Genomic DNA, 111,606 nt, shown 5'->3' with positions numbered 1-111,606 from the left:
AGCGCTCCGGCGGCTTCGAGCCGTTGCGCTTTATTAAGCCGGGCAATCAGCAGGTGGTGCTGGGGCTGATCACCACAAAAGTCGGCGAGCTGGAAGATCCGGAAAGCGTGAAGGCGCGTATCGCTGAAGCAACGCAGTATATCGATATCAATCAAATTTGCCTCAGCCCGCAGTGTGGCTTTGCCTCCACCGAGGAAGGCAATAATCTTACCGCGCAGCAGCAGTGGGATAAACTGCGTCTGGTAGTGGATATTGCAAAAAACGTCTGGTGAGTGGCGTAAATGTGTGCAAACAGGCGCGTAAAAACGCGCCTTTTGTGCATTAAGGCCGACAACAATGAAGAAATTAACGCCGGGCTGGTGAAAAAAAAGTCACATCATGTAATGTGCTTTAGGCATAGCTTGAAGTGATTCTCTGGTCTGAAGCCTATATTCGTTATATCACTCTGCTTTTCCGATCCTGTATTGCCTTTCTTCGCTATAAACGTTTTACTTACGCCGCTTATCGCGGCTTTCCTCTGTGAAAAGAACAAAATTAGCTCATATCACTGCGTTTGCGGTCGTGAACAGACATTACTTAATTGATTTGTCCTATCCGACAGCATGTTAGCGTAGAGAGGGTGCAGTAAGCATTCACACAACATCCACCGCAACATCTGTAGCAGGCAATTCAGCTTTATGACACATCGTTTAACGTCGAAAGACATCATTGCGCTGGGCTTTATGACTTTTGCCCTGTTTGTTGGCGCAGGCAACATCATTTTCCCTCCCATGGTCGGTTTACAGTCAGGCGAACATGTCTGGATGGCGGCGCTTGGGTTCCTGGTTACCGCAGTGGGTCTACCGGTTATTACGGTGATCGCGCTGGCACGCGTTGGCGGCGGTATCGATGCGCTAAGCTCGCCAATAGGCAAAGCGGCTGGCCTGCTGTTGGCTACGGTCTGCTACCTTGCTGTAGGGCCGCTGTTCGCCACGCCGCGCACGGCGACCGTTTCCTTTGAAATCGGTATTGCTCCGCTGACCGGCGATGGCGCGATGGCGCTACTGGTTTATAGCCTGATCTATTTCGCGCTGGTGATCGCTATTTCACTTTATCCGGGCAAACTGCTGGATACGGTGGGGCATATTCTGGCACCGCTGAAAATCTTTGCGCTGTTTATTCTGGGCGTGGCGGCGCTGCTGTGGCCTGCGGGAACGCATATTCCGGCTACCGACGCCTACCAGAACGCGGCCTTTTCCAGCGGTTTTGTTAACGGCTATCTCACAATGGATACGCTGGGTGCGCTGGTGTTCGGCATCGTTATCGTTAATGCCGCGCGTTCACGCGGCGTGGACGACGCACGTCTGCTGACGCGTTACACCATTCTGGCCGGTCTGATTGCCGGTGTCGGCCTGACGTTGGTCTACCTGAGCCTGTTTCAGCTGGGGTCCGGCAGTGGTTCGCTGGCCGATCAGAATGCCAACGGCGCGGCAATCCTGCACGCCTATGTGCAGCATACCTTCGGCGGAATGGGGAGCTTCTTCCTGGCGGCGCTGATCTTTATCGCCTGTATGGTAACGGCGGTGGGGCTGACCTGTGCCTGTGCCGAATTTTTTGCGCAATATCTGCCGTTTTCCTATAAAACGCTGGTGTTTATTCTGGGCCTGTTCTCGATGGTGGTCTCTAACCTGGGCCTGAGTCATTTGATTCAGATCTCCATTCCGGTGCTCACTGCCATCTATCCGCCGTGCATCGTACTGGTTGTGCTCAGCTTTACCCTGAGCTGGTGGAACAAAAGCGCCCGCATTATTGCGCCGGTTATGCTTGTTAGCCTGGTATTTGGTATAATCGACGCGATTAAAACCACCGGCTTTAAAGATGTGCTGCCTGCCGTTAGCCAACACCTGCCGCTGGCCGAGCAGGGGCTTGCCTGGCTGCCGCCTTCGCTGGTTATGCTGATCGTTACGGCATTAGCCGACCGCATGATGGGGCAAGAGCGGGTCAGGGCGCATCATTAAACCTGATACAATTCGGTCTTAACCACGGGCATGCCCGTGGTTTTTCATTTCCACAGGTAAGATGTCATTATGCAAGAAACCAATAAGCTCAAACGCGGATTGAGCACACGCCATATTCGTTTTATGGCGCTGGGATCGGCGATTGGGACCGGGCTGTTTTACGGTTCTGCCGATGCAATAAAAATGGCCGGGCCGAGCGTGCTGCTGGCCTACGTTATCGGCGGTGCCGTGGCGTACATTATTATGCGTGCGCTGGGCGAAATGTCCGTCAACAATCCGCAGTCCAGCTCTTTCTCGCGTTACGCGCAGGATTATCTCGGCCCGATGGCGGGCTACATCACCGGCTGGACCTACTGCTTTGAAATCCTGATAGTTGCGATTGCCGACGTTACCGCGTTCGGTATCTATATGGGCGTCTGGTTCCCCGACGTGCCGCACTGGATTTGGGTTCTGAGCGTGGTGCTGGTGATCGGCGCCGTTAACCTGATGAGCGTCAAAGTCTTTGGCGAGGTGGAGTTCTGGTTCTCTTTCTTCAAGGTCGCCACCATTATCATTATGATCGCAGCGGGCCTGGGCATGATTATCTGGGGGATCGGCAACGGCGGCCAGCCAACCGGCATCCATAATCTGTGGACCAATGGCGGTTTCTTTGCGCACGGCATTGTCGGCATGCTGCTGTCGCTGCAGATGGTGATGTTTGCCTATGGCGGCATTGAAATTATCGGTATCACCGCCGGTGAAGCGGAAGATCCGCAAAAATCGATTCCGCGTGCCATTAATTCGGTGCCCTGGCGTATTCTGGTTTTTTACGTGGGTACGCTGTTTGTGATTATGTCGATCTATCCGTGGAACCAGGTTGGCACGCAGGGCAGCCCCTTTGTTTTGACTTTCCAGCATCTGGGCATTGCGGCTGCGGCCTCTATTCTGAACTTTGTGGTGCTGACCGCCTCGCTCTCGGCGATTAACAGCGATGTATTTGGAGTAGGGCGCATGCTGCACGGTATGGCGCAGCAGGGCCATGCGCCAAAGATGTTCATGAAAGTCTCCGATCGCGGCATTCCGTGGGTAACGGTTGTAGTGATGATGCTGGCGATGTTGATTGCGGTTTATCTGAACTACCTGATGCCGGAAAAAGTGTTCCTGGTTATCGCCTCGCTGGCCACCTTCGCCACCGTTTGGGTATGGATTATGATCCTCTGTTCGCAGATCGCTTTCCGCCGTACGTTGAGTAAGCAGCAGGCGCAGGCGCTGAAGTTCGCGCTGCCGGGCGGCAGCTATACCGCCATTTTCGGCGTGCTGTTCCTGGTGTTCATTATCGGTTTAATCGGTTATTTCCCGGATACCCGCATTTCGCTCTATGTCGGTGCGATCTGGATTGTGCTGTTGCTGGCGGGCTATAAGCTGGTGCGTAAGAAGTCAGCATGATAAAAAAAGCCGCAGCGATGCGGCTTTTTTTATGGGTATAGTAATTAATGCCTTTCCGGTTATTAACCGCCCTGAATGAAGTCTGTATTTCAGGGCCAGATATAAACAGAGTTGGGTGGCTGACTAAAGGTGAGGCTTATTCTCTGCGTTAGCGGCAAAAGCACGCCAGTCATAACCGGTCGGCGTTTGATGGACGCGCAGACCAAAGGCTGGCAGCACCGCATAGATATAGTCAAAAATATCAGCCTGAATACGCTCATACTCCAGCCATACCGTGGTATTGGTAAAAACATAAATTTCCAGCGGCAGTCCATCGGTACCGGGTGCCAGTTGTCGCACCATCAGGGTCATGTTTTGATGGATCTGCGGATGACTTTTCAGCCAGGCCTCCAGCCAGGCGCGGAAAGTACCGATATTAGTCAGATGGCGTCCATTTAACGGTATGTTTAAATCGCTGCTTAAATGCGCATTATGCTGTTCGATCTCAACCATTTTCTGTTTAATATAAGGCGTTAATAGCTGCGCATGCTGTAGCTGTTCCAACTCATTCTTGTTCAGAAAGTGAATGCTGGTAGTATCGATATTGATGCTGCGCTTGATCCGGCGTCCGCCTGATTCCGACATACCACGCCAGTTTTTAAACGAGTCGGCAATCAGCGCATAGGTGGGAATAGTGGTGATGGTGTTATCCCAGTTGCGCACTTTTACCGTTGTCAGCCCAATATCGATTACGGCACCATCTGCGCCATATTTAGGCATATCCAGCCAGTCGTTCAGCTTTAACATGTCGTTTGCCGACAGCTGAATACCCGCCACCAGACCCAGAATCGGATCTTTAAACACCAGCATCAGCACGGCGGTCATCGCGCCCAGGCCGGTAATCAGCACCAGCGGCGATTTACCCATCAGCACTGAAATAATCATGATGGCAAACAGGATAGCTGCCACCAGCTTGATACTCTGAAAAATACCGCGCAGCGGCAGCTGTCGGGCAAGCGTGCTGTTAGCTGATAGCTCCAGCAGAATGTCTAACAGCGAAAACAGCATCAACAGTAAAAAGAGCATCATCCAGACCTGCGAAAACACCAGCAGAACGGCGTGCAGCGGCTCACTGTTGGACAAAAACAGGTCGATCTGGATATTGAGCAGAACGCCCTGCAGCAATAGGGCAAAGCGGTTAAAAAGGTGATTATCGATTAATGATTTCGCCCATTGCTGGCTTGAGGCGTAGGCGCGACGTTTTAACATCGGCAATACGGCACGGTGAAGCAGCCAGTGAGCGAGCAGCGAGATCAGTAATACGATAGCAATAACTATCGCTAAAGAGAGCGGCGTGGCGTAAGGCACATCAAAATGATGAAGCCAAAAAAGAATTTGGTGTTGCATATTATCTCCCTGAGAATAGTGCTCTTCCTGTTGAAATAAGAATTCCGCAACTGCCCTGCGGAACAGGCCCGGCCTGCAGGAACCAACATAACGGCCAGGCTGAGAAAAAGCTACAGCTGCTGTGCGGCAGCGCGTGCCATTAATTGTGGATAAAATTGCCAGAAAAAAGTTTCAAGCGCCGCGTAATTATTAAAAAAATCCTGCCAGGAATCGGCCAGCGCCGCCAGACGCGGACGCCGTGCTGCCATTCCGCATAAAACCTGTTGCAGGTAATCGGCTTCGGCGTAGCGTTCCATCCAGCGTTCACGCCACAGATAGCCGTTAAGCCGCTGAAAACCTTCTGGCAACTGCGGCAACATCGGCTCGATTTGCGCCTGAGCGCGCGCCAGAAACAGCGGCAGCGACACCTCTGGCTCAATGCGATCCCAGTGACGTGATAAAAAATGATCCCACACCACATCCAGCGTAACAGGCGCAACCCGACGCGTTTCGGGACGAAACAGCCGTTTGGCGCTCAGGACTTCGGGTAAGGAGTCGGTAAGGGCATCAAGGCGACGGTGTAGCGCGATGCCGGCGGCGATATCGGCAGGCCACTGTAGGTGCGGATTGCCGCGTACATAGTCCGCCATCAGGTTGCCTGTCAGCGAGCTGTTGGCAAGCCGGGCTAAATGGAGATGAGCAAGAAAGTTCATCCTGGCATTATACGCTAACAGAATGGTTACCGGGTAACAGTTCAGAATTTCCCGCTTTTCCGCTAGACTATGCCGCCTGTTTGTTAGCCGTAAGACATTGAGCATGCGCGTCGCTGATTTTTCTTTTGAATTACCTGAATCATTAATTGCCCACTATCCGCAGCCTCAGCGTAGCGGATGCCGACTGCTGTCGCTGAACGGTCCTGATGGCGCTTTAAGCCACGGCGTGTTCACCGATGTGCTGGATAAGCTTAACCCCGGCGATCTGCTGGTGTTCAATAACACCCGCGTCATCCCGGCCCGTGTCTACGGGCGTAAAGCCAGCGGTGGTAAGATTGAAATGCTGGTAGAACGCATGCTGGATGACAAGCGTGTGCTGGCGCACATCCGCGCCTCTAAAGCGCCGAAGCCGGGCGCAGAGCTGCTGTTTGGCGATGATGAAAGCGTGCGGGCAACAATGGTTGCGCGTCATGATGCGCTGTTCGAAATTCAATTTGATGATGAACGCGACGTACTGGACATTCTCAACGCTATCGGTCACATGCCGCTGCCGCCCTATATCGATCGTCCAGATGAAGAGGCTGACCGCGAGCTTTATCAAACGGTTTACAGCCAGAAGCCGGGCGCAGTGGCCGCGCCGACCGCTGGTCTGCACTTCGACGAGCCGCTGCTGGCCGCGCTGCGGGAAAAAGGCGTTGAGATGGCATTTGTGACGCTGCACGTGGGCGCGGGAACCTTCCAGCCGGTGCGCGTGGACAGCATTGAAGATCACATCATGCATTCCGAGTATGCTGAAGTGCCGCAGGAGGTTGTGGATGCGGTGTTAGCCTGTAAGGCGCGCGGCAACCGGGTGGTCGCTGTGGGCACCACCTCGGTGCGCTCGCTGGAGAGCGCGGCGCAGGCGGCACAGGATGCGCTGATTGCGCCGTTCTTCGACGATACCCAAATCTTTATCTATCCCGGCTATCGCTATCAGATTATTGATGCGCTGATCACCAATTTCCATCTGCCGGAATCCACGCTGATTATGCTGGTTTCCGCGTTTGCTGGTTATCGCCACACCATGAACGCCTATCGCGAGGCAGTAGCTGAGCAATATCGCTTTTTCAGCTACGGCGATGCGATGTTTATTACCCGCAATCCCCAGGCGCCGGAGGAAAAAGTCGGCGGCTGATTAACCGACGCCGCAGCTGCGGCGTCGTGATATTAACCATGCATCAGACTGTTTCTCTGATGGAGGCAACGTGAAGTTTGAATTAGATAAAAAAGATGGCCGCGCGCGTCGTGGTCGTCTGGTTTTTGATCGTGGCGTCGTAGAAACCCCGGCCTTTATGCCGGTGGGCACCTACGGCACGGTAAAAGGCATGACGCCGGAAGAAGTCAAAGAGACCGGCGCGCAAATCCTGCTGGGCAATACGTTCCACCTTTGGCTGCGTCCGGGGCAGGAGATTATGAAGCTGCATGGCGATCTGCATGATTTTATGCAGTGGCAGGGGCCGATTCTCACCGACTCCGGTGGTTTTCAGGTCTTCAGCCTTGGCGACATTCGTAAAATCACCGAAGCGGGCGTCCATTTTCGCAATCCGATTAACGGCGATGCGATCTTCCTCGATCCTGAGAAATCGATGGAGATCCAGTACGATCTCGGTTCCGATATCGTGATGATCTTTGATGAGTGCACGCCTTACCCGGCGGACTGGGATTATGCCAAACGCTCGATGGAAATGTCGCTGCGCTGGGCGCAACGCAGTCGTGACCACTTCGATAAGCTGGGCAACAAGAATGCGCTGTTCGGCATTATTCAGGGCAGCGTTTACGAAGATTTACGTGATGTCTCAGTCAAAGGACTGGTGGAGATCGGCTTTGATGGTTACGCTGTGGGCGGCCTGGCGGTCGGTGAGCCGAAGGAAGATATGCACCGTATTCTGGAGCATGTCTGCCCGCAGATCCCGGAAGATAAGCCACGTTATTTAATGGGTGTTGGCAAGCCGGAAGACCTGGTTGAAGGCGTACGTCGCGGTATCGATATGTTCGATTGCGTCATGCCGACGCGTAACGCGCGTAACGGTCACCTGTTTGTCACCGACGGCGTGGTTAAAATCCGTAATGCCAAACATAAAGATGATACGTCGCCGCTGGATGCAGAGTGTGATTGCTACACCTGTCGCAATTACAGTCGCGCCTACTTGCATCATCTTGATCGTTGTAACGAAATACTCGGTGCGCGTCTGAATACCATTCATAACCTGCGTTATTACCAGCGCCTGATGGCGGGTTTACGCCAGGCTATTGAAGAAGGTAAATTAGAGTGCTTCGTCAGTGAATTCTATACGCGGACGGGCAAAGCGGTTCCGCCATTAAACGCTTGATAATTAAACAATGAGGGAAAGTTGATGAGTTTTTTCATTTCTGACGCAGTGGCAGCAGCAGGCGCACCGTCGCAGGGAAGCCCCTACACGATGGTTGTGATGTTGGCGGTTTTTGGCCTGATTTTCTATTTTATGATCCTGCGTCCGCAGCAAAAACGTGCCAAAGAGCATAAAAAACTGATGGACTCGATCGGCAAAGGCGATGAGGTATTGACTACCGGTGGTCTGGTGGGTCGCGTGACCAAAGTGGCCGACAACGGCTACATTGCTATCGCACTCAACGATAACAACGAAGTAGTTATCAAACGTGATTTCGTGGCTGCCGTCCTGCCGAAAGGTACTATGAAGGCGCTGTAATTCTTTGTTTTCCCTAAGGGAACTGCCGTGTTAAACCGTTATCCTTTGTGGAAATACATTATGCTGATCGTGGTGCTTGCCGTCGGTCTGCTGTATGCACTTCCCAACCTTTATGGAGAGGATCCGGCTGTTCAAATCACTGGCGCGCGCGGAAGCGCCGCCAGTGAGCAAACGCTGGACCAGATCCAAAACGTCTTAAAACAAGAGCATATTCAAAGCAAATCTATTGCGCTGGAGCAGGGCGCTATCCTGGCGCGTTTCTCTAACACAGATGTGCAGCTGCGCGCGCGTGAAGCGCTGATGAAAACGCTAGGCGACGATTACGTCGTCGCACTCAATCTGGCGCCTGCCACGCCGAAATGGCTGGATATGCTGGCAGCGCAGCCGATGAAGCTCGGTCTGGATCTGCGCGGCGGTGTCCACTTCCTGATGGAAGTTGATATGGATACCGCGCTGGGTAAGCTGCAGGAGCAGAATACCGACAGTCTGCGTAGCGATCTGCGTGAGAAAGGCATTGCCTACACTAACGTACGCAAAATCGAAAATTACGGCGTGGAAATCCGCTTCCGTGACGCCGATGCGCGTGACAATGCCGTTAACTATCTTTCAACGCGTCATCGCGATCTGGTGATTAGCAGCCGTGGCGATAACCTGCTGCGTGCGGTAATGAGCGATGAGCGTCTGCGTGAAGCGCGTGAATATGCCGTTCAGCAGAACATTAACATTCTGCGTAACCGTGTTAACCAGCTGGGTGTAGCGGAGCCATTGGTTCAGCGTCAGGGAGCCGATCGCATCGTGGTTGAGCTGCCGGGCATTCAGGATACCGCGCGCGCGAAAGAGATTTTGGGCGCAACGGCAACGCTGGAATTCCGTCTGGTGAATACCGTAGTGGATGCCACTGCAGCGGCTAAAGGCCGTGTACCGGGCGATTCAGAAGTGAAGCAAACGCGCGAAGGCCAGCCGGTTGTGCTGTACAAACGGGTGATCCTCACCGGTGACCACATTACCGATTCCACCTCCAGCACCGACGAATATAATCAGCCGCAGGTTAATATCTCGCTCGATAGCGCGGGCGGCAACATGATGTCGACCTTTACCAAAGATAATATTGGTAAGCCTATGGCGACGCTGTTCGTTGAATATAAAGACAGTGGTAAGAAAGATGCCAACGGCCGCTCTATCCTGGTGAAACAGGAAGAGGTAATTAACGTAGCGAATATTCAGTCACGCCTGGGCAACAGCTTCCGTATTACCGGCATCAACAACCCGAATGAAGCGCGTCAGCTTTCGTTGCTGCTGCGCGCCGGTGCGTTGATTGCGCCGATTCAGATTGTTGAAGAGCGCACCATTGGCCCAACCATGGGACAGCAGAATATTACCCAGGGTCTGGAAGCCTGTCTGTGGGGCTTGATCGCCTCGATCGTATTTATGGTGGTTTACTATAAAAAGTTCGGCGTCATTGCCACCAGCGCGCTGGTGGCCAACCTGATCCTGATCGTCGGCATTATGTCATTGCTGCCGGGCGCGACCTTAACCATGCCGGGCATTGCCGGTATCGTTCTGACGCTGGCGGTGGCGGTGGATGCTAACGTGCTGATAAACGAGCGTATCAAAGAAGAGCTGAAGAATGGGCGTACTATTCAGCAGGCAATTCATGAGGGCTATAAAGGGGCGTTCTCCAGTATCATTGATGCCAACCTCACCACGCTTATCACCGCGATTATTCTGTATGCGGTTGGCACCGGCTCGATTAAGGGCTTTGCCATCACCACCGCCATTGGTGTGGGAACCTCGATGTTCACTGCCATTGTTGGTACGCGTGCCATCGTTAACCTGTTGTATGGCGGCAAACGCATCAACAAGCTGTCTATCTGAGGAGTAGGTTGTGGCACAGGAATATAGTGTTGAACAATTAAACTACGGCCGTAAAGTTCATGACTTTATGCGCTGGGATAAGCTGGCCTTTACCCTGTCAGGGTTGCTGCTGATCGCATCAGTGATCATCATGGGCGTACGCGGGTTTAACTGGGGACTCGATTTTACCGGCGGTACGGTAATTGAAATTTCTCTGGAAAAACCTGCCGAGCTGGATACGTTGCGCGGCGCGCTGGAGAAATCAGGCTTTGTTGAGCCGCAGGTGCAGAATTTCGGCAGCAGTCGTGACGTAATGGTCCGTCTGTCGCCGAATGCCGGCAACGCAGGGCAGGCGCTGGGCAATAAGGTGGTCTCGGTAATCAACGAGGCTGCCGGCCAGAATGCGACCGTTAAGCGTATTGAGTTTGTTGGCCCCAGCGTCGGCAGCGATCTGGCGCAGGCGGGCGGTATGGCGCTGTTGATGGCGCTGATCGCTATCCTGATCTATGTGGGCTTTCGCTTCGAGTGGCGTCTGGCGCTTGGTGCCGTGCTGGCGCTGGCGCATGACGTCATTATTACGCTCGGTATCCTGGCGCTGTTCCATATTGAGATCGATTTAACCATCGTCGCCTCGCTGATGTCGGTTATCGGTTACTCACTGAACGACAGTATCGTGGTTTCCGACCGTATTCGTGAAAACTTCCGTAAGATCCGTCGCGGCACGCCTTATGAAATCGTGAACGTTTCGCTGACGCAGACGCTGAGTCGTACCATTATGACCTCAGCAACCACGCTGGTGGTGGTGCTGATGCTGTTTATTTTCGGCGGCGCGCTGCTGGAAGGGTTCTCGCTGACGATGCTGATCGGCGTTTCCATCGGTACGGTTTCTTCTATCTACGTTGCTTCCGCGCTGGCGCTGAAGCTGGGCATGAAGCGTGAACATATGCTTCAGCAGAAAGTAGAAAAAGAGGGCGCTGACCAGCCTTCCATTCTGCCGTAAGGCAACGGTGGTAAGCTAAATAAAAGGCCGCGTAAGCGGCCTTTTTTATTTCCGCAAAGCGCGGCCTAATCCCTTTAACCTGTTGTTTGCGCCGCTCAGTTTAACGGCTCAATATTATGTACCCGTACATATCCTAACTGCTGCGGCGACAGGCCGCTCAGGCGCAGCGGAACCGGCTGTCCGGCTTTAGGCAGCAGAGTATTACGTACCTCAATGGTTTGCGACAGCGCACCGGCGCTGAGAGGTTTGCCGGTGGCGCTATCCAGTTCTCCCCATTCGACCTGCATTCTCAGGTTTTGCAAAGGGCGATCGTCTGCCGAACGCAGCGTAAGCAAGGCGCGGGTGCCGCTCGCCTCTGGTTCAATGCGCGTCAGCGTTAACATCAGTGGCCCCGCCTGGCTTTTTAGCTCAACGCGCGTATTCGCCGCTGGCAGCAGCCATGCGCCCTGGCTGGAGTGGCTGTTTAACTGGTTTTGCTGTTCCAGCGCGCTGGCCTGGCGCGTCAGCTGATTAACCTGCTGATTAAGCTGTTTCACCTCGCTCTGTAGCGCCTGATTTTTTGCCGGAGAAGGAGCAGCGCAGCCGTTAAGCAGCGCTGCGGTCAATAACGGCAGCAGAAAAAGACCCTTTTTCATTTTCACTCTCCTTTTAACGCTTTTACTTACAAGCTTAGGTGAAAGCGTACGGGAGGGCGAAAAAGCGTCCCGGCCGCACAGAAAAATGCGTCGTCAGCCCGCCGAGGCTTTGGTTGTCAGGGGCTTCGGGGTACACTAAGGTTTCATTTCGTGAAGAATCAGGATATGTCATGCATTGCCCATTCTGTTCCGCCGTGGATACCAAAGTAATTGATTCCCGTCTGGTTGGTGAAGGCACCTCTGTGCGCCGCCGCCGTCAATGCCTGGACTGCCATGAGCGTTTTACCACCTTTGAGGTGGCGGAACTGGTGATGCCACGCGTGATTAAAAGCAACGATGTCCGCGAGCCGTTTAATGAGGATAAGTTGCGCAGCGGCATGGTTAAAGCGCTGGAAAAGCGCCCGGTTAGCTCTGATGCCGTTGAAAACGCCATTAGTCATATCAAAACCCAGCTGCGCGCTACAGGCGAACGCGAAATTCCCAGCAAAATGATCGGCAATCTGGTGATGGATGAGCTGAAAAAACTCGATAAAGTTGCCTATATTCGTTTTGCATCCGTCTATCGCAGCTTTGAAGATATTCGTGAATTTGGCGAAGAGATCGCCCGTTTACAGGATTAAGCTATGCGCGATGAAGAGTATATGGCGCGCGCGCTGGAACTGGCGCGGCGCGGTCGTTTTACCACTACGCCGAATCCCAACGTTGGCTGCGTTATCGTACGCGATGGCGTTATCGTGGGCGAGGGCTGGCATCAGCGCGCCGGTGAGCCGCACGCGGAAGTGCATGCATTGCGGATGGCAGGCGAGCGGGCCAGGGACGCGACCGCTTACGTTACCCTGGAACCCTGTAGCCATCACGGTCGTACGCCGCCGTGCTGTGAAGCGCTGATTGCCGCTGGCGTCAGCCGGGTGGTTGCGGCGATGCAGGATCCTAACCCGGAAGTGGCTGGACGCGGGCTTTATCGTCTGCAGCAGGCAGGGATCGACGTCAGTCACGGGCTGATGATGGCGGAAGCTGAAGCGCTGAACCGTGGTTTTTTAAAACGCATGCGCACCGGCTTTCCCTTCGTTCAGCTAAAACTGGGCGCATCGCTGGATGGTCGTACGGCGATGGCCAGCGGCGAAAGCCAGTGGATAACCTCGCCCGAAGCGCGGCGTGATGTGCAACGCCTGCGCGCGCTCAGTTCTGCCATTCTTAGCAGCAGTGCGACCGTGCTGGCTGACGATCCGGCGCTGACGGTTCGCTGGGAGGAACTGGGTGCCGCCACGCAGGCACACTATCCGCAGGAAAATTTACGCCAGCCGGTACGGGTGATTATTGACAGCCAGAACCGGGTAACGCCGCAGCATCGCCTGCTGCATCAGCCGGGTGAAACCTGGCTGGCGCGCCTGCAGGCAGATGAGCAGCAAAGCTGGCCGCAGGCGGTACAGCAGCTGCGGGTTCCGCCGCGTGATAACCGGCTCGATCTGGTTTCGCTGATGATGCTGCTGGGCAAGCAGCAGATCAATCAGGTGTGGGTCGAGGCGGGCGCTCAACTGGCGGGTGCGCTGCTGGAGGCGGGCGTGGTGGATGAGCTAATTGTTTATATGGCGCCGAAGCTGCTGGGCGATAGCGCCCGTGGATTGTGCGCTTTACCCGGCCTGAGCGAGCTGCGTGACGCGCCGCTGTTCAGCTTCAGCGATGTGCGTCAGGTAGGCCCGGATCTGCGCCTGACGCTCAGGCCGGTTTAACGCCCTGCGGAAAAGCGGAAGCAGAGTGCGAAAGAGTGTGGTAGAATCCGCCCCCCTGCGGGGCCAATAAGAACCCTGAAAGGAAAATTATGAAAATTATCGAAGCTGCTGTTGCTACGCCAGAAGCGAAAGTCGCGATTATCATTGCGCGTTTCAACAACTTCATCAATGAGAGCCTGCTGGATGGCGCGATTGATGCGTTAAAGCGCATTGGTCAGGTGAATGATGAAAACATCACCGTTATCTGGGTGCCGGGCGCCTATGAATTACCTATGACGGCTCGCGCCGTTGCCAATGCCGGAAAACATGATGCGGTTATTGCCCTGGGCACCGTAATCCGTGGCGGCACTGCGCACTTCGAATATGTTGCCGGTGAGGCCAGCTCAGGTCTTGCCAGCGTCGCTATGAACAGCGACATCCCGGTCGCCTTTGGCGTCCTGACCACTGAAAATATCGAGCAGGCTATTGAACGCGCTGGTACCAAAGCGGGCAATAAAGGTGCGGAAGCTGCACTGACCGCGCTCGAAATGATTAACGTATTGAAAGCCATTAAAGCCTGATTTTTGTAAGGGGATTTTTGTGAAACCTGCTGCTCGTCGCCGCGCCCGTGAGTGTGCTGTCCAGGCGCTTTATTCCTGGCAGTTGTCCAATAATGACATTGCTGATATTGAATATCAGTTTCTCGCGGAACAGGATGTCAAAGATGTTGATATCAACTATTTCCGCGAGCTGCTGGCTGGCGTTGCGACCAACAGCGCATACCTTGACGGTTTGATGAAGCCTTACCTGTCACGCCAGCTGGAAGAGCTGGGTCAGGTAGAAAAAGCCATTCTGCGCGTCTCTCTGTATGAACTGAGCAAACGCAGCGATGTGCCCTATAAAGTGGCTATCAACGAAGGTATCGAGCTGGCGAAAGTGTTTGGCGCTGAAGACAGTCATAAATTTGTTAACGGCGTGCTGGATAAAGCCGCTCCGCAAATCCGCCCCAACAAAAAATAAGCAATCGAGGCCGGATTCTTTCCGGCCTTTTCTATTCAGGTTCAGCGGAACTTCATTATGTCATGTGGCGAATTTGAACTGATCGCGCGTTATTTTAATCGCGTGACAAGCTCACGTCGCGATGTGGAAAAAGGCATCGGCGACGACTGCGCGTTACTGAACGTGCCGGAAAAGCAAACCCTGGCTATCAGTACCGACACGCTGGTAGAAGGCATCCACTTTCTGCGCGATATCCATCCTGCCGATCTCGGTTATAAGGCGCTGGCGGTTAATCTGAGCGATCTCGCCGCCATGGGCGCCGATCCTGCCTGGCTGACGCTGGCGCTGACGCTGCCGGATGTGGACGAAGCCTGGCTGAAAGCGTTCAGCGACAGCCTGTTTGAACTGCTGGACTACTACGATATGCAATTGATCGGCGGCGATACCACGCGCGGGCCACGTAGCCTGACGCTGGGTATTCACGGTCTGGTGCCTGCGGGGCGCGCTTTGCGCCGCAGCGGTGCACGTCCCGGCGACTGGATTTACGTTACTGGCTCGCTGGGCGACAGCGCAGCAGGTCTGGCGTTGTTGCAGCATCGCGTGCGTATTACCGATCCTGCGGTCCACGAGGCGCTGATAAAGCGCCACCTGCGTCCTATGCCGCGTATTTTACAGGGGCAGGCGCTGCGTAATCTTGCCAGTGCGGCCATTGATATTTCTGATGGGCTGATCTCTGATTTAGGGCATATCCTCAAGGCCAGCGAGTGCGGCGCACGGGTAAATCTCGATGCCCTGCCGTTATCTTCTGTACTGCGCGATCATTTCGAACCGGAGCAGGTAATGCACTGGGCGTTAAGCGGCGGTGAGGATTACGAGCTCTGCTTTACCGTGCCTGAAATCAACCGTGGCGCGCTGGACGTAGCGTTGGGTAAGCTGGGCGTGCCCTATACCTGTATCGGCCAGCTGGCACCGGAATCAGAAGGGTTGGTGTTGTTACAGGATGGCAAACCAGTCATGCTGAAATTGAAAGGATTCGATCATTTTGACGCGCGATAAAGATCTGGCGAAAAGTCGCCTGCGCCTGAGCAATCCGTGGCACCTGATGGCAACCGGTTTCGGTAGTGGCCTGTTCCCGTGGGGGCCGGGCACCATGGGATCGCTGGCGGCGCTGCCATTCTGGTGGCTGATGACCTTTTTACCGCAGGATATCTATTCGCTGCTGGTGATGTTCGGCATCTGTATCGGCGTTTATCTCTGTCACCGTACCGCCAAAGATATGGGCGTTCATGACCACGGCAGCATCGTCTGGGATGAGTTTATCGGTATGTGGATTACGCTGATGGCCATCCCAGTCAATAGCTGGCAATGGGTGCTGGCTGGCTTTGTGACTTTCCGCGTGCTGGATATATGGAAGCCCTGGCCGATCCGCTGGTTCGATCGCAACGTGCATGGCGGGATGGGGATTATGGTGGACGATGTGATTGCCGGGATCCTCTCGGCCGCGCTGCTGTGGTTTATTGGGCATCACTGGCCGCTGTAACGGCTGAAGCGTTGCCCGACCCGAACAACACCTTTATCGCAAAAGTAGCAGGTAAAGGAGCGCTGTACAGAGAGCGTGGGGAAGCATACAGCCGAACAATGTAGCGCCGGTCAGCGGTTTACGCAGCTCCGGCGCTAAACAGCGTTACTGGGCCAGCCACTCAGCGATCTGCTGCTGAATGCCTTCAGCGTCCAGCTGATAGTCGTGTCGGATCTCATCCTGGGTGCCCTGCGGGATAAACTCATCCGGCAGACCGATATTCAATACCGGCACCGCAACACGCTTCGCCATCAGCAGTTCATTAACGCCGCTACCTGCGCCGCCTTTAATCGCGCCTTCCTCCAGCGTCACCAGCGATTCATGGCTGGCCGCCAGTTCCAGTATCAGCGCCTCATCCAGTGGTTTAACGAAACGCATATCCACCAGCGTGGCGTTCAGCGCGTCGGCTGTTGCCTGTGCTTCCGGCAGCAGCGTGCCGAAGTTGAGGATCGCCAGCTTTTCACCGCGACGTTTTACTACGCCTTTGCCCAGCGGCAGTGAGACCAGCGGCTGCATAGGCGCGCCGGTGCCGGTGCCGCGCGGATAACGCACTGCGCTTGGCCCGGCCTGATAGTGATAGCCGGTATAGAGCATTTGACGGCATTCGTTTTCGTCGCTGGGCGTCATGATCACCATGCCGGGAATGGTACGCAGGAAAGCGAGATCGAACGCGCCCTGGTGCGTTTGTCCATCCGCGCCGACAATACCGCCGCGATCGATAGCGAACAGTACAGGCAGCTGCTGAATTGCCACGTCATGAATCAGCTGATCGTAAGCGCGCTGCAGGAAAGTGGAGTAGATTGCCACCACCGGCTTGTAGCCGCCGATAGCCAGTCCGGCAGCAAAGGTCACCGCATGCTGCTCGGCAATTGCTACGTCGAAATATTGGCCCGGATACTGGCGTGAAAAGCCCACCATACCAGAGCCTTCACGCATCGCTGGCGTAATCGCCATCAGCTTGTTGTCGTCTGCTGCGGTTTCGCACAGCCAGTCGCCGAAAATCGCGGAGTAGGTGGGTAAACCGCCAGAACTTTTAGGCAGCGCGCCGCTGGCCGGATCGAATTTAGGCACGGCATGCCAGGCGATAGGATCGTTCTCCGCCGGCGCGTAGCCTTTGCCTTTTTTCGTCATGATATGCAGAAACTGCGGACCTTTCAGATCGCGCATATTGCTGAGGGTATGCACCAGCGTCAGTACATCGTGACCATCAACCGGGCCGATATAGTTGAAGCCCAGTTCCTCAAACAGCGTTCCAGGCACCACCATACCTTTAAGATGTTCTTCGGTACGTTTAACCAGCTCTTTAATCGGCGGCAGGCCGGTTAGCACCTTTTTGCCGCCTTCACGCAGGCGTGAATAGGTTTTACCAGAGAGGATTTGCGCCAGGCGATTATTAAGCGCGCCAACGTTTTCTGAAATCGACATTTCGTTATCGTTCAGAATCACTAGCAGGTCCGCTTTGATATCACCGGCATGGTTCATCGCCTCAAAGGCCATCCCGGCGGTGATAGCGCCGTCGCCAATAATACAGGCGGTACGACGGCCCTGGCCCTCTTTGCCTGCGGCCACCGCCATACCAAGACCGGCGCTGATTGAGGTAGAGGAGTGTCCCACGCTCAGCACGTCATATTCGCTTTCTGCCCGCCAGGGGAATGGATGCAGGCCATTTTTTTGGCGAATGGTGCCGATGCGGTCGCGGCGTCCAGTCAGAATTTTATGCGGGTAGGCCTGATGACCGACATCCCACACCAAATGATCGAACGGCGTGTTATAGACGTAGTGAAGCGCGACGGTCAGTTCAACCACCCCGAGGCCCGAAGCAAAATGGCCGCTGGAGCGGCTGACGCTGTCCAGCAGGTACTGACGTAGTTCATCGCACAGTGCCGGCAACTTCTCTTTCGGCAGTTTACGCAGTTCTTGCACGGTATCGGCAAGCGCCAGCGTCGGGTATTTTGCAGTATCAAAACTCATCAGAGACTCATTGTGGAAGTTATTTATCGCGTTCGATAATGAAGCCTGCCAGCGCATGTAAGGCGGAGGTGTCCAGAGAAAGTGCGGCCAGCTGATCCAGCGCGCCGAGCGCTTCCTGATAGAGGTCCTGCGCTTTCTGGCGGGCATCGTCCAGCCCCATCAGAGCCGGATAGGTGCTTTTGCCAAGTTGCTGATCGGCACCCTGCTGTTTGCCCGTTACTGCGGTATCGCCCACCACATCCAGAATGTCATCCTGAACCTGAAAGGCGAGCCCGATCGCATTGGCATAACGATCGAGCAGCGGCAGGGCTGCACGCCCGCGTTCGCCGGCGCTCAGCGCGCCAAGACGAACGGCAGCGCGAATTAACGCACCGGTTTTATGACGATGAATTTTTTCCAGCGTCGCTAAATCGATCTGCTGACCTTCCGCCGCCAGATCCAATGCCTGACCGCCGCACATGCCTGCCACGCCGCTGGCCTGCGCCAGCTCAGAAATCATGGCGATGCGGTCCTGCGGTTGAACGCCATGCATCGGCGCATCGGCAAGGATCGAAAAGGCCAGCGTTTGCAGCGCATCGCCCGCTAAAATAGCGGTATCCTCGCCAAATTTAATATGGCAGGTTGGCTGTCCACGGCGCAGGCTATCGTCATCCATAGCCGGAAGATCGTCATGAATCAATGAGTAGGCGTGAATGCATTCAACGGCGGCGGCGGGCGCGTCCAGGGTATCCGTGTCGGCCTGTAACATATCGCCGACCACATATACTAAAAACGGACGCAGCCGTTTACCGCCTAATAATGCCCCATATTGCATGGCATTAACCAGAGGAGAACTCTGAAAGGGCAGGGGAGCAATAAAACGCGACAGCGCAAGGTTCACCCGCTGATGGTAGTGGGCAAGCAGTTCAGCAAAATCCATTATTCAGCATCCGGCGTAAAAGGCGTCAGGGCGGCATCTTTATCATCGTTAAGCAGGATCTGAACGCGCTGTTCCGCCTGCTGCAGGGTTTTTTGCCCTACTTTTGCCAGCTGTACGCCGCGCTCAAATTCATTCAGCGCCTCTTCCAGCGGTAAATCGCCGCTTTCCAGACGGGTAACTATCTGCTCCAGCTGCTGCAGGGACGTCTCAAAACTAATGGGCTGTTCGGCTTTTTTTGGCATAGTGATTATTGGCTCACAGGTTTTTTATCTATAGCAAGCGGACATGGTAGCCGACTCGAAATGATTAGCAAAATAATGATAGAGCATGACGGTAAAACAGGCAGCTCAAAGACAAAAGTGATATACTGCCGCGCCTCGGAAGCAAAGGACGCAGGTGACTTTGCAATTCATTGATTTTATCAGTTAAGTGCCGCTGTTTTTAGCACTTAATTATCTCAGAGCTGTGCTGCCATGAAGTTTATCATTAAATTATTTCCTGAAATCACCATCAAGAGTCAGTCGGTGCGCTTGCGCTTTATCAAAATCCTTACGGGTAATATTCGTAACGTACTGAAGGATCTTGATGAAACTCTGGCAGTGGTGCGTCACTGGGATCATATTGAAGTACGATCCAAAAATGAAAGCCTGCGTGAAGTTTATGTCGATGAGCTCACGCGCATTCCCGGTATCCATCATGTGCTGGCAGTAGAAGATCGTACCTGGACCGATATGCACGATATTTTTGAGCAGACGCTGGCCGTTAACCGCGAACGTCTGGAAGGGAAAACCTTCTGCGTACGCGTTAAGCGTCGGGGACAGCATCCGTTCAGCTCGCAGGATGTGGAGCGCTATGTCGGCGGCGGTCTGAATCAGCATATCGCCAGCGCGCAGGTAAAGCTTTCGCATCCGCAGGTTACGGTCAATCTGGAGATTGAGAACGAGCGCCTGATACTGGTGACCGGCCGCCATGAAGGCCTGGGCGGCTTCCCTATCGGTACGCAGGAGGATGTGCTGTCGCTGATTTCCGGCGGTTTCGACTCCGGCGTTTCCAGCTATATGCTGTTGCGTCGCGGCTGCCGCGTACATTACTGCTTCTTTAACCTTGGCGGCGCGGCGCATGAAATCGGCGTTCGTCAGGTGGCACACTATCTGTGGAATCGTTTTGGTCGCTCGCATCGCGTGCGTTTTGTCGCCATCAATTTCGAGCCGGTGGTGGCGGAGATTCTGGAAAAAGTGGATGACGGCCAGATGGGCGTGGTACTGAAGCGCATGATGGTGCGTGCGGCTTCGCAAATCGCCGAGCGCTACGGCGTGCAGGCGCTGGTGACCGGCGAGGCGCTGGGTCAGGTATCCAGCCAGACGCTGACTAACCTGCGCCTGATTGATAACGCCTCTGATACCCTGATCCTGCGTCCGCTGATTTCGCATGATAAAGAGCACATCATCAATCTCGCGCGCCAGATCGGCACGGAAGACTTCGCCCGTACCATGCCGGAATATTGCGGTGTGATCTCGAAAAGCCCAACGGTCAAAGCGGTGAAGAGCAAGATCGAAGCGGAAGAAGCGAATTTCGATTTCAGCGTGCTGGAGCGTGCGGTGCAGGAAGCGACCAACGTTGATATTCGTACCATCGCAGAACAGTCACAGGAAGAGGTGGTGGAAGTAGAAACCGTTGCTTCTGTTTCAGCGAACGAAGCGCTGCTGGATATTCGCTCGCTGGATGAGCAGGAATCTAAGCCGCTGAAGGTGGAAGGGATGGATGTGACATCGCTGCCGTTCTTCAAACTGGCCACCCATTTTGGCGATCTTGACCAGAGCAAAACCTGGCTTTTGTACTGCGATCGCGGCGTGATGAGCCGTTTGCAGGCGCTCTATCTGTATGAGCAGGGCTTTAAGAACGTGAAGGTGTATCGTCCTTAAGCCAGTAGTGAGGCCAGCCGTCCGGCTGGCCTTAAAGCTTAAAACGGGTCGCGATAATCGTAAATCCCCGCCGCCATCACCAGCTGTTCCCCCACTTCCCGTGCTTTCTCTTTTCCTGCCAGCAGATCGATCAGCTTCAGGGCAAAATCTATCGCCGTGCCTGGCCCCTGGCTGGTCAGTAAGTTAACGCGGGGATCCCAAACCACGCGTTTTTCCACCCATTTTTCCGCCGGGATAGTCTCTTTTAATCCAGGAAAACCGGTCATATTCCCCAGTGGAAAGAGATCGTGCGGTACCAGCACCGTGCCAGCTGCGGCGCAAATGGCGGCAACAATGCGTCCGGAAAGATGAAACTGGCGCACCGTCTCCACCAGCAGCGGACTATCGCGAAAGGCCTCCGCGCCCTTCAGGCCGCCTGGCAGCACGATAGCCGCAAAATCGTTGTCTGCAACCTCGACCAGCGGCGCATCCGCCAGCAGTCGCACGCCACGTGAACAGACAATTTCGCAACTGCCATCGCCGTTGACGCTGGCGGTGGTGACATGAATTCCACCGCGCACCAGCAGGTCGATAGTGGTGACGGCTTCGGTTTCTTCAGTGCCATGTGCCAGGCAGACCAGCACCGATACGTTCGCGTTCATAATCTTGTTCCTTACGCTTGATCAGCTCATATAGCCGGGCATTCTCCGGCACGGCAATCCCCTGCGCCCGCGCGCGCTGCAGCAGATAACCAGTAATATATTCAATCTCAGTGCGACGCTGGGACCGGATATCCTGCAGCATAGAGGAGACATTAAGCGCGGTGCTGGCAATCACGGAATAAATATACTCCTTCAACTGACCGGCGCTGGTATGCAGCCCTTCCCGCGTCATAACCGCCGCAACCTCATCACAGAGCAGGGAAATTTGCTCCGGCCAGGCGATCAGTTCGCCGTTTAAGCAGTCATGGATGGCGCTGAGAGGATTGATAACACAGTTAACGGCCAGCTTCTGCCAGCATGCGGCAGAGACATTATTATGCCAGGCAACATCCGGCAGCGCCTGATGCAGCATTTCAGCCAGATCGCTTAACGCCGCGCTATCAGCGGAGCCCGGTCCAATATGTGTGGTGCCGCTGGCAACGTGCAGGATAACCGTACCGTCATGTTTAGCTGCATGGGTAGTAACGCCACGCAGTAACGGCTGCGTCAGGCTTTTCAGCTCTTCCAGCGTGCCCATACCGTTATGCAGCAGCAATACTGGGCAGTCTGGCGGCAGCAGGCTTTGCAGATTCTTTACCGCGCCGGAAACTTGCCAGGCTTTAACCGTAACCAGCAGAAGATCGCACTGGCTAAGAAACAGCGGATCGTTGGCAATAAAGGTTTTATTTACCACTGAACCGTCGGTATCAATAACGTTCACCGAACACCAGGGCTGCGGAACCCGTAGCCAGCCCTGTACCTCATGCCCCTGTCGATCGAGCGCCGCCAGCCAGAGCTGACCAAGCGCGCCGCAGCCAAGTACCGTAATTTTCATGCGTCCTCCCGCAGGCGGTTTTCAGAGCCTTACCGGCGAGTTAATTGAGTATAGCTATGCCTAAGGGCTATTTTCCTTGCCATGCACAAGCAGGTATTATGCCTGTCACTTTGGAGTCTGGAGAAAAAAATTATGCCATCTTTCGATATCGTTTCTGAAATCGACATGCAGGAAGTACGAAACGCGGTAGAAAACGCCAACCGTGAGCTGTCAACCCGCTTTGATTTTCGTAATGTCACTGCCAGCATTGAGCTGAATGAAAAAGCGCAGACCATTAAAGTCACCACCGAGTCCGATTTTCAGGTGAAACAGCTGGTGGATATTCTGCGTGAGAAGCTACTTAAACGCGGAATTGAAGGCGCAGCGCTGGAAGTGCCGGAGCAGATCGAGCATAGCGGCAAGAGCTGGAGTCTGGATGCCAAACTCAAGCAGGGTATCGAGACCGATATGGCGAAGAAGATTGTTAAGCTTATCAAGGACAGCAAAATTAAAGTTCAGGCGCAGATTCAGGGAGAAGAGGTGCGCGTTAACGGTAAGTCGCGCGACGATCTGCAAAGCGCCATCGCGCTGGTGCGCGGCGGAAACCTGGGCCAGCCGTTCCAGTTTAAAAACTTCCGCGATTAATTAAATGTGATAGCACCGTATCGATAAGCGGGGCGCGTAATGTACTGACAGACATCACCGACGTCTGCGGCACAGGCAGGCCGGGCAGAAGAGTAAAGCGTCCCGCGGCAGGGACGCCGCGGGCCGAGCTGTCAGGGATGACGTTTTTTGCGTCTTTACGATCGGACCGGCCTGCCTGTGCAGGCACCGGCCCTTATTTGAAGGCTGCCCATACAGCCTTTCTGCGCCTCAGACCGCAGTGATGGTATCAGGCCGCGTTGATAGTGCCAGGCCGCGTCATGCGGCCCTGATTGTATCGATGCTGCCAGCGGGGAAGGGCAACGCGTCAGGCGCTGGCAATCAACGCTTCCAGCTCAACCCGGCTGGTCACCTTACTGTCGATTTTAATATAGGCGCTACGCTCTTCCGGCACGATAAACACCGAAGAGACGCCGCGCTGCGCTTTAAGTTTTTGCTCAAGGCGCGGATCATTAAGTGCATTCTCACTCAGCACGATACGCAGGCTACTGACATAAGGCGGCTCCTGCATGGTACTGCTAAGCAGCAGCCACAGCGTAGCGACAATCGAGCCCAGCAAAAACACCGTTTGCGCATCAAACCGATCGAAAACCCAGCCGCCCATGCTGCCGCCTATCGCCACGCCCAGAAACTGGCTGGTGGAATAAATTCCCATCGCGGTGCCTTTATAACCGGCCGGGGATTCTTTACTGATTAATGAAGGCAGAATGGCTTCCATCAGATTAAAGGCGAGGAAAAAAAGCTGCACGCCAATTACCAGCGTCCAGAAGTGATTTCCTGCTCCCCAAAGTACAATCTCGGCGATAAGGATCAACGCGACACAGCAGATAAAAACCCGCTTCATACGGCGTTTCACTTCGGCATAGATAATAAAAGGCACCACGCCAACAAACGCCACCAGCATGGTGATCAGATAAACCTTCCAGTGCTGCTCAGCCGGGAAACCCGCCAGCTCAAACTGACCGGGCAGGGCAACGAAACTCGACATCAGCAGAATATGCAGGCAGAAAATGCCGATATTCAATTTCAACAGGCGCGGCTGCATCAGCACTTCGCGAATACTGCCTTTCACCATTCCCGATTCGCGGTTCAAAACATGATGCGGCGCGTTAGGCACCACCAGCAATGTAATCACAATACCGCAGCTGGCCAGAATGGCGATCATCCAGAACAGCGCATGCAGGCCGAAGGCATGCGTAATGATCGGACCCAGCACCATCGCAATGGCAAAGGTCACGCCAAAGCTGATGCCGATAAACGCCATCGCTTTGGTGCGGTTCTGCTCACGTGTAAGATCGGAGAGCAACGCCATAACCGCGGCGGCAATCGCCCCGGAGCCCTGCAGGGCACGACCGAGAATGACTCCCCAAATCGAGGTGGTACTGGCTGCAATCACGCTGCCGAGCACAAAAACCAGCAGGCCGCCGACAATAAGCGGTTTCCGGCCAATACGATCGGAGAGCAGGCCAAATGGTATCTGGAAAATAGCCTGAGCCAGACCATAAATACCAATCGCCAGGCCAATGAGCGCTTCGCTTGCACCCTGTAAAGCCATGCCGTATGTGGTGAGCACCGGTAAAACCATAAACATGCCCAGCATACGCAAAGAAAATACGGTGCCTAAACCCCAGGTTGCGCGCAGCTCAACCGGTGTCATTTTGTTATCGTTCATTGCAACCTCAATATTATTACTGACACTATTTTAAGGAGCAGGGCAGGGCGGGTAAAACGGAAGTTTTTAAGCAGTCGTAACAAAAAGAAAGGGCGCAAGAAGCGCCCTTAGTGATGTAGCTTACGATTAGCGTACGTAAGTCAGCAGGTTTTCTGACACCGGTGCCATAAAGTCAACCGACATCATCACGCTTAGCGCCGTGATAGCGACAATGGAGAACACAAACAGTTTACGAGCCCAAACGCGATCGTTTGACGTTTTATAACCTGAAAGTGCCATTCCCAGCCACCAAACGCTTACTGCCGCCGCAACCACCAGATATTTGTAGCCAGCGTAGCCGCCCAGCGTCAGCATCAGCGTGGCAATCATAAACGCCAGAATGTAGAGCGTAATATGATTTTTTGCCACGGAGATCCCTTTCACCACCGGCAGAACCGGAATATTTGCTGCCTGGTAATCTTTAAAGCGGAAGATAGCAATCGCATAGGAATGCGGCATCTGCCACAGGCTAAAGATCGCCAGCAGGATCAGCGCGCCAGCATCAAACTCGTTAGTCACTGCGCAGTAGCCAATAACCGGCGGCGCAGCGCCGGAAAGACTACCAATCAGCGTACCGTAGACTGATTTACGCTTCATATAGAGGCTGTAAATGCCGACGTATACCACGAAGCCCATGACCGCCAGCCACATGGCCAGCGGGTTTGCTCCGAAATACAGCAACGCAAAGCCAGCAATACCTAATGCGGTTGCATAAACCAGGGTTACTTTCGGAGAGATGAGGCCTTTTACCAGCACTCGATTCTTGGTTCTCTCCATTTTTCTGTCGATGTCGCGGTCGATAAAGTTGTTATAAACACAACCTGATGCGACCACCAGTGAGACACCAACCAGGGCGGTGAGAAACAGGGTGTAATCAATACTGCCTTTCGAAGCCAGCAGAAAACCCCCGATAACAGAAATTAAATTCCCGAAAATAATTCCTGGTTTTGTTACTTGCAGGTATTGCTTAATCATCACGAGCGACTCTTTAGTGGGACATCATCATGTTGTAGTTGAGGTTCCACATGATCCACAGCGAGCCGACGACAACAATCAGAATAATTATGGCGGAGAACACAATCGCCACAAAGTTCCAGCCGCCTTCAGATTTGGTATCAAGGTGCAAGAAGAAGACCAGGTGAACAAGCACCTGAACTACCGCACACACCAGAACCACGCTGAGAATTGTGCCATGCGAAGCGCCGCCATCCATTACCATCCAGAACGGAATAGCCGTCAGGATGACAGAGAGGATGAAGCCAATCATGTACGATTTCACGCTGCCGTGAGATGCGCCATGTTCGTTAACAGAATGACTCATTACATGGCCCCCATCAGATAGACAACGGTAAATACGCAGATCCATACCACGTCGAGGAAGTGCCAGAACAAGCTCAGACACATGATACGCGCGCGGTTGGTGGCATTCAGACCATTTTTAGCAATCTGGAACATCAGAACCAGCATCCAGATCAGACCAGAGGTTACGTGCAGACCGTGCGTACCAACCAGCGTAAAGAAGGCTGACAGGAAGCCGCTGCGATCCGGGCCGAAGCCTTCTGCGATCAGATGATGGAACTCATAGATTTCCATCGCGATAAAGCCAAGTCCGAACAAGAACGTCAGCGCCAGCCAACGGTTAACCGCGCCTTTTTTGCCGTTGTTCATGCCGATAACGGCCATACCGTAAGTAATGGAACTCAACAGCAGCAGGGCGGTTTCGACCAGTACGAACGGCAGTTCGAAAATGTCTTTACCTGCCGGACCACCGGCAGTGTTGTTGACCATAACTGCATAGGTCGCAAACAGCGTTGCGAAGATAATGCAGTCGCTCATCAGGTAGATCCAGAAGCCAAAAATCTTATTGGCTCCCGCATCGTGATGCCCATGCTCCGCATGGGCGTCGTGCTGTTTAGACAGTGTTTGTGCCATTATTTCAGACCTGCTTTGCTGATATCTTTGAAGTGCTGATTTTCAATTGCTTCGACCTCTTTGACCGGAACATAGTAATCAACGTCTTCATCGAAGCTTTTAACGATCCAGCTAACAATCATCGCCACGAAGGACAGACCCATCAGCCACCAGATATGCCAGATGGCAGCGAAACCAAAGACCGTTGCGAACAGGGCGATAATCAGGCCCGCGCCGCTGTTTTTCGGCATATGGATCTCTTCATAATGAGCAGGCTGCTTATACGCTTCACCTTTTTCTTTCATTTCCCAGAAGGCATCACGCTCATTGATGTGCGGAACCACTGCGAAGTTATAGAACGGCGGCGGAGAGGAAGTTGACCACTCCAGCGTACGGCCACCCCATGGGTCACCGGTCAGATCGCGGTTCAGGTGACGGTCGCGTACAGAAACCCAGAACATGATCAGCTGAGAGAGGATACCCAGCGCAATCAGGCCAACACCTACGGCAGCAACAACCAGCAGCGTATGGAACTGCGGATCGATATCCTGGCTCAGACGACGGGTCATGCCCATAAAGCCCAGCGCGTACAGCGGCATAAAGGCAACGAAGAAACCGATAATCCAGAACCAGAAAGCGCGTTTACCCCAGGTTTCGTTCAGGGTGAAACCAAATGCTTTCGGGAACCAGTAGGTCACACCGGCCATACAACCGAATACCACACCACCGATAATCACGTTATGGAAGTGCGCGATCAGGAACAGACTGTTGTGCAGCACGAAGTCAGCACCCGGAACCGCCAGCAGAACACCGGTCATACCACCCACAGAGAAGGTGACCAGGAAGCCTACGGTCCACAGCATGGCAGAGTGCATCTGAATGCGGCCCTGGTACATGGTGAACAGCCAGTTAAAGATCTTAACGCCGGTCGGGATGGCGATAATCATCGTCATAATGCCGAAGAAGGCGTTAACGTTCGCACCCGCACCCATAGTGAAGAAGTGGTGCAGCCAAACGATAAAGGACAGAACGGTAATAACCACGGTTGCCCACACCAGCGAGGTATAACCAAACAGGCGCTTTTTCGAGAACGTGGCAACCACTTCTGAGAACACACCGAACACCGGCAGAACCAGAATATAAACTTCCGGATGGCCCCATACCCAGATCAGGTTGACATACATCATCATGTTGCCACCCATATCATTGGTAAAGAAATGGAAGCCCAGATAACGGTCAAGGGTCAACAGCGCCAGCGTCACGGTCAGTACCGGGAACGCAGCGATGATCAGCACGTTAGTACACAGTGATGCCCAGGTGAAAACCGGCATTTTGAACATGGTCATGCCCGGCGCACGCATTTTCAGGATAGTAACGAAGAAGTTAATACCTGTTAATGTCGTACCGATACCGGAAAGCTGCAGACTCCAGATCCAGTAATCTACCCCAACGCCTGGACTGTATTCCGCGCCTGACAGCGGGGGATAGGCCAGCCAACCGGTCTGAGCAAACTCGCCCACGGCCAGAGAGAGGTTAACCAGAATCACGCCAACAGCGGTGAACCAGAAACTCAGGTTATTAAGGAAAGGGAACGCCACATCGCGCGCGCCGATCTGCAGAGGAACAGCAATGTTCATCAGACCAACAACGAACGGCATCGCTACGAAGAAGATCATAATTACGCCGTGGGCGGTAAAGATCTGATCGTAGTGATGAGGAGGCAGGAAGCCCGCTTCCCCGGCGGAGGCCAACATCTGTTGACCACGCATCATGATAGCATCGGCAAAGCCACGCAGCAGCATGACAAATGCCAGGATCACATACATGATACCCAGTTTTTTGTGGTCGACTGACGTCAGCCATTCGGTCCACAAGTATTTCCACTTACCGAAGTAAGTCAGCGCAGCGACAAGGGCCAGACCACCAAGAATGATGGCGGCCACCGTAACCATGATAATAGGCTCATGGTACGGCACTGCATCCAGTGTTAATTTTCCGAACATCGTATTATTCCTCGGCTCCCGCGTGAGAGGCTTCACTCATGTCCATGCCTTCATGACCTGACATGTCCATCGTCCCGTGGTTCATCTTGAATTTTTCAATAACCTGCTTGAACAATTCAGGATCCGCACTGGAGAAGTACTCAACCGGATGGTTTTCGCTTGGCGCTGCCAGTTTTTCGAATTCATCCATGGTGGTTAAGGTATTCGGTGCCTGTTTCGCTTTGGCTACCCATTGCTCGAAGCTTGCCTGATCGGGAGTAGCAATAGCGTTAAACTTCATTCCTGAGAAACCACGACCGCTAAAGTTAGACGAGATGCCCTTAAAGGTACCCGGCTCGTTAGCAATCAGGTGCAGCTTGGTCTGCATCCCCGCCATCGCGTAGATCTGGCTGCCGAGGGTCGGAATGAAGAAGGAGTTCATGACGGAGTTTGAGGTGATTTTGAAGCTCACCGGAGTATTCGCCGGGAACGCAATCTCATTAACCGTGGCAATACCCTGTTCCGGATAGATAAACAACCATTTCCAGTCCAGTGCGATAACATCGATCTCAACCGGTTTCACGTCAGAAGCCAGCGGTTTGCCAGGTTCCAGCGCGTGGGTTGATTTCCAGGTCAGCACGCCAAGGAAGAGGATGATCAGGATCGGAACGGTCCAGACCACTGCTTCCACTTTATTGGAGTGGGACCAGTTAGGGCTATATTTTGCATTAGTGTTGGACGCACGATACTTCCATGCGAACACCACGGCCATCAGAATTGCGGGTATAACAACGATCAACATCAAGCCAAAGGCTGTCAGTATCAGCGAACGTTGCTCCATTGCAACCTGTCCTTTGGGATCTAACAACGCACTATCACAGCCACTTAACAATAAAGTGCCTGCAATTAATGACAAAATCCCCAAACTTTTATTGTATTTCCTGAGTCTCATTTAACGACCTCAATGACAAGGGCTCTATTGTCGTTTAAGTGTGGCGGCATTTTACGGGAAGGTTTATGCAGTGTAAACCAGCTTAAGAACGTGTCAGAAGGGTGTTGACACCTTTTGCCAAGGGTGTCACATCTGTTGCAGAAGGTGACGGAATATTAATGTAGACAGGTGGTTGAGTTAATATAACGAAAAAGGATGTCTCAAATGAATTATAGGAAGGGATGATTCTAAACAACGTAATCGCGCCTCAATAGTTTAACAAGCCTGTATCATTTGCGAGATAATTATTAAACATAAATAATTACGCACCGTATTTTAATATTAGACGCAGTTTGTTGAACGCGACGGATAATTTTTTCCGTAAAATTAGTTGGTAGAAAAATTCAATGCTGAAGGCTTTTATTAGGTCCGGACGGAAACTATTTTTACCGTCCGGCTTAATTAAGCGGGTATCGTTTTGCGCTGCGCCAGGTAGTCCAGCAGCGTACCGGTAGATATACCCAACAGCATCAACAAGCAGCCGAGGTTAAACAAAGGAAACAACGAGGGCAGGCTCATCAACCCGGCGGCTTCCAGCGCCAGTGCTAACAGCCAAAACGCCAGCAGCGCGCTGCCAGTGGCCAGCAGACGCAGCGCCCAGCGATAGCCAACAGGCCAGCGCTGACGCGGATTAAAGTGCTGACTCTCCTGCGACTGCAGCAGGCTCTGTTTGCTGGCTGCCAGCAGCAGCAGGCCTGGCAGAGCAGCAATTACGGAGAAAGCATAAAATGTCGGCCAACCCCACAGCTCTACCAGCCAGCCCGCTGCCGGACCAACATAAACCCGCCCGACTGCCGAGAGCGCCGAGAGTAAAGCGAACTGCGTAGCGGAAAATGAACGATTACACAGGCTCATCAACAGTGCGACAAACGCGGCAGTGCCCATTCCGCCACACAGGTTTTCCACAAATACCGCGCCAGCCATACTCCACATATGCGGCGGCGTAACGGAAAGCAGCCAGTAGGCCAGATTAGAGAAAGCTTGCAGTACGCCAAACAGCATTAGCGCACGAAACAGACTCAGACGCTGCATTAATACGCCGCCGTAGAGCGCGCCGATAATGGTCGCCAGCAGCCCGAGCGATTTATTGACCAGCCCGACGTCGCCAGCGGAAAAGCCGACGCCGCGAATCAGAAAAGTGGTGGTCAGGCTGGCGGCAAAAGCATCCCCCAGCTTATAAAGCACAATCAGCGACAGCATCAGCCAGGCATTATTGCGGTTGAAGAAGTCGCGCAGCGGCGCCATCACGGCTTCTTCCAGCGTACGGGGCCGGGCAACCACATCGGTCGGCTCCTTTGCCAGCAGGGTAGCAATCAAACCGGGCAGCATCATTAACGCCATCAGCCAGTAGGTTGCCTGCCAGCCTAAATAGCGATCCGCCAGCCACAGCGCCAGCCCGCCCGAAACCAGCATCGCCAGGCGATAGCCTAATACGGTGATCGCTGCGCCGCTGCCGCGCTCTTCCGGCGGCAAAATATCGGTTTTCCAGGCATCGAATACAATATCCTGCGAGGCGGAACAGAAGGCGACCAACACCGCCAGCGCGGCCAGTAGGGTCAGATGACGCGAAGGCTCCATGCTGCCCATCAGCGCAATGCCGCCGATCAGCAAAAGTTGCGTGATCACCAGCCAGCCGCGACGCCGTCCCAAAAAAGGCGGCGTAAAGCGATCCATCAGCGGCGACCAGAGAAACTTAAAAACATAGGCTTGTCCAACCAGCGAAAAAAAGCCGATGGTTTTAAGATCCACACCCTCAACCGTCATCCACGCCTGTAGCGTACCGGAAGTCAGGGCGAGGGGAAGGCCGGAGGCGAAGCCCAGCAGGAGCAGGATGGCTGCATTGCGCTGGGTAAACATACGCAGAAACTGATTATCCATAACGACTCTTTTCCTGTAGGCACGCCCGGCATCCTGCCGGGCTACCGAAAATCATTAACGCGCGTTCTGCTTGATAAAGCTACTCACACTGGTGTCCTGTGCCATATCAGAAATGACATCGCTCAGGGTAGAGTTAACGGCCTTGGTGATTTTTTCATTGGTGGCGTTAAATGCGCCTTCGACGCTGTAGGTTTGGCGATAATTTTTCACCTGCTTATTGCCGTTTTTGGCGTTGGCAATAATGGAAATGTCCGCTTTGGTGGTGATGCTATAGCGCAGGTTGCCCTGAGTGACATCGGCATACAGGTTGTTCACCACGATCTGCAAATCTACCGCGCCGTTAGGGCCAATCATATAACCGCGAGCGGTCATCTGCTTCTCCAGCACTTCCTGCAGCAGGAAACGCAGATCGCGGCTTGGCGTCAGCGTCACCAGCTGAGCATCGCGAGTAACTTTGGCCAGCGCCTGGTCGGAACGTTGATCGGCACCGTTAATGCTAACCGTAACGCCCATCAGGCTCGGATCTTGCTGAGGCAGCTGGATAGTAGGTTGGACATCAATCGTATTGCTGTTGTTCGCACAGCCAGCCAGGATAAAGGCAGCCAGCAGAGGGAAGAAAAGTTTTTTTAGCATGCTTATTTTCTCGTAAGTCTGAATGATATTGCTGACAAAACAGCGGGCATCATATCATTGCGTTTCTGTGAAGAAAGCCCCGACGGCGTGTAAATTCATCACTCCGCTTGTTTTTTCAACATAGCGTAACGCGATTTACTGTGAGCAGGCGCGCAGTCGCACGCTCTGGTCGTAACAAGCGGGACAGTTTTTTTTACATTAGCTGCGGAAACGGGTTAAAACCGACTAATATTTAAAGGGATGGGGCGTAGCTCTCTGCCGTAGAGGAGTGGATGTCATGATTCGCGAACAAATAGAAGAAAAGTTAAGAACCGCCTTTCAACCGGCCCACCTGGAAGTTCATGATGAGAGTTATCGTCATAATGTCCCTGCGGGATCGGAGAGCCACTTCAAAGTGGTGATCGTCAGCGATAGTTTTACCGACCAGCGCTTTTTAATGCGCCACCGTGCTATTTATAGCACCCTGAGCGAAGAGCTGGCCGGCAGCGTTCACGCGCTGGCGTTGCATACCTATACGTTGAAAGAGTGGGAAGGGTTGCAGGATACCGTACTCCCTTCGCCTAACTGTCGCGGAGCAGGGATGTTGGCCTGAAACGAGGAATTAACCAAAACGGCCTGAGGGCCGTTTTCTTTTGTCTGAATTTCGCCCAGTTCAGCACCTGAATAAAGATGTTTTTCACTTATTTTCCACCAAACTGCGAACCGGTGCCCGGTTTGCGTTCTCGACGCGGTAAAACGATGCCGCTATAATGCTGCGTCTATTTTTCCGGAATTGCTTCGGGACGCTTCTGGTAACAGGGAATGGTTCTTCATCAGAGGCCGTCCCGGTTGTTGGATAGCGCGGACTTTTATCTGCGCTATCTGAAGTTGACCGAGCTCGTGATTTTTTGAGGTAACAAGATGCAAGTTTCAGTAGAAACCACTCAGGGCCTGGGCCGTCGCGTTACGATTACTGTCGCTGCTGACAGCATCGAGAACGCTGTGAAAAAAGAGCTGGTCGATGTAGCGAAGAAAGTCCGTATCGACGGTTTCCGTAAAGGCAAAGTGCCGATGAGCGTTGTGGCGCAGCGTTACGGCGCCTCTGTTCGTCAGGATGTGCTGGGCGACCTGATGCAGCGCAACTTTGTTGACGCCATCATCAAAGAGAAAATCAATCCGGCCGGCGCGCCGAATTACGTACCGGGCGAATACAAACAGGGTGAAGATTTTACTTACTCTGTAGAATTTGAAGTGTATCCGGAAGTTGAGCTGCAGGGTCTGGACGCAATCGAAGTTGAAAAACCGATTGTAGAAGTGACCGACGAAGATGTGGACGCAATGCTGGACACCCTGCGCAAACAGCAGGCGACCTGGAAAGAAAAAGAAGGTGAAGCGGCCGCTGAAGATCGCGTTACCGTTGATTTCTCCGGCTCCGTAGACGGCGAAGAGTTTGAAGGCGGTAAAGCTTCTGACTTCGTACTGGCTATGGGTCAGGGCCGCATGATCCCGGGCTTCGAAGAAGGCGTTGTGGGTCATAAAGCTGGCGAAGAATTCACTATCGACGTGAAATTCCCGGAAGATTACCACGCGGAAAACCTGAAAGGGAAAGACGCGAAGTTCGCTATCGTGCTGAAAAAAGTTGAAGAGCGCGAGCTGCCGGAACTGACTGAAGAATTCATCAAACGTTTCGGCGTGGAAGATGGCTCTGTTGCTGGCCTGCGTGCGGAAGTGCGTAAAAACATGGAGCGCGAGCTGAAAGGCGCCGTGCGTAACCGTGTTAAAACTCAGGCGATTGACGGCCTGGTAAAAGCCAACGATATCGACGTGCCGGCTGCACTGATCGACAGCGAAATCGACGTACTGCGTCGTCAGGCTGCACAGCGCTTTGGTGGCAATGAGAAACAGGCTCTGGAACTGCCGCGTGAACTGTTCGAAGAGCAGGCTAAGCGTCGCGTAGTAGTGGGTCTGCTGCTGGGCGAAGTGATCCGCACCAACGATCTGAAAGCAGATGAAGATCGCGTGAAAACGCTGATCGAAGAAATGGCTTCTGCCTACGAAGATCCGCAGGAAGTGATCGAGTTCTACAGCAAAAACAATGAGCTGATGAACAACATGCGCAACGTTGCTCTGGAAGAGCAGGCAGTTGAAGCGGTTCTGGAAAAAGCGAAAGTGACTGAGAAAGCCACTAAGTTCCAGGATCTGATGAATCAGACCTCAATGGCTTGATTTTTCATGCGTTAAATGTTGAAAGCCCGCTGCCGCAAGGAGCGGGCTTTTTATTTATCCCTTTCAGAAAACGCTTTTTGTGTACCTTTTTGACTAATTAAGCGTCAGGTTATTCGGTATGATGCTATTCCAGGTTAGCGATTGAGGAAAACGTTGTTATGCTTGAAACAACGGGCACACGCCCCAAGATAGTTTTCCGAATATCGTGAAAAGTGAAAAGCTGGCTGATTGACCGTCCGGATGGCGTCGGAGAGTGGCAACGTGAAGCATGGTTTTCATGTTCTCACTTAAGTAGAATCGGTACAGAATGTTGCCAATGAAATTTATCCAGGAGACGGTAATGTCATACAATGGCGAACGTGAATTTTCCGCACCTAATATGGCGCTGGTGCCCATGGTGGTCGAACAAACCTCGCGCGGCGAGCGTTCTTACGACATTTATTCCCGCCTGTTAAAAGAGCGCGTCATTTTCCTTACCGGTCAGGTTGAAGATCATATGGCGAACCTGATCGTGGCCCAGATGCTGTTTCTGGAAGCGGAAAACCCAGAAAAAGATATTTACCTGTATATCAACTCACCGGGCGGCGTGATTACCGCCGGTATGTCGATTTACGATACCATGAAGTTTATCAAGCCGGATGTCAGCACCATTTGTATGGGGCAGGCTTGCTCAATGGGGGCTTTCCTGTTGACGGCTGGCACTAAAGGCAAGCGTTACTGCCTGCCTAACTCCCGTGTGATGATCCATCAGCCACTGGGCGGCTATCAGGGCCAGGCGACGGATATTGAAATTCATGCTCGTGAGATTCTTAAAGTTAAACAGCGCATGAACGAACTGATGGCGGAACATACCGGCAAATCGCTTGAGCAAATCGAACGTGACACCGAGCGTGACCGTTTCCTCTCAGCGAGTGAGGCGGTAGAGTATGGTTTAGTTGATTCTATCCTTACGCATCGCCAATAAGACTCCATCCCGCTGCATACGCTATAGTTACAGCAGACAATGGGTGAAGAGTGGCTACGAATGAGGGCAGTCAGTCTGGCTGCCATCGCCGCATTTAACTGCGGACGAGATAAATAAAGAGGTTAGCTGATGACAGATAAGCGCAAAGACGGTTCAGGGAAGCTGCTGTACTGCTCTTTTTGCGGTAAAAGCCAGCATGAAGTGCGCAAGCTGATTGCCGGGCCGTCAGTGTATATCTGCGACGAATGTGTCGATTTATGTAATGACATTATTCGCGAAGAGATAAAAGAAGTCGCGCCGCATCGAGAGCGTAGCGCGTTACCGACTCCGCACGAAATTCGCCATCATCTTGACGATTACGTTATCGGTCAGGAAAGGGCGAAAAAAGTGCTGGCGGTGGCGGTGTATAACCATTACAAACGCCTGCGCAATGGCGATACCAGCAACGGTATTGAGCTGGGCAAAAGTAATATTCTGCTGATTGGTCCAACCGGTAGCGGTAAAACGCTGTTGGCCGAGACGCTGGCGCGTCTGCTGGACGTGCCCTTCACGATGGCGGATGCCACCACGTTGACCGAAGCAGGTTATGTGGGTGAAGACGTTGAGAATATTATCCAGAAATTGCTGCAGAAATGTGACTACGACGTGCAGAAAGCGCAGCGTGGCATCGTTTACATCGATGAAATTGATAAAATTTCCCGTAAATCAGACAACCCGTCGATTACGCGTGATGTGTCCGGTGAAGGCGTGCAGCAGGCGTTACTGAAACTGATCGAAGGCACGGTTGCTGCCGTACCGCCGCAGGGCGGACGCAAGCACCCGCAGCAGGAATTTTTGCAGGTTGATACCTCCAAGATTCTGTTTATCTGCGGTGGCGCTTTTGCAGGCCTGGATAAAGTCATTTCCCAGCGTGTGGAAACCGGCTCCGGCATCGGTTTTGGCGCGACGGTAAAAGGCAAATCGCAGAAAGCATCGGAAGGGCAACTGCTGGAGCAGGTTGAGCCGGAAGATCTGATCAAATTTGGTCTGATTCCTGAGTTTATTGGTCGTTTGCCGGTGGTGGCGACGCTCAATGAGTTGAGCGAAGAAGCGTTAATTCAGATTCTGCGTGAGCCGAAAAACGCACTGACGAAACAGTACCAGGCGCTGTTTAACCTGGAAGGCGTTGAGCTGGAATTCCGTGACGAAGCGTTGACGGCCATTGCGCAGAAAGCGATGTCGCGTAAAACCGGTGCCCGTGGCCTGCGTTCTATCGTAGAAGCCGCTCTGCTGGATACGATGTACGATCTGCCTTCAATGGATGATGTGGAAAAAGTGGTGATTGACGAGTCTGTGATTGAAGGGCAGTCAAAACCCATGCTTATCTACGGCACTCATGAAGCGCAGCAGGCATCTGGCGAATAATTCGTCAACACAACCAGCAAGTTAGTTATAAAAGGGGGAATTTGTCCCCCTTTTGTTTTTCTCACGTCCCGGACATTGAATGTCTGGCAAACATCCCCATATACTCAATTACCTGTGGGTTCCCTGGCACATAGCCTGCACTATGCGGTACCCATCACCTGGCGGACTTTAAACTAAGAGAGAGCTCTATGAATCCTGAGCGTTCTGAACGCATTGAAATCCCTGTGTTGCCTTTGCGCGACGTAGTGGTTTATCCGCACATGGTAATTCCGTTGTTTGTTGGTCGGGAAAAATCGATTCGGTGCCTCGAAGCCGCAATGGATCATGATAAAAAGATCATGCTGGTAGCACAGAAAGAGGCTTCAACGGATGAACCTGGCATTAACGATCTCTTCTCTGTAGGGACCGTTTCTTCTATTTTGCAAATGCTGAAACTGCCGGACGGCACTGTAAAAGTGCTGGTTGAGGGGTTACAGCGGGCACGTATTACCCAGCTTGCCGATAACGGTGAGCATTTTACCGCCCAGGCGGAATACCTGGCTTCTCCTGAGATTGAAGAGCGCGAGCAAGAAGTGCTGGTGCGCACCGCCATCAACCAGTTTGAAGGCTATATCAAGCTCAACAAAAAAATTCCGCCTGAAGTACTGACCTCGCTGAACAGCATCGACGATGCCGCGCGCCTGGCCGATACCGTGGCGGCGCATATGCCGTTGAAGCTGGCTGATAAACAGTCTGTGCTGGAAATGTCCGACGTTAACGAACGTCTGGAATATTTGATGGCGATGATGGAATCGGAGATCGACCTGCTGCAGGTAGAAAAACGTATTCGTAATCGCGTCAAAAAACAGATGGAAAAAAGCCAGCGCGAGTACTATCTGAACGAGCAGATGAAGGCCATTCAGAAAGAACTGGGCGAAATGGACGATGCGCCAGATGAATATGAGGCGCTGAAGCGTAAAATCGACGCATCCAAAATGCCGAAAGAGGCGCGCGAAAAAGCTGAAGCCGAGCTGCAGAAGCTGAAAATGATGTCGCCAATGTCAGCAGAAGCGACCGTGGTACGCGGCTATATCGAATGGATGGTTCAGGTTCCGTGGAATGAGCGCAGCAAGGTGAAAAAAGACCTGCGTAAAGCTCAGGAAACGCTGGATACCGACCATTACGGCCTCGAGCGTGTGAAAGACCGCATTCTGGAATACCTGGCGGTACAGAGCCGCGTTAACAAAATTAAAGGGCCGATTCTGTGTCTGGTTGGGCCGCCGGGCGTGGGTAAAACCTCGCTGGGGCAATCTATCGCTAAAGCGACCGGACGTAAGTATGTGCGTATGGCGCTGGGCGGCGTGCGTGATGAGGCGGAAATTCGCGGGCATCGTCGTACTTATATCGGCTCTATGCCTGGTAAACTTATCCAGAAAATGGCGAAGGTTGGCGTGAAAAACCCGCTGTTCCTGCTGGATGAGATTGACAAAATGTCATCTGACATGCGCGGTGACCCGGCTTCAGCGCTGCTTGAGGTGCTGGATCCTGAGCAGAACGTCGCTTTTAACGATCACTATCTGGAAGTGGATTACGATCTCTCCGATGTGATGTTTGTTGCGACCTCTAACTCAATGAATATCCCGGCGCCGCTGCTGGACCGTATGGAAGTGATTCGTCTCTCCGGCTATACCGAAGATGAAAAACTCAATATCGCTAAACAGCACCTGTTGCCGAAACAGATCGAGCGTAACGCGCTGAAATCCAGCGAAATCGCCGTAGATGACAGCGCGATCGTCGGCATTATTCGTTATTACACGCGTGAAGCGGGCGTGCGTAGCCTTGAGCGTGAGCTCTCCAAGCTGTGTCGTAAAGCGGTGAAAGCGCTGCTGCTGGATAAAAATCTGAAGCATATCGAGATCAACGGCGATAACTTGAAAGATTTCCTTGGCGTACAGCGCTTCGATTACGGTCGCGCCGACAACGAAAACCGCGTTGGTCAGGTAACTGGTCTGGCGTGGACGGAAGTGGGTGGCGATCTGCTGACTATCGAAACCGCCTGCGTGCCGGGCAAAGGCAAGCTGACTTATACCGGCTCGCTGGGCGAAGTTATGCAGGAGTCAATTCAGGCGGCATTAACCGTGGTACGCGCGCGCGCAGAGAAACTCGGCATCAACGGGGATTTCTACGAGAAACGCGATATTCACGTGCACGTGCCGGAAGGCGCCACGCCGAAAGATGGACCGAGTGCCGGTATTGCGATGTGCACCGCGCTGGTTTCCTGTCTGACAGGCAACCCGGTACGCGCTGATGTGGCGATGACCGGCGAGATCACGCTGCGTGGTCAGGTGCTGCCTATTGGCGGCCTGAAAGAGAAGCTGCTGGCAGCGCATCGTGGCGGGATTAAAACGGTGTTGATCCCGGATGATAACAAGCGCGATCTGGAAGAGATCCCGGAAAACGTGCTGGCCGATCTGGACATTCATCCGGTTAAACGCATTGAAGATGTATTGACCCTGGCGCTGCAAAACGCACCTTATGGGATGCAGGTTGTCACGGCAAAATAGTGACTATCCCTAAATAATTCGAGTTGCAGGAAGGCGTCGAGGCAGGGAGTCCCCAGGAGCTTACTGTAGTAAATGACTGGGGTGAGCGAGGACAGCCAACGCGCATGCAGCTTGAAGCATGACGGGTATAAAGACAAAATCAGTTAAAAAGCGTAGCTGGCAAGTCAAATGGGACTTGCCAGCTTTTTTTTGTGCCGCTAATTTAGAGGGCTGTTGAAACAACGACCCAGAGAATTCCCGTTGTTTCGGCTCAACAACCTTGATATAACTGGCTGCGCGTTCGCGTCTGGCTGGAAGTCGGCTGCGATAGTGAATAATAAAAGAGGGGATGAACAGAGTGAATAAGTCACAATTGATCGACAAAATTGCCGCAGACGCTGATATTTCTAAAGCGGCAGCAGGACGTGTTTTAGATGCTTTTATTGGTTCAGTTTCTGATTCCCTGAAATCAGGCGAAGAAGTGGCTCTGGTTGGCTTTGGTACGTTTTCCGTACGTGAGCGTTCTGAACGCACTGGCCGTAACCCGCAGACAGGTAAAGAAATTACCATTCCAGCAAGCAAAGTACCTGGCTTCCGTGCCGGTAAAGCACTGAAAGACGCGGTGAACTGATTTACGGTTAACACCATTAGAGCAATTTCTTTGGTGGAGAGAGGACGGATATTGCGTTCTCATGTAACATACGGGCACATCAGACAATTGATGTGCCTTTTTTATTCTGACAGGTGACAAACGTCAGCAGCGGATGTCAGAGCATGGCCAGGCACAGTCGGCCTGAAAGCAGCAACGCGCACGCCTGCAAGGATGGGGTGCCTGCGTGAGGTTTACATTCACATTACAGCGGAGTGTTGTCATACCATGATGGACAATTTACGTGCGGCGTCGAATCATGTCGTGCTCAAGATTATTCTGGGACTGATTATCCTGTCATTCGTGCTGACCGGCGTTGGCAACTATCTGATTGGCGGTAACGGCGATTACGCAGCCAAAGTCAATGGCCAGGAGATCAGCCGTGCCCAGCTGGATCGCGCATTTAACAACGAGCGTAGCCGCCAACAGCAGATGCTGGGCGAGCAGTTCTCGCAGCTGGCAGGCAACGCAGGCTATATGCAGCAGATGCGTCAGCAGGCGCTGGCTCAGCTGGTAGATGAAATGCTGCTGGATCAGTACGCCAAAGAATTAAATCTGGCTATCAGCGATGAGCAGATCAAACAGGCCATCTTTAATCAGCCAGCGTTTCAGACCAACGGTAAGTTTGATAACGCCAAATATCTGAGCCTGATTAACAACATGGGCTTTACCGCCGACCAGTATGCTGAAGCGCTGCGCAAACAGTTAACCACCCAGCAGCTTATTTCAGCTATCGCCGGTACTGACTTCATGCTGAGCGGTGAAACCGATGCGCTGGCGGCGCTGGTTTCCCAGCAGCGCGTTGTGCGTCAGGCCACGCTGAATGTGGATGCGCTGGCAGCGGCGCAACAGGTTAGCGATGACGAAATCAAAAATTACTACGCTCAGCACAAGAGCAGCTTCCTGGCACCGGAGCAGTTCCGCGTAAGCTATATCAAGCTTGATGCAGCCAGCATGCAGGAAAGCGCCAGCGAAGCGGATATTCAGAGCTGGTACGAGCAGCACAAGGCTGAGTATGCCCAGCCTCAGCGTAACCGCTACAGCATTATTCAGACCAAGAGCGAAGCTGATGCACAAGCTATTCTGGAGCAGCTGAAGAAGGGCGCCGATTTTGCCGCGCTGGCGAAAGAAAAATCCGCCGATCCGATCTCCGCACGTAAGGGTGGCGATATGGGCTGGCTGGAGCCTTCCACCACACCGGATGAACTGAAAGAGGCTAACCTGACCAGCAAAGGTCAGCTGTCAGGCGTAGTGAAATCCTCCGTTGGTTTCCTGATTGTGCGTCTGGATGATATTCAGCCAGAGCAGATCAAACCGCTGGCGGAAGTGCATGATGCGATTGCGGATAAAGTGAAGCAGGAAAAAGCGCTGGATGCTTACTATAAGCTGCAGCAAAAAGTCAGCGATGCGGCAAGCAACGATAATGAATCGTTAGCCAGCGCAGAGCAGGCGGCAGGCGTGAAGGCGGTGGAAACCGAGTGGTTTGGCCGTGACAATATTCCGGAAGCGCTGAACTTTAAGCCAGTTGCCGAGGCGATTTTCAACGGTAATCTGCAGGGCGAAAACGGCACGCCGGGCAGCAACTCCGATATGATCACCGTTGATGGCGATCGTGCTTTCATCCTGCGCGTGAACGACCATAAGCCGGAAGCGGTCAAAGCGCTTGAGGAAGTGAAAACGCAGATCGCTGAAACGCTGAAGCATGACAAGGCGGAAAAACAGGCTAAAGCGCAGGCGGAAAAAATCCTGGCCGATCTGAAAGCAGGCAAACAGGATGCATTAAAAGCAGCGGGCCTGGCGTTTGGGGAGGCGAAAACCTTCACGCGTAACGATCGTGATGCCATTGTCCAGTCCGTGTTTGCATTGCCACAGCCACAGGCGGGTAAACCGGTTTATGGCAGCAGCGAAGATATGCAGGGCAACATTGTGCTGCTGGCGCTGGATGAGGTAAAAGCCGGAAGCCTGCCTGACGCGCAGAAAAAAGCCCTGGCGCAGGGCGTAACCCAAAATAATGCGCAGATCGTCTTTGATGCGTTGTTAAGCAATCTGCGTAAGGATGCGAAAATCAAGTACGGTGCTGCGGTAGAAATGCAGTAACTCCCGCATAAAAAATGCAATCCGTTGCAAATATAAAGGCCGCTTTCGCGGCCTTTTCCATATCTTATCTTTGCCTTTTGTACTGAACCTCCGTTGTCTTTACTGTCTCTCCTGCTGTTACACACAAGGAGACATCAGCATGCATAAGAATTTTCTTTCAGCGCTCTGCTTATCATTAACCATGAGCGCCTTCTGCTGGACATTGACGGTTCCAGGCGCGCTGGCAGCCAGGGAGAGCGACAGCGCTATCCCAGCAGCGGCCAGCACGGTTAACGCATCCCGGACGGAAAGCGCCGACAAACCACAGGCAGCAGAAACCATGGTGAGCATTAACAGCGCATCGGCACAGGAGCTGGCGGCGGTAATGAACGGGGTTGGGTTAAAAAAAGCGGAAGCGATTGTGAGCTATCGTCAGCAGTTTGGACCCTTTACGGAACTGGAACAGCTAAAAGAGGTGCCGGGGATTGGCAGCACGCTGGTGGAGCGTAACCTGTCACGGCTTAAATTGTGATCCTGTTCCCAGCGCGAAGGACAACTTTTTCAGCCGCCGCGCACCGCTGCTAATCTGAAGAGGTCATACCAGATCGTATGACCTTTAACATTGATAAGGCAAGGCGCTATGCAGACCCTGATAAAAGTACGTGGCTATCATTTGGATGTTTATCAACATGTTAATAACGCGCGCTATCTGGAGTTTCTGGAAGAGGCGCGCTGGGAATGGCTGGAGAAGCTAAACGCTTTCCACTGGCTCATGGAAAACAAGCTGGCCTTTGTAGTGGTAAATATCAATATAAATTATCGCCGCCCGGCGTTGCTGGGCCATGTGCTCTGTATTAATAGTCGGCTACTGCAGCTGAACAGCAAAAGCGGAGTGATAGGTCAGGAGGTAACGCTGGAAGAGGATGGCTCTGCGATTGCCGATGCAACCTTGACCTTTGTCTGTATTGATCTGAAAACGCAAAAAGCGTTGCCGCTGGAGGGAGAATTACTTACGCGAATGGAGACGCTACTTAGCTAACGATAACAGCCGGGAAGGGCCCGGCTGCTTTTACCCAACTGTTTAGCCTAATCCGGTTTTCTGCTGCATGCTGTGCATCACGGCGGCGGGATCGTCCTGATAGCTTTTTAGCCCGTTTGCCCGCAAATGGCAGGCAGCACACTCACCGCAGCCGTCACCCTTGATACCGTTATAGCAGGTCAGCGTATCCTGACGAACCAAAGGCAGCTGTTGCCAGTAGTCTGCCAGCGCCCAGGTCTCTGCTTTATTCAGCCACATCAGCGGCGTTTCAAAACGTACGGCGCGCGCCATACCCAGTTCGATAGCGTGATTTAACGCTTTGACAAACTCATCGCGACAGTCCGGATAGCCAGAGAAATCCGTCTCGCAAACGCCGGTAATCACCGCCTCAGCCTCAACCTGATAAGCATAAATTGAAGCCAGAGTAAGAAAAAGAATATTGCGTCCCGGCACAAAGGTGCTGGGCAAACCGCTGGCGCTGGCGTCATATTGCGGTACCGGAATATTATCGCGTGTCAGGCTGCTGATCGCCAGCTCATTCAGTAACGTAACGTCCAGCACCTTGTGAGCGCGAGCGCCAAGCCGTATTGCCAGTTCGCGCGCAACATCGATCTCCTGACGATGACGCTGACCATAATCGAAGGTAACGCAGTGAACTTCGTCATATTGCGCTAATGCCTGAATCAGGCAGGTTGTGGAGTCCTGCCCGCCGCTGAAAACTACCACTGCTCGTTTCATTTTTTAGCCTTACTGAACTTGTTCACACTTATGGTAATGCCTGAAACGCAAGAAAGGTAGTCCACCCGCTGTACGGGGCAGAGCAGCCAAAGCGTCTTAAACGCATGGCTTTTGATTAACTATGCATCTGCTCCAGCCATGGCGTCAGGTCGCCTACCTGATTTTTAACCCAGTGCGGATCATACCAGGTATCCAGATAGCGATCGCCGCTGTCGCAGAGTAGCGTCACAATAGCGCCTTCTCGCTGCTGCTGGCGCATCCGCTGCGCAACCTGAATCGCACCCCAGAAGTTGGTGCCGGTAGAGGCGCCCGGTTTACGACCGAGGATCTGGGCCAGATAATGCATTGCGGCAGCGGAAGCCGCATCGGGAACGCGTAGCATCTCGTCAATAACATCGGGTATAAAAGAGGGCTCGACGCGTGGACGACCAATTCCCTCGATACGACTGCCGCTGATGTTACGTAAGGCTTTATCGCGCGTATGCCAGTAATCATGGAACACAGAGTTTTCCGGGTCCACCACCAGTAAATGCGTAGCATGTCCCTGATAATGTAAATAGCGCCCAATCGTGGCTGAGGTGCCGCCGGTGCCGGCAGACATAACAATCGTATCCGGCACAGGAAAAGGTTCGCTGGCCATCTGTCGAAAGATGCTTTCTGCAATATTATTATTGCCGCGCCAGTCGGTAGCGCGTTCGGCGTAGGTAAACTGATCCATAAAATGGCCGTTAAGATCGCGCGCCAGCCTTTCAGACTCTTCATAAATGGCGCAGGGATCGTTAACAAAGTGGCACTGACCACCATAAAAGGTAATCTGTTCAACTTTACGGCGTGCGGTGCTGCCAGGCATCACGGCAATAAACGGCAGGCCAAGCAAACGTGAAAAATAAGCTTCGGAAACGGCAGTGCTGCCAGATGAGGCTTCGACAATCGTGGTGCCAGGTTTAATCCAGCCGTTACACAGGCCATAGAGAAACAGGGAGCGGGCCAGGCGGTGCTTTAAACTGCCGGTTGGATGCGTGCTTTCATCTTTAAGATAAAACCAGATGCCTGGAAACTGGGGGAGCGTAAACCGAATCAGATGTGTTTCGGCGGAGCGCTGAAAATCCGCATTGATTTCATTAATTGCGTATTTAACCCACTGGCTGCTCATGATCCTGTTTCCCCCGGTAATAAAGGCAATCATCGTAAGGCATTCAGCGGAAAAAATGTTTGCCTTATTTCCTGTATAATTGGGTATCCATAGCAAAACTTTCTCCGGAGACGCCGGTGTTAGATAAAATCGATCGCAAGCTGCTGGCGTTGCTGCAGAAGGACTGCACGCTGTCGTTACAGGCGCTAGCCGATGCTGTTAATCTCACTACCACGCCCTGCTGGAAACGGCTCAAAAAGCTGGAGGATGAGGGCATCATTCGCGGGCGCGTTGCGCTGCTGGATAGTGAAAAGCTGGGGCTGGGATTAACTGCCTTTATGCTGATTAAAACACAACAGCATAACCGGGAGTGGTATCAGGAGTTTGTTAGCGTGGTAAAGGACCAGCCCGAAGTCATGGCGTTTTATCGCATGGCGGGCGAATATGATTATTTGTTACGCATCCAGGTGGCCGATATGAAACAGTATGATGCGCTCTATAAGCGTCTGGTCAACGGCGTTAACGGCCTGATTGATGTGACCTCCAGTTTTGCCATGGAAGAGATAAAATACACCACGGCATTACCTGTTGAACCCTGATTTTTTCTGCAGCCTTTTGGCTGATCATTTAACCCTGCGGGACAATTTTTGTGCGATTGTTTAGCCAGTTAAGTTGGTATTTTCTTCGTGAGTGGCGGCGCTATCTCGGCGCGGTTTCTCTGTTAATCGTCATTGCGATTTTGCAGCTACTGCCGCCTAAAATCGTGGGCATTATTGTGGATGGCGTAACGCTGCATCACCTGAGCGCTGGCTCAATCATGATGTGGATTGGCATCATGCTGGTAACCGCGCTGGTGGTCTATCTGCTGCGCTACGTCTGGCGTGTACTCTTGTTTGGCGCCTCTTATCAGCTGGCGGTAGAGCTGCGGGAAAATTTTTACCGTCAGCTAAGTCGCCAGCATCCGGAGTTTTACCTGCGTCACCGTACCGGCGATCTTATCGCGCGGGCGACCAATGATGTAGACCGCGTTGTTTTTGCTGCCGGTGAAGGGGTGCTGACGCTGGTGGACTCGCTGGTGATGGGCTGCGCGGTACTGATTGTGATGAGCACGCAAATCAGCTGGCAGCTCACGCTGCTGGCGCTGGTGCCGATGCCGGTTATGGCGCTGATGATCAAGCGTTACGGCACGCAGCTGCATCAGCGTTTTAAGCTGGCGCAGGGTGCATTTTCCTCCCTCAACGATCAGGCGCAGGAAAGCCTGACCAGCATCCGCATGGTGAAAGCCTTCGGTCTTGAGGATCATCAGTCCCGGCAGTTTGCGGCGATAGCGGCGGACGCCGGTGAGAAAAACCTGCGCGTGGCGCGCGTGGACGCCCGCTTTGATCCTACGATCTATATCGCGATTGGCTTATCTAATTTGCTGGCGGTTGGCGGTGGCGGCTGGTTGGTCTGGCATCAGCAGATGACGCTGGGCCAGTTAACCAGCTTTGTTATGTATCTGGGCCTGATGATCTGGCCAATGCTGGCGCTGGCGTGGATGTTTAACATTGTTGAGCGCGGCAGCGCGGCGTGGAGCCGTATTCGTTCGCTGCTGTCAGAGGCACCGGCGGTGGCAGACGGCAGTAAGATATTGCCGGAAGGACGCGGCGTGCTGCAGGCGGCAATCCGCGAATTCAGCTATCCAGGCAACGCACAGCCTGCGCTGCGCAACCTGAATTTTAATCTCAGGCCTGGGCAGATGCTGGGTCTGTGCGGCCCCACCGGGGCGGGGAAAAGTACGCTGTTGAGCCTGATTCAGCGCCATTTCGATATCTCTCAGGGCGATATTCGCTATCATGGTATCCCGCTGACGCAGCTGCGGATTGATAGCTGGCGCGGGCGGCTGGCGGTGGTGAATCAAACGCCGTTTCTGTTTTCCGATACCATAGCGAACAATATTGCGCTGGGGCGTCCTGGCGCCAGTCGCGATGAAATTGAACGCGCCGCTAAGCTGGCAAGCGTTCATGAAGATATTCTGCGCCTGCCGCAGGGATATGAAACCGAGGTGGGCGAACGCGGCGTGATGCTCTCCGGCGGTCAGAAGCAGCGTATCTCTATCGCGCGCGCCCTGCTGCTGAATGCCGAAATCCTGATACTGGATGATGCGCTTTCGGCAGTGGATGGGCGGACCGAGCATCAAATTTTGCATAACCTGCGTCGCTGGGGACAGGGTCGAACAGTGATCATCAGCGCTCATCGCCTGTCGGCGCTTACCGAAGCCAGTGAAATTTTGGTTATGCAGCATGGCGTTGTGGCGCAGCGTGGCGAGCATAACGCGCTGTTACAGCAGAAGGGGTGGTATAGCGATATGTATCGTTATCAGCAGCTGGAAGCCGCGTTGAGTGAGGATGAAGTTAGCCGCAGCAGTGAGGAGAAACAGCATGGCTGATACCAGAAAACTTTGGCCGACGCTGAAAAGGCTGCTCTCCTACGGCAAACCCTGGCGTAAAGCGCTCTCGCTGGCGGTGCTGATGCTGTGGATCGCTGCCGCTGCCGAAGTGCTGGGCCCGGTGCTGATTGGTTATTTTATCGATCATTTTATTGCGCAGCATCAAATGCCCATTGGGCTGGCGATTGGCCTGGCCTGTGCGTTTATTCTGCTGCAGGGGCTGGCGGCGCTGTTGCATTACTGGCAGGCGTTATTGTTTAACCAGGCGGCGGTGGGTGTTGTTCAGCGACTGCGATCTGATGTGATGGATGCGGCTTTGCGTCAGCCGCTCAGCGCCTTTGACCAGCAGCCGGTGGGCCAGATTATTTCACGCGTGACCAATGATACTGAAGTCATAAAAGATCTCTGGGTGACGGTTGTCGCGACCGTATTGCGCAGCGCGGCGCTGGTTGGCGCAATGCTGATCGCCATGTTTAGCCTGGACTGGCGCATGGCGCTGGTAGCGGTGGTCATTTTCCCGCTGGTGTTCACCGTGATGCTGATCTATCAGCGCTACAGTACGCCAATTGTTCGGCGGGTTCGCAGCTATCTGGCCGATATCAATAATGGCTTTAATGAAGTCATCAACGGCATGAGCGTTATTCAGCAGTTTCGTCAACAGGCACGATTTGGCGAGCGGATAGGGGAGGCCAGTCGATCGCACTATCTGGCACGCATGGAGACGTTAAGGCTGGACGGCTTTCTGCTGCGTCCCTTGCTCAGCCTGTTTTCAGCGGCTATTTTGTGCGGTTTGCTGATGCTGTTTAGTTTCTCGTCGGTTGGCGTATTTGAGGTTGGCGTGCTGTACGCCTTCATCAGCTATCTGGGACGGCTAAATGAACCGCTAATTGAATTGACCACGCAGCAGTCGATGCTGCAGCAGGCGATTGTTGCTGGCGAGCGCATTTTTGAGCTCATGGATGCACCGCGTCAGCATTACGGTCAGGAAGATCAGCCTTTGCAAAGTGGCCGCATCGATATTGAACATCTGAGTTTTGCCTATCGTGACGGACGCAATGTGCTGGAGGACATTTCACTTCAGGTTCCTTCACGCAGCTTTGTCGCCCTTGTCGGTCATACCGGCAGCGGTAAGAGTACGCTTGCCAGCCTGCTGATGGGCTACTATCCAGTGAAGCAGGGGCGCATTTTTCTGGATGGACGTCCGCTGGAACAGTTCAGCCATCAGGCGCTGCGTCAGGGAGTGGCAATGGTTCAACAGGATCCAGTGGTGCTGGCCGATAGCTTCTTCGCCAATGTAACGCTGGGGCGTGATATCAGCGAACAGGCGGTTTGGGAGGCGCTGGAAGCGGTTCAACTGGCAGAGCTGGCACGCGGCCTCTCTGACGGCATCCATACGCGCCTTAATGAACAAGGTAATAATCTGTCGGTAGGGCAGAAGCAGCTGCTGGCGCTGGCGCGTGTCCTGGTTGCCGAACCGCAGATCCTTATTCTGGATGAGGCGACAGCCAATATCGATTCCGGCACCGAGCAGGCGATTCAGCGTGCCCTGCAACAAGTCAGAAAGAAAACCACGCTGGTGGTTATTGCGCACCGTCTTTCTACCATTACCGAAGCGGATACGATTCTGGTGTTACATCGTGGACAGGCCGTTGAGTGCGGCACGCACACTGAGCTACTGGCGCGGCAGGGGCGCTACTGGCAAATGTATCAGCTGCAGCAGGTGGGCAGTGAGCTGACAATGGGCATTATTGAAGGAGCCTGATCCCTTCTTGCACCTTTTTCAGGCGTGATTATCAGAATGTTCTCTGGAAATGCGCACCAGGTTGTCATAACGCACCTTTATGGTGCGTTTTTTTCTGCTGTGTGCGGCCATTTTTCCTGTCACAGGCGCGCTCGTGCCGATTACGCCGCTTCCTGCTCTACTTTCACTCTCGGTCCATAGCTGGCACAACCTTTGCTTTACCCTCCCTGTGTCAGATGCCTGACCAACATGATTAAGCAAGGGGAGCGTATGAAGCTGGTTACCGTTGTCATCAAGCCATTCAAACTGGAGGATGTGCGCGAAGCGCTCTCTTCTATCGGCATCCAGGGATTGACCGTCACAGAGGTTAAGGGATTTGGTCGTCAAAAAGGCCACGCTGAACTCTATCGTGGCGCTGAATATAGCGTGAATTTTCTGCCGAAAGTCAAAATCGATATCGCCATTGCTGACGATCAACTGGATGAAGTAGTGGATGTGATCAGTAAGGCGGCCTATACCGGCAAAATTGGCGACGGCAAAATTTTTGTTGCTGAGCTGCAACGCGTTATCCGTATTCGCACCGGTGAAACTGACGAAGCCGCTCTTTAAGTCGGGTTCGGTAACTTGTGATGGGATGGAATAAAATGAATAAATTAATGACCAAAGGCCTCGCTGGCCTGGCGCTGTTACCATCGCTGGCGATGGCGGCGCCTGCCGTTGCGGATAAGGCGGATAACGCCTTTATGATGATTTGCACCGCGCTGGTGCTGTTTATGACAATTCCCGGGATAGCGCTCTTTTATGGTGGCCTGATCCGCGCTAAAAACGTTCTGTCACTGCTGACGCAGGTCTCTGTGACCTTCGCTATGGTGTGCGTAATCTGGGTGCTGTATGGCTACTCTCTGGCATTTAGCGAAGGTAACGCCTTTTTCGGTGGCCTGGAGTGGCTAATGCTGAAAAATATCAGCCTGACGGCATTAAGCGGCACCATTTATCAATACATTCACGTGGTCTTTCAGGCCTCTTTCGCCTGTATTACCGTTGGACTGATTGTTGGCTCTATTGCCGAGCGCATTCGCTTCTCAGCCGTACTGATCTTTGTGGTTATCTGGCTGACGCTGGCTTACCTGCCTATTGCCCATATGGTCTGGGCGGGCGGCTTCCTGGCGCAGGATGGCGCGCTCGATTTTGCAGGCGGAACCGTGGTTCATATCAACGCCGCCGTTGCCGGCCTGGTTGGTGCTTACCTGGTAGGTAAACGCGCAGGCTTTGGCAAAGAGGCATTTAAACCGCATAACCTGCCGATGGTATTTACCGGCACGGCGATCCTCTATGTTGGCTGGTTTGGTTTTAACGCCGGCTCAGCGGCGGCGGCCAACGAGATTGCTGCGCTGGCTTTCCTGAACACCGTGGTAGCCACAGCGGGTGCCGTACTCTCCTGGACCTTTGGCGAATGGGCGCTGCGTGGAAAGCCTTCGCTGCTTGGTGCCAGCTCCGGCTTTATCGCAGGTCTGGTAGCGATTACGCCTGCCTGTGGCTACGTTGGCGTTGGCGGTGCGCTGCTGATTGGTCTGATTGGCGGTCTCGGCGGCCTGTGGGGCGTCACTGTCCTGAAAAAATGGCTGCGCGTGGATGACCCGTGCGATGTGTTCGGCGTACACGGTGTTTGCGGCATTATTGGCTGCATCCTCACCGGCGTTTTCGCCTCCTCTTCACTGGGCGGCGTGGGTTACGCTGAGGGCGTCTCCATGGGCCATCAGATTTGGGTACAGCTGTTTAGTGTGATTTTAACAATCATCTGGACCGGCGTGGTAGCCTTTATAGGTTTCAAAGTCGCGGACATGCTGGTAGGACTGCGTGTGCCGGAAGAGCAGGAGCGTGAAGGGCTTGATGTTAACAGCCACGGCGAGAATGCTTATAATCAGTAATCGACATTAAATAAAAGAAAAGGACGATACCCGGTATCGTCCTTTTTCATGGTATCAACTGCGCTGACGCATTACGCCTTCCTGCACCGTGGAAGCAACTAACACGCCTTCCTGGGTATAAAACTCTCCACGTACAAAGCCGCGCGCCCCGGAAGCCGACGTGCTTTCTACGCTGTATAACAGCCACTGATTCAAATCCACCGCACGGTGAAACCACATAGAGTGATCGATGGTGGCAACCTGCATACCTGGCTCCAGAAAACCTTTGCCGTGAGGCTGTAACGCAACCGGAAGAAAGTTCAGATCGGAAGCGTAGCCCAGCAAATATTGATGGATACGCGCGTCATCAGGCATTGCACCGTTAGCGCGTAGCCACACCTGGCGCGTTGGCGCATCGACATGACCTTTTAACGGATTGTGGAAGGTTACCGGGCGGATATCTAATGGCTTTTCGGCAAGGAACTTTGCGCGCACCTTTTCCGGGATCATGTCGGCCAGCCGCTGGGCAATCTCCGTTTCGCTGGGCAGTCCCTCCGGACCGGAAACATCAGGCATCGGTTTTTGATGTTCAAAGCCGCTTTCCGGTGCCTGGAAGGAGGCGGTCATGTAAAAGATAGGTTGGCCATTTTGAATAGCGGCAACGCGGCGCGCGCTGAAGCTGTGGCCATCCCGCAGCGTTTCGACATCATAAATAATCGCTTTCTGGCTATCGCCCGGTCGCAGAAAATAGCTGTGGAAAGAATGGATATTCCTTTCCACAGGCACGGTGTGCTTGGCGGCATGCAGCGCCTGTCCCACGACCTGCCCGCCAAAAACCTGGCGCAGACCTAAATCCTCGCTTTGGCCGCGAAACAGGCCTTCCTCAAGTTTCTCCAGCTGCAACAGGTTAAGGAGATTTTTTAATGCCTGGCTCATCAGATGTTCCTCAATAACATTACCGCTTTAGTTTGCGAGATCCGACCAGCTCCTGCAACTGTGCCAGACGCTAAAGGTTCAGTTAATAAAAATGAACCCGGCAGTCGCCAGGCAAAAAAGCGGATCCTGTGCCAGAATTAAGCACATACAGCGTCTTATAGCTGTTTCGGCCAATTTGTCGCCGACACGACATTGATCAGAAGGAGAGGTTATCAATGAAATTCTGGCATGTAATGAGCGGAGCAGCGCTGGCCGTTGCCCTTGCAGGTTGTGCAGATAAAAGTGCAAATATTCCTGTTCCCACGCCGGGCGCAGAGTTAGCAGGACAACCCGTTATTGCCCAACCCAACGTGAGCGGTTCCATCTATATCCGGCAAAAAGTGGCGTTACCGCCGGATGCAGCATTAACGGTAACCCTTTCAGACGCATCCCTGGCGAACGCTCCGGCCAAAGTGCTGGCGCAGCGCGTGGTTCTTACCGAGGGTAAACAGGCGCCTTTCCGTTTTACTTTGCCTTTTAACCCGGCCGATATTCAGCCTGACGCGCGCATTCTCTTAAGCGCAGCGATTACTCAGGATAATAAGGTTATTTTTATGACCGAATCGGTTAAACCGGCAATCAATAGTGGCGGAACAAAAATCGACTTAACCCTGGTTCCGGCTACATCGGTTGCTATGCCGACCCGCAGTGGCGCAGCGACAACCGTTCCGTCTACGTCGCCGACTCAGGTTACGCCATCCTCATCAATACCTGCACCAACCAGTTTCTAAATATGTTTATGGGGGCCAGCGTTGCTGGCCTTACCATTGCCATCGGTAACGCGCCAAATCAACCTCTCCGGCATCGCTGATTTCAATTCCTTCCGCTTCCAGCGCATCACGCTGCCGCAGCAAATCATCCCCTTGCAGGGATATCTGTCCGTGGCGGTTAATAATCCGATACCAGGGCAGGCGACTATCGGCAGGCAGACGCTTTAATAATCCGCCAACCTGACGCGCTGCACGTGGCGAGCCGGCCATGCGCGCCACATCGCCATAGGTAGCAACGGTGCCAAAGGGAATAGCGGCGATAACCTGTATCACACGCTGAGAGAAAGAGTCATTTTCCATAGCGGCTCCTGCTTTAGGTTTGTGCTTATCCTCGCAAAAAGCAGCATGCAAAGAAATATGCCAAAGCGGTAACACTGCCATGAGAGAAAATACTCAAGAAAAACGGAGGGTTGTTTAATAAAACAACGGTTGAGGGCCTGCGGCTTGCATTTACCCCAGGCATCATTGATAATGCCTTCGCTCTGTAACGGAGCACGTCAATGGGGGCCCTGTTGGTTCTCCCGCAACGCTAACTTGTGAACTCGGTCAGGTCCGGAAGGAAGCAGCCGCAGCAGGTGACGCGTGTGCCGGGATGTAGCTGGCAGGGCCCCCACCATTTTTATCCATCCCGTTATTCCTCATCTATTTAGCGTACATATTTCCATACTGATACTGGGACTTTATCGTACAGCTTATTCATTGTTAATTCAGCCAAACGATGATCCGCAGCAGAATAAAAAACAGCCAGTTCATCATCAGGTAATTCATATTTATTCTTTTCAATAACACGCTCAAGTGTATCAATGGATCGGCAACGTCTTAAGCGCATTAGATAGTCAGTCTTGGTCATAATTTTTTCTGTCATGGTTAAACCATAATAAATTAACGGTTGCTAAAATGAATGGCTTGGCTGTAAAGGAAGCTGAGCGCACTCTTCTGCGAAAAGGTTAAACAAACGTCTGGCGGAACGCTGCCAGCGTTGTAGATCCTGAACATTGATGCCGTAATTACTGAAAAGCATAAAGGTATCATCGAGGTAATCATCTATTTGAACAATGAGATCCTCATCCTCAGCATGCTTAATTTTATAATTCATAGTGAATGAAGCAATATGTTCAATCAGATCATTCAGTTGTAAATTAGAAGCGGACGTAGGATCATTAACCCAGCCATGATGGCTGTCACCTAACGTTGCCATACTTTCGTCGTACAGATTTTCACACAAGAAATTCAACTGGGCAATATCATGCCGTTTCGGTGAGTATTCGTCCATCTTTTTTCCCTCCATACATCGACCATTGTCTGCATGCGAAACAGTGAAAAAAGCACCGTACTATAGGGTTAATATTAAGATTCGTTAGTTGATCAGACAAGGTAAATATAACGTAAGCTTGCTCTTTTCAGATAAGGTATGAGTAAATTTAAAGTTCATCAGCGGTGGAAGGGCGCGTATCATCAATAAAATTAAAGGCCAGTGCGCCAGGAATTACCTCAAACTCAACGCTTTCCCGTTGGGATTCTGTCTGATTAATGTCAAGACAAGCATTGAATACATTCCAGTCGAACTGATAGTACAGTTTATATCTTTCATCATTTATTGGCTCTACAGAAATAATCTTAACCGATCCCGGAACAAAAAGCGCATTCTGTGAATACCATTGCAGGTCGCCGATCAGCATTTTTTCTATTTTGGGAATATTCTGTAGGATTAGACTTTTTAATTTTAGCGGGTTTCTCTCATCTTGCAAAATATCGCACGGGATAATTTTTCTCACTTTACCTCCGCTGAGCGTATCCAGACTTAGGATAAGAATGAGATTAAGTATGCCAGAAGACAAGCAGGGTTAATTAATATTCAGCCTAAATTTATGCCAGTAAATGTCATGCTTTTACAGGCTAATGTTTAACTGATGTAAACTTACTTCGTTGAATTTTATAAATTTAGAGCAAAGCGATAGCCCAATCAAGCTACTTTATTGACATAAAAGGATACAATTTTCCTACAGCTATGGTTTAAGCCGCAGTGGTTGATTGCTGTTTAGCGTGATGAAAAGCAGAGAATAAAAAGCGATTGAGCAAAAAAAGTATCAGGCCAGCGTAATCGCCAGCCTGCTACCTGTTTAACGTTTTTTCTTACCGCCCTGAACGGCTTTGAAGCGCGGATTACTTTTGCAAATGACATATACGCGACCGTGCCGGCGAACTATCTTGCAGTCCTTGTGACGCTGTTTAGCCGCGCGTAACGAGCTTAAAACTTTCATAACCCCTTTTTCTCCTTAATCATTTTTGCCGAAAAAACGGCCATAACGTTGATTAAAGCGCGCTGAGCTTCCTTCACGGCTGTAGTCTTTTTGCTTGCCCGTATAATGTGGATGCGAAGCAGAAGAGACATCCAGCGCAACATAGGGGAAAGTTTCACCGTCGATTTCAATTGTCCGGTCGGTTTTAATCGTCGAACCTGTTTTAAAGTAGTGATCGACGCTGGTGTCGTGAAAAACGACGGTACGGTAATGGGGATGAATACCCGGTTTCATAGCGGCTCCTTTTGATATGTTATATCATAACATAAATTAATTATGCGCCTTTCATTTGCGTTATGCAACGGGTCGATGCTGCCGCACAGAAGATGAAGTGAACCGCGAGGGATAACAGCCTGGGCAGGGGATGAACCAGGTAAAAAAAGAGGCCACATAAAGTGGCCTCTGGTTAACGCATTATTAATGCTGGTGTTCTACAGGATGGCCCTGTTCCAGCTCTTCCTTATGTTTGCTGAAGCGGCGACGCACCACCACAAAGAACACAGGAACAAAGAAGATAGCCAGCACAGTCGCCGTTACCATGCCGCCCATGACGCCGGTACCTACCGCGTTCTGCGCGCCAGAACCTGCGCCAGTACTGATAGCCAGCGGCAATACGCCGAGGATGAATGCCAGAGAGGTCATCAGGATAGGACGCAGACGCATACGGGTTGCTTCCAGCGTCGCTTCCACCAGTCCTTTCCCTTCTTTTTCCATTAGATCTTTGGCAAATTCAACAATCAATATCGCGTTCTTCGCTGATAGCCCCACGGTAGTTAACAGGCCTACCACAAAGTAGACGTCGTTACTCAGACCGCGCAGCGTAGTGAAGATCAGGGCACCAATCACCCCTAACGGCACTACCAGCATAACGGCGAACGGAATTGACCAACTCTCATAGAGCGCTGCCAGACACAGGAACACCACAATCAGTGAAATGGCGTAGAGCGCAGGTGCCTGGTTGCCGGAAAGGCGTTCCTGATAGGACATACCGGTCCAGTCATAGCCAATACCCTGCGGCAGCTGTGAAGCTAACTCCTCCATCAATGCCATGGCATCACCCGAGCTGCGGCCTGGTGCCGCCTGTCCCAGAATTTCCATGGCCGGGAGGCCGTTATAGCGTTCCAGGCGCGGCGAACCATACTGCCACTGCGCTGAAGAGAAGGCAGAGAAGGGCACCATATCACCGTTAGACGCGCGCACGTACCATTTATTGATATCGTCCGGCAGCATACGTGAATCGGCTTTACCCATCACATAGACTTTTTTCACGCGGCCGCGATCGATAAAGTCGTTAACGTACGAGCCACCCCAGGCAGCGCCCAGCGTGGTGTTGATATCGGAAATGGAAACGCCCAGCGCCTGTGCCTTTTCCTGATCAACCGTCAGCTTGTACTGCGGCGTATCTTCCAGACCGTTGGGACGTACACCCACTAACGTATCAGGATGCTGTGCCACCATGCCCAGCAGCTGATTACGCGCCTGCATAAGTTTGTCATGACCCAGGTTAGCCTGATCGATCAGTTCAAAGTCGAAACCGGTGGCGTTACCCAGCTCGATAATTGCCGGCAGGTTAAACGGAATAACCATGGCATCTTTAATTGAGCTGAGCGCCTGCATGGCGCGACCTGCAATGGCTGGCACCTTGTTTTCTGCGCCGCCACGCTCTTCCCACGGCTTAAGGCTGACGAAGGCGATACCGGTGTTTTGTCCGCGACCAGCAAAGCCGAAGCCGTTAACGGTAAACACCGACTCAACGCTGGCTTTCTCTTTGGTCAGGAAATAGTGAGTGACCTCATCCAGCACCTTCTGCGTACGCTCCTGCGTTGCGCCTGCGGGTAACTGAGCCTGGGCCAACAGCAGACCCTGGTCCTCTTCCGGCAGGAACGAGGTAGGCAGACGCATAAACAGCACGGCCATGCCGATTACAATCAGCAGATAAAGCAGCAGATAACGACCGGTACTGCGTACGATATGCCCAACGCTATCCACATAGTGGTTAGTGCTCTTATCAAACAGGCGGTTAAACCAACCGAAGAAACCGGTGGTTTTGCCGTGATCGCCTTTTTTGATCGGCTTCAGCATGGTGGCGCAGAGCGCCGGAGTCAGGATCAATGCCACAATCACCGACAGCACCATTGCAGAAACAATCGTAATGGAGAACTGACGATAGATAACCCCGGTCGAGCCACCAAAGAAGGCCATAGGAACAAACACGGCGGAGAGCACCAGCGCAATACCTACCAGCGCGCCCTGGATCTGTCCCATCGATTTACGCGTCGCTTCTTTTGGCGACAGCCCTTCTTCAGCCATAACGCGTTCGACGTTCTCTACCACCACGATGGCGTCATCCACCAGCAAGCCGATAGCCAACACCATCCCGAACATCGTCAGGGTGTTTATCGAGTAGCCGAACGCATTAATAATGGCGAAGGTCCCTAACAGAACCACCGGCACCGCAATCGTTGGGATAAGCGTGGCGCGGAAGTTTTGCAGGAACAAATACATGACCAGGAACACCAGCAAAATCGCTTCAAACAGCGTTTTTACCACCTCAAAGATAGAGATTTTAACAAACGGTGTGGTGTCATAAGGGTAAACCACTTTCAACCCGGCAGGGAAAGTGGGCGAAAGACGCGCCAGCTCAGCTTTTACCGCTTCGGCAGTATCCAGCGCGTTAGCACCGGTTGCCAGCTTAATACCGAGACCGGAAGCGGGCTGGCCGTTAAAGCGTGCGATGATTTCATAGTTCTCACCGCCCAGTTCAATGGTTGCCACATCACGCAGACGAACCTGAGATCCATCCGAATTTACTTTCAGTAAGATCTTACCGAACTCTTCCGTGGAGGTCAGACGCGTTTGCGCGATGATTGAGGCATTAAGCTGTTGACCTTTCACCGGCGGCGTACCGCCCAACTGACCGGCCGCGACCTGGGCGTTCTGCGTAGAAATCGCATTCACCACGTCAACCGGCGTCAGCTGATAATTATTCAGCTTATGCGGGTCCATCCAGATACGCATGGCGTACTGCGCACCAAACAGCTGGGTATCGCCCACGCCGGTGGTACGGCTGATAGGGTCTTTGATGTTTGAAGAGACAAAGTCCGCAATATCGTTCTGCGTCATGCTGCCATCTTCACTCACAAAGCCCGCTACCATCAGGAAGCTGCTGGAGGATTTTTCAACCTGGATACCCTGCTGCTGAACTTCCTGCGGCAGAAGCGGCATCGCCAGCTGCAGTTTATTCTGTACCTGCACCTGGGCGATATCGGCATTAGTACCCGACTGGAAAGAGAGGGTCAGCTGCAGCGAGCCGGATGAATCGCTATTGGAGGACATATACATCAATCCATCAATACCGTTCATGTTCTGCTCAATAACCTGCGTTACCGAGTCCTGCAGCGTTTTAGCATCCGCACCTGGATAGTTTGCGTTAATCTGTATCGCTACGGGAGCAACGTTTGGATATTGCTCAATCGGCAGCTTAAGAATCGATAGCGCACCCGCCAGCATGATAATGATGGCGATTACCCACGCAAATATGGGGCGATCGATAAAGAACTTAGCCATGTATCAGTGGCTCCTGTTTAAGACTGAGGTTTTTCAGATTGCTGTTGCGACTGCTGCTTCGCTTTCGCATCATCTGTTACTTCCTGTGGCGTGACTTGTGCGCCAGGTTTTGCACGTTGAATGCCGACCGAAATCACGCGATCGCCAGCCTGTACGCCCTGGGTTACCAGCCACTTATCACCAATTGCCTGCTGAGCGGTCACGTTACGCATGGCCACTTTATTATCCTGGCCCACCACCATTACCGTTGCCTGACCGGTTGGCGTGCGGGTTACCGCCTGTTGCGGAACCAGGATAGCGTTTGGATTGGTGCCTTCTTCCAGACGCGCACGAACAAACATACCCGGCAGTAGACGATGATCCGGGTTTGGGAACACCGCACGCAGCGTAATCGAGCCGGTTGTCTCATCAACGGTAACATCAGAGAATTCCAGGGTACCTGGATGCTGATATTCGGTACCATCAGGCATCATCAGCGTTACATTGGCTTTGCCGTCGGTTTGCTTTAACTGGCCCGACTCCAGTTCGTTACGCAAGCGCAGATATTCATCGCTGGACTGGGTCACGTCGACATACATTGGATCAAGCTGCTGTACGGTCGCCAGCGCATTGGTTTGCCCGGTCTGCACCAGCGCGCCTTCGGTAACAGACGATTTACCGATACGGCCACTAATAGGAGAGGTAACCCTGGTGTAGGCCAGATTGATGCGCGCCGTCTCCACGTTAGCTTTAGCGACGGCTACTGCGGCGGCCGTTTGGCTCTGCGTGGCCATCGCCTGGTCGTAATCCTGCTGGCTGATATATTTCGTACCCAGAAGCGGCTGATAACGTTTTACCGTGACGGCGGCAATTTGGGCATTGGCCTGCGCCTGGGCGAGATCGCCTTTGGCACTGTTATAAGCGGCCTGATAAGGCGCAGGGTCGATCTGGTACAGCGATTCGCCAGCCTTAATATCGGTGCCTTCCACAAAATTACGTTTCAAAATAATGCCTGAAACTTGCGGACGTACTTCCGCCACGCGATAGGCGGAGGTCCTGCCCGGTAGCTCCGTGGTAATTTTCAACGGTTCGCTTTTCAGCGTTACTACACCAACTTCCGGCGCCTGCTGCTGTTGGCCTGCCTGTTCGGACTTATCATCACATCCTGTAAGCAAAAAGCTGCCTGAAAGCATCAGGGCGGCCGCCAGAGGCGTTAACCCTCTGTTATTTTTCATAAATCAACCTCGAGTGTTCGATATCGATTGGTCAATGGATCACAAACCGTTGAGCCATTGCTGCGTTTAAATTATGGTCATGCTATGGTACATACATTCGCAAATGTATGTAAATCTGCCGCTTGGTAAAAGCACTCACTATGGCACGAAAAACCAAACAGCAAGCCCTTGAAACACGACATCAAATTATTGATGCCGCCATTGAACGCTTCTCGGAATTCGGTGTTTCGGCGACCTCGCTTGCTGATATTGCCACCGCGGCTGGCGTAACGCGTGGCGCTATCTACTGGCATTTTAAAAACAAGACCGATCTACTGAATGAGATCTGGGCGCAGTCTGAGACTGGCCTGGAGGACGTTGAGCAAGAGTATCAGGCAAAATACCCAGACGATCCACTTTCTGTGATGCGCGCCATGCTGCGTTATGTTTTTGAAGCGCCAGCGCGCGACAAACGGCGGCGCTCACTGCTGGAAATTATTTTCCATAAATGTGAATTTGTGGGTGAAATGCTGCCGTTACAGATTATGCAGCAGAACCTCTATCTGGAATGTTACGAAAAGATAGAGCAGTCCCTGAGCCACTGCATCAAGGCCGGACAACTGCCCGCTGAGCTTAATATGCGGCGGGCGACGATTGTGATCCGCGGCTATGTTACCGGCATTGTCGAAAACTGGTTGTTTATGCCAGAGAGTTTCGATATTGAACAGGATGCGCCGATCCTGGTGGAAACGCTGATTGATATGCTAAAAACCAGCCCCAATCTCAGTTAGCCCGCCCTTAGCTAAGTACAGAAAATTGCTGTTTTTTTTCAAAATCACGGCGCACAATCTCCAGCGCTGCCAGCACGGTTTCTGGCGGGATCTCGTTTTGTTCCAGCAGCATAATCAGATCCACCGCCAGTTTTATCTCATCAGAGGCGCTTTCCAGCGACATATTGTGCTCCTTAACGTCGTATAACCCGTGCAACCGCCGTCAGCAGTAATGCACCCGTCAGCGCCAGCAACAGCGCGCGCGGATGCAGGCTGGCCAGCGTGCCCCAGTTAAAATACACGCTAACATAGCCGCCGACCAGGGCGCCAATGGTCGCTAAAACCAACGTTGGCAGCCAGCTGCCGCGCCCTGACATCAATTTGCTTGCTGTCAAACCAACCAACAGACCCACAACCAGCCAGGATAACAGTCCCATATTGATGTCCTTATTAAGCGCCAATTTTAAACCTGTAAATAACAATAGATAAAATAGCCTGTCAGCGGCTGCAGCACAGCTCGCGGGCTGTGATAAAGTGATCCCGGTAGTTTTTTCACGGGACAGGGCATGCAGCGTATCATCTTACTGATTATTGGCTGGTTGGCGATCGTGCTGGGCACGCTGGGTGTGGTTTTACCGCTGCTGCCGACCACGCCGTTTATTTTACTGGCTGCCTGGTGCTTTGCCCGTTCTTCGCCACGCTTTCATCAATGGCTGTTGTATCGCTCCTGGTTTGGCGTGTATCTGCGTCACTGGCAGCAATACCGTGCGCTGCCACCGGGCGTAAAACCGCGCGCCATAGTGCTTATTATCTGTACCTTCGCCATTTCAATCTGGCTGGTGAAAATCTTCTGGCTGCGGATTATGCTGCTCTGTATGTTAGCGGCGCTGCTGCTGTTTATGTGGCGGATGCCGGTGGTTGCAGGGGATAAAACCGAGGGTTAAGGCATAAATTGACTTTTTACCTTATCGATTTTCAAACACTTAAACTGCCAGCATGGCAAACAGAGTTGCATTTGTCCTGCGGTTTGCTTAGATTTGTTCGTTTTCGTGCGTGGCTTCCCTGATTTCCTTATTTTTCGTCTGCGGAATTATCCGTCAGCGTAAAGCGAGGCTGCGCGAGTCAGTTTAGTATTCACCAGGCATAACATTATGACCGCGACTGCACAGCAGCTTGAATTTCTTAAAGACAGTATTAAAAGCGTTCCGGACTATCCGAAACCGGGTATCCTGTTTCGTGATGTTACCAGTCTGCTGGAAGATCCGCGCGCTTTCGCCACAACGATTGATCTGTTCATTGAACGCTTCCGCGATCGGGGAATTACCAAGGTAGTGGGTACCGAGGCGCGTGGCTTCCTGTTTGGCGCGCCGGTAGCGCTGGGTCTGGGCGTTGGCTTCGTGCCGGTGCGTAAGCCGGGCAAACTGCCGCGGGAAACCTATAGCGAAACCTACGATCTGGAATATGGCAGCGACCAGCTTGAACTGCATCGCGATGCGATTAAGCCAGGCGATGTGGTGCTGGTGGTGGACGATCTGCTGGCTACCGGCGGCACCATTGAAGCGACCGCTAAGCTTATCCGCCGCGCCGGTGGTGAAGTGAAAGACGCCGCCTTTGTGATCAACCTGTTCGATTTGAACGGCGAAGCCCGCCTTAACGCGCTGGGTATTGATTGCTACAGCCTGGTCGCCTTCCCGGGCCACTGAGTTTCCCGCCTTCAGCCTCGCCGTAGCGGCGGGGCTGTGTTAGCATGTCCCACTGGTTTTCAACACATCTTGTGAACGAATGAGTTATCAGGTCCTTGCCCGCAAGTGGCGTCCACAAGCGTTTTCCGATGTCGTTGGTCAGGAGCATGTTTTGACTGCGCTGGCGAACGGTTTGTCGCTGGGACGAATCCACCACGCTTATCTTTTTTCCGGCACCCGAGGCGTCGGGAAAACCACCATTGCGCGTTTGCTGGCCAAAGGGCTCAACTGCGAAACCGGTATCACCGCCACGCCCTGCGGCGTTTGCGATAACTGCCGCGAAATCGAACAGGGTCGCTTTGTCGATCTGATTGAAATCGATGCCGCCTCGCGAACTAAAGTTGAAGACACCCGCGATCTGCTGGACAACGTGCAGTACGCGCCCGCGCGCGGTCGCTTTAAGGTCTACTTGATCGATGAAGTGCATATGCTGTCGCGTCACAGCTTTAACGCACTGCTGAAAACCCTTGAAGAGCCGCCAGCGCACGTTAAATTCCTGTTGGCCACCACCGATCCGCAAAAGCTGCCGGTGACCATACTTTCCCGTTGCCTGCAATTCCATCTCAAAGCGCTGGATGTCGATCAAATCCGACAGCAGCTGGAATATGTGCTGGAGCAGGAAAATATCACTGCGGAGCTGCGCGCATTGCAGCTGCTGGCGCGTGCGGCGGACGGCAGTATGCGCGATGCGCTGAGTCTGACCGATCAGGCGATTGCCAGCGGCGAAGGGCAGGTTACCACTGAAAGCGTCGCCGCGATGCTGGGCACGCTGGATGACGAGCAGCCGCTGGCGTTAATCGAGGCATTAGCCGCCGCCGATGGTCAGCAAACCATGTCGCTGCTGCAACAGGCGGCCAGCCGTGGCGTTGAATGGGAAGCGCTGCTGGTGGAGATGCTGCGTCTGCTGCACCGTATCGCCATGATCCAACTGCTGCCTTCAGCGCTTAGCGAAGAGTATGCGGCAGTGGAGCAGCGCCTGCGTGAACTGGCGCGCGTGGTTCCGCCAGCCGATGTGCAACTCTATTACCAAACCATTCTGATGGGGCGTAAAGAACTGCCGCTGGCGCCCGATCGCCGTATGGGCGTAGAAATGGCGCTGCTGCGCGCGCTGGCTTTTCACCCGCAGGTAGAGATCGCCGAGCCGGTCACGCGACCGGTGATGTCGCCGCAGCCTAATGTACAAACGCCGCCTTCCGCCGCTGCCGCCGCGTTTTCCGCTCCGGAAGCAGCGCAACCGCAGCCGGCACCCGCCTCTGGCGCGCCGGAGACGCCTCTGCCCGACACAACCAGCCAGCTACTGCAGGCGCGTACTCAACTATTGCGCCAGCAGGGAGCAACCAAAACAAAAAAGAGTGAGCCGGCAGCGCTAAGTGCGCGGCCGGCAGGCTCGGCGCTGGAACGTCTCGCTCAGGTAACGGAGCGCGCCGCCAGACGACCAGCGGCAGAACCGGCAGCGCCAGCGAAAAAAGAGGCCTACCGCTGGAAAGCGCAAAATACGGTAGCCGAAAGCGAAGCGCCGCAGGTAGCGACGCCGAAGGCGCTGCGTTCCGCACTGGAGCATGAAAAAACGCCGGAGCTGGCCGCCAGACTGGCTGAGGAGGCGCTGGAGCGCGACGCCTGGGCCGCTGAGATCGCCACGCTGACATTGCCGAAACTGGTGCAGCAGCTGGCGCTCAACGCCTGGAAAGAGGAGACGGCGCAGGGGATTTGCCTGCATTTACGCAGCAGCCAGCGTCATCTTAACTCTACTTCAGCACAGCAGGTATTAACCGAAGCATTAAGCAATGCCAGCGGTAAGTCGGTTGAATTGACTATCATTGAAGATGATAATCCTGCGATATTGACGCCTCTGGAGTGGCGTCAGAAGATTTATGAAGAAAAACTGGCGCAGGCGCGTCAGTCCATCATTGCGGATAGCCATATTCAGACGCTGCGTCGTTTTTTTGACGCCGATCTGGATGAGGAGAGTATTCGCCCCGTTTGAATCGCCGCATAACCGGTAACGGCTTACGCGGCCCGAGCAAAAAGAGAGAACGCTATGTTTGGTAAAGGCGGTTTGGGTAACCTGATGAAACAGGCCCAGCAGATGCAAGACAAAATGCAGCAGGTACAGCAAGAGATTGCTGAAATGGAAGTCACCGGCGAATCTGGCGCTGGCCTGGTTAAAGTCACCATTAACGGTGCACACAACTGCCGTCGTGTAGAGGTGGATCCAAGCCTGCTGGAAGATGACAAAGATATGCTGGAAGATCTGGTCGCTGCGGCTTTCAACGATGCGGCGCGCCGTATTGCTGAAGCGCAGCAGGAGAAAATGTCATCCGTTTCCGCCGGCATGCAGCTGCCGCCGGGCTTTAAGATGCCGTTCTGATGCAAACCAGCCCTTTGCTGGAATCGCTAATGGAAGCGCTGCGCTGTTTGCCGGGCGTTGGCCCGAAATCAGCACAGCGCATGGCGTTTCAGCTATTGCAGCGCGATCGCAGCGGAGGCATGCGCCTGGCTCAGGCGCTGACGCGCGCTATGTCAGAGATTGGTCACTGTACGGACTGCCACACCTTTACCGAACAGGAAATTTGCACCATCTGCGCGAACCCGCGTCGCCAGCAAAACGGGCAAATTTGCGTGGTAGAAAGCCCGGCAGATATCCATGCTATCGAGCAAACCGGGCAGTTTGCCGGACGTTACTTTGTGCTGATGGGGCATCTTTCACCGCTGGACGGCATCGGCCCGCATGATATTGGGCTGGACAGGCTGGAACAGCGGCTGGAAAAAGAGACCATCCAGGAAGTGATCCTGGCGACCAACCCCACGGTGGAAGGCGAAGCCACGGCGAACTACATCGCCGGGCTTTGTGCGCAGTACGGCGTGGATGCCAGCCGTATCGCGCACGGCGTGCCGGTTGGCGGCGAGCTGGAAATGGTTGACGGCACCACGCTGTCGCATTCGCTTGCCGGACGCCATAAGATTAAATACTGACCACTTGCTGGCACATTCTCATGTGCCAGCTTGAAAATAGTTTTCCCATCCCCATCTCTTCCTCAACGTTCGATAAACCTGTTTCAGTTGAGGTAGCAAAACCATGAAAGGACAAGAGACGCGTGGTTTCCAGTCAGAAGTTAAACAGCTTCTGCACCTGATGATCCATTCCCTCTATTCGAATAAAGAGATCTTTCTGCGCGAGCTGATTTCCAACGCTTCGGATGCGGCGGATAAGTTGCGCTTTCGCGCACTTTCCACGCCGGATCTGTATGAAGGCGATGGCGAGCTGCGCGTTCGGGTTTCTGTCGATAAGGAAAACCGCACGTTGACGCTGAGCGATAACGGCATCGGTATGCGTCGCGATGAGGTGATCGAGAACCTCGGTACCATCGCTAAATCGGGCACCAAAGCTTTCCTCGAGTCGCTTGGCTCCGATCAGGCAAAAGACAGCCAGCTGATTGGTCAGTTCGGCGTCGGCTTTTACTCTGCGTTTATCGTTGCCGATAAAGTCACCGTACGTACCCGCGCAGCGGGAAGCGCGCCGGAAGAGGGTGTGTTCTGGGAATCTGCTGGCGAAGGCGAATACACCATTGATGACCTGACTAAGGCGGATCGCGGCACTGAAATCACGTTGCATCTGCGTGAAGGTGAAGATGAGTTCCTCGACAGCTGGCGCGTACGCAGTATCATCAGTAAATATTCCGATCACATCGCGCTGCCGGTTGAGATCGAAACCAAAGATGAAGAAAACGACACCACCAGCTGGGAAAAAATCAACAAGGCGCAGGCGCTGTGGACCCGCAACAAAGCGGAAGTCAGCGATGAAGAGTACAACGAATTCTATAAGCATATCGCTCATGACTTTAGCGATCCGCTGACCTGGAGCCACAACCGCGTAGAGGGAAAACAGGAATATACCAGCCTGCTCTATATTCCGGCGCGCGCGCCGTGGGATATGTGGAACCGCGACCATAAACATGGCCTGAAACTTTATGTTCAGCGCGTCTTTATCATGGATGACGCTGAGCAGTTTATGCCGAACTATCTGCGCTTTGTGCGCGGCCTGATCGACTCCAACGATCTGCCGCTGAACGTCTCGCGTGAAATTCTGCAGGATAACCGCATTACGCAAAACCTGCGCAGCGCGCTAACCAAACGCGTTCTGCAGATGCTGGATAAACTGGCGAAAGATGATGCTGAAAAATATCAGCAGTTCTGGAGTGAGTTTGGTCTGGTGCTGAAAGAAGGCCCGGCCGAAGATCACGCGAACCAGCAGGCGATCGCGAAACTGCTGCGCTTTGCCACCACCAGCAGCGAAGGCGCGGCGCAAACCGTCTCGCTGGAAGAGTATGTCAGCCGCATGGTGGAAGGGCAGGAGAAGATCTATTACATCACCGCCGACAGCTATGCCGCAGCGAAAAGTAGCCCGCATCTGGAGCTGTTCCGTAAGAAAGGCATTGAGGTTCTGCTGCTCTCCGATCGTATCGACGAGTGGATGATGAGCTACCTGACCGAGTTCGATGGCAAAGCCTTCCAGTCAGTGAGCAAAGCGGACGAAACGCTGGATAAGCTGGCTGACGAAGAGAACGAAGCGCATAAAGAAGCGGAAAAGGCGCTGGAGCCGTTTGTTGATCGCGTGAAAACGCTGCTGGGCGAGCGGGTGAAAGAGGTACGTCTGACGCACCGTCTGACCGATACGCCCGCTATCGTGACCACCGACGCCAATGAAATGAGCACCCAGATGGCCAAGCTGTTTGCAGCGGCCGGGCAGGCGGTGCCGGATGTGAAATACATCTTTGAGCTGAACCCGGATCACGCGCTGGTGAAACGCGCGGCGGATACGCAGGAGGAAGCGCGCTTTGCTGAATGGGTTGAGCTGCTGCTCGATCAGGCACTGTTTGCTGAGCGCGGTACGCTGGAAGATCCGAACCAGTTTATTCGTCGCATGAACCAGCTGCTGCTGGCCTGAATATCATCAACGTAAGCGTTAAGCCGGCCAGTGCGCCGGCTTTTTTACCACGGCATTGATTCTGAAAAACAGCGGTTCCTTGCCGTCAGGCTGGATCCTATGGATAAATCGGTTAATGATAGTCGCAGGTAACGCACCCATTATCGCCAGAGCCGCTTCCAGACCCGTTTCCTTGTGATGATCGGGGCTTAATGGTATGTTCTTGGCCTTCTCAGTTAGATCAAAGCGATTCGCAAGGGGATTTACGCAATGCGTATTATTCTGCTCGGCGCTCCGGGCGCAGGTAAGGGCACACAGGCTCAGTTCATTATGGAGAAATACGGTATTCCGCAAATCTCCACGGGCGACATGTTACGTGCGGCGGTAAAAGCCGGTACGGAGCTGGGCAAACAGGCGAAAGCCATTATGGATGAAGGCAAACTGGTTACCGACGATCTGGTTATCGCGCTGGTAAAAGAGCGTATTGCCCAGGACGATTGCCGTAACGGTTTCCTGCTGGATGGTTTCCCGCGCACTATTCCGCAGGCTGATGCGATGAAAGAAGCTGGCATCAAGATTGACTGCGTACTGGAATTTGATGTGCCGGACGAACTGATCGTTGAGCGTATCGTTGGTCGTCGCGTTCATGCGCCTTCTGGCCGCGTGTATCACGTAACTTTTAATCCGCCGAAGGTGGAAGGCAAAGACGACATCACCGGCGAAGAGCTGACCATGCGCAAAGACGATCAGGAAGAGACGGTTCGTAAGCGCCTGGTGGAATACCATGAAATGACCGAGCCGCTGGTGGCTTATTATCAGCAGGAAGCGCAGGCGGGTAATACTCAGTACCATAAAATCGACGGTACGCGTAAAGTGACCGAAGTCAGCGCTGAGCTGGCGAAAATTCTGGGCTAACGCGCCGCGTTGATTCCATTGTCAGGAATATCCGCTGGATATTCCTGATTCATCTTCTTTCTGCCACTGTTTCCCCATTCTCTCTGCCTGTTTCGCACTATCCTCTATACTTTGCCGCTAAGCGTTTTCATCTCTTGTAAGGAAAGGTTTTTCCGGCGAGCTTATCTGTCTCAGCCAGGGTAAAATCAGCGCGTAAAACGAATTAATCCATTTGAAAAAACAGGGATATACGATGAGGCAAGATAAACCCGGCGTCTTGCTGGTCAACCTGGGTACGCCCGATGCGCCAACCACGCCAGCGGTTAAACGCTACCTGAAACAGTTTCTCAGCGATAAGCGTGTAGTGGATACGCCGCGCTGGCTCTGGTGGCCGATTCTGAACGGCGTCATTCTGCCGATCCGCTCTCCGCGCGTATCAAAGCTGTATGCGTCGGTATGGATGGAAGAGGGCTCGCCGCTGATGGTATTCAGTAAACGCCAGCGTAATGCGCTGGCCGCGAAGCTGGATATTCCCGTTGAGCTGGGCATGAGCTACGGCAATCCCAGCCTGAAAAGCGCGGTCGATAGTCTGATGGCGCAGGGCGTAACGCGCCTGATTGTGCTGCCGCTCTATCCGCAGTTCTCCTGTTCAACGGTGGCGGCAGTCTGGGATGGTCTGAGCAGCGTTTTCGCCGGCTATCGTTCGATGCCAGACGTGCATTTTATTCGCGATTATGCTGAGCATCCGGCCTATATTGCCGCGCTGAAAGCATCGGTTGAACGCTCCTTCGCGCAGCATGGAAAGCCCGATCTGCTGGTAATGTCTTATCACGGTATTCCCCAGCGTTTCGCCAACGAAGGCGATGACTACCCGCAGCGCTGCCGCGATACAACTGAGGCGCTGACGCGTGCGCTTGGGCTGAGCGATAGCGAAGTGATGATGACCTTTCAGTCACGTTTTGGCCGTGAACCCTGGCTGACCCCCTATACCGATGAAACCATGCGTGGCTTACCGGCGAAAGGCGTGCGCCATATTCAGATTATGAGCCCAGGCTTTTCTTCCGACTGTCTGGAGACGCTGGAAGAGATCAGCGAACAGAACCGTGAGTTCTTTATGCATGCTGGTGGTGAAAAGTTTGAATATATTCCGGCACTGAATGATGACGCTGAGCATATTGATATGATGCTGGCGTTGGTGAATGCGCATCGCTGAGTAACGGCGGGGAGTGTGGTATCATTCTCCGCCTGTTTATTCTGAAGCTATCAACCATGAAATTTCCCGGCCAACGCAAATCCAAACACTATTTTCCCGTCAACGCCCGCGATCCGCTGTTACAGCCGGTGCAACCTGAAAGTGAAACCGGCACCAGTTGGGTGGTCGGCATCGACCAGACGCTGGTAGACATTGAAGCAAAAGTGGATAATGCCTTTGTGGCGCGTTACGGACTCAGCGTTGGTCACTCGCTGGTCATTGAAGATGATGTGGCGGATGCGCTCTATGCCGAGCTGATGCGTGAAAATCTGATTACCCATCAGTTTGCCGGGGGCACCATCGGCAACACCATGCATAACTACTCGGTGCTGGCCGATGACCGCTCGGTGCTGCTGGGCGTGATGTGTAATAACGTGCAGATTGGCGGTTACGCCTATCGCTATCTGTGTAATACCTCCAGCCGGACCGACCTTAACTATCTGCAGGGCGTGGATGGTGCTATTGGCCGCTGCTTTACGCTCATCAGCGATAACGGCGAACGGACTTTTGCCATCAGCCCCGGCATGATGAATCAGCTGCGGCCGGAGAATATTCCTGAACAGGTAATTGCTGGCGCTTCAGCGCTGGTGCTGACATCCTACCTGGTGCGCTGCAAAGCAGGTGAACCGATGCCGGAAGCCACCATGCAGGCGGTGGCCTGGGCAAAGCAATATAACGTGCCGGTGGTGCTGACGCTGGGAACCAAACATGTGATTGCCGAAAATCCGCAGTTCTGGCGTGACTTCCTGCGCGAGCATGTCGCTATTTTAGCGATGAACGAAGAGGAAGGGCTGGAGCTGACCGGTCATGCCGATCCGCTTCTGGCGGCGGATAAAGCGCTGGAGTGGGTAGATCTGGTGCTGTGCACCGCTGGTCCAAATGGGCTTTACATGGCGGGCTACACCGAAGAGAGCGCGAAGCGACAAACTAATCTGCCGCTATTGCCTGGTGCAATTGCAGAATTTAATCAGTATGAGTTCAGCCGTGCAATGCGCTATCAGGATTGTCAGCAGCCGCTGCGCATCTATTCGCATATCGCGCCCTATATGGGCGGGCCGGAAAAGATCATGAACACCAATGGCGCAGGCGATGGCGCGCTGGCAGCGCTGCTGCATGATATTACCGCTAACAGCTATCACCGTAATAATGTGCCTAACTCCAGCAAACATGTGCGTAACTACCTGACTTATTCCTCTCTGGCTCAGGTCTGTAAATATGCTAACCGGGTAAGTTATCAGGTACTGAATCAGCATTCGCCGCGTCTGACACGCGGCCTGCCGGAGCGGGAAGATAGCCTGGAAGAGGCGTACTGGGAGCGATAATGACCATGGCGCGGCGTAACGCCGCGCCATCTGTTTATGAAGGATTGTGCGGCGTTAGCATTGGCCGCGTTTCCAGCCCGGCTTTCAGCATCGCCAGCATACTGTTGGCGATCTCCCGTTCGCCCATAATGACGTTATCAGCGCCGCGCTCCAGAATGTAATGCACTTCATCGTCATAATGTGCACGGGCGATAATCTCCAGATGCGGATGTTTTTCACGCGCTGCCGCGATAATTTCACCTGCCTCATAGCCGTTGGGAATGCTCATCAGCAGCCAGCGTGCGCAATCCAGTCGCGCCAGCTCCATGGTTTCAGCACGCGCCGCATTACCTAAAATAACCCGGATGCCTTGCTCACGCAGCGCTTCAACGCGCGGGCGTGAATGCTCTATCACCACAATCGGGATTTCAGCCTCTGTTAACAGCTGGCCCACCAGGCAGCCCACACGACCATAACCGACAATCACCGCATGGTTACAGATATTGACCGGGAGCTGTTTTTCTTCTTCCGTGGCCTCTTCCAGACTCCGCTCTTCGAAATTCTCATTTTTATCCAGATAGCGTTCCAGCAGAGTAAACAGAATCGGGTTGAGCATGATCGACAGAATCGCGCCAGCCAGTACCAGGTTACGCCCTTCATCGCTGAGCATATTCAGCGAAATACCCAGACCGGCAAGAATAAAGGCGAACTCGCCGATTTGCGCGAGGCTGACTGAGATAGTCAGTGCGGTGCGCCGCGAATGGCCCAGCAGGGTCACCAACAGCCAGGCCGCCAGCGACTTACCGAAAACGATAATAGCCAACACGCCCAGCACCGCCAGCGGCTGCTGAATAAGTATCATCGGGTCGAACAGCATGCCCACGGAAACGAAAAAGAGTACGGCAAAGGCATCGCGTAACGGCAAGGTATCGTGCGCGGCGCGATGGCTTAACTCCGACTCATTCAGCACCATGCCAGCGAAGAAGGCACCCAGCGCAAAGGAAACATCAAAAAACTCCACCGCGCCAAAGGCGATGCCGAGCGCCAGCGCCAGCACCGACAGCGTAAACAGCTCGCGTGAGCCGGTGGCGGCGCTGCGTGCCAAAATCCAGGGAACGACCCGGCGGCCTACCACCATCATCAGCACCATAAAGGCGGCGACCTTACCAATGGTAAACAGCAGATCCCATGCCAGCAGCGCAAAGCTGGCATTGCCTTTTTCCATCATGCCGGCAATCGCTGGTAGCAGTACCAGCGTGAGGACCATAACTAAATCTTCAACAATCAGCCAGCCTATTGCAATCTGACCGCGCTGCGTATCAATCAGCTGGCGCTCTTCCAGCGCCCGCAGCAGCACAACGGTACTGGCGGTAGAGAGACAGAGACCAAACACCAGCCCGTTCATCCATTCCCAGCCCAGCGCCATGCTCAGCCCCATTCCCAACAGCGTGGCAACGGTAATTTGCGCAACAGCGCCTGGAATTGCGATCGCTTTGACCGCCATAAGATCTTTCAGCGAGAAATGCAGTCCAACACCAAACATCAGCAGAATAACGCCCAGCTCCGCCAGTTCCTGCGCCAGACTCATATCTGCAACGAAACCCGGTGTGAAGGGACCTGACAGAACACCCGCCAGCAGATAGCCCACCAGAGGAGAAATGCGTAGCTTGCTGGCGAGCATTCCTAAAAGAAAGGCGAGGACAAGGCCTCCGACGATGGTGGTAATCAGCGGGGTGCTGTGGTGCATGCTTTCTCCTTCTGTGTGTAACTGTGTCCGGTTGTAAATAGTGTAAAACAATATGGGGTCATCGGTTTGAAAATAAATGGATAAAAACTTAAAAACAGAAGGGTTCTCTAAAAATAAATGGATAAGTGCGATTTGTTTTACTTATGATTGGTTAATCTTGATAAATAAGGTGTTCTTTTATTGATGGAATTGCAAAAAAGTTGAGGTAAAAACAGCTAATTTGTCATATCAGATTAATGAAATGGCGGTAAAAGAACATAAAGATAAAGAGACTACTGTTTTACTGTTAATTTTCTGCTGCGGCAAAATTAGTGTCCTGGAGTCGCTGGCAGCATTGCGGGGCTGGCGCACTTCAGGCATAACTAGCCTTAGCATAGCGTCTGCGTTACAAATCCGCAGGTTTGCCTTACTATTATGGCAGCAAATGCCAGTCTGCTACCGGCTGACCGGTCAGAAAGCGTGTCGACAAGGAGAATAACGTTGCGTTTCATCAATACTCTTATCATGGGCGGGATACTCTCCCTGAGCATGCTTTCATCACAGGCGCAGGCCTGGGAAAAGGGCCGCGTCTATAAATTTACCGTACTGCATACCAACGATCACCATGGTCGCTTCTGGCATAACGAACAGGGCGAATATGGTCTGGCGGCGCAAAAAACGCTCATGGACACCATTCGCTATGACGTTCAGGCGCACGGCGGCGCGGTACTGATCCTCTCCGGCGGCGATATCAATACCGGCGTGCCGGAATCGGATCTGCAGGATGCGGAGCCCGATTTTCGCGGTATGAATCTGGTTGGTTATGATGCGATGGCGATCGGCAATCATGAGTTTGATAATCCGCTTTCCGTCCTGCGTCAGCAGCAAAAATGGGCCAAGTTTCCTCTGCTCTCGGCCAACATTTATCAAAAAAGCAGCGGCCAGCGTCTGTTCCAGCCCTGGGCGTTATTTAACCGGATGGGGTTAAAAATAGCGGTTATCGGCCTGACCACCGATGACACCGCTAAAATTGGCAATCCTGAATACCTGACGGATATCGAATTCCGACCTCCGGCCAGCGAAGCGAAGCAGGTAGTGGAAGCGCTGCGCGCCAGTGAAAAGCCGGACGTGATCATTGCCGCCACCCATATGGGGCACTACGACGACGGTAAGCATGGTTCTAACGCGCCGGGCGATGTGGAAATGGCGCGCGCCTTGCCGCAGGGCTATCTCGATCTGATTGTCGGCGGCCATTCTCAGGATCCGGTATGCATGGCGCAGGATAATCTGAAGCAGGTGGATTATGTTCCCGGCTCGCCCTGCGTGCCCGATCGTCAGAACGGCACCTGGATTGTACAGGCGCATGAGTGGGGCAAATATGTTGGCCGGGCCGACTTTACTTTCCGTGACGGCGTGTTGACGCTGGAAAATTATCAGCTGATCCCGGTTAACCTGAAGCACAAGGTAAAGAACAGCGAAGGCAAAGATGAGTGGATTAACTACCAGCAGGAGATCGTGCCGAACAGCGCCATGATGAAGCTGCTGACGCCCTTCCAGAAAAAAGGCGAGGCGCAGCTGAATGTGAAAGTCGGCAGCGTTGACGCGCGGCTGGAAGGCGATCGCAGCAAGGTACGTTTTGTACAGACCAATCTGGCGCGCCTGCTTCTTGCTTCGCAGATTGCCCGCACCAAAGCGGACTTTGCCGTGATGAGCGGCGGCGGAGTGCGCGATTCGATTGAGGCTGGCCCCATCAGCTATAAAGATGTGCTCAAAGTCCAGCCGTTCGGCAATACGCTGTGCTGGGTTGAGATGAAAGGCAGCGAGGTAGAGAAATATCTGGCGGTGGTGGCGAATAAGCAGGTGGATTCTGGTGCCTATGCGCAGTTTGCTAACGTCAGTCTGATCGCAGACGGGCAGGGCGTGAGCGAAGTAAAAATCAACGGCGAGCCGCTGCAGGCGGAGAAAACCTACCGCATGGCAACGCTGAGCTTTAACGCCAACGGCGGTGATGGCTATCCGGTTATCAATACGCTGCCGGGCTTTGTGAATACTGGTTTCGTGGATGCGGAAGTGCTGAAGCAATATATCGAACAGCATTCACCGCTGAAGGCGGAGGCGTATGCGCCGAAAGGCGAAATTATTTATCGTAGCGCGGCGGAAAAGCAGGAACTGGAAAAGCAGGAGAGCCGCCGCCGCACTTATCCCCAGATGATTCTGGCCTGGCTCAGCGGCAAATAGTGTTGTCAGGCCCGTGGGTTTACGCGACGGGCCTGAATTTAACCGCTATGGCAGGGCATGCGCCATTTTTCCCGCAGTTTGTCCCAAATCCAGTTATAAACCACCGTGTAGGGCAGAAAGAACAGGAAGAAGCCAACTTCCAGCATAAAGGCCTGCAGCAACCCAATGCCCAGCATCATCGACGCAACCGGCAGGCCAATAAGAATAAAACCGCCTTCAAAGCAGAGGGCATGCATTATGCGCAGCCACACTCCGCGCTTGATGCGATCGCGTGGAAAGAGCCGGTCAAACACAGCGTTATAAATAATATTCCATACCATAGCGATGGTTGAAAGCGCCAGCGCCAGCGCGCCTATCTGGAACAGCGGTTTGTTCATCACTGCCGCCGCCAGCGGCGACACGATCAGGATAGCCAGCGCCTCAAAACCTACCGCGTGTAATACGCGTTCTTTAAACGAACGGGACTGCATAATATCTCCTTCAGAGCCAGGCAATGACCTTTACCGCACAGGCTCTTAATAAGCCGGACCTTATTTTCGCCGCGCTTTGCGTTAGAATGAAGTTATCTCCCATCGGAAAAAGCGATAGAACCATGCGTTACTCACCGGAATCATTGCAGGCTTTTGTCCAGACGGTGGAAAAAGGATCTTTTTCTGCGGCGGCGCGCGCGCTGGGAAAAAGTCAGTCTACCGTTAGCGCCGCGATTGCCAATCTGGAAGCGGACCTGGGGTTTAAACTGTTCCATCGCGCCGGGCGTGAACCGGTACTGACCGAAGCGGGGGCGCATGCGCTGCGTCAGGTGCAGGAGATTTTGTCAGCCAGCCAGCGGCTTGATGAACTGGCCGTGCGGCTGTCAGATAATGTTGAGCCGCGTCTGAGTATGGCGATTTCCGATTTCTGGCAGGCGGATCACCATGAGCAGCTGCTGAAGCGTTTTGCCGCACGCTATCCGCATATTGAGTTCGAATGTATGATTGCTGAGGATGAAGACGTTATCGACCTTCTGCAAAGCAATCGCATTCATCTTGGCGTTATTCGCGTGCAGACAGCGTTACCTGTGACCATCGCCGCCTCGCGTTTGCAGGTCCAGGCGCAAATGGCAGTATTTATTCATCGCGACCATCCGCTTAGCGCACAGAGCCAGGTGAGTCAGGCGGAGCTGGCGCAGGTCAGGCAGCTAAAGCTCAATACCTGGGCTGGCGTAAGGGAAAATATTTCATGCGGCCAGGTCTGGTCGGCACCTTCATATTTGCTGCTGCTGGAGATGGCGGAGCAGGGGTTTGGCTGGTCGATTCTGCCGCGCTGGCTGGTGGAGCAGTTTGGTCACGGCGTATTGCATATGCTGCCGGTTGCGGGCTGGCCGCAAAATATTGCGGTGGATGCCGTGTGGTCAACGCGTACCCCGCCGGGACCGGCAGGGCGCTGGATGATCGATCAGCTTTGCGCGCAGCGCGCCTAATCCTGACGCGCGATATCTGTCAACGTCGCCTCTAACAGCGCAGCCAGATCGCTGGCGGCCAGTTCTATATCCAGACCGCGCTTGCCGCCCGAAATAAAGATAGTGGGAAATGTTGCAGCTTGACTGTCAATAACCGTCGGCAAACGTTTCTTTTGCCCCAGCGGGCTGATGCCGCCAATCAGGTAGCCGGTAACGCGCTGAGCCTGCTGCGGATCGGCCATTTCCGCTTTTTTTGCGCCCAGAGCTTTCGCCAATTTTTTCAAATCAAGCTGGCTGGCGACCGGCGTTACCGCGACGGCCAGCTGTTTGTCGTCGCCGTTCAGCGCTACCAGCAGCGTTTTATATACCTGCTGCGGATTCAGGTTAAGCTTACGCACCGCCTCATCGCCGAAGTGCGTTTCGTTGCTGTCATGCTCATAAGGATGCAGCGTAAAGGAGATCTTTTTCTTTTCCAGCAGTTTAATTGCGGGCGTCATTGCTTTTTCCTGACAGTGAAAAATGACAATATGGTGAAAAATAGCGCTGGTGAAATCATCGGCTTTGAGAGAAAATTGCCTCGCGTCAGTAATTCCGTTGCTGATGAATAACCAAAATCATAAACAAATTCCTCTTTGACGGGCCGATAGCAATATTGGCCTTTTTTTTATCTGCGTCTTAACAGGTCAGGCAGATTATTCTCGCCGTAGAGGTGCAGCGCGCCAACCGCCACAACATAACGCCCTGGCGGTAGCGCGCGCAACAGGCTATTCCAGCGCTGATTGCGCTGGCGCATCAGCAGATCGTTGAGCTCAGTGCTGAAGGTGGTCGGCAAGGCGGTCTGGCTCTGCTGCGGCGGCTTTTCAAGCCACCAGCTAATCATGGTTTGCAGCAGGCGGGCATTGGTATGCCAGTGTTCCAGCGTATCCGCCAGCAACGACTGACCATTTTCCGGCAGGGTTTTAAGAATATCGAGCTGCTCGCTGGCGCCTTCCAGTTCGATGATGCGTCGTCCCTGCGCCTGCGCTGCCTGCAACAATTGATAATCGATACCGTAATCGGGACGGAGCCCCAGCCGCTGTGCCTGTTGCGCCTGAAGCATCAGCGCGATTTGCCATAAAGGCAGCGCCTCAAGCTGTGCCAGATCAAGATGCATTTCATCGCACAGGCGGCTCAGCTGCCGCAGAGTGGCGTCATCCACTCTTTCCGCCAGCGGGGGCTGTGCCTCGCTATAGGTAAAAGGAGAGGCGCTGCCGGTAATATCCGCTTCAACAATCAAAGCATCCGCTTTTTCCAGACGCTCCAGCAGTTGCGGGGGCAGCGGCATCATATTGCGGGTGCCCATATGAATACTGCCGACCAGATGCAGTTCGCGCTTGCCCGGCAGCCAGATATCCGTGGCTGGCCAACGGTAATGCTTCGGAACCAGCATGCGAAACAGCATTGTCAGATTGTGCCGCCATCTATCCATTCTTTCACCCTTTGCTGCCAGTAAACTCCCCATGCTAGCGGTTTCACTTACCGATGAACAGGTGAAAGCGCTGACTTCCGTTCAGCAAGCCAGCGCCAGGCGCAGAGGAAGTCGCGTTACTGACCGGGTGGCTGAAAGCGCAACAGCCGGTTAGCGTTGCTCACCACGGTGATCGAGGAGAGCGCCATCGCCGCACCGGCAATAACCGGACTGAGCAGCGTGCCGGTCAAGGGCCAGAGCACGCCAGCGGCGACAGGAATCGCCAGGGAGTTGTAGATAAAAGCGCCCAGCAGATTCTGCTTCATATTACGCAGCGTGGCTTTGGCAATCGCCAGCGCATCCACCACGCTGTGAAGATCGTGGCGCATCAGCGTAATGGCCGCGGTTTCGATCGCTACGTCGCTGCCGCCGCCCATGGCAATCCCGACATCGGCCTGAGCCAGGGCGGGCGCATCATTAATTCCATCGCCAATCATCGCCACCTTATGCCCCGCCTGCTGCAACTGAACAATTGCCGCTGCTTTGCCATCCGGCAATACACCCGCAATCACCCGATCCAGCCCGGCCTCGCGCGCAATGGCGTTGGCAGTGATTTCATTATCCCCGGTCAGCATAATCAGCTGATAGCCCAGCCCATGCAGGCGCTGCAGCGCGCTAACGCTCTCTTTACGCAGCGGGTCGCGGATTGCCAGCAGGCCAGCCAGCTGGCCTGCCACCGCCAGAAATACCGGCGTCGCGCCTTTAGCTGCCTGTTCACTGGCAAGGGATGCGGCCTGTTCCGCCTCAATCTGCTGCTGCGTCAGCAGGGCAGCATTACCCAGCAGCATCGGCTTGCCCTCCAGCTGGGCGCTAACGCCCATACCGCGTAGGGTGCGAAACTGGCTGTTTTCCGGCAGGGCCATCTCCCCGGCGCGATCGCGAATCGCTTTCGCCAACGGATGGTTGGATCCTTGCTCCAGTGCCGCCGCCCAGCGCAAGACCTGCTCTTCGCTAAAGCCGTTAAAAGTAATGATCTGCGTGACCTGAGGCGCGCCCTGCGTTAGCGTCCCGGTTTTATCAAATACCAGCGTATCCAGTTCGCTGGCACGCTGTAGCGCATCGGCATCGCGCACCAGGACACCAAACTCCGCCGCTCGCCCAACGCCTGCAATAATCGACATCGGCGTCGCCAATCCTAAGGCACAGGGACAGGCGATAATCAGCACGGTAGTGGCAATCACCAGCATATAGACCATTGAAGGCTGCGGGCCGAAGAAATACCAGACGGCGGCGCTGAACAGCGCGATCATAACCACCACCGGTACAAAGACGGCGGAAATACGATCGGCCAGCTGTCCGATTGCCGGTTTGCTGCTCTGTGCCTGACGCACCAGCTGGATGATGCGCGACAGCGTGGTGTTCTTACCGACGGCGCTGGCGCGGAACAGCACGCTACCGTCCTGTACCAGCGTACCGGCATGTAAGGCTTCGCCTGCCGATTTTTGCTGCGGCAGCGGCTCGCCGGTCAGCATCGACTCATCCAGCCAGGCCTCGCCCTGGGTGATAATGCCATCAACCGGAACGCGATCGCCTGTAGCCAGCCGTAAAACCATTCCCAGCTGAACGTCGCTTAATGCAACGGCTTGCTCGCCGTCAGGGGTGACGACACGTGCCGTGGCTGGGGTTAAATCCAGCAGCCGCTCCAGGGCTTTTGACGAACGCTGACGCGCCCGCTGCTCCAGCGCATGACCCAAATTAATCAGGCCGATGATCATCGCGCTGGCTTCATAATAGAGATGACGTGCGGCGGGCGGGAAAAATTCTGGCCACAGATTAACGCTGATGGAATAGAGCCAGGCCGCGAGCGTACCCAGCGCAACCAGCGTATCCATTGTGGCGGAGCGGTTCAGTAAGCTGCGCCACGCGCTGCGATAAAAATGTCCGCCTGCGACCACCATCACCAGCAGCGTCAGGACGCCGACCACCAGCCAGCCGCTACGGTTGCTGGCGGTCAGCATCATATTGTCGCCGAACATGCCATAAATCATCAGCGGTACGCCAAGCGCCAGCGCCAGCGCTGATTGCCAGCTAAAGCGCCGCATCGCCTGGCGCGCGCTGACCTGCTGTTTTTCGCGCCGCTCGCTCTCATCGCCAATCACTTCAGCGCCGTAGCCCGCAGCCGTTACGGCGGCAACCAGCGCATCTGGCTGCACGGATCCTATTACCAGAGCGCTGCGCTCGGCAAGGTTAACGCGTGCCTGCTGTACGCCTTCAACCTGAGCTAACGCTTTTTCAACCCGGCTCACGCAGCTGGCGCAGCTCATGCCGTCGATCAACAGCTGATAGCTCTCTGCGGCTTCGTCTGCCTGCGTTGAAAGCGCCGCGCTATGCGCTGCGGCGTCGGCTTTAGTTGAAAAGTGTGCATGACCCGCTACCGGCTCGGCCTGAGCGGGATTTGATACCTTATCCGCTGCCAGCTGGCTTTCTGATGCTGACAGCGGTTCAGGCTTTGGGTGCGCATTGTCCTGCAGACTCGCCTGATAGCCCGCCTGCTCAACGGTAGCGATCAGCGCTTCTGACGCGGCGTCGCCGATCACCCGCGCCTCGTTCAGCGAAACCTCGGCTTGCTGTACGTCCTGACGCTGCTCCAGCGCCTCTTTTACGCGTTTCACGCAGTGGCCGCAGGTAAGGCCATCCAGCGCTAACAGAGTGGTATGTGACATAAGCTTCTCCCTCTTTTCAGGCACAACAGATTATCAGAGCTGTAAGCTTAAACCTTCCATTAAGGGGAAGGTCAAGTTTTTAGCAGGTGAACGCTTTGCCATGATCGTGATTTTTGTAAAGCACAGGCGGCGGATCGGCGTTATCCTGCCTGTAATGGTCTGAAGGGGAACAGAATGAACATTAGCGATGTGGCTAAAAGAACCGGCTTAACCAGTAAGGCAATCCGCTTTTATGAAGAAAAAGGGCTGGTAACGCCGCCGTTGCGCAGCGAAAACGGCTACCGCAGCTATACGGCACGTCATCTGGACGAGCTGACACTGCTGCGACAGGCGCGGCAGGTAGGTTTTACGCTGGACGAGTGCCGTGAACTGGTGCATCTGTTTAATGATCCGGGGCGTCACAGCGCAGATGTCAAACAGCGCACCCTGCTGAAAGTTAAGGAAATTGAAGCGCATATCGATCAGCTTAAGGCAATGCGTGAACGGCTGCTGGCGTTGGCGGAGGCGTGCCCCGGCGATGAGAGTGCAGATTGTCCGATTATTGATAACCTGGTCGGCTGCTGTCATCGCAACGAAAAATAGCGGCCTGTCCAGGAGCGATCTATCTTTGGTAAAAGTCAGCGGCCTGCATTTTCAGCCGCCAGCGGCCGGATGCGTAAGGTCACGCCTTCCACGCAAATCACCACTACACGCGTACCGGCGGGGAGATCGCTGTCAGCCTGCACGCGCCAGCTGCTGTCGCCGACGCGCACATGGCCCAGCCCGTTAACCAAAGCTTCATCCAATGTCAGATGCATACCCGTCATCTGCATCCCACGCTGGTTAAGCAACATGCCGGGCTGTTTTTGGCGCAGCGCGAGCCAGCGATACCACAGAAAGGCGGCGAGTAACGTCAGCAGCGCGAACAGCACCCCCTGGGTTCCCCATGAAAAGGGCAGCAGCCAGCGGATGATGCCCACCGCCAGTGCCGCCAGACCGCTCCAGAGCAGATAGCCGCTGGTGCCCAGCATTTCCGCAATCAACAGCAGGCCGCCCAGCGTTAACCAGAACCAGTGAGGATGATTAATGACGGCCGCCAACATTATTTATTACTCCGCGACTGTTTGCTTTCGTTCAGCAGCTCGCTGATCCCGGCAATGGAACCCATAATGCTGGTAGCATCCAGTGGCATCAGCACCACTTTGCTGTTATCGGCAGAGCCAATTTTTTGCAGCGCATCGGTATATTTTTGCGCAACAAAGTAGTTCACCGCCTGGATATCCCCGGCAGCAATCGCTTCCGATACCATTTTGGTGGCGCGTGCCTCGGCTTCCGCGGCGCGTTCACGCGCTTCCGCCTGCAGGAAAGCGGCCTGACGATCGCCTTCCGCTTTTAATATTTCCGACTGTTTTTCCCCTTCGGCACGCAGAATCGCCGCCTGACGAATGCCTTCTGCCGCCAGAATATCGGCGCGCTTGGTGCGCTCTGCTTTCATCTGGGCGTTCATGGCGGCGATCAGCTCCTGCGGCGGGCGCACATCGCGGATCTCTATACGTGTCACCTTGATGCCCCACGGGTTGGTTGCCTCATCCACAATATGCAACAGACGGGTATTAATACTGTCACGCTGCGACAGCATCTCATCCAGTTCCATGGAACCAAGCACAGTACGGATATTGGTCATCGTCAGATTAAGGATCGCCTGGTCAAGATTGCTGACCTCATAGGCGGCGCGCGCCGGATCCACTACCTGAATAAAGCAGACGGCATCAATGGTGACATTGGCGTTATCTTTGGAGATGACTTCCTGAGAAGGAACATCCAGCACCTGCTCCATCATGTTGATCTTGCGACCAATACGATCCATAAAGGGTACTAAAAGATTTAAGCCGGGCTGCAGCGTTTTGGTATAGCGACCAAAGCGCTCCACGGTCCACTGGTAGCCTTGTGGCACAATTTTTATGCCTGACCAGACGATAATTAACGCAACGACAATAAGCACGGGGATCACAGCAAGCATAAAACCTCCAGACTGTTTTATGACGGGCCAAACCCTGGCCCGTTGTCGGCAGAGATTAGTAGAGCAGGGAGTATAACAGGCGGCGATATTTAGCCGCCAGCGCATCGCCGGTGCCGAGCGCCGCCAGGATCTCCTGCAGCATTTTACGTGTTTGACCGTCGGCGGCGTTGAGATCGGTTTTCAAAAAGCGATAAAGCAGCTCAAGCGCCTCTTCGTTACGGCCAACCTGATGCAGCTGCAGCGCCAGTTTGCTTGCCAGCTCGGCATTCTGCGGCTCGCTCTCCAGCTGCTGCTGAAGCTGCTGGATTTCCGGAGTATCCGCCGCCTGCTTCAGCAGGTCGATCTGCGCCATCAGCCCCTGATAGCGGGTATCCTGATCCTGCAGCGGAACTACTTTCAGCACGCCTTCCGCCTCATCGCTGCGGTTAAGCGAGATCAAGACTTCAGCCAGCAGAAAGCCGATTTCGCTGGATTGATTACTGAGCTGCCAGGCCTCTTTCAGCAGCGGCAGCGCGTCCAGCGGTTTCCCCTGCTGCACCAGATCGAGCGCCTGCTGCGCCTTTAGCTCTTCTTCACGCGGCAGCACTTTCTGCAGCAGGGCGCGAATAGCCTCTTCCGGCTGCGGTCCCTGGAAGCCATCGACCGGCTGACCATTCTGGAACAGATAAACCGTAGGAATGGCGCGCAGGCCGAACTGGGAAGCAACCATCGGCTCATTATCGCAGTCCAGCTTCGCCAGCACGAACTGCCCGGCATACTCCTGTGCCAGACGCTCCAGCACCGGCGTAAGCTGCTGGCAGTGCTGGCTGCGTTCAGACCAGAAATAGAACAGCACCGGCACCGTCATGGACTGTTCCAGCGTCTGCTGCAGGTTAGATTCGTTGATATTAATAATCGAAGCGTGTAATGACATGTATGCGTCTCTTTGTCTGATGACTTTAATACGATATTGGGGCGTTGCCTTCGGCTTCAAGCCAAATTTGCGCTGCCGCGTTAGTTGCCGCGTAAAATGCGATCCAGTATCCAGCCTGGCAGCAAGCGCCGCAGCCAACTCATCACATGCGCGACCAGCGTCACAGGATAGCGCAGGCGTGGATGACGGCTCTCCAGCGCATGACGCAGCTTGGGCAGTATCGCCTCCGGTGGCAGCGTAAAGCGTGCCGCAATACCGGGATTTTTAATGGGTTTTTCCTGCTGTGTCTGATTCACGTTGTCGGTAAAGCGCGTATGAATAGGACCGGGCTCTATCAGGCTAACGCGAACGCCGCTGCCATGCAGCTCCATACGCAGAGCATCGGCCCAGGCCTCCAGCGCATATTTACTGGCGGCATAGGCGCCGCGTCCCGGCGTGGAGATCAGGCCCATGACCGAACTGGTATTGATAATGCGCGCATCGCCGCTGGCGCGCAGGGCAGGCAACAGTAGCATTGTTAACTGATGAGTGCCGAACAGGTTGCTGGCAAACTGTTGCTCCAGCTGCTGACGCGTCAGGGTTTCCAGCGGGCCATAAACGCCATAGCCAGCATTATTAAACAACCCATACAGCCGCCCTTCGCTCAGGGCGATCGCCTGTTCCGCCGCCTGCGTTACGCTCTGTGCATCGTTGAGATCGAGCTGAATTCCGGTAAATCCCAACGCATTCATGCGCGCCACATCTTCCGGCTTGCGACAGGCGGCCAGCACGCGATAGCCGCGCATCAAAAGATCGTTGGCTGCAACCAGGCCGATTCCGCTGGAGCAGCCGGTAATTAATACGTTTTTTTGCATAACTTTACGTCCGTGGCTTCTGTGCCGTTTATTACTCATGCTTAACTAGGGGAGCCAGTTCTTTATCCATCAGATCGGTAATAAATGCCTGCGCATCCGGCGCGGGGTGAATACCGTCTTGCTGCATCCACTGTGGTTTAAGATAGACCTGCTCCATAAAGAAGGGCACCAGCGGAATATTGTGTTGTTGGGCCAGTTTGACATAAATGTTATTAAAAGCATCGTTATACCGACGACCATAGTTCGCCGGCAGACGGATCTGCATCAACAGAGGCTGAGCATTGGCCGCCTGAACCGTTGTGATAATTTTACTTAAGTCCTGCTCGATATTTTGCGGTGGGAAACCGCGCAGGCCATCATTACCGCCCAGCTCGATCAATACCCAGCGAGGATGGTGCTGTTGCAGCAGCGCAGGCAGACGCGCTAATCCTTGCGCAGCGGTATCGCCGCTGATGCTGCCGTTGATCACCTCTGGCTGCTGCTGCCATTTTTTATCCAGCAGGGCTGGCCAGGCCTCACTGGCCGACATGCGATAGCCCGCACTCAGGCTGTCGCCGAGAACCAACAGTGATTCTGCGGACGCCACACGCGTAAGTAACAGTAATAACAACAGGAAGGGATAATGCCAGCGGAAAACATTGTTGAAGTTCATCATCTTACTAAATCCGTCGGTGAAGGGGAGCATCAGCTGTTCATCCTTACCGGAGTTGACCTGGTTGTCAAACCGGGGCAGAGCATCGCCCTGATTGGTGAATCAGGATCGGGCAAGTCTACTCTGCTGGGCATTCTCGCCGGGCTGGATGATGGCAGTAGCGGAGAGGTCTGGCTGTGCGGCGAACCGCTGCAAAAAATGGACGAGGAGCAGCGCGCGCAGTTGCGGGCGCGTCATGTCGGCTTCGTCTTTCAGTCTTTTATGCTGGTTCCCACCCTGAACGCGCTGGAAAACGTACAGTTACCTGCATTACTGCGCGGCGATCCTGAGCGACAGAGTCGCGATCAGGCGCAGGCGCTGCTGGAGCAGCTGGGACTGGGAAAGCGGCTGCATCATTTGCCGTCGCAGCTTTCCGGTGGCGAACAGCAGCGCGTGGCGCTGGCGCGCGCCTTTAATGGTCGTCCTGACGTGCTGTTTGCCGATGAGCCGACCGGCAATCTCGATCGGCAAACCGGCGATCGCATTGCCGATCTGCTGTTCTCAATGAACCGTGACAACGCTACCACGCTGATTCTGGTGACCCACGATCTGCAGCTGGCGGCGCGTTGCGATCGGCGGCTGCGCGTGCGTGATGGCAAGCTGTGGGAGGAAGCATGATCTGGCGCTGGTTCTGGCGCGAATGGCGCTCGCCCTCGTTGCTGATCGTCTGGCTGGCGCTCACCTTGTCGGTTGCCTGCGTACTGGCGTTGGGCACGCTGGGCGACCGCATGGAAAAAGGGCTGACGCAGCAAAGCCGCGAGTTTATGGCGGGCGACCGCACATTAAGCAGTACGCATCCGGTGCCGCAGCCGTGGCTGGATCGGGCGCAGCAACTGGGCCTGAACGTCTCCGCCCAGCTCACCTTTATGACCATGACCTTTGCGGGCGAAGCGCCGCAGCTGGCGGCGGTAAAGGCGGTGGACCAGTCTTACCCGATGTTTGGCGAACTACGCACCGAACCACCGGGGCTGAAACCGCAGCCCGGCAGCGTACTGCTGGCACCACGGCTGATGACGTTGCTGGGCGTTAAACCGGGCGATGAACTGGACATCGGCGATACCCGGTTGCATATCGCCGGAGCGGTTTTACAGGAGCCGGACGCGGGTTTTAATCCTTTTCAAACCGCGCCGCGTCTGCTTATGAATCTCGCCGACGTTGAAAAAACCGGCGCGGTGCAGCCGGGAAGCCGCCTGACCTGGCGCTATAAAGTAGCTGGCGCTGGAGAAGCGTTAGGACGCTACGATCGCTGGATTACGCCGCTGTTAAAAAGCGATCAGCGCTGGCTGAGCGTGGAAAACTCAGAAGATGCGCTGGGGCGATCGATGCAGCGTGCCCAGCAGTTTTTACTGCTGTCTGCCCTGTTGACGCTGCTGCTGGCGGTGGCGGCGGTGGCGGTGGCGATGAGCCACTATTGCCGCAGCCGCTACGATTTGGTCGCGGTACTGAAAACGCTGGGTGCCGGACGCAGCGCCTTACGCAAACTGATTGTCGGCCAGTGGCTGGCGGTGCTGCTGCTGGCGGCGCTGGCCGGTAGCGTGCTGGGGATGGGCTTTGAGCGCCTGCTGTTAACTCTGCTGCGTCCGGTTCTCCCTGGCGAACTGCCCGCCGCCGGACTCTGGCCGTGGATCTGGGCGCTGGGCGCGCTGTTTACCATTTCCCTGCTGGTGGGTCTGCGTCCTTATCGGCTGCTGTTGGCGACGCAGCCGCTGCGTGTGCTGAGACAGGATGTCATCAATGCCGTCTGGCCGTTGCGCTACTATTTGCCGATCATGGCGCTGGTGGTGATTGCGCTGCTGGTGCTGCTGGTGGGCAGCAGTAAGCTGCTCTGGGCATTGCTGGGCGGGGTGGTGTTACTGGCGGCGCTGTTGGCGGGGTTGGGATGGGGAGCGCTCTGGCTGCTGAGCCGACTGACCGTACGTCGACTGGCGCTGCGCCTGGCGATAAATCGTCTGCTGCGCCAGCCGTGGGTAACCTTAAGTCAGCTGGCGGCTTTTTCGCTCTCTTTTATGCTGCTGGCCCTGCTGCTGGTGCTGCGCGGCGATCTGCTCGATCGTTGGCAGCAGCAGTTGCCTGCCGACAGCCCTAACTATTTCTTGCTGAATATCAGCCGTGAACAGGTAGCGGACGTGCAGCGTTTCCTGACGCAGCATCAGATTGAGCCCGGCACTTTTTATCCCGTTGCGCGCGTGCGTCTGACGGAAATTAATCAACAGGCCGTGGATCCACGCCGTGACAACGCGCTAAACCGCGAGCTTAATCTGACATCGTTATCGCGCCGCCCGGAACATAATCCGATTGTGGCCGGACAGTGGCCGCCGCGCGCCGGAGAGGTGTCGATGGAAGCGGAGCTGGCCGATCGTTTAGGCGTGAAGCTCGGCGATACCCTGACCTTTACCGGCGATACGCAGCAGTTTAGCGCTAAAATTAGCAGCCTGCGTAAAGTTGACTGGGAGAGCCTGCGGCCTAACTTTTTCTTTATTTTCCCGCCGGGAGCGCTGGATGAGCAGCCGCAAACCTGGCTTACCAGCTTCCGTTATGATGGCGGCACCGGGACGCTGGCCCAGCTGAACCGTGCTTTTCCGACGCTCAGCCTGCTGGATATCGGGTCGATGATGCGCCAGATAGGGCAGGTGCTGACGCAGGTGAGCCAGGCGCTGGAAATTATGGTGGTGCTGGTTACCGCCTGTGGCCTGCTGCTGCTGCTGGCTCAGGTGCAGGTAGGGATGCGACAGCGACGGCAGGAGCTGGTGGTTTATCGCACGCTGGGTGCCGGGAAAAAGCTGCTGCGTTCAACGCTGTGGTATGAGTTTACGCTGTTAGGCATTGTGGCGGGTGTGGCGGCGGCGCTGGGCGCTGAGGCGGCATTATGGGGATTGCAGCGTAAGGTGTTCGATTTTCCCTGGGAGCCTGACTACCGGCTCTGGATTGCGTTGCCGTTAAGCGGGGCGCTGCTGCTTTCATTGTGCGGCGGCTGGTTGGGAGTACGGCTGCTGCGCGGTAAAGCGCTGTTCCGCAGTTTCTGATGCTGGCGGTCCGCCGAAAACGGACCGCCATACCGCTTAGCGCAGCGTAGCCTGCGCCCATTCAATGCCGCTGGCATACTCTGGCGGCAGCATCGGCACCAACGCCTGAAGCGCAGCCGCAAGGCGCTGCCTGTCGGGATCGCTCAGATTCAGGTGGCCTACTTTACGACCGGGCCGCACCTCTTTTTCATACCAGTGCAGATGCACCAGCGGCTCGCTGAGCCACTGCTGATTAAGCGCCGTGCCGATCAGGTTCACCATCACCGATGGCATACTCACTACCGGCAGCGGCAGCGGCAGGTCAAGAATCGCACGCAGGTGCAGTTCAAACTGGCTGATGGAGGCGCCATTTTGCGTCCAGTGCCCGCTGTTATGCACGCGCGGTGCCAGCTCGTTGATCAGCAGGCCTTGCGGCACCACAAAACATTCCATCGCCATGACGCCAACGTAGTTAAGCTCATGCATAATCGCGCTCAGCATCTGCTCCGCCTGCTGCTGCAGGGCCGGTTCAGACTGCGGCAAGGCTACGCTGGTGCGCAGGATCCCATCCTGATGCAGGTTATGCGTCAGCGGATAAAACACTGTCCTGCCGTCATGTCCACGCGCGCCCACCAGCGAAACTTCACCAGAAAAGTTGATGCCCTGCTCAACGATGCATTCGCCGTAGCAGTCTCCGGGCAGCGCATCGGTTTCTCCGGCGCGCAAACGCCACTGACCGCGGCCGTCATAGCCGCCGGTACGACGCTTAACAATCGCCAGTTCGCCCAGCTGCGCGAACACCTGCGGCCACTGTTCAGCAGAAGAGAGCAACTGCCAGGGCGCGGTTGCCAGCCCCAGCCGATCGAGCAGCTGCTTTTGCGTTAAACGGTCGGCAAGCAGCGGAAAAATATCGCGGTTCACAAAGGCTGAATGGCGCGCCAGTTCACGCGTCAGCGCGGTTTCCGGCCAGCGCTCAACTTCAGCGGTGATCACGCTCTGCTGAATCGGCAACGCTTCCGGCTCAGCATCCAGACCAACTGGATAAACCGCGATACCCAGCGGTTCGCCCGCCTGACGCAGCATTCTTCCCAACTGACCATTTCCCAGTACGCAAACCGGCTTCATGCTTCCTCCCGCGGATCGGGGTTATTTAGCACCTCATCGGTTTGCGCCTGTCGCCAGGCGGCAAGTCGGGTCGCTAGCTCACGATCGTGTGTCGCCAGAATTTGCGCTGCCAGCAGTGCGGCATTGGCCGCGCCCGCTTTACCAATCGCCAGCGTACCCACCGGAATACCACGCGGCATCTGCACAATAGAATAGAGGCTATCAACGCCGCTCAGCGCCGCGCTCTGTACCGGCACGCCCAGCACCGGCACCAGCGTTTTTGCCGCCAGCATGCCAGGCAGATGCGCCGCGCCGCCGGCACCGGCGATAATCACCTGAAAACCGTTATCCGCCGCGCCTTCGGCAAAGCTGAACAGCTTATCGGGCGTGCGATGCGCAGAAACGATTTCAACATGGAAAGGAACGTCCAGAACGGTAAGGATTTCCGCAGCGAACTGCATAGTGGCCCAGTCACTTTTTGAACCCATGACAATGGCGATGCGGGTCGGGGCGGCGTTAAGAGACATGCGGATGTGACTCCTGTGATTATCCAAAGGTCACCGGCGTGGTTTTCACGCGGTCGGGAAGGGCACAGAGAATAACATGACTCAATCGGAAGGAAAACGGTTGCGTAGCGGGTTTACCTGAGTAAAAGCGGCGTGCTGACCGCTTTTAAAAGGGGAAGTGGATCAGAGACAGGTGCTGCGGGGTAACTTCAATCATTGACCCTTCGCTGTGCCAGGCACCCAGCACCAGACGTTCCGCTGGCTGGCCATTCACTGTCAGCGTATGTACCGCCGGACGATGCGTATGGCCATGGATCAGCCACTGCACCTGATGGCGTGCCATCGTCTCCATTACCGCCTGAGGATTCACATCCATAATCTCAACCGCTTTATGCTGATTAGCATCTTTACTGCTGTCGCGCATACGCAGCGCAATACGCTGACGCAGCCGCAGCGGCAGGGCGAGAAACAGCCGTTGCAGCCAGCGCTGATGCACTTTACGGCGAAAACGCTGATAGCCTTCGTCATCGGTACAGAGCGTGTCACCATGCATTATCAGCACCGATCGACCATAAAGATTCAGCACCTGCTCTTCCGGCAGCAGCTGCATGCCGCTGGCGCTGGCATAGCGTTTGCCCAGCAGGAAATCGCGATTGCCATGGATGAAGTAAACCGGCAGCGGCAGCGCCTGCAGCGCAGCGGCAATCTGCTGATGCAGTGGATTGGGATCGTCATCGCCGATCCAGGCCTCAAACAGATCGCCCAGAATATACAACGCATCAGCATCTTGCGTTTCGCGCTGTAAAAAACGCAGAAAACCGGCAGTAATTGCCGGTTCTTGCTGACACAGATGCAGATCTGCGATGAATAGCGTGCGTGACATTACTCGCTAACGGTGACTTTCTGAATGATCACGTCTTCTTTCGGTACGTCCTGATGCATGCCGCTACGGCCGGTGGCTACACCTTTGATTTTATCAACCACATCCATGCCTTCTACCACTTCGGCGAACACGCAGTAACCCCAGCCCTGCAGGCTTTCGTCACGGAAGTTCAGGAAGTCGTTGTCTGCTACGTTGATAAAGAACTGCGCGGTAGCAGAGTGCGGTGCGGAAGTACGCGCCATCGCCAGCGTGCCGCGGGTGTTTTTCAGGCCGTTGTTGGCTTCGTTACGGATTTCTGCTTTGGTGGCTTTCTGCTGCATGCCCGGCTCAAAGCCGCCGCCCTGGATCATAAAGCCATTGATCACACGGTGGAAAATGGTGTTGTCGTAGAAACCTTCACGACAGTAGTCCAGGAAGTTCTGCACGGTTGCAGGCGCTTTGTCATCAAACGTTTTGATCACGATATCGCCATGATTAGTCTGGAAAGTAACCATAATCTCATCCTGTAAAGGTTGGTGTTTTCAAGATACTGTACCCGCACGCTGAAGCAGAGTGCCAGGCCAGTTTTAACAGACGCCCCTTATAACATAATTCGCGCGCTGGCGTCAGTAAGCGCAATGGGCCTTTTCTGCCTGCCGCAAGTGCGCTGCGCGGTGTACTTTCTTGCATTGCGCGACGCTTACGTGAAAAATAGACCTTCTGGTTTCGTTTATCCGCACACGCTTATACGGAAAGTTCAATGCTTAAAATTTTTAATACCCTGACGCGACAAAAAGAGGAATTTAAACCGATTCATGCCGGAGAAGTGGGCATGTACGTGTGCGGCATTACCGTTTATGACCTCAGCCACATCGGCCATGGCCGTACTTTCGTGGCTTTTGATATTGTGGCGCGCTACCTACGCTACAGCGGCTATCAGCTGAAATATGTGCGCAATATCACTGATATTGATGACAAAATTATCAAGCGCGCCAATGAAAACCGGGAAACGGTAGAAGAGCTTACCAACCGCATGATCGCGGAAATGCATGCTGATTTCCGTGCGCTGAATATTCTGCCGCCCGATCTGGAACCGCGCGCCACACGCCACATCAGCGAAATTATTGAGCTGGTGGAAAAGCTGATTGCTCGTGGTCACGCTTATGTTGCCAGCAATGGCGACGTGATGTTTGCCGTGGACAGCGATGCGGATTATGGCTGCCTTTCCCGTCAGGACCTGGAGCAACTTCAGGCGGGCGCCCGGGTGGAAGTAGCAGATGTGAAACGCAATCCGATGGATTTCGTTTTATGGAAAATGTCGAAGGCGGACGAGCCAAGCTGGCCGTCACCGTGGGGCGCCGGACGTCCGGGCTGGCATATTGAGTGTTCGGCAATGAACTGCAAACAGCTGGGCGAGCATTTCGATATTCACGGCGGCGGATCTGACCTGATGTTCCCGCACCATGAAAATGAAATTGCGCAATCTACCTGTGCGCATGACGGCCCGTACGTTAATTACTGGATGCACTCCGGCATGGTGATGGTGGATCGCGAGAAGATGTCTAAATCTCTTGGCAACTTCTTTACCATTCGCGATGTGCTGCAGCACTTTGATGCGGAAACGGTGCGTTACTTCCTGATGTCCGGTCACTATCGTAGCCAGCTTAACTATGGCGAAGAGAATCTGAAACAGGCACGCGCGGCACTGGAGCGCTTGTATACCGCACTGCGCCACACCGATGCCAGCGCTGAAGCCGCAGGCGGAGAGGCTTTTGTGGCTCGTTTCCGTGAGGCAATGGATGATGACTTCAATACGCCGGAAGCCTATTCGGTGCTGTTCGATCTGGCGCGTGAGGTCAACCGCCTGAAAGCGGAAGATATGACTGCCGCAAACGGGCTGGCCGCACGCCTGCGCGAGCTGGCGGGCGTGCTGGGCCTGCTGGGTCAGGATCCTGAACTGTTCCTGCAGGGCGGGGCGCAGGATGACGATGTCGCGGAGATTGAAGCGCTGATCAAGATGCGTAACGATGCGCGCCAGGCCAAAGACTGGGCGCAGGCGGATATCGCGCGTGACAAGCTGAATGCGCTTGGCATTGTGCTGGAGGATGGGCCTCAGGGCACTACCTGGCGTCGTAAATAAACCTCTGTAAGGCCGGTACTCACCGGCCTTTTTTTTGCTCTCTTTACTTCCCGCTAACGCTATCCTTTAGCGAGCCCTTTCTGATAAGCTTGCAGTATCTTGCAGTATCTTGCAGTATCTTGCAGTATATTGCAGTATTCTGCTGTATATTGCTTTCATGGAGGATATTTATGCATAAAGCCGCACGGCAAAAAGCCTTATTAACGCTGCTCAGCGAGCAGGGACAATCCAGCGTGACGCAGCTTGCTCAGATAATGCAGGTATCGGTTGATACCGTGCGTCGCGATCTGAACGATCTGCAACAGCAGGGGCTGGCGCAGAAAAATCATGGCGGGGCGATTGCGCTGGATCTACCGGCCATGACGCGTCGGGCGCGCAGCGCGCTACTCAACACAACCAAACAGCGGCTGGGAGAAGCGGTTGCGGCGCAGATCCCGCCGGGCAGTACGCTGATGCTGGATGCAGGCAGCACGGTGCTGGCGGTAGCCGCTGCGCTGACCGTTCCGGCGCGGGTAATTACCGCCTCGCTGGATATTGCCTGGGCGCTGAACGATCGCCCTGGGATTGAGCTCATTTTGCTGGGCGGGCAGTGGGACACTGAGCAACGCCTGTTCGCTGGTGCCGCCACGCTGGCGATGCTGCAGCGTTATCGTGCCGATATTGCTGTGCTGGGTGCCTGCGCGGTGCATCCCACGCTGGGACTTAGCGCCAGCCATGAGGCGGATGCAGAAATCAAACGCGCCATGCTGGCGTTCAGCGCCCAGCGCTGGCTGGTAGCCGATCATTTAAAACTGAATCGCTGCCAGCCTCATCGGGTCGCGGATTTAGCTGAGATACAACGCCTGTTTATCGATCGTCGCTGGGATGAGCTGCCTGCTTTATCCTCTACCGACGTCTCTGTTATCGCTGAAGGAGAACAACATGAGTAACACCGCTACGCCTGCAAAGATGCTTAACGTTGTGCTGATTGGCTATGGTTTTGCCGGTAAAACCTTTCATGCACCGCTGATCTCCGCTACGGCGGGCCTGAACTTGTATGCTATCGCCTCCAGCGATGCCGCCAAAGTCCATGCCGATTTTCCTGGCATGCGTGTGATCGCTGAGCCACAGCAGGCGATCGCCCATCCCGAAATCGATCTGGTGGTGATCGCCTCGCCGAACACCACGCACGCACCGCTGGCGCGTCAGGCTCTGGAAGCGGGCAAGCATGTGGTGGTTGATAAACCCTTTACACTGGATATGCAGGAAGCGCGGGAGCTGATCGCGCTGGCGCAGGAGAAAGGGCTGTTGCTGTCGGTATTCCACAATCGCCGCTGGGACAGCGACTATCTCGGCGTGCGCCAGGCAATAGAGCAGGGGCAGGTGGGGCATGTGGTGCAGTTTGAATCACATATTGATCGTTTCCGTCCGCAGGTTCGCGTGCGCTGGCGCGAGCAGAACGTGCCGGGCAGCGGCCTGTGGTTCGATATCGGCCCACATCTGATTGATCAGGCGCTTCAGCTGTTTGGCTTGCCGGAGAGCGTTCAGGGCAATATCGCCACGCTGCGTGATAATGCGGAAGTGAATGACTGGGCGCATGCGGTCTTAAATTATCCGTCGCATCGCGTGATCCTGCATTGCAGCATGCTGGTGGCCGGTGGCGTAGCGCGCTTTAGCGTACACGGCACCAAAGGCAGTCTGATTAAAGCACGGGCCGATCGCCAGGAAAGCCAGCTGCTGGCTGGGGTGACACCTGGCAGTGCAGGGTGGGGCGAAGATGATGAAGCGATGGTGCTTTATAGCGGCGAAGCGCAAACGCAGCTGCCTGTGCCAGCGGGCGATCAGCGTCAGTATTATATTCAGATCGCCAATGCGCTGAACGGTGCGCAGCAGAATCCGGTACCGCCTGAGCAGGCGCTGGCGGTAATGGCAGTACTGGAGGCGGCAGTAAAAGCATCAGAAAGCGGTCAGGCCCAGTCGCCAGCGCTCAGCGCCGGGGAAAAGAGTGCGCTGCGTTTTCCGCAGGTGCAGTAACGGTGCAGCAATAAAAAACAGCCGGCTTAGCCGGCTGTTTCACATTCAACAGTGGCGATCTCATCGCCTCAGCGGCATCAGGCCGTTACTGTTACGCGCTGACCCTCAAACTCAACCGTTTGTCCCGCCACAATCTTGCAGCGTTTACGGGTTTCAACCTGGCCATCAACGGTAACCAGTCCGTCGGCAATCAGATTTTTGGCCACTGCGCCGCTCTCTACCCAGCCTTCAAGCTTCAGCAGGTCGCATAAATCCACATGCGCATGTTTACCCAGGGAAAATGTCGCCATTATACGGCTCCTTTATCGTGATAGTCTTCGCACGCCTGCAGCGTATTTTGGATCAGCGTTGCCACCGTCATCGGTCCAACGCCGCCTGGCACCGGGGTAATCCAGGATGCACGTTCGGCCGCGCCCTCGAAATCGACATCGCCCACTACTTTGCCGCTTTCTAAACGGTTAATGCCCACATCAATCACAATGGCGCCCGGCTTAATCCATTCACCAGGAATAAAGCCCGGCTTACCGACGGCGACCACCAACAGATCGGCGTATTGAATATGATGACGCAGATCTTTGGTAAAGCGATGCGTAACGGTGGTAGTGCAGCCTGCCAGCAGCAGTTCAAGGCTCATCGGACGTCCAACGATATTCGATGCGCCAACCACTACTGCATTCAGGCCGTTGGTTTCAATGTTATAACGCTCCAGCAACGTGATAATGCCGCGCGGCGTGCAGGGACGCAGCAGCGGAGCGCGCTGGCACAGGCGGCCTACGTTATACGGGTGAAAACCATCTACGTCTTTATCCGGGGCAATGCGTTCCAGCACCTTGACGTTATCAATACCCGCAGGCAGCGGCAGCTGCACCAGAATACCGTCGATCTCGTGGTCATTATTCAGGGCGTCAATCAGCGCCAGCAGCTCAGTTTCGCTGGTGGTGACGGGCAGATCGTAAGAGCGAGAGATAAAACCGACTTCTTCGCAGGCGCGGCGCTTGCTGCTAACATAGATCTGAGAAGCGGGATCTTCTCCCACCAATACCACGGCCAGACCCGGCGCGCGTTTTCCGTGCGCCAGACGCTGTTTCACTTTTTCGGCAACTTCAAGGCGCACCTGCTGCGCAATCGTTTTACCGTCGATAATTTTTGCTGCCATCAGTGAAGAAATCCATCTGTTTGAGTGAATCGGGGAATGGGGCATATTTTGTCAGAAGCACAGGCTGCTGTCAGTCCCTGAATCACGCTGGCTGGTTACATCTTCGGCGATGGGAACGACACGGCTGCAAAAACGTTGACTCGTTGTCTTTGCGCCGTATAATTCGACGCAACGCATCAATGCGCCCTTAGCTCAGCTGGATAGAGCACCGGCCTTCTAAGCCGTAGGTCACAGGTTCGAATCCTGTAGGGCGTGCCATTAAATATCAACCACTTATCACTCGCCTCCAGCTTTCAGATTTTCAACGTGGGACAGATTTGGGACACGACTTCCAAAAATCGCGTCAATTTGCCTCGCATGCTCCGTTAAATGGTTAGGCGCCAGATGTGCATAACGCTGCACCATCTCGATGCTTTCCCAGCCACCCATTTCCTGCAGCGCGGATAGCGGAACTCCTGACTGAATGAGCCAGCTTGCCCAGGTGTGTCGAAGGTCATGAAATCGAAAGTCCTCAACGCCGGCTCTTTTTAACGCTGCCCGCCATGCAGTGTTTGAATCGACGCGCATTTTTCTGACGCTGGCCGTTGTCGTTCCGTCATTCCGCTTCACAGCTTCGGTGTGTACGAACACCCAGTTGTGATGCTTGCCAAGCTGCCGCTTCAGAACGGCGCAGGCTGTGTCATTCAATGCAACGCCAATTGCTCTGCCTGACTTGCTTTCCTCCGGGTATATCCATGCCACCTTGCGCTGCATGTCAATCTGCTGCCATTTCAGATTGACGATGTTCGACCGGCGCAGCCCTGTCGCCAGTGCAAACTCTACGGTAGACTTGAGCGGCTCAGGACATTCATCAATTAGCCGCTTTGCTTCAGCGGGTTCGAGCCACCGTACCCGCTTATTTCTTTCCTGCGGCACCTTGATAACAGGTGACTTCTCGATCCACTTCCATTCCCTTTCAGCTGCACGCATCAGCGCCTTCATCAACGCCAGATGCTTGGCCTTCGTCGATGTGGATACCGGCTCCGGCTTATACATCCCAATATCGATTCCTTTCTTCTGCATCGATGCAGCACGCTGCTTCCATCTTTCCGCTGCTTTTCGGTTGGTCATCCTGCTGACCGCAGCGTAAATTTTCGCCTCGCTGATATCCTTCAGAAAAACACCTTCAAAATGCATGAGCCAGAATCCAATCCGGCCCTTATCTGCATCCAGAGATTTCTTGTGCGCTTTCTCTTCCAGCCAGCGCATGCAGGCTTCTTCGAATGTGACGTCAGGAAAGTCACCGAGACGCTCTATTCGCCACAGTTCAGCCTTCCGGCGGTCGTGCAGCTCCTGTGCTTGCTTTCGGTCCTCTGTGCCAAGAGATTCCTTAATTCGCTTGCCGCCCGGCGTCGTGTAACTCCCGTATGTAGTGGCATAGTGAATTTGGGCACCTGAACAGAGGTGATATGCTCACCTCAGAACATTACAGGTGTCCCAATGAAAAGAAGAAATTTCAGCGCAGAGTTCAAACATGAATCCGCTCAACTGATTCTTGACCAAAACTATACGGTTGCAGATGCTGCCAGCGCTATGAATTTTGGTCTGTCCACAATGACGCGATGGGTGAAGCAGTTGTGTGATGAGCGGCAGGATAAAACACCAAAAGCCTCCCCTATTACCCCGGAATAGATCGAAATACGCGAGCTGAAGCAAAAGCTACAACGCATTGAAATGGAAACAGAATATTAAAAAAGGCTACTGCGCTCTTGATGTCAGACTCCCTGAACAGTTCTCGTTAATCGGGAAACTCAGAGCGCAGTAGCCTGTGGCCATACTCTGCCACGTGTTCGGGGGGCATCGCAGCAGCTACAAATCCTGGAAAAACCGCCCTGAAAAGCCAGACGGCAGGCGGGCTGTATTACGCAGTCAGGTTCTGGAGCTGCATAACATCATCCATGGCTCTGCCGGCGCAAGAAGTATCGCCACAATGGCAACCCAGAGATACTACCAGATGGGCGCTGGCTTGCTGGCAGGCTCATGAAAGAGTTGGGGCTGGTCAGTTGCCAGCAGCCGACTCACCGGTATAAACGTGGCGGTCATGAGCACGTTGCTATCCCGAATCATCTTGAACGACAGTTTGCCGTAACAGGGCCAAACCAGGTGTGGTGCGGTGATGTGACCTATATCTGGACAGGCAAGCGATGGGCGTACCTCGCCGTTATTCTCGACCTGTTGGCAAGAAAACCAGTGGGCTGGGCAATGTCGTTCTCGCCGGACAGCAGACTCACCATGAAAGCGCTGGAAATGGCATGGGAAACTCGCGGTAAGCCCGTCGGAGTGATGTTCCATAGCGACCAGGGCAGTCATTATACGAGCAGGCAGTTCCGGCAGTACTGTGGCGATACCGGATCAGGCAGAGTATGAGTCGGCGTGGAAACTGCTAGGATAACAGTCCAATGGAGCGCTTCTTCAGGAGCCTGAAGAACGAATGGATGCCAGTGACGGGTTACATGAGCTTCAGTGACGCAGCCCGCGCAATAACGAATTATATCGTTGGGTATTACAGCGTACTCAGGCCGCATGAATATAACTGTGGGTTATCACCAGACGAATCGGAAGACCGATGCGAGCGCTGTTGACTCCAACCACAAAAAAGAATCGCGGATGCTTTCGCTACTGAGTTATCAGTCCATCTTCTATCGCCTGCTGAATGTACGCCGGGAGGTCAACGAGACAGGCATTAGCGATGTTTTTTTCCTCTCGTTCGGTAGCATTCTTAGTTCTCATAATGCTGTCCTGTAGCGCCCTCAGTACGTCGCTCTGTTTATCCCACTTGCTTAGCGTTGCGCGGCCATTGCGCTTATCGTTCAGCGGCTGTCCATTTGTCATCGCGACTGTTTCAAAATGTTTCTGAAGTCGTTCATCAAATCGAGTCTCTTTCTTAGCGAGAGAGGCTTTCAAAATCTCCAGTCGCTTACTCATCCATTACCTCGCCGTTACGATATCTTTTGCTTGACGGAAGCCCGCACTGTAGATAGCCACAGCCGGCAGACATACAGCACCGCCTTCATTCCGATCGCGAAGACTCGGCAGAGTGGTTGCTTTCACTACCTTTGTGCTGCATCCAGAAGCGGCTACAGCGATTTTACGAGCCAGATGCTCATCTGCCTGACGTTGTGCCTGCATCTCTGCACGGCGTGCTCTACGACGATTTCTGGCGTTATCGGAAGCCAGAATGGTGATGACTACTGTCATGGTGTACCTCTGGTAATTGGCTTAGGTGATGTGGTCTGGAATCGAACCAGAGGTACGGCTGTTATGCCCGCGTCTGCCACTGCGCTACCACATCCCAAAGCCAACTTCTCTTTGGTTCCCCGCATTTCTGCGGAGACAAACTTCATCAATGTTAAAGAGCGATCCAACATCCTGTTGGCTAGTGCGTCCTGCTGATGGTATTTAATTTAAGATAACTTAAATTTAAGATCAAGAATGATTTTAAAGAAACTTTAATTATTTTAAGTGTCAGATGATAATCAATGACTTAAAGATATGGGATTTAAGGAGGGATAATAAAAAACCCGCACGATGGCGGGTTGGATTTGTGATCACGATCTTCTTTTTCTGTATCTTCGATGCTCAACCATCGTGCCGATTATCCTTATAGGCACCTGATCAGAGCGCATAGTGGGATAGTCTTCATTTAGCGGGACCAGCTCGAAAACGTCCTGACCATCAATGACGCCCCTTGGGCGATATTTTTTAAAGAGAGCTTCCTCTTCGCCGTTTTTTGCCACGACGAAATCACCTGGCAAAGGAGCCACTTCAGGATCAATTACTATCGCATCCCCTTCACGGAATTCCGGCTTCATTGAGTCGCCCTTGATTATCAAGGTAAATGCTGAGTCTGATAAGTCCATATTAGTATGCAGAAACTCTATATCTCCCTCTATAGAACGAATAGTACATTCCGCCGTCCAGTATCCAGCTTGTACGTAACTGATGATAGGCACTGCGCGGAAGTCCACCGTTGCAGGGGCGACATTGCTTTCGGAATCATCTCCGTTATGCAGGTAAGAAGGTGCGCACCCCAGCGCGTCCGACAGGCGAAGCAGGTTATCACCCCGTGGTGCGGTCTCATCCTTCTCCCATTGAGAGATAGCGACATGAGATACACCAACTCTGGATGCTAAATCCTTTTGCGTCAACCTTAGCTCTTTGCGTCTCGCACGTATGCGATCACCGATCGTTTGCATATTCATAATTAAGATATCTTAAATCCGGTTGACTTAAGTTTCCTTTAGATAGATAATTTAAGTGTTCTTTAATTTCGGGCAAGTCCATGTACAAGAAAGATGTAATAGACTACTTCGGAACACAGCGCGCGGTAGCCAAGGCATTAGGTTTAACCGATGCCGCTGTATCTCAGTGGAAGGAAGTTATTCCTGAGAAAGACTCCTACCGATTGGAAATCGTCACCGCTGGCGTTCTGAAGTATCAGGGCACTATCTATCGCCCTGCTGCATAAGTAACACCTTTTGTAACACCGTTCTTTAAAAACCTGCGCCGCTCCAGCCGAAATGCCGGAGCACATTTGTGGCAAATCCCACGGTTTGCTCATGTAACCAATTAACTAACAAAGGAAGTCTATGTAATGGAAATTACAAGCACACGCAAGAAAGCCAATGAAATTACAAGAATATTTTCAACCGTATCGCAATTCGCAGACAGAGAAAGATAGCTAACGAGCTTGGCGTTGAAGAGTCTCAGATAACCAGGTGGAAGAGCAGCATGCTCCCCAAGATGGCGATGTTGCTGGCGATTCTTGAATGGGGCGTGGAAGACGATGAGATGGCGAATCTGGCTAAGCAAGTGGCTAGATTACTGAAAAAAGAAAAACCTCAAAACTGCGCGAACAGACTTGAGGCTTAATTCATTGAAAGTAGCTAATTTCAACAAGGTAATTATGACACGAAAGCACATTTAAGGGAACTACCTGACCCACAAAAACCTTGCTCGTCTCGACTTCATCTGCTCTACCAATCCGGTCGTTGTTGAGAAGCTGAAAGGCATGCGGCAAGACCACAAAGCGAAGGGGAAGGGCAATTGAGTAACTTAGCAAGACTAGCAGACTACCGCCCTTCTACGGAGGGCATGGAGCACAGAGTGGCCGATATCGATGATGGGTATACCAAAGTCGCTAACGAGCTTCTGGAGACCATTGCCAGCGCTGATTTGACCGCTCGCCAGTTGAAGATAATGCTCGCCTACATGCGTAAGACATATGGCTTCAACAAGAAGTCAGACCGCATTGCTGATGAGCAGATCGCATCCATCACCGGTATCTCCCGCCAGAACGTTAACAAGGCGAAAAAGGAGTTGCTGGAAATGAATTGTCTGTTCAGAGAAGGCAGTCAAATCGGCATCAACAAGGAGGTTTCAGCATGGCGTTTCAGCAAGAGTCACCAGGTTAGCAACCTTGTCTCTAAAGCAGAGACAAATAAAGTCTCTAACTTAGAGACAAATGAAGTCTCGAATCTAGAGACACACAAAAGAAACTCTTTAAAGAAAAAAGAAACCCCTATATCCCCAGAAGGGAATCGTTCGGTTCCTAAAGAAAAACCAAAGCGTCAGGTAGTCAGTAAATACCACTTCGACCGTGACCGCCTGAAAGACACATGGAACCGGAAAGCGGAATCATTCGGCCTGCCAAAAATTTTGAGCATCAGTGACACGACAGAAAAGGGCATCAAACGCCTGTACGACTCCCACCTGAAGCACTGCAAAGAAACTGGCCGACCTGCACAGCAGATTGACGTGTTTATCAACGGCTACATCGAATTTGGCTACAAGCCAACTGATTGGGCATGCGGTGCCAACCCTGCTGGCAAGCGATACGGAATCGACACGGCGCTGACCCAGAAGAAAATCGACGAAATCATCAGCCAGGAGCAGTGACATGGAGAGCTACGATTTTGAAGAGCAATTGATTGGGGCTCTCATGGTGAAAGGCGATCACGTGGATTGCCGTGAAATCGCCGGAAAGCTGCCGGTTGATGCGTTCGCTAACCACCACCTGCGCAGCATGTACAAGGTCATCTGCAGCCTGCTGGAGAAAGCTGAGCCAATCGATATGTTCTCAGTTCAGGATGGCGTTCCGCAGGAGAGCAAAGACTTCGTGCTGGACGTGGTGAAGCGCTGCAGTTCAGCAGCAAACATCAAAGCCTGGGCGAAGCGGGTGCGGCAGTGCTGGATGGTTAGGCGTGGTGAAGCCGAGTTGCTGAAAGCGGTTGAGACGCTGCGAAGCATCAGCGCCCACGACATCAACGATCGGATTGCAGAAGTAACCGGCATCCTGTCAAAACTACAGTTTGAGACCAACGATAAACTCCCGCGCCGTATTGGCGATTTGATACCCGACTACCTGAATGTGCTGGAAGAGCGCATGAGAGGCTCTGAGTCAGGGCTGTACCTGCAGACGGGCATTGAGGCGATCGATGACGCTTACGGTGGTTTTGACCGCACAGACCTCATCATCATCGCCGGTCGTCCTGGCATGGGTAAAACCGAGCTGGCAATCAACATCGCTAACTCGATTGGGCGCCAGAAAGGGCGGGGATTGCTGATGTCTATGGAGATGTCAGAAACGCAGGTTGTTGAGCGCCATATCGCTGACCGTGGCGGCCTGTCAATCACCACACTGCGTAACCCGCTTGGGATGGTTCAGGAAGATTACACGCGGCTTACCACGGCGACCGGAACGCTTCTGGATGAAGATAACTACGTTCTGGCTGGCTCATTCACCATCGACGAAATCATTGCTCAGGCTGAGCGGATGAACATGGATGGCGGACTTAGCTTCCTTGCTATCGACTACCTGACCCTGATTGATATGCCAAAGGCTGACCGGCCCGACCTGGCTATCGCCGAAGTCACCCGCAAGCTTAAGCAGTTCTGCCTGCGCAACAAAGTGCCGGTAATCCTGCTGGCTCAGCTTAACCGCAACGTTGACGGACGCGGCGACAAGCGGCCAAACATGGGCGACCTGGCTGGCTCCAGCTCAATTGAGAAGGATGCCGACGTGATTATCTTCCCATACCGGGATGAGGTTTATCACGATAACAGCGACCTGAAAGGCATTGCTGAAATCATCATCGGGAAATACCGCTCAGGCCAGCCGCAGACGTTCTATATGGGCTGGAAGAGTGGTCACTTCGTTAACATCGACCAGCAGGCTGCAGCCAGGCAGTACGCCGAAAACCAGAACAAAGAGCAGCCAGCCAACGGCTGGCGCTACGGAGGCAAATGATAAACAAGCTAACCGCTGATATTGCACGTCGTCACATGGGGCACCTCAAAGAACACCAGGCAAACCCAAAGGTTGGTCTGAGCATTAGAGAAGAACTCTACATGCAAGCCCTTGAGATAGCGCTGCCAGTGCTTGAGCAGCAAGAGAGGGCGCCCGGCAAGCATCAGGAAGGAGAGTGATATGACAAACCAACATCTGTACTGCTGCGACAGATGCCAGATACCCAAACCAGCAGACAGATTCCGCGAAGACCTGCCCTGGTGGCATAAGTGGTGCATTCGATGTGAGGCATCGCCAGTGGGTCAATTCCCGATCCCGGAAAGAGATGAGCACCGGAGGAGAGATGGAGATACCGAAGGACGGCTTACGCCTCCATAAATCAAACTTCAACGCCATCGGGCAACAGCTTCAGCCTCTGCTCGAATCCGGCGAATGCTACAGACTCACGATTAAACCCTGGCGCGACAAACGCAGCCTCTCCCAGAACGCTTTATCTCATATGTGGTACGCAGAAATCGGCGCCTTCCTCATCCGGCGCGGTAAGCCTTTTGCGTCTCCTGAATGGGTAAAAGACGCCATGAAACACACCTGTCTCGGCTACGAAGAGCGGGAGATGGTTGATGTGGTAACGGGGGGAGAAAACCACTACCCGTTCGCTACGGCACACCTCAGACCTCGCTACCGGTGATATACATTTCTACCTGACGCAGGTTAAAGGCTGGGCGCTGAATATTGGTTGCAGCCTGACTGTTCCCGACGACAGCGAATACGCGAAGCTACGAGACAAGCAAAACCAATGACCTTTTTCACCGATATAGGCGCAGCCATTGATGAGGCTGTGTGGCTTGCTCACGTCTGTCAGAAACCTCACTGCGTATATCAGCGCAGCGCGGCAGAGATGGAAGTGGACCCATATGACCCGACACGTTATCCCATGTACACGACAGCCCAGCAGGGGGCGTAAACGCTGAGGACAGGAGCGCAGCATGACAGATTATACAGGCAGTAACACACCGCCAGACATTCAAGACTTTTGGCAAACGCCGGTGGATCTATTTCTGGCTCTGGACAGAGAGTTTCACTTCGTGGCGGACATTGCGGCAAGTGATGCCAACCACCGACACCCGGTTTACCTGACCGAGGCGGATGATGCTCTTGCGCCGGAAACGAACTGGGAAATGCTTCCAGATGGATATCTCTGGTGCAACCCGCCGTACAACGATATCGGCCCGTGGGTACAGAAAGCCAACGCGCTTCCAGAAGGAAGTCATGGCGTAGTGATGCTTGTGCCAGCGGATACCTCTGTAGGTTGGTTTAAAGAGGCGCTGAAAGAAGTAACGGAAGTTAGGTTTATTACCGGTGGGCGGATTTCCTTTGTCAGGGCAGACACGGGCAAACCAGTAAACGGGAACAACAAAGGGTCAATGCTTCTTATCTGGAACCCATTACATCGGCGTAAAGCAATGACGAGTTATGTCGACCACAACGAGTTAATGGTGTATGGCAAGCATTTGGCATCAATCAGGAGTGCAGCATGAACAAACGAACACCGTTCAGCGCTGACGACGCAGCATACATCCGGCGGGTTGCCGGAAAAGTGCCGGTTGATGTTATTGCCCGACAGTTGCGGCGGCCCGTTAAAGGGGTTCAGAACTGGGCGTACCGGGGCAGATAAAACTACGCGTTCCTGATGCAGTAATGAGCCGCTACTGGCAAAACGTAACCAATCGCAGGAGTGAATCATGAGCGGATACACACGCCATACACCTGAACAGTGCAGCCGAGTTAAGAGGCTTCGCCAGCAGGGACTGAGCTTTCAGATAATCAGCGAGCATATGGGATTCAGCGTTGACCAGCTTCGCTATATGGACAGCAGAGCAAGATTCATGGAGAGCCGCGCAAGATGAGGTCACTAACTCAGAAAGCGATAGATAACCTTATCTTCCAGCCTACAAAGCGATCCCGCCTGTCCGGGAATATCGGAGAGTACAAGCCGCGGCTCATTGAGAAGGTAGGTCAGGAAGCCTTCGATCGTCTGATGGGGCCGCATGAGCTGAAGAAGTGGACGCGGCAGGAGTTGCAAGAATTGACCGCGCTTTATCGACAGAAAACCAGAGAGCTGAGTAAGCAAAGAGAGGCAGCATGAAATGGATGCTTTTTATCTATCCGGTTGTTATGGCGGCAGTGCTGGCATGGGCAGCCTGGAGAATAAAGCGGGATGACAGAGCGATCTCTGTGAAGTGGCGCGCTATCAGCTTCATGCGTCGCTATCAAATGATTAAATTACTAACGAGAGGCAGTTCATGACCGAATACCTCAAAGAGAAGTGGCTGAAGCTTCGCATCATGAAAATGCGCGGCATGTATGAAATCAATTACCGCATATTGCGCAACACAGCAAAAATCATGGAGGCGAAACATGCAGGCTGAAGCACTGACCCAGTTAGCTCAGGTGATGCGCAAATCCGACCTGAAGAAGCGTTACCTCAAGCCCGTAAAGCTCATAACTCCTTTGCAATCCGCATGGGTGCGTTGCCTGCTTGATGTATGGGGCGAGAAGTACGGCGGCCATGTGGGGCCAGATTCAGGGAAGTGCAGCGTTATCGGCAGGCTGATGATACGGCAGGAGTGGAACGACAGAGAATCAGAGCGGATTATGGACGTGGTAAACAATCTGCATAAGCAGGGATATCGCGGAGATGAGCTGTTCATCAAAGCGAAGCAGCTCATTAACCCGCAGAACTCAGTAAGCAATCTCCTCGACCGCGCCAACGAGCAGGAAGATGCTGACCTGGTTGAATCTGTCATCTGCAGCACATTCGCACCCGATAACCCGATTCGTCATGTAGCCATTAAATACTACTGCGAGCGCAAATGCGCGCAAGACATTGCTGTTGAGTTGTCTCGGCTCACCGGTATCTCGCCTGAATCAGCATGGCGACGCATCAGGTGGTGTCGTGAATTACTTGAGGCTAGTGTCTTTCACTCGGTAATGCGCGAACTTGATGCTAACAAGCAGAAGATTGCTGCCTAAACCGGATGAGTTGCAAAAATAACTTGAAAACGCGAAATAAAACTGCTAAATTTCTGATATGCTCGTAACAAAAGTAGTTGAGCAAAAGGATTTAAGCCCTGACAGCAATGTCGGGGCTTTTTGTTTTAAAGCTCCAGAGTCCTGACATTAAGCAGGGCTGTTTTTATTACAATCTGAAAGTTATAATTTCTCTTTTCACGGAGGAATTATGAAATTTATCGGCATTCTCATTTTGCTGACATCTACTTCATCCTTTGCTGCTCTATCTGAACCGGAAAAATCAGCGGGTGAGTTATGCGAAATGGAGTGGAGAATTACTGACAGGTCAGCCTCTACAAAAGAAAATGTCCAGCAGATAGTTAACGAAGAAATTAAGACATTTAAATCAGATGGGCATGTACTTTCCGATTACTCAATCGACGAAAATGAATTTATAAAGGTTTCTATCGAGGGTGGTGAAGGTTTCAGGAAGATGGTCGGAGAAATGACCACACCATACTCAGAAGCTAGAGGTTTTTTTAGGGAAAGAATGATGCCGCTGTGCATCAAGAATGTTTTGCAAAACCTAAGGAAAAATCCATAGCGCATCTCATGTTACTTTACACAAGGCTCACTTCGGTGGGCCTTTTTCTTTTGCGCACGGCGATACACTTCAACCTTCATTCTGACGCTTCGTCGCCGATGCGCACTTTATCCCTTTCAACAACGACACACAGCACCGACCGTTTTTGCGGAGGTGGTAATGAGTATCAACCATATGAGCAAACTGGCATCAGGCGCAGCTTACGGCGCATCTGCTGGGGCAGTAGCCAACGGCCTGTTGACCCAGCTCAGCCCTGACGAGTGGAGCGCCGTGGGCGTTATCGCAGGCATCATTGTGGCTTTATTCACATTCGCTATTAACTGGTACTACAAACGTAAACGCACTCTGGCGCAGATTCAGGCTCTCCAGCGCTGGCCCACGCAGCAGGAACTGAATGAGGATTAGCATATGGCTATGTCAAACAGCCTGCGTAACAAATTGCTGGCCGCAGCTGGCGGCGGAGCGATGCTGATTACTACCGTTTTCCTCGGTGGTAAGGATGGCGTGGAAGGGCGTGTATACGACCCCTATAAAGACGTTGGGGGAGTGTGGACAGTTTGTGACGGCATTACCGGCGCCGGAGTAATTCCAGGCAAGCGCTACTCCGATAAGGAATGCAACCGCCTGCTGTGGAACCGCGTGAGTCTGGTAAAGGCTCAGGTCGATCCGCTGATGAAAGTTTCTCTCGGCGAATATCAGCGTGCTGCCATCTACAGCTTCACCTATAACGTTGGCATCGGTGCATTTTCCAAATCGACATTGCTGAAGAAGCTCAACGCCGGCGATGTTGATGGCGCCTGTGAAGAGTTGCGCCGCTGGGTATACGCAGGCGGGGTGAAGTGGCGCGGCCTGATGAACCGCCGCGACATGGAGCGTTCAATATGCCTGGCGGGGAGTGCTGATGATCTGGCTGACAAATAACTGGCGTTCCCTGTTATGGTTACTTCTTGCTGCCTGTGTGGTGATATTCGGCTCGATTGCTCATCACTACCACACAAAATATGCAAGCGCTGCTAGTCTGGCGGAACAGAGGCAGGAAACTATCAATGATCTGCAACGCAGACAGAAAAGTGTTGCGGCCCTCGACCAGAAGTACACAAAGGAGTTAGCGGATGCGCAAAAAACCATTAGCGATCTGCATCGGGATGTTGACTCTGGCCGCCGTCGGTTGCAGCTCAACGCCACCTGCCAGAAACAATTCCCCATCGCCGCCACCGGCATGGATGATGCAGCCAGCCCCGGACTTACTGACGCCGCTGAGCGGGATTATTTCACTCTCAGAAGCCGAATTGAAACCGTTACCAAACAACTAACGGGGCTGCAAGCCTTCGTGCGTGAGCAGTGCTTCAAATAGGCTTAAATAAAAGGCTAATAAACTATCTTCTTTGCTTTACCATATTGAATGTATTACCCATCGGCTTTATCAGTGATCTTTTATATATACGATTTTACTGTTCAATCCTTGGATTGACTCACCTGTAGTTCCAACTTGATAAGGAATGCTATATGGCTTCAGAAAATACACAGGCAGTCGCAACAGGCCCTTCAAATGCTGGTTACAGCGTTGCTGAAACAATCGAAGAAATTAAAGCAATGACACCTGAGCCTGGCGTCATTGTATTCTTTAATGGTGGCTTTTTTAAATATGATCCTGCTGATGATAACACTCCCGATGATGGTGTAATCACCTTAGTTACAAACAATGGAAGCCGACTGAAGCGCCAGTTTGACGGCGATGTACAGGCTTCATGGTTTGGGGTAATTGCAGATGGCAAGACAGATTGCCGTGAAAAGCTGATTCAAGCTTGGCAGTATGGCCTTTCAACAGGAAGAACCATTAAAATGCCTGTTGGGAAGGTAAATATTGGCAGTGGATTTGAAGAGTCCCGAAAGGTCGGAACGGCTGATACTGGAACAGCTCGAATTTTATTGGTAGCAAAACCAGAAGACCCCGGTTGTGTCATTGATGCTTATGGCTGCGTTCTGGTGCCAGAGGACAAAGCGCCAGAATATGACAGTCCAGACCCAGCCTTCGTAACCATTACTCCTAATTCTCAGTTGGCTACTAACGGTGTTTATCCTACAGGCACGGTGTTTAGCTTTATTGTCGCTGATCAGACAATCAAATATACAACCAAAGCTGGCGATCAAGGTACGCAGGTTGTTAAAGGATTGGTTGCTTTGTTTAACAGTAAAGATGCCTTATCATTATGGGTGGCAGCAGAAACATCAGTGAAATCTGAAGAGGGTTATTACCTGCCGGCACTAAAATATGGTCGTACTAAGGGAACAAATGATTTTCCTTCCCAGGGCTCACTGACCAACGTTACCAGAGCGGTAAACAACGGCTGGTATAACGAGATGAGACACTTCCTGTTCTTTGGCTCAGGTTCAGGTGCAGTGGCAAAAGTTAAAGACAATGACGCTTCTGAAGGTGTATTTAGCCCGACTGACACCAATTGTCCATTTCCACCGTTTACCATTAAAGGGCTGGAATTTGATTACAGTAAGCAGTCATATCAGGGCGGCACGGCAGAAAATCCAGGTGTTAACCATGCAAAGCCCTGGGGAAATGGCGCGCGTCTTATGGATGTTCAATACGCTGCCTATTTCCAGCTTGTTGACTGCAAATTCAAAAATAACTACGGCAATGGCATCCGCCTGCTAAAATGCTATCGCCCACGTATTCAGGGCTGTCTTGGTGAAAATATTAGTGCTAACCAGGTCGTTGCTTCAGCTACAGGGGCCGAAGACGCGGATCATACCGGTGGCTTTATTTTTGCCAGCTCATGCTATGGAATGGTTGTTGATGGTACAACCGTACGTAATACCCGACGTTTTGAAGCCGATTATACGACGTCCAAGGGAATCCAGACCAAAGGTGGTATTTGTGGTTATATTGGTATCTGGAATGAGTATCCCATTGACCATGAGACAGTGTGGTCTAATGATAGCCTTGCTTTCCAAAAATATGTCCCACAGATCCTATTTAATCTCCATAAAAAAAATGAATCAATTTTAAGCACCGATCATATTGCTTCTGGCAATGCCATCATGAATTGCCAGGTAGAAGGATATACCCTGGGTATTAAGGCCGAAAATAAAGTTGAAGTGACGCTTTATAACGTTCAAGTGCGTGATTGCTATATCCCTTTCCAATCATCTAATAGTCGTATGCGTCTTCATGGCTGTACAGGTTCTTTTGGCATCTGCGATCCAGCTGCCGGACTGATGCGTAACCCTCAGCTTGGTTTTGCATCCATTACGGCTATTCTGAGCGCAAAAGATTTCGATCCAAGGCCCGAATACATTAAAGCTGAACAATTGGGATACAGTGGCGCATCCACAGACAAAGCAGGTCTGACAGCTCATGGATGTACTTTTACTGCAAAAGGTGGAGCACTAATTTCGGCTGCGATTACAGGCGTAACAATTGATTCATGTGTGCTTGTAGCAGATGGTACAGCAGATATCCTTAACCGCGTCGCACCAAACCGCAAGTCCGCTGGCTTGAGTTTTACCAACAATACGATCCTCGTAACGAAAAACAGTGAATCTGCGGGCATGGTTATTCGTGGTCAGGATTCAGCTCGTATCTGTAACAACACTTTCCTTAACCTGAATAAAGAAGAGGTTTTTGCGATTGTGTTTGGTGATAACCAGGTCAGCGGGAGTGGCTCGGGCGTTGTTGCTATTGACGGCCGTGGGTATTTTCTTTTTTCAGGTAACCGCCTATATGGTGCTGTTTCGCTGAGTTCGAAAAATACCTATGCCTTAGTTCATTCTCGTGATAACACATTCCATGCGTGGCCTAAAAATCAGGCTGGTGCCTATCCTGATACGAATAAGCTAAATCCTCTATATTTTTCTACCGGTGTATCTACATCAAATGTTCGCGGCATTGTCAGTGATGGCGATACTATCCTTGTTAAAGCCGATTTTACCGCGCCCGTGATTAATGACGTTGGTAATAATACCCAGCTTCGTAATCTTACCATTCGTTTTGTGGAATACGAAACCGATGAAAAACCGCTTACAACTGGGCTGATGACTTCACTGATTCAGACATGGGGTAATGGGGAAATGACTCTGGATAACGTGCAGGTTATTGGCAATGATGTGCGGAAGATTCCGCTTATACAGGGCGGTACCGCGAATACAAAAGCCTGGGGGCTGACCTTCCGCAATGTCCGTGATGACAGTGAAGATGCACCGTTAATTCTCTCCGGTTCTACGGTGGAAGGGCCTTTACGTCTGGAAGGTGTCAACCATTATGGGATGGGTAAAAAGTTATTTGGAAGTGCTGCTAAAGAGATGAATCTGAGCGCTAATATCAGTAAACAATACCAGCCTTATCTGGGCGAGCGCCTGACTTATCATACGGAGCTGGTTCCTACCAATCCGCAGGGTGCCATCTGGAACGGTTCTACATGGGTGACTTACAGGTTCAGTGCATAAGCGGTTAAGAAAACGCTTGAGAAAGTTGGCTTAGGTGTCCGCTGGCCGCCTAAGCCAACCTCACTTTATTTAGTGATCATTACAAGGGGCATGAATCACCACGGATAATCCAGACACTTCTGAGCCGTTGATAATACTGATTTTCATATTCCGTCGGTGGCATCTGATCATTCGACCCATGTCGACGCTTACTGTTATAAAACATTTCGATGTAATCAAAAATATCGCTGCGGGCTTCTTCCCGCGTTCCGTAGATCTTTTTCTTTATCCGCTCGCGTTTCAGTAACTGGAAAAAGCTTTCTGCAACCGCATTATCGTGACAGTTACCACGACGGCTCATACTCCCCTCCAGTCCGTGTGATTTCAGGAACGACTGCCACTCATGGCTTGTGTACTGACTCCCTTGATCAGAATGAACCAGCACCTGTTTTTGGGGATTACGCCGCCATACAGCCATCAGCAGTGCATTCAGAACAATATCCTTTGTCATCCAGGGTTGCATTGACCAGCCAATAACTTTGCGCGAGAACAGGTCAACAACTACGGCCAGATACAGCCACCCTTCGTGAGTTCGGATGTAAGTTATGTCCGTTACCCAACGTTCATTCGGTGCTTCCGGGTTGAACTGACGCTGGAGTCTGTTGGGTGCCACGATACTGGCTTCACCTTTATGCGCTCGTGGGCTTCGATACCCGACCTGAGCCTTTATCCCGCACTGTTGCCCTCTATCTTTCAGGTCGAGATGGATCTTGCGATAGCCATAAACGCAACCGGACTCCAGCCAGAACTGTTTGATTTGTCCTGTCAGCCTGAGATCCGCCTGATGCTGTGGTGAATGCGGCTGCTGAAGCCAGGCGTAAAA

The 111,606-nt window shown here is 53.5% G+C and carries 113 protein-coding genes, 1 tRNA gene, 1 other RNA gene, 3 pseudogenes and 1 other annotated feature (1 of these 119 only partly in view); of the genes and pseudogenes, 68 read left to right on the top strand and 50 right to left on the bottom strand.

Annotated features, from left to right (window positions below):
* From ACQE3Z_RS16625 to proY, 3 genes are all read left to right on the top strand, one after another.
* Positions 1–272: the end of a cobalamin-independent methionine synthase II family protein gene (locus ACQE3Z_RS16625; protein WP_426974638.1), read on the top strand. The gene continues 832 nt to the left of window position 1, outside the view; the window shows 272 of its 1,104 coding nt (coding positions 833–1,104); its start codon lies off the left edge, out of view; the stop codon is at positions 270–272.
* Positions 273–677: 405 nt separating this feature from the next.
* A complete protein-coding gene (gene brnQ / locus ACQE3Z_RS16620) occupies positions 678–1,997 on the top strand; it encodes a branched-chain amino acid transporter carrier protein BrnQ (protein WP_426974637.1) in 1,320 nt (439 codons plus the stop codon).
* A gap of 69 nt (positions 1,998–2,066) precedes the next feature.
* Positions 2,067–3,422, top strand: a complete 1,356-nt coding sequence (gene proY / locus ACQE3Z_RS16615; RefSeq protein WP_426974636.1) for a proline-specific permease ProY — start codon at positions 2,067–2,069, stop codon at positions 3,420–3,422.
* Between the two features lie 123 nt (positions 3,423–3,545).
* Here proY and ACQE3Z_RS16610 read toward each other — a convergent pair whose 3' ends face one another.
* Both ACQE3Z_RS16610 and ACQE3Z_RS16605 read right to left on the bottom strand, forming a co-directional pair.
* Positions 3,546–4,808: a mechanosensitive ion channel family protein gene (locus tag ACQE3Z_RS16610; protein WP_426974635.1), complete on the bottom strand. Its 1,263-nt coding sequence runs from the start codon at positions 4,806–4,808 to the stop codon at positions 3,546–3,548.
* Positions 4,809–4,918: 110 nt separating this feature from the next.
* Positions 4,919–5,500 (bottom strand): ACP phosphodiesterase, encoded by a 582-nt coding sequence (locus ACQE3Z_RS16605; RefSeq protein WP_426974634.1) that lies wholly within the window; start codon positions 5,498–5,500, stop codon positions 4,919–4,921.
* 103 nt (positions 5,501–5,603) lie between these two features.
* On the opposite strand from ACQE3Z_RS16605, the gene queA reads away from it, so the two are divergent.
* The 5 genes from queA (at position 5,604) to secF (ending at position 11,080) form a co-directional block, all read left to right on the top strand.
* Positions 5,604–6,674, top strand: a complete 1,071-nt coding sequence (gene queA, locus ACQE3Z_RS16600) for a tRNA preQ1(34) S-adenosylmethionine ribosyltransferase-isomerase QueA (RefSeq protein ID WP_426974633.1) — start codon at positions 5,604–5,606, stop codon at positions 6,672–6,674.
* A gap of 70 nt (positions 6,675–6,744) precedes the next feature.
* Entirely contained in the window at positions 6,745–7,869 is a 1,125-nt protein-coding gene (tgt, locus tag ACQE3Z_RS16595; protein ID WP_250652041.1) for a tRNA guanosine(34) transglycosylase Tgt, read from the top strand.
* Between the two features lie 24 nt (positions 7,870–7,893).
* Complete coding sequence (yajC, locus tag ACQE3Z_RS16590; protein ID WP_085067738.1) at positions 7,894–8,226, top strand: preprotein translocase subunit YajC; 333 nt, start codon at positions 7,894–7,896, stop codon at positions 8,224–8,226.
* 27 nt (positions 8,227–8,253) lie between these two features.
* Complete coding sequence (secD, locus tag ACQE3Z_RS16585; protein WP_426974632.1) at positions 8,254–10,101, top strand: protein translocase subunit SecD; 1,848 nt, start codon at positions 8,254–8,256, stop codon at positions 10,099–10,101.
* A gap of 10 nt (positions 10,102–10,111) precedes the next feature.
* Positions 10,112–11,080 carry a protein translocase subunit SecF gene (gene secF, locus ACQE3Z_RS16580; RefSeq protein WP_426974631.1) on the top strand — a complete coding sequence of 323 codons (969 nt, stop codon included), beginning with the start codon at positions 10,112–10,114 and terminating at the stop codon, positions 11,078–11,080.
* 95 nt (positions 11,081–11,175) lie between these two features.
* Here secF and ACQE3Z_RS16575 read toward each other — a convergent pair whose 3' ends face one another.
* Complete coding sequence (locus ACQE3Z_RS16575; RefSeq protein ID WP_426974630.1) at positions 11,176–11,715, bottom strand: DUF3251 domain-containing protein; 540 nt, start codon at positions 11,713–11,715, stop codon at positions 11,176–11,178.
* A 170-nt stretch (positions 11,716–11,885) separates the two neighbouring features.
* Here ACQE3Z_RS16575 and nrdR point away from each other — a divergent pair, with 170 nt between their 5' ends.
* The 6 genes from nrdR (at position 11,886) to pgpA (ending at position 15,963) form a co-directional block, all read left to right on the top strand.
* Positions 11,886–12,335 (top strand): transcriptional regulator NrdR, encoded by a 450-nt coding sequence (nrdR, locus tag ACQE3Z_RS16570; protein WP_038627640.1) that lies wholly within the window; start codon positions 11,886–11,888, stop codon positions 12,333–12,335.
* Positions 12,336–12,338: 3 nt separating this feature from the next.
* Positions 12,339–13,445: a bifunctional diaminohydroxyphosphoribosylaminopyrimidine deaminase/5-amino-6-(5-phosphoribosylamino)uracil reductase RibD gene (gene ribD / locus ACQE3Z_RS16565; protein WP_426974629.1), complete on the top strand. Its 1,107-nt coding sequence runs from the start codon at positions 12,339–12,341 to the stop codon at positions 13,443–13,445.
* An 89-nt stretch (positions 13,446–13,534) separates the two neighbouring features.
* Entirely contained in the window at positions 13,535–14,005 is a 471-nt protein-coding gene (gene ribH, locus ACQE3Z_RS16560) for a 6,7-dimethyl-8-ribityllumazine synthase (RefSeq protein WP_085067733.1), read from the top strand.
* Between the two features lie 19 nt (positions 14,006–14,024).
* Positions 14,025–14,444, top strand: coding sequence for a transcription antitermination factor NusB (nusB, locus tag ACQE3Z_RS16555; protein WP_085067732.1), 420 nt, complete (start codon positions 14,025–14,027; stop codon positions 14,442–14,444).
* Positions 14,445–14,501: 57 nt separating this feature from the next.
* A complete protein-coding gene (thiL, locus tag ACQE3Z_RS16550) occupies positions 14,502–15,479 on the top strand; it encodes a thiamine-phosphate kinase (protein ID WP_426974628.1) in 978 nt (325 codons plus the stop codon).
* A complete protein-coding gene (gene pgpA, locus ACQE3Z_RS16545; RefSeq protein WP_426974746.1) occupies positions 15,460–15,963 on the top strand; it encodes a phosphatidylglycerophosphatase A in 504 nt (167 codons plus the stop codon). The genes thiL and pgpA overlap by 20 nt, the downstream gene beginning before the upstream one ends.
* A 144-nt stretch (positions 15,964–16,107) precedes the next feature.
* On the opposite strand, the gene dxs is transcribed toward pgpA, so the two are convergent.
* Genes dxs through xseB form a run of 3 tightly spaced genes read right to left on the bottom strand, consistent with a single transcriptional unit; the run spans position 16,108 to position 19,134 of the window.
* Positions 16,108–17,973 (bottom strand): 1-deoxy-D-xylulose-5-phosphate synthase, encoded by a 1,866-nt coding sequence (dxs, locus tag ACQE3Z_RS16540; protein WP_426974627.1) that lies wholly within the window; start codon positions 17,971–17,973, stop codon positions 16,108–16,110.
* Positions 17,974–17,992: 19 nt separating this feature from the next.
* Positions 17,993–18,892 carry a (2E,6E)-farnesyl diphosphate synthase gene (gene ispA, locus ACQE3Z_RS16535; RefSeq protein WP_250652047.1) on the bottom strand — a complete coding sequence of 300 codons (900 nt, stop codon included), beginning with the start codon at positions 18,890–18,892 and terminating at the stop codon, positions 17,993–17,995.
* The gene (gene xseB, locus ACQE3Z_RS16530) at positions 18,892–19,134 is read right to left on the bottom strand and encodes an exodeoxyribonuclease VII small subunit (protein ID WP_085067726.1); all 243 of its coding nucleotides are present in this window, start codon (positions 19,132–19,134) and stop codon (positions 18,892–18,894) included. Before xseB ends, ispA begins: the two co-directional genes overlap by 1 nt.
* A 231-nt stretch (positions 19,135–19,365) precedes the next feature.
* Between xseB and thiI the strand changes: the two genes are divergently transcribed.
* Complete coding sequence (gene thiI / locus ACQE3Z_RS16525; RefSeq protein WP_426974626.1) at positions 19,366–20,814, top strand: tRNA uracil 4-sulfurtransferase ThiI; 1,449 nt, start codon at positions 19,366–19,368, stop codon at positions 20,812–20,814.
* 38 nt (positions 20,815–20,852) lie between these two features.
* Here thiI and yajL read toward each other — a convergent pair whose 3' ends face one another.
* Positions 20,853–21,455, bottom strand: a complete 603-nt coding sequence (gene yajL, locus ACQE3Z_RS16520; RefSeq protein WP_426974625.1) for a protein deglycase YajL — start codon at positions 21,453–21,455, stop codon at positions 20,853–20,855.
* Positions 21,409–22,329, bottom strand: a complete 921-nt coding sequence (gene panE, locus ACQE3Z_RS16515; protein ID WP_426974624.1) for a 2-dehydropantoate 2-reductase — start codon at positions 22,327–22,329, stop codon at positions 21,409–21,411. Before panE ends, yajL begins: the two co-directional genes overlap by 47 nt.
* Positions 22,330–22,461: 132 nt before the next feature.
* Between panE and ACQE3Z_RS16510 the strand changes: the two genes are divergently transcribed.
* A complete protein-coding gene (locus tag ACQE3Z_RS16510; protein ID WP_250652051.1) occupies positions 22,462–22,953 on the top strand; it encodes a YajQ family cyclic di-GMP-binding protein in 492 nt (163 codons plus the stop codon).
* 325 nt (positions 22,954–23,278) lie between these two features.
* On the opposite strand, the gene ACQE3Z_RS16505 is transcribed toward ACQE3Z_RS16510, so the two are convergent.
* From ACQE3Z_RS16505 to ACQE3Z_RS16470, 8 genes are all read right to left on the bottom strand, one after another.
* Entirely contained in the window at positions 23,279–24,643 is a 1,365-nt protein-coding gene (locus tag ACQE3Z_RS16505) for an MFS transporter (protein WP_426974623.1), read from the bottom strand.
* A gap of 126 nt (positions 24,644–24,769) precedes the next feature.
* On the bottom strand, positions 24,770–25,657 hold the full coding sequence (gene cyoE / locus ACQE3Z_RS16500; RefSeq protein WP_085067720.1) for a heme o synthase: 888 nt from the start codon (positions 25,655–25,657) through the stop codon (positions 24,770–24,772).
* Positions 25,658–25,670: 13 nt separating this feature from the next.
* On the bottom strand, positions 25,671–26,003 hold the full coding sequence (locus ACQE3Z_RS16495) for a cytochrome o ubiquinol oxidase subunit IV (protein ID WP_141176762.1): 333 nt from the start codon (positions 26,001–26,003) through the stop codon (positions 25,671–25,673).
* Positions 26,003–26,614, bottom strand: a complete 612-nt coding sequence (locus ACQE3Z_RS16490; protein ID WP_085067718.1) for a cytochrome o ubiquinol oxidase subunit III — start codon at positions 26,612–26,614, stop codon at positions 26,003–26,005. The genes ACQE3Z_RS16495 and ACQE3Z_RS16490 overlap by 1 nt, the downstream gene beginning before the upstream one ends.
* Positions 26,614–28,596, bottom strand: a complete 1,983-nt coding sequence (cyoB, locus tag ACQE3Z_RS16485; RefSeq protein WP_426974622.1) for a cytochrome o ubiquinol oxidase subunit I — start codon at positions 28,594–28,596, stop codon at positions 26,614–26,616. Before cyoB ends, ACQE3Z_RS16490 begins: the two co-directional genes overlap by 1 nt.
* Positions 28,597–28,600: 4 nt before the next feature.
* Complete coding sequence (gene cyoA, locus ACQE3Z_RS16480; RefSeq protein WP_085067716.1) at positions 28,601–29,527, bottom strand: cytochrome o ubiquinol oxidase subunit II; 927 nt, start codon at positions 29,525–29,527, stop codon at positions 28,601–28,603.
* 441 nt (positions 29,528–29,968) lie between these two features.
* Positions 29,969–31,444 carry a muropeptide MFS transporter AmpG gene (gene ampG / locus ACQE3Z_RS16475; protein WP_426974621.1) on the bottom strand — a complete coding sequence of 492 codons (1,476 nt, stop codon included), beginning with the start codon at positions 31,442–31,444 and terminating at the stop codon, positions 29,969–29,971.
* A 54-nt stretch (positions 31,445–31,498) separates the two neighbouring features.
* Complete coding sequence (locus ACQE3Z_RS16470) at positions 31,499–32,077, bottom strand: lipoprotein (protein WP_426974620.1); 579 nt, start codon at positions 32,075–32,077, stop codon at positions 31,499–31,501.
* 277 nt (positions 32,078–32,354) lie between these two features.
* Here ACQE3Z_RS16470 and bolA point away from each other — a divergent pair, with 277 nt between their 5' ends.
* The 9 genes from bolA (at position 32,355) to ACQE3Z_RS16425 (ending at position 42,936) form a co-directional block, all read left to right on the top strand.
* Complete coding sequence (bolA, locus tag ACQE3Z_RS16465; RefSeq protein ID WP_085067713.1) at positions 32,355–32,669, top strand: transcriptional regulator BolA; 315 nt, start codon at positions 32,355–32,357, stop codon at positions 32,667–32,669.
* A gap of 308 nt (positions 32,670–32,977) precedes the next feature.
* Positions 32,978–34,282 (top strand): trigger factor, encoded by a 1,305-nt coding sequence (tig, locus tag ACQE3Z_RS16460; RefSeq protein ID WP_250652055.1) that lies wholly within the window; start codon positions 32,978–32,980, stop codon positions 34,280–34,282.
* Positions 34,283–34,622: 340 nt separating this feature from the next.
* On the top strand, positions 34,623–35,246 hold the full coding sequence (gene clpP / locus ACQE3Z_RS16455) for an ATP-dependent Clp endopeptidase proteolytic subunit ClpP (protein ID WP_085067711.1): 624 nt from the start codon (positions 34,623–34,625) through the stop codon (positions 35,244–35,246).
* Positions 35,247–35,375: 129 nt separating this feature from the next.
* Complete coding sequence (gene clpX, locus ACQE3Z_RS16450) at positions 35,376–36,650, top strand: ATP-dependent protease ATP-binding subunit ClpX (protein WP_085067710.1); 1,275 nt, start codon at positions 35,376–35,378, stop codon at positions 36,648–36,650.
* Positions 36,651–36,838: 188 nt separating this feature from the next.
* Positions 36,839–39,193 (top strand): endopeptidase La, encoded by a 2,355-nt coding sequence (lon, locus tag ACQE3Z_RS16445; RefSeq protein WP_426974619.1) that lies wholly within the window; start codon positions 36,839–36,841, stop codon positions 39,191–39,193.
* A 337-nt stretch (positions 39,194–39,530) separates the two neighbouring features.
* Entirely contained in the window at positions 39,531–39,803 is a 273-nt protein-coding gene (gene hupB / locus ACQE3Z_RS16440) for a nucleoid-associated protein HU-beta (RefSeq protein WP_038627591.1), read from the top strand.
* 246 nt (positions 39,804–40,049) lie between these two features.
* Complete coding sequence (gene ppiD / locus ACQE3Z_RS16435; RefSeq protein WP_426974618.1) at positions 40,050–41,918, top strand: peptidylprolyl isomerase; 1,869 nt, start codon at positions 40,050–40,052, stop codon at positions 41,916–41,918.
* Between the two features lie 139 nt (positions 41,919–42,057).
* The gene (locus tag ACQE3Z_RS16430; RefSeq protein ID WP_426974617.1) at positions 42,058–42,429 is read left to right on the top strand and encodes a ComEA family DNA-binding protein; all 372 of its coding nucleotides are present in this window, start codon (positions 42,058–42,060) and stop codon (positions 42,427–42,429) included.
* A 108-nt stretch (positions 42,430–42,537) separates the two neighbouring features.
* A complete protein-coding gene (locus ACQE3Z_RS16425) occupies positions 42,538–42,936 on the top strand; it encodes a YbgC/FadM family acyl-CoA thioesterase (protein ID WP_250652058.1) in 399 nt (132 codons plus the stop codon).
* Positions 42,937–42,978: 42 nt separating this feature from the next.
* On the opposite strand, the gene queC is transcribed toward ACQE3Z_RS16425, so the two are convergent.
* Together queC and ACQE3Z_RS16415 are read right to left on the bottom strand one after the other, a co-directional pair.
* Positions 42,979–43,674: a 7-cyano-7-deazaguanine synthase QueC gene (gene queC / locus ACQE3Z_RS16420; RefSeq protein WP_250652059.1), complete on the bottom strand. Its 696-nt coding sequence runs from the start codon at positions 43,672–43,674 to the stop codon at positions 42,979–42,981.
* A 115-nt stretch (positions 43,675–43,789) separates the two neighbouring features.
* Positions 43,790–44,827 (bottom strand): PLP-dependent cysteine synthase family protein, encoded by a 1,038-nt coding sequence (locus tag ACQE3Z_RS16415; protein WP_426974616.1) that lies wholly within the window; start codon positions 44,825–44,827, stop codon positions 43,790–43,792.
* A 116-nt stretch (positions 44,828–44,943) separates the two neighbouring features.
* Between ACQE3Z_RS16415 and ACQE3Z_RS16410 the strand changes: the two genes are divergently transcribed.
* The 5 genes from ACQE3Z_RS16410 to amtB all read left to right on the top strand — a co-directional run bounded on the left by ACQE3Z_RS16410 (position 44,944) and on the right by amtB (position 50,903).
* Positions 44,944–45,405, top strand: coding sequence for an Lrp/AsnC family transcriptional regulator (locus ACQE3Z_RS16410; protein ID WP_426974615.1), 462 nt, complete (start codon positions 44,944–44,946; stop codon positions 45,403–45,405).
* Between the two features lie 50 nt (positions 45,406–45,455).
* Positions 45,456–47,234: a SmdA family multidrug ABC transporter permease/ATP-binding protein gene (locus ACQE3Z_RS16405; RefSeq protein WP_426974614.1), complete on the top strand. Its 1,779-nt coding sequence runs from the start codon at positions 45,456–45,458 to the stop codon at positions 47,232–47,234.
* Positions 47,227–48,996, top strand: coding sequence for a SmdB family multidrug efflux ABC transporter permease/ATP-binding protein (locus tag ACQE3Z_RS16400; protein ID WP_426974613.1), 1,770 nt, complete (start codon positions 47,227–47,229; stop codon positions 48,994–48,996). The genes ACQE3Z_RS16405 and ACQE3Z_RS16400 overlap by 8 nt, the downstream gene beginning before the upstream one ends.
* A 249-nt stretch (positions 48,997–49,245) precedes the next feature.
* On the top strand, positions 49,246–49,584 hold the full coding sequence (gene glnK / locus ACQE3Z_RS16395) for a P-II family nitrogen regulator (protein ID WP_007886947.1): 339 nt from the start codon (positions 49,246–49,248) through the stop codon (positions 49,582–49,584).
* Positions 49,585–49,619: 35 nt separating this feature from the next.
* A complete protein-coding gene (gene amtB / locus ACQE3Z_RS16390; RefSeq protein WP_426974612.1) occupies positions 49,620–50,903 on the top strand; it encodes an ammonium transporter AmtB in 1,284 nt (427 codons plus the stop codon).
* Between the two features lie 54 nt (positions 50,904–50,957).
* Here the strand turns inward: amtB and tesB are convergent, their stop codons facing one another.
* Positions 50,958–51,818 (bottom strand): acyl-CoA thioesterase II, encoded by an 861-nt coding sequence (gene tesB, locus ACQE3Z_RS16385; RefSeq protein WP_426974611.1) that lies wholly within the window; start codon positions 51,816–51,818, stop codon positions 50,958–50,960.
* 215 nt (positions 51,819–52,033) lie between these two features.
* On the opposite strand from tesB, the gene ACQE3Z_RS16380 reads away from it, so the two are divergent.
* Positions 52,034–52,588, top strand: coding sequence for a YbaY family lipoprotein (locus tag ACQE3Z_RS16380; protein WP_250652063.1), 555 nt, complete (start codon positions 52,034–52,036; stop codon positions 52,586–52,588).
* 30 nt (positions 52,589–52,618) lie between these two features.
* Here the strand turns inward: ACQE3Z_RS16380 and ACQE3Z_RS16375 are convergent, their stop codons facing one another.
* Positions 52,619–52,927, bottom strand: coding sequence for an MGMT family protein (locus tag ACQE3Z_RS16375; protein WP_426974610.1), 309 nt, complete (start codon positions 52,925–52,927; stop codon positions 52,619–52,621).
* Between the two features lie 210 nt (positions 52,928–53,137).
* Here ACQE3Z_RS16375 and ffs point away from each other — a divergent pair.
* Positions 53,138–53,234: signal recognition particle sRNA small type (ffs, locus tag ACQE3Z_RS16370), an RNA gene on the top strand.
* Positions 53,235–53,273: 39 nt separating this feature from the next.
* On the opposite strand, the gene ACQE3Z_RS16365 is transcribed toward ffs, so the two are convergent.
* From ACQE3Z_RS16365 to ACQE3Z_RS16335, 7 genes are all read right to left on the bottom strand, one after another.
* On the bottom strand, positions 53,274–53,492 hold the full coding sequence (locus ACQE3Z_RS16365) for an HHA domain-containing protein (protein ID WP_071883698.1): 219 nt from the start codon (positions 53,490–53,492) through the stop codon (positions 53,274–53,276).
* A 27-nt stretch (positions 53,493–53,519) separates the two neighbouring features.
* On the bottom strand, positions 53,520–53,900 hold the full coding sequence (gene tomB, locus ACQE3Z_RS16360; RefSeq protein ID WP_085067696.1) for an Hha toxicity modulator TomB: 381 nt from the start codon (positions 53,898–53,900) through the stop codon (positions 53,520–53,522).
* 148 nt (positions 53,901–54,048) lie between these two features.
* Positions 54,049–54,402: a hypothetical protein gene (locus ACQE3Z_RS16355; protein ID WP_426974609.1), complete on the bottom strand. Its 354-nt coding sequence runs from the start codon at positions 54,400–54,402 to the stop codon at positions 54,049–54,051.
* 345 nt (positions 54,403–54,747) lie between these two features.
* A complete protein-coding gene (gene ykgO, locus ACQE3Z_RS16350; RefSeq protein WP_085067694.1) occupies positions 54,748–54,888 on the bottom strand; it encodes a type B 50S ribosomal protein L36 in 141 nt (46 codons plus the stop codon).
* Between the two features lie 15 nt (positions 54,889–54,903).
* The gene (locus tag ACQE3Z_RS16345; RefSeq protein WP_085067693.1) at positions 54,904–55,161 is read right to left on the bottom strand and encodes a type B 50S ribosomal protein L31; all 258 of its coding nucleotides are present in this window, start codon (positions 55,159–55,161) and stop codon (positions 54,904–54,906) included.
* A 183-nt stretch (positions 55,162–55,344) separates the two neighbouring features.
* Positions 55,345–58,494, bottom strand: a complete 3,150-nt coding sequence (locus tag ACQE3Z_RS16340) for an efflux RND transporter permease subunit (RefSeq protein WP_426974608.1) — start codon at positions 58,492–58,494, stop codon at positions 55,345–55,347.
* 17 nt (positions 58,495–58,511) lie between these two features.
* Positions 58,512–59,708: an efflux RND transporter periplasmic adaptor subunit gene (locus ACQE3Z_RS16335; RefSeq protein ID WP_426974607.1), complete on the bottom strand. Its 1,197-nt coding sequence runs from the start codon at positions 59,706–59,708 to the stop codon at positions 58,512–58,514.
* Positions 59,709–59,848: 140 nt separating this feature from the next.
* Here ACQE3Z_RS16335 and acrR point away from each other — a divergent pair, with 140 nt between their 5' ends.
* Positions 59,849–60,478 carry a multidrug efflux transporter transcriptional repressor AcrR gene (gene acrR / locus ACQE3Z_RS16330; RefSeq protein ID WP_426974606.1) on the top strand — a complete coding sequence of 210 codons (630 nt, stop codon included), beginning with the start codon at positions 59,849–59,851 and terminating at the stop codon, positions 60,476–60,478.
* Positions 60,479–60,485: 7 nt separating this feature from the next.
* On the opposite strand, the gene rsmS is transcribed toward acrR, so the two are convergent.
* Entirely contained in the window at positions 60,486–60,641 is a 156-nt protein-coding gene (gene rsmS, locus ACQE3Z_RS16325; protein WP_426974605.1) for a pleiotropic regulatory protein RsmS, read from the bottom strand.
* A 10-nt stretch (positions 60,642–60,651) separates the two neighbouring features.
* Positions 60,652–60,894 (bottom strand): GlsB/YeaQ/YmgE family stress response membrane protein, encoded by a 243-nt coding sequence (locus tag ACQE3Z_RS16320; RefSeq protein WP_426974604.1) that lies wholly within the window; start codon positions 60,892–60,894, stop codon positions 60,652–60,654.
* A 129-nt stretch (positions 60,895–61,023) separates the two neighbouring features.
* On the opposite strand from ACQE3Z_RS16320, the gene ACQE3Z_RS16315 reads away from it, so the two are divergent.
* From ACQE3Z_RS16315 to ACQE3Z_RS16275, 9 genes are all read left to right on the top strand, one after another.
* Positions 61,024–61,401 carry a DUF454 family protein gene (locus ACQE3Z_RS16315; protein WP_426974603.1) on the top strand — a complete coding sequence of 126 codons (378 nt, stop codon included), beginning with the start codon at positions 61,024–61,026 and terminating at the stop codon, positions 61,399–61,401.
* A gap of 207 nt (positions 61,402–61,608) precedes the next feature.
* Positions 61,609–62,160, top strand: coding sequence for an adenine phosphoribosyltransferase (apt, locus tag ACQE3Z_RS16310; RefSeq protein ID WP_085067686.1), 552 nt, complete (start codon positions 61,609–61,611; stop codon positions 62,158–62,160).
* Positions 62,161–62,239: 79 nt separating this feature from the next.
* A complete protein-coding gene (gene dnaX, locus ACQE3Z_RS16305; RefSeq protein ID WP_426974602.1) occupies positions 62,240–64,183 on the top strand; it encodes a DNA polymerase III subunit gamma/tau in 1,944 nt (647 codons plus the stop codon).
* Positions 63,525–63,586, top strand: a sequence feature (DnaX frameshifting element). (Overlaps the previous gene by 62 nt.)
* Before the next feature lie 54 nt (positions 64,184–64,237).
* Positions 64,238–64,567 (top strand): YbaB/EbfC family nucleoid-associated protein, encoded by a 330-nt coding sequence (locus ACQE3Z_RS16300; RefSeq protein WP_085067684.1) that lies wholly within the window; start codon positions 64,238–64,240, stop codon positions 64,565–64,567.
* The gene (recR, locus tag ACQE3Z_RS16295) at positions 64,567–65,172 is read left to right on the top strand and encodes a recombination mediator RecR (protein ID WP_085067683.1); all 606 of its coding nucleotides are present in this window, start codon (positions 64,567–64,569) and stop codon (positions 65,170–65,172) included. Before ACQE3Z_RS16300 ends, recR begins: the two co-directional genes overlap by 1 nt.
* Positions 65,173–65,275: 103 nt before the next feature.
* Entirely contained in the window at positions 65,276–67,144 is a 1,869-nt protein-coding gene (gene htpG / locus ACQE3Z_RS16290; protein ID WP_426974601.1) for a molecular chaperone HtpG, read from the top strand.
* 249 nt (positions 67,145–67,393) lie between these two features.
* The gene (gene adk, locus ACQE3Z_RS16285) at positions 67,394–68,038 is read left to right on the top strand and encodes an adenylate kinase (protein ID WP_426974600.1); all 645 of its coding nucleotides are present in this window, start codon (positions 67,394–67,396) and stop codon (positions 68,036–68,038) included.
* A 232-nt stretch (positions 68,039–68,270) separates the two neighbouring features.
* Positions 68,271–69,230, top strand: coding sequence for a ferrochelatase (gene hemH / locus ACQE3Z_RS16280; RefSeq protein WP_426974599.1), 960 nt, complete (start codon positions 68,271–68,273; stop codon positions 69,228–69,230).
* A gap of 56 nt (positions 69,231–69,286) precedes the next feature.
* A complete protein-coding gene (locus ACQE3Z_RS16275) occupies positions 69,287–70,591 on the top strand; it encodes an inosine/guanosine kinase (protein ID WP_426974598.1) in 1,305 nt (434 codons plus the stop codon).
* Positions 70,592–70,625: 34 nt separating this feature from the next.
* Here ACQE3Z_RS16275 and ybaL read toward each other — a convergent pair whose 3' ends face one another.
* A complete protein-coding gene (gene ybaL, locus ACQE3Z_RS16270; RefSeq protein ID WP_426974597.1) occupies positions 70,626–72,317 on the bottom strand; it encodes a YbaL family putative K(+) efflux transporter in 1,692 nt (563 codons plus the stop codon).
* 504 nt (positions 72,318–72,821) lie between these two features.
* Here ybaL and ushA point away from each other — a divergent pair.
* Positions 72,822–74,534 carry a bifunctional UDP-sugar hydrolase/5'-nucleotidase UshA gene (ushA, locus tag ACQE3Z_RS16265; protein ID WP_426974745.1) on the top strand — a complete coding sequence of 571 codons (1,713 nt, stop codon included), beginning with the start codon at positions 72,822–72,824 and terminating at the stop codon, positions 74,532–74,534.
* A 38-nt stretch (positions 74,535–74,572) separates the two neighbouring features.
* Here ushA and ACQE3Z_RS16260 read toward each other — a convergent pair whose 3' ends face one another.
* The gene (locus ACQE3Z_RS16260) at positions 74,573–75,004 is read right to left on the bottom strand and encodes a multidrug/biocide efflux PACE transporter (RefSeq protein ID WP_426974596.1); all 432 of its coding nucleotides are present in this window, start codon (positions 75,002–75,004) and stop codon (positions 74,573–74,575) included.
* A gap of 122 nt (positions 75,005–75,126) precedes the next feature.
* Between ACQE3Z_RS16260 and ACQE3Z_RS16255 the strand changes: the two genes are divergently transcribed.
* The gene (locus ACQE3Z_RS16255; RefSeq protein WP_426974595.1) at positions 75,127–75,993 is read left to right on the top strand and encodes a LysR family transcriptional regulator; all 867 of its coding nucleotides are present in this window, start codon (positions 75,127–75,129) and stop codon (positions 75,991–75,993) included.
* On the opposite strand, the gene ybaK is transcribed toward ACQE3Z_RS16255, so the two are convergent.
* The 3 genes from ybaK to copA form a co-directional block, all read right to left on the bottom strand.
* Complete coding sequence (ybaK, locus tag ACQE3Z_RS16250; protein WP_426974594.1) at positions 75,990–76,469, bottom strand: Cys-tRNA(Pro)/Cys-tRNA(Cys) deacylase YbaK; 480 nt, start codon at positions 76,467–76,469, stop codon at positions 75,990–75,992. The genes ACQE3Z_RS16255 and ybaK overlap by 4 nt on opposite strands.
* A 167-nt stretch (positions 76,470–76,636) precedes the next feature.
* Complete coding sequence (locus ACQE3Z_RS16245) at positions 76,637–77,440, bottom strand: TraB/GumN family protein (RefSeq protein WP_426974593.1); 804 nt, start codon at positions 77,438–77,440, stop codon at positions 76,637–76,639.
* Between the two features lie 116 nt (positions 77,441–77,556).
* The gene (gene copA, locus ACQE3Z_RS16240; protein WP_426974592.1) at positions 77,557–80,142 is read right to left on the bottom strand and encodes a copper-exporting P-type ATPase CopA; all 2,586 of its coding nucleotides are present in this window, start codon (positions 80,140–80,142) and stop codon (positions 77,557–77,559) included.
* 174 nt (positions 80,143–80,316) lie between these two features.
* On the opposite strand from copA, the gene cueR reads away from it, so the two are divergent.
* Positions 80,317–80,724: a Cu(I)-responsive transcriptional regulator gene (gene cueR, locus ACQE3Z_RS16235; protein ID WP_426974591.1), complete on the top strand. Its 408-nt coding sequence runs from the start codon at positions 80,317–80,319 to the stop codon at positions 80,722–80,724.
* Between the two features lie 35 nt (positions 80,725–80,759).
* Here cueR and ACQE3Z_RS16230 read toward each other — a convergent pair whose 3' ends face one another.
* The 5 genes from ACQE3Z_RS16230 to tesA form a co-directional block, all read right to left on the bottom strand.
* Entirely contained in the window at positions 80,760–81,224 is a 465-nt protein-coding gene (locus ACQE3Z_RS16230; RefSeq protein WP_426974590.1) for an NfeD family protein, read from the bottom strand.
* Positions 81,224–82,141, bottom strand: coding sequence for an SPFH domain-containing protein (locus ACQE3Z_RS16225; protein ID WP_250652079.1), 918 nt, complete (start codon positions 82,139–82,141; stop codon positions 81,224–81,226). The genes ACQE3Z_RS16230 and ACQE3Z_RS16225 overlap by 1 nt, the downstream gene beginning before the upstream one ends.
* A 55-nt stretch (positions 82,142–82,196) precedes the next feature.
* Positions 82,197–83,054: a co-chaperone YbbN gene (locus ACQE3Z_RS16220; protein ID WP_426974589.1), complete on the bottom strand. Its 858-nt coding sequence runs from the start codon at positions 83,052–83,054 to the stop codon at positions 82,197–82,199.
* 80 nt (positions 83,055–83,134) lie between these two features.
* Positions 83,135–83,908 carry an SDR family oxidoreductase gene (locus ACQE3Z_RS16215; RefSeq protein ID WP_426974588.1) on the bottom strand — a complete coding sequence of 258 codons (774 nt, stop codon included), beginning with the start codon at positions 83,906–83,908 and terminating at the stop codon, positions 83,135–83,137.
* Positions 83,909–83,939: 31 nt separating this feature from the next.
* Positions 83,940–84,560, bottom strand: a complete 621-nt coding sequence (gene tesA / locus ACQE3Z_RS16210; protein ID WP_250652681.1) for a multifunctional acyl-CoA thioesterase I/protease I/lysophospholipase L1 — start codon at positions 84,558–84,560, stop codon at positions 83,940–83,942.
* On the opposite strand from tesA, the gene ybbA reads away from it, so the two are divergent.
* Positions 84,531–85,217 (top strand): putative ABC transporter ATP-binding protein YbbA, encoded by a 687-nt coding sequence (gene ybbA / locus ACQE3Z_RS16205; protein WP_250652082.1) that lies wholly within the window; start codon positions 84,531–84,533, stop codon positions 85,215–85,217. The genes tesA and ybbA overlap by 30 nt on opposite strands.
* Complete coding sequence (ybbP, locus tag ACQE3Z_RS16200) at positions 85,214–87,622, top strand: putative ABC transporter permease subunit YbbP (protein ID WP_426974587.1); 2,409 nt, start codon at positions 85,214–85,216, stop codon at positions 87,620–87,622. The genes ybbA and ybbP overlap by 4 nt, the downstream gene beginning before the upstream one ends.
* Before the next feature lie 36 nt (positions 87,623–87,658).
* On the opposite strand, the gene purK is transcribed toward ybbP, so the two are convergent.
* The 4 genes from purK to ppiB form a co-directional block, all read right to left on the bottom strand.
* On the bottom strand, positions 87,659–88,726 hold the full coding sequence (gene purK, locus ACQE3Z_RS16195) for a 5-(carboxyamino)imidazole ribonucleotide synthase (RefSeq protein WP_426974586.1): 1,068 nt from the start codon (positions 88,724–88,726) through the stop codon (positions 87,659–87,661).
* Positions 88,723–89,232, bottom strand: a complete 510-nt coding sequence (gene purE / locus ACQE3Z_RS16190; protein WP_250652085.1) for a 5-(carboxyamino)imidazole ribonucleotide mutase — start codon at positions 89,230–89,232, stop codon at positions 88,723–88,725. Before purE ends, purK begins: the two co-directional genes overlap by 4 nt.
* 145 nt (positions 89,233–89,377) lie before the next feature.
* Entirely contained in the window at positions 89,378–90,094 is a 717-nt protein-coding gene (gene lpxH / locus ACQE3Z_RS16185) for a UDP-2,3-diacylglucosamine diphosphatase (protein WP_426974585.1), read from the bottom strand.
* A complete protein-coding gene (ppiB, locus tag ACQE3Z_RS16180; protein ID WP_249893841.1) occupies positions 90,094–90,588 on the bottom strand; it encodes a peptidylprolyl isomerase B in 495 nt (164 codons plus the stop codon). The genes lpxH and ppiB overlap by 1 nt, the downstream gene beginning before the upstream one ends.
* A 245-nt stretch (positions 90,589–90,833) precedes the next feature.
* Here ppiB and cysS point away from each other — a divergent pair, with 245 nt between their 5' ends.
* The 3 genes from cysS to ACQE3Z_RS16165 all read left to right on the top strand — a co-directional run bounded on the left by cysS (position 90,834) and on the right by ACQE3Z_RS16165 (position 94,226).
* Positions 90,834–92,213, top strand: a complete 1,380-nt coding sequence (gene cysS, locus ACQE3Z_RS16175) for a cysteine--tRNA ligase (protein WP_085067661.1) — start codon at positions 90,834–90,836, stop codon at positions 92,211–92,213.
* Positions 92,214–92,383: 170 nt separating this feature from the next.
* Positions 92,384–93,142, top strand: a complete 759-nt coding sequence (locus ACQE3Z_RS16170; RefSeq protein WP_426974584.1) for a DeoR/GlpR family DNA-binding transcription regulator — start codon at positions 92,384–92,386, stop codon at positions 93,140–93,142.
* The gene (locus ACQE3Z_RS16165; RefSeq protein WP_426974583.1) at positions 93,135–94,226 is read left to right on the top strand and encodes an oxidoreductase; all 1,092 of its coding nucleotides are present in this window, start codon (positions 93,135–93,137) and stop codon (positions 94,224–94,226) included. The genes ACQE3Z_RS16170 and ACQE3Z_RS16165 overlap by 8 nt, the downstream gene beginning before the upstream one ends.
* A 77-nt stretch (positions 94,227–94,303) precedes the next feature.
* Here ACQE3Z_RS16165 and ybcJ read toward each other — a convergent pair whose 3' ends face one another.
* Together ybcJ and folD are read right to left on the bottom strand one after the other, a co-directional pair.
* Complete coding sequence (ybcJ, locus tag ACQE3Z_RS16160; RefSeq protein WP_426974582.1) at positions 94,304–94,516, bottom strand: ribosome-associated protein YbcJ; 213 nt, start codon at positions 94,514–94,516, stop codon at positions 94,304–94,306.
* The gene (gene folD / locus ACQE3Z_RS16155) at positions 94,516–95,382 is read right to left on the bottom strand and encodes a bifunctional methylenetetrahydrofolate dehydrogenase/methenyltetrahydrofolate cyclohydrolase FolD (protein WP_426974581.1); all 867 of its coding nucleotides are present in this window, start codon (positions 95,380–95,382) and stop codon (positions 94,516–94,518) included. The genes ybcJ and folD overlap by 1 nt, the downstream gene beginning before the upstream one ends.
* 181 nt (positions 95,383–95,563) lie before the next feature.
* Between folD and ACQE3Z_RS16150 the strand changes: the two genes are divergently transcribed.
* A tRNA-Arg gene (locus ACQE3Z_RS16150) sits at positions 95,564–95,640 on the top strand.
* An 18-nt stretch (positions 95,641–95,658) separates the two neighbouring features.
* Here ACQE3Z_RS16150 and ACQE3Z_RS16145 read toward each other — a convergent pair.
* Positions 95,659–96,807, bottom strand: a complete 1,149-nt coding sequence (locus ACQE3Z_RS16145; RefSeq protein WP_426974744.1) for a site-specific integrase — start codon at positions 96,805–96,807, stop codon at positions 95,659–95,661.
* Between the two features lie 54 nt (positions 96,808–96,861).
* Between ACQE3Z_RS16145 and ACQE3Z_RS16140 the strand changes: the two are divergent.
* Positions 96,862–98,003 (top strand): annotated as a pseudogene (locus ACQE3Z_RS16140) (IS3 family transposase).
* 34 nt (positions 98,004–98,037) lie between these two features.
* Here the strand turns inward: ACQE3Z_RS16140 and ACQE3Z_RS16135 are convergent.
* From ACQE3Z_RS16135 to ACQE3Z_RS16125, 3 genes are all read right to left on the bottom strand, one after another.
* The gene (locus ACQE3Z_RS16135; protein WP_426974580.1) at positions 98,038–98,346 is read right to left on the bottom strand and encodes a hypothetical protein; all 309 of its coding nucleotides are present in this window, start codon (positions 98,344–98,346) and stop codon (positions 98,038–98,040) included.
* 3 nt (positions 98,347–98,349) lie between these two features.
* Positions 98,350–98,619 carry a hypothetical protein gene (locus ACQE3Z_RS16130; protein ID WP_426974579.1) on the bottom strand — a complete coding sequence of 90 codons (270 nt, stop codon included), beginning with the start codon at positions 98,617–98,619 and terminating at the stop codon, positions 98,350–98,352.
* Positions 98,620–98,969: 350 nt separating this feature from the next.
* Entirely contained in the window at positions 98,970–99,623 is a 654-nt protein-coding gene (locus ACQE3Z_RS16125; protein WP_426974578.1) for a LexA family protein, read from the bottom strand.
* An 80-nt stretch (positions 99,624–99,703) separates the two neighbouring features.
* Between ACQE3Z_RS16125 and ACQE3Z_RS16120 the strand changes: the two genes are divergently transcribed.
* The 16 genes and pseudogenes from ACQE3Z_RS16120 (at position 99,704) to ACQE3Z_RS16045 (ending at position 110,744) form a co-directional block, all read left to right on the top strand.
* The gene (locus ACQE3Z_RS16120; protein WP_426974577.1) at positions 99,704–99,889 is read left to right on the top strand and encodes a Cro/CI family transcriptional regulator; all 186 of its coding nucleotides are present in this window, start codon (positions 99,704–99,706) and stop codon (positions 99,887–99,889) included.
* A 126-nt stretch (positions 99,890–100,015) separates the two neighbouring features.
* Positions 100,016–100,293: pseudogene (locus ACQE3Z_RS16115) on the top strand (CII family transcriptional regulator).
* A 234-nt stretch (positions 100,294–100,527) separates the two neighbouring features.
* Positions 100,528–101,319: a replication protein gene (locus tag ACQE3Z_RS16110; RefSeq protein WP_426974576.1), complete on the top strand. Its 792-nt coding sequence runs from the start codon at positions 100,528–100,530 to the stop codon at positions 101,317–101,319.
* Position 101,320: 1 nt separating this feature from the next.
* Entirely contained in the window at positions 101,321–102,670 is a 1,350-nt protein-coding gene (locus tag ACQE3Z_RS16105; RefSeq protein ID WP_426974575.1) for a replicative DNA helicase, read from the top strand.
* Positions 102,671–102,850: 180 nt separating this feature from the next.
* Positions 102,851–103,048 (top strand): protein NinD, encoded by a 198-nt coding sequence (ninD, locus tag ACQE3Z_RS16100; RefSeq protein ID WP_426974574.1) that lies wholly within the window; start codon positions 102,851–102,853, stop codon positions 103,046–103,048.
* A pseudogene (locus tag ACQE3Z_RS16095) lies at positions 103,014–103,470 on the top strand (YbcN family protein). Before ninD ends, ACQE3Z_RS16095 begins: the two are co-directional and overlap by 35 nt.
* 186 nt (positions 103,471–103,656) lie before the next feature.
* Positions 103,657–104,208 carry a phage N-6-adenine-methyltransferase gene (locus ACQE3Z_RS16090; protein ID WP_426974573.1) on the top strand — a complete coding sequence of 184 codons (552 nt, stop codon included), beginning with the start codon at positions 103,657–103,659 and terminating at the stop codon, positions 104,206–104,208.
* Entirely contained in the window at positions 104,205–104,345 is a 141-nt protein-coding gene (locus tag ACQE3Z_RS16085) for a hypothetical protein (protein WP_426974572.1), read from the top strand. Before ACQE3Z_RS16090 ends, ACQE3Z_RS16085 begins: the two co-directional genes overlap by 4 nt.
* Before the next feature lie 228 nt (positions 104,346–104,573).
* Positions 104,574–104,816, top strand: coding sequence for a recombination protein NinG (locus ACQE3Z_RS16080; RefSeq protein WP_426974571.1), 243 nt, complete (start codon positions 104,574–104,576; stop codon positions 104,814–104,816).
* 157 nt (positions 104,817–104,973) lie between these two features.
* Positions 104,974–105,099: a YlcG family protein gene (locus ACQE3Z_RS16075; protein WP_426974570.1), complete on the top strand. Its 126-nt coding sequence runs from the start codon at positions 104,974–104,976 to the stop codon at positions 105,097–105,099.
* Positions 105,089–105,703 (top strand): hypothetical protein, encoded by a 615-nt coding sequence (locus ACQE3Z_RS16070; protein ID WP_426974569.1) that lies wholly within the window; start codon positions 105,089–105,091, stop codon positions 105,701–105,703. The genes ACQE3Z_RS16075 and ACQE3Z_RS16070 overlap by 11 nt, the downstream gene beginning before the upstream one ends.
* A gap of 208 nt (positions 105,704–105,911) precedes the next feature.
* Entirely contained in the window at positions 105,912–106,286 is a 375-nt protein-coding gene (locus ACQE3Z_RS16065) for a hypothetical protein (protein ID WP_426974568.1), read from the top strand.
* 159 nt (positions 106,287–106,445) lie between these two features.
* Positions 106,446–106,691: a phage holin gene (locus ACQE3Z_RS16060; protein ID WP_426974567.1), complete on the top strand. Its 246-nt coding sequence runs from the start codon at positions 106,446–106,448 to the stop codon at positions 106,689–106,691.
* A 3-nt stretch (positions 106,692–106,694) separates the two neighbouring features.
* Positions 106,695–107,207: a lysozyme gene (locus tag ACQE3Z_RS16055; protein ID WP_426974566.1), complete on the top strand. Its 513-nt coding sequence runs from the start codon at positions 106,695–106,697 to the stop codon at positions 107,205–107,207.
* A complete protein-coding gene (locus ACQE3Z_RS16050; protein WP_426974565.1) occupies positions 107,188–107,640 on the top strand; it encodes a lysis protein in 453 nt (150 codons plus the stop codon). Before ACQE3Z_RS16055 ends, ACQE3Z_RS16050 begins: the two co-directional genes overlap by 20 nt.
* A gap of 152 nt (positions 107,641–107,792) precedes the next feature.
* Entirely contained in the window at positions 107,793–110,744 is a 2,952-nt protein-coding gene (locus ACQE3Z_RS16045) for a hypothetical protein (RefSeq protein ID WP_426974564.1), read from the top strand.
* Positions 110,745–110,823: 79 nt separating this feature from the next.
* Here the strand turns inward: ACQE3Z_RS16045 and ACQE3Z_RS16040 are convergent.
* Positions 110,824–111,606, bottom strand: a 783-nt coding sequence (locus ACQE3Z_RS16040; protein WP_426974563.1) for an IS3 family transposase, incomplete at its 5' end; no start/stop codon positions are given.

The organism is Pantoea sp. FN0307 (genome assembly GCF_050113815.1).
Classification (GTDB): Bacteria; Pseudomonadota; Gammaproteobacteria; order Enterobacterales; family Enterobacteriaceae; genus Mixta; species Mixta alhagi.
This window is presented reverse-complemented; position numbering and strand designations above follow the sequence as displayed.

What these genes read in the sequence shown, in the direction of transcription:
- brnQ (WP_426974637.1), top strand. Translation starts at nt 678, where the DNA reads ATGACACATCGTTTAACGTCGAAAGACATCATTGCGCTGGGCTTTATG.
- proY (WP_426974636.1), top strand. Translation starts at nt 2,067, where the DNA reads ATGCAAGAAACCAATAAGCTCAAACGCGGATTGAGCACACGCCATATT.
- ACQE3Z_RS16610 (WP_426974635.1), bottom strand. Translation starts at nt 4,808, where the DNA reads ATGCAACACCAAATTCTTTTTTGGCTTCATCATTTTGATGTGCCTTAC.
- ACQE3Z_RS16605 (WP_426974634.1), bottom strand. Translation starts at nt 5,500, where the DNA reads ATGAACTTTCTTGCTCATCTCCATTTAGCCCGGCTTGCCAACAGCTCG.
- queA (WP_426974633.1), top strand. Translation starts at nt 5,604, where the DNA reads ATGCGCGTCGCTGATTTTTCTTTTGAATTACCTGAATCATTAATTGCC.
- yajC (WP_085067738.1), top strand. Translation starts at nt 7,894, where the DNA reads ATGAGTTTTTTCATTTCTGACGCAGTGGCAGCAGCAGGCGCACCGTCG.
- ACQE3Z_RS16575 (WP_426974630.1), bottom strand. Translation starts at nt 11,715, where the DNA reads ATGAAAAAGGGTCTTTTTCTGCTGCCGTTATTGACCGCAGCGCTGCTT.
- nrdR (WP_038627640.1), top strand. Translation starts at nt 11,886, where the DNA reads ATGCATTGCCCATTCTGTTCCGCCGTGGATACCAAAGTAATTGATTCC.
- ribD (WP_426974629.1), top strand. Translation starts at nt 12,339, where the DNA reads ATGCGCGATGAAGAGTATATGGCGCGCGCGCTGGAACTGGCGCGGCGC.
- ribH (WP_085067733.1), top strand. Translation starts at nt 13,535, where the DNA reads ATGAAAATTATCGAAGCTGCTGTTGCTACGCCAGAAGCGAAAGTCGCG.
- thiL (WP_426974628.1), top strand. Translation starts at nt 14,502, where the DNA reads ATGTCATGTGGCGAATTTGAACTGATCGCGCGTTATTTTAATCGCGTG.
- dxs (WP_426974627.1), bottom strand. Translation starts at nt 17,973, where the DNA reads ATGAGTTTTGATACTGCAAAATACCCGACGCTGGCGCTTGCCGATACC.
- ispA (WP_250652047.1), bottom strand. Translation starts at nt 18,892, where the DNA reads ATGGATTTTGCTGAACTGCTTGCCCACTACCATCAGCGGGTGAACCTT.
- xseB (WP_085067726.1), bottom strand. Translation starts at nt 19,134, where the DNA reads ATGCCAAAAAAAGCCGAACAGCCCATTAGTTTTGAGACGTCCCTGCAG.
- thiI (WP_426974626.1), top strand. Translation starts at nt 19,366, where the DNA reads ATGAAGTTTATCATTAAATTATTTCCTGAAATCACCATCAAGAGTCAG.
- yajL (WP_426974625.1), bottom strand. Translation starts at nt 21,455, where the DNA reads ATGAACGCGAACGTATCGGTGCTGGTCTGCCTGGCACATGGCACTGAA.
- panE (WP_426974624.1), bottom strand. Translation starts at nt 22,329, where the DNA reads ATGAAAATTACGGTACTTGGCTGCGGCGCGCTTGGTCAGCTCTGGCTG.
- ACQE3Z_RS16510 (WP_250652051.1), top strand. Translation starts at nt 22,462, where the DNA reads ATGCCATCTTTCGATATCGTTTCTGAAATCGACATGCAGGAAGTACGA.
- ACQE3Z_RS16505 (WP_426974623.1), bottom strand. Translation starts at nt 24,643, where the DNA reads ATGAACGATAACAAAATGACACCGGTTGAGCTGCGCGCAACCTGGGGT.
- cyoE (WP_085067720.1), bottom strand. Translation starts at nt 25,657, where the DNA reads ATGATTAAGCAATACCTGCAAGTAACAAAACCAGGAATTATTTTCGGG.
- ACQE3Z_RS16495 (WP_141176762.1), bottom strand. Translation starts at nt 26,003, where the DNA reads ATGAGTCATTCTGTTAACGAACATGGCGCATCTCACGGCAGCGTGAAA.
- ACQE3Z_RS16490 (WP_085067718.1), bottom strand. Translation starts at nt 26,614, where the DNA reads ATGGCACAAACACTGTCTAAACAGCACGACGCCCATGCGGAGCATGGG.
- cyoB (WP_426974622.1), bottom strand. Translation starts at nt 28,596, where the DNA reads ATGTTCGGAAAATTAACACTGGATGCAGTGCCGTACCATGAGCCTATT.
- cyoA (WP_085067716.1), bottom strand. Translation starts at nt 29,527, where the DNA reads ATGAGACTCAGGAAATACAATAAAAGTTTGGGGATTTTGTCATTAATT.
- ampG (WP_426974621.1), bottom strand. Translation starts at nt 31,444, where the DNA reads ATGGATAATCAGTTTCTGCGTATGTTTACCCAGCGCAATGCAGCCATC.
- ACQE3Z_RS16470 (WP_426974620.1), bottom strand. Translation starts at nt 32,077, where the DNA reads ATGCTAAAAAAACTTTTCTTCCCTCTGCTGGCTGCCTTTATCCTGGCT.
- bolA (WP_085067713.1), top strand. Translation starts at nt 32,355, where the DNA reads ATGATTCGCGAACAAATAGAAGAAAAGTTAAGAACCGCCTTTCAACCG.
- tig (WP_250652055.1), top strand. Translation starts at nt 32,978, where the DNA reads ATGCAAGTTTCAGTAGAAACCACTCAGGGCCTGGGCCGTCGCGTTACG.
- clpP (WP_085067711.1), top strand. Translation starts at nt 34,623, where the DNA reads ATGTCATACAATGGCGAACGTGAATTTTCCGCACCTAATATGGCGCTG.
- clpX (WP_085067710.1), top strand. Translation starts at nt 35,376, where the DNA reads ATGACAGATAAGCGCAAAGACGGTTCAGGGAAGCTGCTGTACTGCTCT.
- lon (WP_426974619.1), top strand. Translation starts at nt 36,839, where the DNA reads ATGAATCCTGAGCGTTCTGAACGCATTGAAATCCCTGTGTTGCCTTTG.
- ppiD (WP_426974618.1), top strand. Translation starts at nt 40,050, where the DNA reads ATGATGGACAATTTACGTGCGGCGTCGAATCATGTCGTGCTCAAGATT.
- ACQE3Z_RS16430 (WP_426974617.1), top strand. Translation starts at nt 42,058, where the DNA reads ATGCATAAGAATTTTCTTTCAGCGCTCTGCTTATCATTAACCATGAGC.
- ACQE3Z_RS16425 (WP_250652058.1), top strand. Translation starts at nt 42,538, where the DNA reads ATGCAGACCCTGATAAAAGTACGTGGCTATCATTTGGATGTTTATCAA.
- queC (WP_250652059.1), bottom strand. Translation starts at nt 43,674, where the DNA reads ATGAAACGAGCAGTGGTAGTTTTCAGCGGCGGGCAGGACTCCACAACC.
- ACQE3Z_RS16415 (WP_426974616.1), bottom strand. Translation starts at nt 44,827, where the DNA reads ATGAGCAGCCAGTGGGTTAAATACGCAATTAATGAAATCAATGCGGAT.
- ACQE3Z_RS16400 (WP_426974613.1), top strand. Translation starts at nt 47,227, where the DNA reads ATGGCTGATACCAGAAAACTTTGGCCGACGCTGAAAAGGCTGCTCTCC.
- glnK (WP_007886947.1), top strand. Translation starts at nt 49,246, where the DNA reads ATGAAGCTGGTTACCGTTGTCATCAAGCCATTCAAACTGGAGGATGTG.
- amtB (WP_426974612.1), top strand. Translation starts at nt 49,620, where the DNA reads ATGAATAAATTAATGACCAAAGGCCTCGCTGGCCTGGCGCTGTTACCA.
- tesB (WP_426974611.1), bottom strand. Translation starts at nt 51,818, where the DNA reads ATGAGCCAGGCATTAAAAAATCTCCTTAACCTGTTGCAGCTGGAGAAA.
- ACQE3Z_RS16380 (WP_250652063.1), top strand. Translation starts at nt 52,034, where the DNA reads ATGAAATTCTGGCATGTAATGAGCGGAGCAGCGCTGGCCGTTGCCCTT.
- ACQE3Z_RS16375 (WP_426974610.1), bottom strand. Translation starts at nt 52,927, where the DNA reads ATGGAAAATGACTCTTTCTCTCAGCGTGTGATACAGGTTATCGCCGCT.
- ACQE3Z_RS16365 (WP_071883698.1), bottom strand. Translation starts at nt 53,492, where the DNA reads ATGACAGAAAAAATTATGACCAAGACTGACTATCTAATGCGCTTAAGA.
- tomB (WP_085067696.1), bottom strand. Translation starts at nt 53,900, where the DNA reads ATGGACGAATACTCACCGAAACGGCATGATATTGCCCAGTTGAATTTC.
- ykgO (WP_085067694.1), bottom strand. Translation starts at nt 54,888, where the DNA reads ATGAAAGTTTTAAGCTCGTTACGCGCGGCTAAACAGCGTCACAAGGAC.
- ACQE3Z_RS16345 (WP_085067693.1), bottom strand. Translation starts at nt 55,161, where the DNA reads ATGAAACCGGGTATTCATCCCCATTACCGTACCGTCGTTTTTCACGAC.
- ACQE3Z_RS16340 (WP_426974608.1), bottom strand. Translation starts at nt 58,494, where the DNA reads ATGGCTAAGTTCTTTATCGATCGCCCCATATTTGCGTGGGTAATCGCC.
- ACQE3Z_RS16335 (WP_426974607.1), bottom strand. Translation starts at nt 59,708, where the DNA reads ATGAAAAATAACAGAGGGTTAACGCCTCTGGCGGCCGCCCTGATGCTT.
- acrR (WP_426974606.1), top strand. Translation starts at nt 59,849, where the DNA reads ATGGCACGAAAAACCAAACAGCAAGCCCTTGAAACACGACATCAAATT.
- rsmS (WP_426974605.1), bottom strand. Translation starts at nt 60,641, where the DNA reads ATGTCGCTGGAAAGCGCCTCTGATGAGATAAAACTGGCGGTGGATCTG.
- ACQE3Z_RS16320 (WP_426974604.1), bottom strand. Translation starts at nt 60,894, where the DNA reads ATGGGACTGTTATCCTGGCTGGTTGTGGGTCTGTTGGTTGGTTTGACA.
- ACQE3Z_RS16315 (WP_426974603.1), top strand. Translation starts at nt 61,024, where the DNA reads ATGCAGCGTATCATCTTACTGATTATTGGCTGGTTGGCGATCGTGCTG.
- apt (WP_085067686.1), top strand. Translation starts at nt 61,609, where the DNA reads ATGACCGCGACTGCACAGCAGCTTGAATTTCTTAAAGACAGTATTAAA.
- dnaX (WP_426974602.1), top strand. Translation starts at nt 62,240, where the DNA reads ATGAGTTATCAGGTCCTTGCCCGCAAGTGGCGTCCACAAGCGTTTTCC.
- ACQE3Z_RS16300 (WP_085067684.1), top strand. Translation starts at nt 64,238, where the DNA reads ATGTTTGGTAAAGGCGGTTTGGGTAACCTGATGAAACAGGCCCAGCAG.
- recR (WP_085067683.1), top strand. Translation starts at nt 64,567, where the DNA reads ATGCAAACCAGCCCTTTGCTGGAATCGCTAATGGAAGCGCTGCGCTGT.
- htpG (WP_426974601.1), top strand. Translation starts at nt 65,276, where the DNA reads ATGAAAGGACAAGAGACGCGTGGTTTCCAGTCAGAAGTTAAACAGCTT.
- adk (WP_426974600.1), top strand. Translation starts at nt 67,394, where the DNA reads ATGCGTATTATTCTGCTCGGCGCTCCGGGCGCAGGTAAGGGCACACAG.
- hemH (WP_426974599.1), top strand. Translation starts at nt 68,271, where the DNA reads ATGAGGCAAGATAAACCCGGCGTCTTGCTGGTCAACCTGGGTACGCCC.
- ACQE3Z_RS16275 (WP_426974598.1), top strand. Translation starts at nt 69,287, where the DNA reads ATGAAATTTCCCGGCCAACGCAAATCCAAACACTATTTTCCCGTCAAC.
- ybaL (WP_426974597.1), bottom strand. Translation starts at nt 72,317, where the DNA reads ATGCACCACAGCACCCCGCTGATTACCACCATCGTCGGAGGCCTTGTC.
- ushA (WP_426974745.1), top strand. Translation starts at nt 72,822, where the DNA reads ATGGGCGGGATACTCTCCCTGAGCATGCTTTCATCACAGGCGCAGGCC.
- ACQE3Z_RS16260 (WP_426974596.1), bottom strand. Translation starts at nt 75,004, where the DNA reads ATGCAGTCCCGTTCGTTTAAAGAACGCGTATTACACGCGGTAGGTTTT.
- ACQE3Z_RS16255 (WP_426974595.1), top strand. Translation starts at nt 75,127, where the DNA reads ATGCGTTACTCACCGGAATCATTGCAGGCTTTTGTCCAGACGGTGGAA.
- ybaK (WP_426974594.1), bottom strand. Translation starts at nt 76,469, where the DNA reads ATGACGCCCGCAATTAAACTGCTGGAAAAGAAAAAGATCTCCTTTACG.
- ACQE3Z_RS16245 (WP_426974593.1), bottom strand. Translation starts at nt 77,440, where the DNA reads ATGGATAGATGGCGGCACAATCTGACAATGCTGTTTCGCATGCTGGTT.
- copA (WP_426974592.1), bottom strand. Translation starts at nt 80,142, where the DNA reads ATGTCACATACCACTCTGTTAGCGCTGGATGGCCTTACCTGCGGCCAC.
- cueR (WP_426974591.1), top strand. Translation starts at nt 80,317, where the DNA reads ATGAACATTAGCGATGTGGCTAAAAGAACCGGCTTAACCAGTAAGGCA.
- ACQE3Z_RS16230 (WP_426974590.1), bottom strand. Translation starts at nt 81,224, where the DNA reads ATGTTGGCGGCCGTCATTAATCATCCTCACTGGTTCTGGTTAACGCTG.
- ACQE3Z_RS16225 (WP_250652079.1), bottom strand. Translation starts at nt 82,141, where the DNA reads ATGCTTGCTGTGATCCCCGTGCTTATTGTCGTTGCGTTAATTATCGTC.
- ACQE3Z_RS16220 (WP_426974589.1), bottom strand. Translation starts at nt 83,054, where the DNA reads ATGTCATTACACGCTTCGATTATTAATATCAACGAATCTAACCTGCAG.
- ACQE3Z_RS16215 (WP_426974588.1), bottom strand. Translation starts at nt 83,908, where the DNA reads ATGCAAAAAAACGTATTAATTACCGGCTGCTCCAGCGGAATCGGCCTG.
- ybbA (WP_250652082.1), top strand. Translation starts at nt 84,531, where the DNA reads ATGCCAGCGGAAAACATTGTTGAAGTTCATCATCTTACTAAATCCGTC.
- tesA (WP_250652681.1), bottom strand. Translation starts at nt 84,560, where the DNA reads ATGAACTTCAACAATGTTTTCCGCTGGCATTATCCCTTCCTGTTGTTA.
- ybbP (WP_426974587.1), top strand. Translation starts at nt 85,214, where the DNA reads ATGATCTGGCGCTGGTTCTGGCGCGAATGGCGCTCGCCCTCGTTGCTG.
- purK (WP_426974586.1), bottom strand. Translation starts at nt 88,726, where the DNA reads ATGAAGCCGGTTTGCGTACTGGGAAATGGTCAGTTGGGAAGAATGCTG.
- purE (WP_250652085.1), bottom strand. Translation starts at nt 89,232, where the DNA reads ATGTCTCTTAACGCCGCCCCGACCCGCATCGCCATTGTCATGGGTTCA.
- lpxH (WP_426974585.1), bottom strand. Translation starts at nt 90,094, where the DNA reads ATGTCACGCACGCTATTCATCGCAGATCTGCATCTGTGTCAGCAAGAA.
- ppiB (WP_249893841.1), bottom strand. Translation starts at nt 90,588, where the DNA reads ATGGTTACTTTCCAGACTAATCATGGCGATATCGTGATCAAAACGTTT.
- cysS (WP_085067661.1), top strand. Translation starts at nt 90,834, where the DNA reads ATGCTTAAAATTTTTAATACCCTGACGCGACAAAAAGAGGAATTTAAA.
- ACQE3Z_RS16170 (WP_426974584.1), top strand. Translation starts at nt 92,384, where the DNA reads ATGCATAAAGCCGCACGGCAAAAAGCCTTATTAACGCTGCTCAGCGAG.
- ACQE3Z_RS16165 (WP_426974583.1), top strand. Translation starts at nt 93,135, where the DNA reads ATGAGTAACACCGCTACGCCTGCAAAGATGCTTAACGTTGTGCTGATT.
- ybcJ (WP_426974582.1), bottom strand. Translation starts at nt 94,516, where the DNA reads ATGGCGACATTTTCCCTGGGTAAACATGCGCATGTGGATTTATGCGAC.
- folD (WP_426974581.1), bottom strand. Translation starts at nt 95,382, where the DNA reads ATGGCAGCAAAAATTATCGACGGTAAAACGATTGCGCAGCAGGTGCGC.
- ACQE3Z_RS16135 (WP_426974580.1), bottom strand. Translation starts at nt 98,346, where the DNA reads ATGAGTAAGCGACTGGAGATTTTGAAAGCCTCTCTCGCTAAGAAAGAG.
- ACQE3Z_RS16130 (WP_426974579.1), bottom strand. Translation starts at nt 98,619, where the DNA reads ATGACAGTAGTCATCACCATTCTGGCTTCCGATAACGCCAGAAATCGT.
- ACQE3Z_RS16125 (WP_426974578.1), bottom strand. Translation starts at nt 99,623, where the DNA reads ATGAATATGCAAACGATCGGTGATCGCATACGTGCGAGACGCAAAGAG.
- ACQE3Z_RS16120 (WP_426974577.1), top strand. Translation starts at nt 99,704, where the DNA reads ATGTACAAGAAAGATGTAATAGACTACTTCGGAACACAGCGCGCGGTA.
- ACQE3Z_RS16105 (WP_426974575.1), top strand. Translation starts at nt 101,321, where the DNA reads ATGGAGAGCTACGATTTTGAAGAGCAATTGATTGGGGCTCTCATGGTG.
- ninD (WP_426974574.1), top strand. Translation starts at nt 102,851, where the DNA reads ATGACAAACCAACATCTGTACTGCTGCGACAGATGCCAGATACCCAAA.
- ACQE3Z_RS16090 (WP_426974573.1), top strand. Translation starts at nt 103,657, where the DNA reads ATGACAGATTATACAGGCAGTAACACACCGCCAGACATTCAAGACTTT.
- ACQE3Z_RS16085 (WP_426974572.1), top strand. Translation starts at nt 104,205, where the DNA reads ATGAACAAACGAACACCGTTCAGCGCTGACGACGCAGCATACATCCGG.
- ACQE3Z_RS16080 (WP_426974571.1), top strand. Translation starts at nt 104,574, where the DNA reads ATGAGGTCACTAACTCAGAAAGCGATAGATAACCTTATCTTCCAGCCT.
- ACQE3Z_RS16075 (WP_426974570.1), top strand. Translation starts at nt 104,974, where the DNA reads ATGACCGAATACCTCAAAGAGAAGTGGCTGAAGCTTCGCATCATGAAA.
- ACQE3Z_RS16070 (WP_426974569.1), top strand. Translation starts at nt 105,089, where the DNA reads ATGCAGGCTGAAGCACTGACCCAGTTAGCTCAGGTGATGCGCAAATCC.
- ACQE3Z_RS16065 (WP_426974568.1), top strand. Translation starts at nt 105,912, where the DNA reads ATGAAATTTATCGGCATTCTCATTTTGCTGACATCTACTTCATCCTTT.
- ACQE3Z_RS16060 (WP_426974567.1), top strand. Translation starts at nt 106,446, where the DNA reads ATGAGTATCAACCATATGAGCAAACTGGCATCAGGCGCAGCTTACGGC.
- ACQE3Z_RS16055 (WP_426974566.1), top strand. Translation starts at nt 106,695, where the DNA reads ATGGCTATGTCAAACAGCCTGCGTAACAAATTGCTGGCCGCAGCTGGC.
- ACQE3Z_RS16050 (WP_426974565.1), top strand. Translation starts at nt 107,188, where the DNA reads ATGATCTGGCTGACAAATAACTGGCGTTCCCTGTTATGGTTACTTCTT.
- ACQE3Z_RS16045 (WP_426974564.1), top strand. Translation starts at nt 107,793, where the DNA reads ATGGCTTCAGAAAATACACAGGCAGTCGCAACAGGCCCTTCAAATGCT.